The sequence below is a fragment of the Runella sp. genome, from assembly GCF_965279615.1.
In the GTDB taxonomy this organism is placed as follows: Bacteria; Bacteroidota; Bacteroidia; order Cytophagales; family Spirosomataceae; genus Runella.
In genome coordinates this window covers 6,087,302-6,202,644 of sequence record NZ_OZ257252.1, presented here as the reverse complement: position 1 = coordinate 6,202,644, position 115,343 = coordinate 6,087,302, and the positions used below count along the sequence as shown (strand labels likewise).

Annotated in this window: 94 protein-coding genes (2 of these 94 running past the window's edge); 60 read left to right on the top strand and 34 right to left on the bottom strand. The window is 43.8% G+C overall.

The window, feature by feature from the left end; all coding sequences use genetic code 11:
• The 8 genes from ACQY73_RS25970 to ACQY73_RS25935 all read right to left on the bottom strand — a co-directional run.
• Positions 1-805 carry the 5' portion of a hypothetical protein gene (locus ACQY73_RS25970; RefSeq protein WP_428656707.1) on the bottom strand. The gene continues 686 nt to the left of window position 1, outside the view, so only the first 805 of its 1,491 coding nucleotides appear in the window; the start codon lies at positions 803-805; its stop codon lies beyond the left edge, outside the window.
• An 81-nt stretch (positions 806-886) separates the two neighbouring features.
• Positions 887-1,666 carry a class I SAM-dependent DNA methyltransferase gene (locus ACQY73_RS25965; protein ID WP_428656704.1) on the bottom strand — a complete coding sequence of 260 codons (780 nt, stop codon included), beginning with the start codon at positions 1,664-1,666 and terminating at the stop codon, positions 887-889.
• 26 nt (positions 1,667-1,692) lie between these two features.
• The gene (locus ACQY73_RS25960; RefSeq protein WP_428656701.1) at positions 1,693-2,607 is read right to left on the bottom strand and encodes a glycosyltransferase family 2 protein; all 915 of its coding nucleotides are present in this window, start codon (positions 2,605-2,607) and stop codon (positions 1,693-1,695) included.
• A complete protein-coding gene (locus ACQY73_RS25955; protein ID WP_428656698.1) occupies positions 2,576-3,703 on the bottom strand; it encodes a DegT/DnrJ/EryC1/StrS family aminotransferase in 1,128 nt (375 codons plus the stop codon). The genes ACQY73_RS25960 and ACQY73_RS25955 overlap by 32 nt, the downstream gene beginning before the upstream one ends.
• Complete coding sequence (locus ACQY73_RS25950; RefSeq protein WP_428656695.1) at positions 3,700-4,065, bottom strand: sugar 3,4-ketoisomerase; 366 nt, start codon at positions 4,063-4,065, stop codon at positions 3,700-3,702. The genes ACQY73_RS25955 and ACQY73_RS25950 overlap by 4 nt, the downstream gene beginning before the upstream one ends.
• Positions 4,066-4,372: 307 nt before the next feature.
• Positions 4,373-5,398, bottom strand: coding sequence for a glutamine synthetase beta-grasp domain-containing protein (locus ACQY73_RS25945; RefSeq protein ID WP_428656692.1), 1,026 nt, complete (start codon positions 5,396-5,398; stop codon positions 4,373-4,375).
• Positions 5,399-5,970: 572 nt separating this feature from the next.
• On the bottom strand, positions 5,971-7,611 hold the full coding sequence (locus tag ACQY73_RS25940; RefSeq protein WP_428656689.1) for an ABC-F family ATP-binding cassette domain-containing protein: 1,641 nt from the start codon (positions 7,609-7,611) through the stop codon (positions 5,971-5,973).
• Positions 7,612-7,754: 143 nt separating this feature from the next.
• Positions 7,755-9,197, bottom strand: a complete 1,443-nt coding sequence (locus ACQY73_RS25935) for a hypothetical protein (protein ID WP_428656686.1) — start codon at positions 9,195-9,197, stop codon at positions 7,755-7,757.
• A 501-nt stretch (positions 9,198-9,698) separates the two neighbouring features.
• Between ACQY73_RS25935 and ACQY73_RS25930 the strand changes: the two genes are divergently transcribed.
• From ACQY73_RS25930 to cdaA, 10 genes are all read left to right on the top strand, one after another.
• On the top strand, positions 9,699-10,412 hold the full coding sequence (locus tag ACQY73_RS25930) for a hypothetical protein (RefSeq protein ID WP_428656684.1): 714 nt from the start codon (positions 9,699-9,701) through the stop codon (positions 10,410-10,412).
• Between the two features lie 621 nt (positions 10,413-11,033).
• On the top strand, positions 11,034-11,840 hold the full coding sequence (locus ACQY73_RS25925; protein WP_428656681.1) for a sensor histidine kinase: 807 nt from the start codon (positions 11,034-11,036) through the stop codon (positions 11,838-11,840).
• A gap of 138 nt (positions 11,841-11,978) precedes the next feature.
• Entirely contained in the window at positions 11,979-12,386 is a 408-nt protein-coding gene (locus ACQY73_RS25920) for a hypothetical protein (protein ID WP_428656678.1), read from the top strand.
• Between the two features lie 69 nt (positions 12,387-12,455).
• Complete coding sequence (locus ACQY73_RS25915; protein ID WP_428656675.1) at positions 12,456-13,094, top strand: hypothetical protein; 639 nt, start codon at positions 12,456-12,458, stop codon at positions 13,092-13,094.
• On the top strand, positions 13,095-13,910 hold the full coding sequence (locus tag ACQY73_RS25910) for a sensor histidine kinase (protein ID WP_428656672.1): 816 nt from the start codon (positions 13,095-13,097) through the stop codon (positions 13,908-13,910).
• Positions 13,907-14,683: a sensor histidine kinase gene (locus tag ACQY73_RS25905; RefSeq protein ID WP_428656669.1), complete on the top strand. Its 777-nt coding sequence runs from the start codon at positions 13,907-13,909 to the stop codon at positions 14,681-14,683. Before ACQY73_RS25910 ends, ACQY73_RS25905 begins: the two co-directional genes overlap by 4 nt.
• A gap of 115 nt (positions 14,684-14,798) precedes the next feature.
• Positions 14,799-15,446 (top strand): response regulator, encoded by a 648-nt coding sequence (locus ACQY73_RS25900; RefSeq protein ID WP_428656666.1) that lies wholly within the window; start codon positions 14,799-14,801, stop codon positions 15,444-15,446.
• Between the two features lie 103 nt (positions 15,447-15,549).
• Positions 15,550-17,418: an ABC-F family ATP-binding cassette domain-containing protein gene (locus ACQY73_RS25895; protein WP_428656663.1), complete on the top strand. Its 1,869-nt coding sequence runs from the start codon at positions 15,550-15,552 to the stop codon at positions 17,416-17,418.
• Positions 17,419-17,933: 515 nt separating this feature from the next.
• Positions 17,934-18,569 (top strand): DedA family protein, encoded by a 636-nt coding sequence (locus ACQY73_RS25890; protein ID WP_428656660.1) that lies wholly within the window; start codon positions 17,934-17,936, stop codon positions 18,567-18,569.
• A 54-nt stretch (positions 18,570-18,623) separates the two neighbouring features.
• Positions 18,624-19,424 carry a diadenylate cyclase CdaA gene (cdaA, locus tag ACQY73_RS25885; protein ID WP_428656658.1) on the top strand — a complete coding sequence of 267 codons (801 nt, stop codon included), beginning with the start codon at positions 18,624-18,626 and terminating at the stop codon, positions 19,422-19,424.
• 9 nt (positions 19,425-19,433) lie between these two features.
• Here the strand turns inward: cdaA and ACQY73_RS25880 are convergent, their stop codons facing one another.
• The 4 genes from ACQY73_RS25880 to ACQY73_RS25865 form a co-directional block, all read right to left on the bottom strand.
• Positions 19,434-20,801 (bottom strand): sulfatase family protein, encoded by a 1,368-nt coding sequence (locus ACQY73_RS25880; protein ID WP_428656656.1) that lies wholly within the window; start codon positions 20,799-20,801, stop codon positions 19,434-19,436.
• A 163-nt stretch (positions 20,802-20,964) separates the two neighbouring features.
• On the bottom strand, positions 20,965-22,458 hold the full coding sequence (locus tag ACQY73_RS25875) for a sulfatase family protein (RefSeq protein ID WP_428656654.1): 1,494 nt from the start codon (positions 22,456-22,458) through the stop codon (positions 20,965-20,967).
• A gap of 100 nt (positions 22,459-22,558) precedes the next feature.
• Positions 22,559-22,960 carry a GxxExxY protein gene (locus ACQY73_RS25870; RefSeq protein WP_428656651.1) on the bottom strand — a complete coding sequence of 134 codons (402 nt, stop codon included), beginning with the start codon at positions 22,958-22,960 and terminating at the stop codon, positions 22,559-22,561.
• Between the two features lie 99 nt (positions 22,961-23,059).
• Positions 23,060-23,245 (bottom strand): hypothetical protein, encoded by a 186-nt coding sequence (locus ACQY73_RS25865; RefSeq protein WP_428656649.1) that lies wholly within the window; start codon positions 23,243-23,245, stop codon positions 23,060-23,062.
• Positions 23,246-23,320: 75 nt separating this feature from the next.
• Between ACQY73_RS25865 and ACQY73_RS25860 the strand changes: the two genes are divergently transcribed.
• Positions 23,321-24,331, top strand: coding sequence for a S1C family serine protease (locus tag ACQY73_RS25860; protein ID WP_428656646.1), 1,011 nt, complete (start codon positions 23,321-23,323; stop codon positions 24,329-24,331).
• A 109-nt stretch (positions 24,332-24,440) separates the two neighbouring features.
• Here the strand turns inward: ACQY73_RS25860 and ACQY73_RS25855 are convergent, their stop codons facing one another.
• The 3 genes from ACQY73_RS25855 to ACQY73_RS25845 form a co-directional block, all read right to left on the bottom strand.
• Positions 24,441-24,698 carry a hypothetical protein gene (locus ACQY73_RS25855; protein ID WP_428656644.1) on the bottom strand — a complete coding sequence of 86 codons (258 nt, stop codon included), beginning with the start codon at positions 24,696-24,698 and terminating at the stop codon, positions 24,441-24,443.
• A 130-nt stretch (positions 24,699-24,828) separates the two neighbouring features.
• Positions 24,829-25,287 (bottom strand): nuclear transport factor 2 family protein, encoded by a 459-nt coding sequence (locus tag ACQY73_RS25850; protein WP_428656642.1) that lies wholly within the window; start codon positions 25,285-25,287, stop codon positions 24,829-24,831.
• 79 nt (positions 25,288-25,366) lie between these two features.
• Positions 25,367-25,666, bottom strand: coding sequence for a hypothetical protein (locus tag ACQY73_RS25845; RefSeq protein ID WP_428656640.1), 300 nt, complete (start codon positions 25,664-25,666; stop codon positions 25,367-25,369).
• Positions 25,667-25,761: 95 nt separating this feature from the next.
• On the opposite strand from ACQY73_RS25845, the gene hslU reads away from it, so the two are divergent.
• The gene (hslU, locus tag ACQY73_RS25840; protein WP_428656638.1) at positions 25,762-27,201 is read left to right on the top strand and encodes an ATP-dependent protease ATPase subunit HslU; all 1,440 of its coding nucleotides are present in this window, start codon (positions 25,762-25,764) and stop codon (positions 27,199-27,201) included.
• Between the two features lie 4 nt (positions 27,202-27,205).
• On the opposite strand, the gene ACQY73_RS25835 is transcribed toward hslU, so the two are convergent.
• Both ACQY73_RS25835 and uxuA read right to left on the bottom strand, forming a co-directional pair.
• Entirely contained in the window at positions 27,206-30,166 is a 2,961-nt protein-coding gene (locus ACQY73_RS25835; RefSeq protein WP_428656635.1) for a histidine kinase, read from the bottom strand.
• A gap of 180 nt (positions 30,167-30,346) precedes the next feature.
• Positions 30,347-31,537, bottom strand: coding sequence for a mannonate dehydratase (gene uxuA, locus ACQY73_RS25830; RefSeq protein WP_428656633.1), 1,191 nt, complete (start codon positions 31,535-31,537; stop codon positions 30,347-30,349).
• 228 nt (positions 31,538-31,765) lie between these two features.
• Between uxuA and ACQY73_RS25825 the strand changes: the two genes are divergently transcribed.
• From ACQY73_RS25825 to ACQY73_RS25800, 6 genes are all read left to right on the top strand, one after another.
• Entirely contained in the window at positions 31,766-32,893 is a 1,128-nt protein-coding gene (locus ACQY73_RS25825) for a Re/Si-specific NAD(P)(+) transhydrogenase subunit alpha (protein ID WP_428656631.1), read from the top strand.
• Positions 32,894-32,999: 106 nt separating this feature from the next.
• Complete coding sequence (locus ACQY73_RS25820) at positions 33,000-33,308, top strand: NAD(P) transhydrogenase subunit alpha (RefSeq protein WP_013928540.1); 309 nt, start codon at positions 33,000-33,002, stop codon at positions 33,306-33,308.
• Between the two features lie 67 nt (positions 33,309-33,375).
• The gene (locus ACQY73_RS25815) at positions 33,376-34,779 is read left to right on the top strand and encodes an NAD(P)(+) transhydrogenase (Re/Si-specific) subunit beta (RefSeq protein ID WP_428656627.1); all 1,404 of its coding nucleotides are present in this window, start codon (positions 33,376-33,378) and stop codon (positions 34,777-34,779) included.
• Positions 34,780-35,207: 428 nt separating this feature from the next.
• A complete protein-coding gene (locus ACQY73_RS25810) occupies positions 35,208-36,002 on the top strand; it encodes a hypothetical protein (RefSeq protein WP_428656625.1) in 795 nt (264 codons plus the stop codon).
• A gap of 146 nt (positions 36,003-36,148) precedes the next feature.
• Positions 36,149-37,123, top strand: coding sequence for a T9SS type A sorting domain-containing protein (locus tag ACQY73_RS25805; RefSeq protein WP_428656623.1), 975 nt, complete (start codon positions 36,149-36,151; stop codon positions 37,121-37,123).
• A 270-nt stretch (positions 37,124-37,393) separates the two neighbouring features.
• Entirely contained in the window at positions 37,394-39,664 is a 2,271-nt protein-coding gene (locus ACQY73_RS25800; protein WP_428656621.1) for a DPP IV N-terminal domain-containing protein, read from the top strand.
• 78 nt (positions 39,665-39,742) lie between these two features.
• On the opposite strand, the gene ACQY73_RS25795 is transcribed toward ACQY73_RS25800, so the two are convergent.
• Positions 39,743-40,105 (bottom strand): DUF1304 domain-containing protein, encoded by a 363-nt coding sequence (locus ACQY73_RS25795; RefSeq protein ID WP_428656618.1) that lies wholly within the window; start codon positions 40,103-40,105, stop codon positions 39,743-39,745.
• Between the two features lie 150 nt (positions 40,106-40,255).
• On the opposite strand from ACQY73_RS25795, the gene ACQY73_RS25790 reads away from it, so the two are divergent.
• The 4 genes from ACQY73_RS25790 to ACQY73_RS25775 all read left to right on the top strand — a co-directional run bounded on the left by ACQY73_RS25790 (position 40,256) and on the right by ACQY73_RS25775 (position 42,936).
• Positions 40,256-41,299 (top strand): serine hydrolase domain-containing protein, encoded by a 1,044-nt coding sequence (locus tag ACQY73_RS25790; protein WP_428656616.1) that lies wholly within the window; start codon positions 40,256-40,258, stop codon positions 41,297-41,299.
• A 102-nt stretch (positions 41,300-41,401) separates the two neighbouring features.
• Positions 41,402-41,842: a DUF6934 family protein gene (locus tag ACQY73_RS25785; RefSeq protein WP_428656614.1), complete on the top strand. Its 441-nt coding sequence runs from the start codon at positions 41,402-41,404 to the stop codon at positions 41,840-41,842.
• Between the two features lie 15 nt (positions 41,843-41,857).
• Positions 41,858-42,022, top strand: a complete 165-nt coding sequence (locus ACQY73_RS25780; RefSeq protein WP_428656611.1) for a hypothetical protein — start codon at positions 41,858-41,860, stop codon at positions 42,020-42,022.
• A 140-nt stretch (positions 42,023-42,162) separates the two neighbouring features.
• On the top strand, positions 42,163-42,936 hold the full coding sequence (locus ACQY73_RS25775) for an NIPSNAP family protein (RefSeq protein ID WP_428656609.1): 774 nt from the start codon (positions 42,163-42,165) through the stop codon (positions 42,934-42,936).
• Between the two features lie 148 nt (positions 42,937-43,084).
• Here the strand turns inward: ACQY73_RS25775 and ACQY73_RS25770 are convergent, their stop codons facing one another.
• Positions 43,085-45,208, bottom strand: coding sequence for a PQQ-binding-like beta-propeller repeat protein (locus ACQY73_RS25770; protein ID WP_428656607.1), 2,124 nt, complete (start codon positions 45,206-45,208; stop codon positions 43,085-43,087).
• Positions 45,209-45,483: 275 nt separating this feature from the next.
• Here ACQY73_RS25770 and ACQY73_RS25765 point away from each other — a divergent pair, with 275 nt between their 5' ends.
• Positions 45,484-47,727 carry a tetratricopeptide repeat protein gene (locus tag ACQY73_RS25765; protein WP_428656605.1) on the top strand — a complete coding sequence of 748 codons (2,244 nt, stop codon included), beginning with the start codon at positions 45,484-45,486 and terminating at the stop codon, positions 47,725-47,727.
• Between the two features lie 34 nt (positions 47,728-47,761).
• On the opposite strand, the gene ACQY73_RS25760 is transcribed toward ACQY73_RS25765, so the two are convergent.
• From ACQY73_RS25760 to ACQY73_RS25750, 3 genes are all read right to left on the bottom strand, one after another.
• Positions 47,762-48,076 carry a DUF2442 domain-containing protein gene (locus ACQY73_RS25760; RefSeq protein WP_428656603.1) on the bottom strand — a complete coding sequence of 105 codons (315 nt, stop codon included), beginning with the start codon at positions 48,074-48,076 and terminating at the stop codon, positions 47,762-47,764.
• Positions 47,997-48,233, bottom strand: a complete 237-nt coding sequence (locus ACQY73_RS25755) for a DUF4160 domain-containing protein (protein WP_428656601.1) — start codon at positions 48,231-48,233, stop codon at positions 47,997-47,999. The genes ACQY73_RS25760 and ACQY73_RS25755 overlap by 80 nt, the downstream gene beginning before the upstream one ends.
• A 61-nt stretch (positions 48,234-48,294) precedes the next feature.
• On the bottom strand, positions 48,295-49,710 hold the full coding sequence (locus ACQY73_RS25750; RefSeq protein ID WP_428656599.1) for an aldehyde dehydrogenase family protein: 1,416 nt from the start codon (positions 49,708-49,710) through the stop codon (positions 48,295-48,297).
• Positions 49,711-49,922: 212 nt separating this feature from the next.
• Here ACQY73_RS25750 and ACQY73_RS25745 point away from each other — a divergent pair, with 212 nt between their 5' ends.
• Together ACQY73_RS25745 and ACQY73_RS25740 are read left to right on the top strand one after the other, a co-directional pair.
• Complete coding sequence (locus tag ACQY73_RS25745) at positions 49,923-50,927, top strand: helix-turn-helix domain-containing protein (protein WP_428656597.1); 1,005 nt, start codon at positions 49,923-49,925, stop codon at positions 50,925-50,927.
• A gap of 90 nt (positions 50,928-51,017) precedes the next feature.
• Positions 51,018-51,821: an SDR family oxidoreductase gene (locus tag ACQY73_RS25740; RefSeq protein WP_428656595.1), complete on the top strand. Its 804-nt coding sequence runs from the start codon at positions 51,018-51,020 to the stop codon at positions 51,819-51,821.
• 60 nt (positions 51,822-51,881) lie between these two features.
• On the opposite strand, the gene ACQY73_RS25735 is transcribed toward ACQY73_RS25740, so the two are convergent.
• A complete protein-coding gene (locus ACQY73_RS25735) occupies positions 51,882-52,775 on the bottom strand; it encodes a S1 family peptidase (RefSeq protein ID WP_428656592.1) in 894 nt (297 codons plus the stop codon).
• Positions 52,776-53,207: 432 nt separating this feature from the next.
• On the opposite strand from ACQY73_RS25735, the gene ACQY73_RS25730 reads away from it, so the two are divergent.
• The 11 genes from ACQY73_RS25730 (at position 53,208) to ACQY73_RS25680 (ending at position 69,844) form a co-directional block, all read left to right on the top strand.
• Positions 53,208-53,612, top strand: a complete 405-nt coding sequence (locus ACQY73_RS25730) for a hypothetical protein (RefSeq protein ID WP_428656589.1) — start codon at positions 53,208-53,210, stop codon at positions 53,610-53,612.
• A gap of 118 nt (positions 53,613-53,730) precedes the next feature.
• A complete protein-coding gene (locus tag ACQY73_RS25725) occupies positions 53,731-54,852 on the top strand; it encodes an efflux RND transporter periplasmic adaptor subunit (RefSeq protein WP_428656586.1) in 1,122 nt (373 codons plus the stop codon).
• A 45-nt stretch (positions 54,853-54,897) separates the two neighbouring features.
• The gene (locus tag ACQY73_RS25720) at positions 54,898-58,053 is read left to right on the top strand and encodes an efflux RND transporter permease subunit (protein ID WP_428656584.1); all 3,156 of its coding nucleotides are present in this window, start codon (positions 54,898-54,900) and stop codon (positions 58,051-58,053) included.
• Complete coding sequence (locus ACQY73_RS25715; protein ID WP_428656581.1) at positions 58,046-59,491, top strand: efflux transporter outer membrane subunit; 1,446 nt, start codon at positions 58,046-58,048, stop codon at positions 59,489-59,491. The genes ACQY73_RS25720 and ACQY73_RS25715 overlap by 8 nt, the downstream gene beginning before the upstream one ends.
• A gap of 198 nt (positions 59,492-59,689) precedes the next feature.
• Complete coding sequence (locus tag ACQY73_RS25710) at positions 59,690-61,207, top strand: peptide MFS transporter (RefSeq protein ID WP_428656579.1); 1,518 nt, start codon at positions 59,690-59,692, stop codon at positions 61,205-61,207.
• Between the two features lie 209 nt (positions 61,208-61,416).
• Positions 61,417-61,995, top strand: a complete 579-nt coding sequence (locus ACQY73_RS25705) for a 5-formyltetrahydrofolate cyclo-ligase (RefSeq protein WP_428656577.1) — start codon at positions 61,417-61,419, stop codon at positions 61,993-61,995.
• 59 nt (positions 61,996-62,054) lie between these two features.
• Positions 62,055-64,994 (top strand): carboxypeptidase-like regulatory domain-containing protein, encoded by a 2,940-nt coding sequence (locus tag ACQY73_RS25700; RefSeq protein WP_428656575.1) that lies wholly within the window; start codon positions 62,055-62,057, stop codon positions 64,992-64,994.
• A 409-nt stretch (positions 64,995-65,403) separates the two neighbouring features.
• Complete coding sequence (locus tag ACQY73_RS25695) at positions 65,404-66,414, top strand: aspartate-semialdehyde dehydrogenase (protein ID WP_428656572.1); 1,011 nt, start codon at positions 65,404-65,406, stop codon at positions 66,412-66,414.
• 181 nt (positions 66,415-66,595) lie between these two features.
• Positions 66,596-66,778, top strand: coding sequence for a hypothetical protein (locus tag ACQY73_RS25690; RefSeq protein ID WP_428656570.1), 183 nt, complete (start codon positions 66,596-66,598; stop codon positions 66,776-66,778).
• The gene (locus ACQY73_RS25685) at positions 66,762-67,244 is read left to right on the top strand and encodes a DUF6169 family protein (RefSeq protein WP_428656568.1); all 483 of its coding nucleotides are present in this window, start codon (positions 66,762-66,764) and stop codon (positions 67,242-67,244) included. The genes ACQY73_RS25690 and ACQY73_RS25685 overlap by 17 nt, the downstream gene beginning before the upstream one ends.
• Positions 67,245-67,288: 44 nt before the next feature.
• Positions 67,289-69,844, top strand: a complete 2,556-nt coding sequence (locus ACQY73_RS25680) for a M1 family aminopeptidase (RefSeq protein ID WP_428656566.1) — start codon at positions 67,289-67,291, stop codon at positions 69,842-69,844.
• Between the two features lie 19 nt (positions 69,845-69,863).
• Here ACQY73_RS25680 and ACQY73_RS25675 read toward each other — a convergent pair whose 3' ends face one another.
• From ACQY73_RS25675 to ACQY73_RS25665, 3 genes are all read right to left on the bottom strand, one after another.
• Complete coding sequence (locus ACQY73_RS25675) at positions 69,864-70,892, bottom strand: OmpA family protein (protein WP_428656564.1); 1,029 nt, start codon at positions 70,890-70,892, stop codon at positions 69,864-69,866.
• Positions 70,893-71,087: 195 nt separating this feature from the next.
• Positions 71,088-72,059 carry a glycosyltransferase family 2 protein gene (locus ACQY73_RS25670; RefSeq protein ID WP_428668538.1) on the bottom strand — a complete coding sequence of 324 codons (972 nt, stop codon included), beginning with the start codon at positions 72,057-72,059 and terminating at the stop codon, positions 71,088-71,090.
• Between the two features lie 138 nt (positions 72,060-72,197).
• The gene (locus ACQY73_RS25665; protein ID WP_428656562.1) at positions 72,198-73,793 is read right to left on the bottom strand and encodes a sodium:solute symporter; all 1,596 of its coding nucleotides are present in this window, start codon (positions 73,791-73,793) and stop codon (positions 72,198-72,200) included.
• A gap of 188 nt (positions 73,794-73,981) precedes the next feature.
• Here ACQY73_RS25665 and ACQY73_RS25660 point away from each other — a divergent pair, with 188 nt between their 5' ends.
• From ACQY73_RS25660 to ACQY73_RS25610, 11 genes are all read left to right on the top strand, one after another.
• Entirely contained in the window at positions 73,982-74,803 is an 822-nt protein-coding gene (locus ACQY73_RS25660) for an HpcH/HpaI aldolase family protein (protein WP_428656559.1), read from the top strand.
• 23 nt (positions 74,804-74,826) lie between these two features.
• Complete coding sequence (locus tag ACQY73_RS25655) at positions 74,827-76,953, top strand: hypothetical protein (protein ID WP_428656557.1); 2,127 nt, start codon at positions 74,827-74,829, stop codon at positions 76,951-76,953.
• 20 nt (positions 76,954-76,973) lie between these two features.
• Positions 76,974-77,954: a Gfo/Idh/MocA family protein gene (locus ACQY73_RS25650; protein WP_428656554.1), complete on the top strand. Its 981-nt coding sequence runs from the start codon at positions 76,974-76,976 to the stop codon at positions 77,952-77,954.
• 16 nt (positions 77,955-77,970) lie between these two features.
• On the top strand, positions 77,971-79,620 hold the full coding sequence (gene pafA / locus ACQY73_RS25645) for an alkaline phosphatase PafA (protein WP_428656552.1): 1,650 nt from the start codon (positions 77,971-77,973) through the stop codon (positions 79,618-79,620).
• Positions 79,621-79,881: 261 nt separating this feature from the next.
• Positions 79,882-81,267 (top strand): fibronectin type III domain-containing protein, encoded by a 1,386-nt coding sequence (locus ACQY73_RS25640; RefSeq protein WP_428656550.1) that lies wholly within the window; start codon positions 79,882-79,884, stop codon positions 81,265-81,267.
• A 284-nt stretch (positions 81,268-81,551) separates the two neighbouring features.
• Positions 81,552-83,102: a HEAT repeat domain-containing protein gene (locus ACQY73_RS25635; RefSeq protein WP_428656548.1), complete on the top strand. Its 1,551-nt coding sequence runs from the start codon at positions 81,552-81,554 to the stop codon at positions 83,100-83,102.
• 526 nt (positions 83,103-83,628) lie between these two features.
• Positions 83,629-84,501, top strand: a complete 873-nt coding sequence (locus ACQY73_RS25630) for a DUF808 family protein (RefSeq protein WP_428656545.1) — start codon at positions 83,629-83,631, stop codon at positions 84,499-84,501.
• A 145-nt stretch (positions 84,502-84,646) separates the two neighbouring features.
• On the top strand, positions 84,647-84,898 hold the full coding sequence (locus ACQY73_RS25625; protein WP_428656542.1) for a hypothetical protein: 252 nt from the start codon (positions 84,647-84,649) through the stop codon (positions 84,896-84,898).
• Between the two features lie 124 nt (positions 84,899-85,022).
• Entirely contained in the window at positions 85,023-85,310 is a 288-nt protein-coding gene (locus ACQY73_RS25620; RefSeq protein WP_428656540.1) for a hypothetical protein, read from the top strand.
• A 102-nt stretch (positions 85,311-85,412) separates the two neighbouring features.
• A complete protein-coding gene (locus ACQY73_RS25615) occupies positions 85,413-86,207 on the top strand; it encodes a hypothetical protein (protein ID WP_428656538.1) in 795 nt (264 codons plus the stop codon).
• Positions 86,208-86,777: 570 nt separating this feature from the next.
• Complete coding sequence (locus tag ACQY73_RS25610; protein WP_428656536.1) at positions 86,778-87,068, top strand: hypothetical protein; 291 nt, start codon at positions 86,778-86,780, stop codon at positions 87,066-87,068.
• A 196-nt stretch (positions 87,069-87,264) separates the two neighbouring features.
• On the opposite strand, the gene ACQY73_RS25605 is transcribed toward ACQY73_RS25610, so the two are convergent.
• A complete protein-coding gene (locus ACQY73_RS25605) occupies positions 87,265-88,824 on the bottom strand; it encodes a calcineurin-like phosphoesterase C-terminal domain-containing protein (RefSeq protein ID WP_428656534.1) in 1,560 nt (519 codons plus the stop codon).
• Positions 88,825-88,933: 109 nt separating this feature from the next.
• Here ACQY73_RS25605 and ACQY73_RS25600 point away from each other — a divergent pair, with 109 nt between their 5' ends.
• Entirely contained in the window at positions 88,934-90,130 is a 1,197-nt protein-coding gene (locus ACQY73_RS25600; protein WP_428656532.1) for an ATP-binding protein, read from the top strand.
• A gap of 2 nt (positions 90,131-90,132) precedes the next feature.
• Here the strand turns inward: ACQY73_RS25600 and ACQY73_RS25595 are convergent, their stop codons facing one another.
• The 3 genes from ACQY73_RS25595 to ACQY73_RS25585 form a co-directional block, all read right to left on the bottom strand.
• Positions 90,133-92,544: a hypothetical protein gene (locus ACQY73_RS25595; RefSeq protein ID WP_428656529.1), complete on the bottom strand. Its 2,412-nt coding sequence runs from the start codon at positions 92,542-92,544 to the stop codon at positions 90,133-90,135.
• Between the two features lie 118 nt (positions 92,545-92,662).
• Positions 92,663-93,601 carry a metallophosphoesterase family protein gene (locus ACQY73_RS25590; RefSeq protein ID WP_428656527.1) on the bottom strand — a complete coding sequence of 313 codons (939 nt, stop codon included), beginning with the start codon at positions 93,599-93,601 and terminating at the stop codon, positions 92,663-92,665.
• A gap of 135 nt (positions 93,602-93,736) precedes the next feature.
• On the bottom strand, positions 93,737-94,834 hold the full coding sequence (locus ACQY73_RS25585; RefSeq protein WP_428656526.1) for an acyltransferase family protein: 1,098 nt from the start codon (positions 94,832-94,834) through the stop codon (positions 93,737-93,739).
• Positions 94,835-94,934: 100 nt separating this feature from the next.
• On the opposite strand from ACQY73_RS25585, the gene ACQY73_RS25580 reads away from it, so the two are divergent.
• The 4 genes from ACQY73_RS25580 to ACQY73_RS25565 all read left to right on the top strand — a co-directional run bounded on the left by ACQY73_RS25580 (position 94,935) and on the right by ACQY73_RS25565 (position 101,281).
• Positions 94,935-97,511, top strand: coding sequence for a family 20 glycosylhydrolase (locus ACQY73_RS25580; protein WP_428656524.1), 2,577 nt, complete (start codon positions 94,935-94,937; stop codon positions 97,509-97,511).
• A gap of 139 nt (positions 97,512-97,650) precedes the next feature.
• Complete coding sequence (locus tag ACQY73_RS25575; RefSeq protein WP_428656522.1) at positions 97,651-98,493, top strand: ROK family protein; 843 nt, start codon at positions 97,651-97,653, stop codon at positions 98,491-98,493.
• Between the two features lie 252 nt (positions 98,494-98,745).
• Complete coding sequence (locus tag ACQY73_RS25570; RefSeq protein ID WP_428656520.1) at positions 98,746-99,999, top strand: sugar MFS transporter; 1,254 nt, start codon at positions 98,746-98,748, stop codon at positions 99,997-99,999.
• Positions 100,000-100,117: 118 nt separating this feature from the next.
• Complete coding sequence (locus tag ACQY73_RS25565) at positions 100,118-101,281, top strand: DNA-binding transcriptional regulator (protein WP_428656517.1); 1,164 nt, start codon at positions 100,118-100,120, stop codon at positions 101,279-101,281.
• A 245-nt stretch (positions 101,282-101,526) separates the two neighbouring features.
• On the opposite strand, the gene ACQY73_RS25560 is transcribed toward ACQY73_RS25565, so the two are convergent.
• The 3 genes from ACQY73_RS25560 to ACQY73_RS25550 form a co-directional block, all read right to left on the bottom strand.
• Positions 101,527-103,245, bottom strand: coding sequence for a M28 family peptidase (locus ACQY73_RS25560; RefSeq protein WP_428656515.1), 1,719 nt, complete (start codon positions 103,243-103,245; stop codon positions 101,527-101,529).
• Positions 103,246-103,362: 117 nt separating this feature from the next.
• Positions 103,363-103,839, bottom strand: a complete 477-nt coding sequence (locus ACQY73_RS25555) for a helix-turn-helix transcriptional regulator (RefSeq protein ID WP_428656513.1) — start codon at positions 103,837-103,839, stop codon at positions 103,363-103,365.
• Positions 103,840-103,841: 2 nt separating this feature from the next.
• Positions 103,842-104,351 (bottom strand): hypothetical protein, encoded by a 510-nt coding sequence (locus ACQY73_RS25550; protein WP_428656510.1) that lies wholly within the window; start codon positions 104,349-104,351, stop codon positions 103,842-103,844.
• Between the two features lie 391 nt (positions 104,352-104,742).
• On the opposite strand from ACQY73_RS25550, the gene ACQY73_RS25545 reads away from it, so the two are divergent.
• The 7 genes from ACQY73_RS25545 (at position 104,743) to ACQY73_RS25515 (ending at position 113,224) form a co-directional block, all read left to right on the top strand.
• Complete coding sequence (locus ACQY73_RS25545) at positions 104,743-106,368, top strand: M28 family metallopeptidase (protein WP_428656508.1); 1,626 nt, start codon at positions 104,743-104,745, stop codon at positions 106,366-106,368.
• Positions 106,369-106,502: 134 nt separating this feature from the next.
• Complete coding sequence (locus ACQY73_RS25540; RefSeq protein ID WP_428656507.1) at positions 106,503-107,408, top strand: glycosylase; 906 nt, start codon at positions 106,503-106,505, stop codon at positions 107,406-107,408.
• Positions 107,409-107,464: 56 nt separating this feature from the next.
• Complete coding sequence (locus ACQY73_RS25535; protein WP_428656504.1) at positions 107,465-108,148, top strand: 3-keto-disaccharide hydrolase; 684 nt, start codon at positions 107,465-107,467, stop codon at positions 108,146-108,148.
• 144 nt (positions 108,149-108,292) lie between these two features.
• On the top strand, positions 108,293-110,455 hold the full coding sequence (locus ACQY73_RS25530) for a polysaccharide lyase family 8 super-sandwich domain-containing protein (protein ID WP_428656501.1): 2,163 nt from the start codon (positions 108,293-108,295) through the stop codon (positions 110,453-110,455).
• Positions 110,456-110,472: 17 nt separating this feature from the next.
• Complete coding sequence (locus ACQY73_RS25525; RefSeq protein WP_428656498.1) at positions 110,473-111,330, top strand: chromate resistance protein ChrB domain-containing protein; 858 nt, start codon at positions 110,473-110,475, stop codon at positions 111,328-111,330.
• A gap of 109 nt (positions 111,331-111,439) precedes the next feature.
• A complete protein-coding gene (locus tag ACQY73_RS25520; RefSeq protein ID WP_428656495.1) occupies positions 111,440-111,985 on the top strand; it encodes a hypothetical protein in 546 nt (181 codons plus the stop codon).
• A 93-nt stretch (positions 111,986-112,078) separates the two neighbouring features.
• Positions 112,079-113,224 (top strand): chromate transporter, encoded by a 1,146-nt coding sequence (locus tag ACQY73_RS25515; RefSeq protein ID WP_428656492.1) that lies wholly within the window; start codon positions 112,079-112,081, stop codon positions 113,222-113,224.
• 36 nt (positions 113,225-113,260) lie between these two features.
• Here ACQY73_RS25515 and ACQY73_RS25510 read toward each other — a convergent pair whose 3' ends face one another.
• Positions 113,261-113,614 (bottom strand): hypothetical protein, encoded by a 354-nt coding sequence (locus ACQY73_RS25510; protein WP_428656490.1) that lies wholly within the window; start codon positions 113,612-113,614, stop codon positions 113,261-113,263.
• 343 nt (positions 113,615-113,957) lie between these two features.
• On the opposite strand from ACQY73_RS25510, the gene ACQY73_RS25505 reads away from it, so the two are divergent.
• On the top strand, positions 113,958-115,343 hold the 5' portion of the coding sequence (locus tag ACQY73_RS25505) for an agmatine deiminase family protein (RefSeq protein ID WP_428656488.1). Its footprint extends 129 nt past the window's final position; only the first 1,386 of its 1,515 coding nucleotides appear in the window; it begins with the start codon at positions 113,958-113,960; its stop codon lies beyond the right edge, outside the window.

The following is a 115,343-nucleotide window of genomic DNA, read 5'->3' as shown; positions in this document are numbered from 1 at the left end:
AAACGGCTAAACATAGGCCAATAAATACATACCGAATCGCATTGCTTTGCCACATCAAACTGCCCGCCCGCCAAGGGCTGAACCGCTGCCAAAGCGGCAATTTTGAAAACTCATCCGAATAGCCGTAATAGAAATAATACCAAAAGTAATTGTTCCAGAACGTGGGCAATTCTCCGCGCCAAGCAAAATAAGCATTAATGAGTATTGTTGGAATAAAACCCCCAAGGACCAACCCTACTAAGCTTTTCCATGCTTTTTGAAGAATGAGTTCATACGCAATAAAAGCGGCGATGACCAAGCCCATAGGTACATTTTGGAACTTAGCATATACCAATAAGCCCAATCCTGCGCCTAGACATAACCAAAATACAAGCGGCAATGGGCTAATTGACAAATCATCGCTACGCCGATGAAACGCAAAAACATACGCACTGACTCCTACCATCAGCATCAGCACACTCACAGCTTCCGAATTATACGCAATATGGTCATGATAGCCGGTTGTCCCCAACCAAGCCGGTAGAGGAAATAAGACAATCAATGCATTGAAAGCAGAAAGCGAAAGCCAACGAAGTGTTTTGTATAAAATAAGAATGGATAGTAACCAACAAACAATCCCTACCCCTTCAGCGACCGGGTAGCTTACTTCAAATCCTAAACATCGGGCGATCAATAAGGGCAAAACGGTCAGTGGGCGACCATCGGTGTAGTTCAGCCAAGTCCAAACAGGATCAGTAGATTTATCAATCGAAATAATACTTGCCAACCAGGTACTTGTATCAACGTTGGGCTCACGATCGATCATGTTGCTCCACCTAAGTAAAAAGATACTTATGAAGAGAATCGCTAACAGCCCGGTAACCGTTTTAGGTTTATACATTTATCGTTATTTCTTCCCCTGACCAAGCGATTTCATTACTGTAAAAAGGGAACTGCCAAAAGGTGCCTTGCGAAAAACAATCTCTTCCGTTTTAACCAACCAATAAAGGGGTAAGTTGATAAAAAAAGGCGGCACCGCTACATCCGAAGCCTGTTTGGAAAGATCAATCCACCCTCGGCGTAATTGAAAACGCTGCCAAGCCCTGACCGCCATAATGAGCGGCGAAAGAAAAAAGCTCCAGTAGGTAGCATAGATAATGGATAAGCCGGCATTCTTGCTCAGTCGTTCCATATCTTTTTCAACAAAGCGTTTTTGTCCTCCCACTACCAAGTCATGTATTCCCGAAAAAGCCTCGTGGGAGTTATTGTTTGTTATAAAGATACCTTCCGGTTTAAGCTTGGCATGAATCCCCTTTAATATATCCACGATTTCGGCATCGCTGAAATACGTAAAGACGTCATCACAAATAATAACATCAAACTGCTTCTCAGGTTTATATTCTAAAATCTTTTTTAGGTCGAGATGGGTTACTTCCAATCCTCTTGATCTTGAAAAAGCTACGCCATCTTCCGAAAAATCAAATCCTTCGATCTTAGTAAATCCATTATCTCGCAGATACATCAGCATTCCTCCGGTGCCGCAACCTGCATCCAGAATAGAAATATCGGTACGATTTGGGAAATGTTTTTGAATGTGCGCTGTCACTTTTTGGTGTAAAACCCTGTACCACCACAAATGCCGTTCAGCGTTGAACATCCGTTCGTATTCATCATATTTACCGATCATGGATTTATAAATCGTAGGGTTAACAATTAATCATTGACCACTTTTTTCTCAATGTATTGCGGCAGGCCGCTTTGAGCCATATAAATTCGTCCGATGTATTCTCCTACCACTCCTAAGGCCGTCAGTATCATTCCACTCAGGAAAATAAGCAAAATAAGAGAGGAGTTGAGAATAAAAAATTGCGCATCAACCAGCAAAAGAGTAATATCAAGCAGCGCAGAAAGAGAGGATATTCCCATGAAAACCAATCCAATTCCGGTAAGCAATCGCAGGGGTTTAAGCGAATAACCAAACAATATGGTCAGAAACAAAGAAGTGAGTTTTCGCAAGGTATAACCTGATCGTCCTTCTTCCCTTTTATTGTGCGAAACCTGTACACGTCCAACATTGCGCGTTACCCGAAAAATCAATCCATCAATGTAAGGATAAGGACCTTTGTATTTGATGATTTCTTCCACAACAGGCTTAGAAATAAGTTTAAAGCTCGACAAATACAGATCTTTGGGTTTTTCCAGCAACCAAGTGGTAAGTCGATTGACCATCATGCTGCCCAGATTCCGAAACAACGAATGCTGTTTTTGGCTGTAGAAAGAATAAACAACGTCGTATTCGTTGGTTTGAGCCGCAGCAACCAGTTTAAGAATTTCGGAAGGGGGATTTTGAAAATCATCGTCAATCATGACACAATACTCGCCTGTGGCATGATTCAGGCCGCACATTACGGCATTGAATTCCCCAAAATTTCGACGCAATGAAATAAATTTTACCTGCGTAAAGCGTTGGGCAAGTTGAATGCAAACTCTTTCAGACTCGTCGCGGCTATTGTCATTGACCAGAATGATCTCAAGTGTACGCTTATCCAACGTTTCCAGTACATGCTCAACGAGTCTGCCAATGGTCCGGTCACTGTTATATACCGGAATAATAACCGACAGCAGCATGGGATTGGAAAACTGATTGATTGATGGTTTGGACAATATAAGCGGCTTCTTCGTTGGTCAACGCAGGATTAAGCGGCAGGCTCACTACTTCATTGTGAATTTGTTCGGTAATGGGTAAACTCAAATGGTTGTATTCAGTATACGCTCTTTGCTTATGAGGAGGTACAGGATAATGAACCGTGGCCTGAATGCCATTTTCCATTAAATAATCAATGAATTGCTCTCGCTTGGGGTGTCTGACCACGAATAAATGCCAGGCATCTTCGTATAAAGTTTTGAGGTTTGGCAATACCACATCCGGATGTTTGATTTCAGAAAGAAAATAACGCGCCAATTCACGGCGACGTTGATTTTCGGCATCCAAATGCCCCAATTTTACATTTAAAACGGCCGCCTGCAATTCATCCAATCGGCTATTGGTTCCTACGTAGTCGTTGTAATATTTAATGGATGAGCCGTAGTTACGCAAACTCGAAATTTTACGTGCCAATTCGGCGTCATTGGTCGTTACGGCGCCGGCATCACCGATGGCGCCTAAATTTTTGGTAGGGTAAAAACTAAACGCTCCTGCATCCGATAGATTTCCTGCTTTCAGGCCTGTGTAAGTAGCGCCGTGAGCCTGTGCGGCATCTTCCACAATTTTTAAATTATAGTTTTGGGCGAGTTCCCAAATGGGCTTCATTGTACAGCATTTACCGTAGAGATGAACTGCCAAAATAGCTTTAGTCTTTGACGTGATTTTCCGCTCGATTTTTCTAGGGTCAATATTATACGTCTTCAAATCAGGTTCTACCCAAACAGGCTTTAAGCCAAGACTTGTAATTGATAATATAGAAGCAATATAGGTATTAGCCGGTACGATCACCTCACTGCCTTCAGGAAAGTCAAAAGATTTAAAAATCAATTCTAAAGCATTAAGACCGTTGGCTACTCCGATGCAATGAGAAACGCCGCAATAAGCAGCCCAGTTGTGTTCAAATGAGGTAACTTCTTTTCCCAACACATACCATCCTGACTCGGCCACTCGCTGCATGGCTTCGGCAATCTCAGCTTTATAGGGCCGATTTATTTGCTTTAAGTCTAGGTGTGGAATCATGGTTTTGGATATACGTAATCATCTTGGTCGTAATACTCACTTGACAATACTAAAAGAATGGCATCTGAAGAAAATTCATCGATCACATGCCAACCTCCCGGTTGAATAATCAGGCATTGTGAAGGCTTGTTCAAATAAAAAGTTTGTTCTTCATCATCCGTTGTAACAACAACTCGGCAACTGCCTGCCACCGGGATAAGGGCGTTCCACGTTTTTTTATGACCATGTTTCGCTCTATGCGCTCCCGCAGGCACACCATAAATATAAAATGCTCTTTTAATGTCACCGGGGAGGATTTTTTCAAATACGGTAAGCGTTCCATGGGATTCATTAAAAGTACTTAATTCAATCAATTCGGGCATATAGAAGGTAAGATAACGCAGTTAGAATTACAAAAAATCGAAATTTTCCTTAAAGAAAGTAAAAAAAAACAAGTAATTCGGCTTGTTTTGAACAGTTTTATAGAAAATATAAGTTTACGGTCTTAATTGTATAAAAAATTTTAATCAAAATTTAATAATTAAAACAAGTAATTATAAGGTTTTGCTTTAATCCTTCTAAAGCAGGAAACACCAATAAAAAGACGGAAGTATATTCTTAAAGTCACACTATACTGTAACAAAAAACCCCGCCAAAGACGGGGTTTTTTAGTGCTATGTATTCCAAAAATCAGATTTCTGCGCCTTTAACGGTCTTAATGATACGAGCTGCTACTTTGTAAGGATCAGCCGCCGAGTTGGGACGACGATCTTCCAACCATCCCTTCCAGCCTTTTTGTACGGCAGCGATAGGGATACGGATAGAAGCACCACGGTCAGAAACACCGTATGAGAATTGGTCAATGGACTGCGTTTCGTGTTTACCTGTTAAGCGAAGATGGTTATCTGCGCCATATACAGCAATGTGCTCAGCTACTACCGGAGCAAATGCCTGACAAATTTTGTCGTAAGTTTCTTTGTTACCTGCCGTTCTCAACGCAGTGTTTGAGAAGTTAGCGTGCATTCCTGAACCATTCCAATCGGTATCACCAAGTGGTTTGCAGTGCAGGTTGATGCCTACTCCGTATTTTTCGCCGATTCGCTCCAACATATAACGTGCAACCCAAATTTGGTCACCTGCTTCTTTGGCACCTTTTGCGAAAATTTGATATTCCCACTGACCTGCCGCCACTTCCGCATTGATACCTTCTACGTTCAGGCCGGCTTGCAATGTATACTCAAGATGCTCTTCAATGATATCTCTTCCGTAAGCATTTTTCGCGCCTACTGAGCAATAGTATGGGCCTTGAGGAGCCGGGTATCCGTTAGCAGGGAAACCAAGGGGCTTATTTGTTTCAAGATTCCACAGGAAGTATTCCTGCTCAAATCCAAACCAGAAATCGTTATCATCGTCTTCAATGGTGGCACGACCATTCGTTGCGTGAGGAGTACCGTCTGCATTCAATACTTCACACATTACCAAATAAGCGGGAGTACCTAATTTTGAACGCTCAGGATCGGGACAAATAAATACGGGTTTCAATAAGCAGTCAGAAGAACCGCCTGATGCCTGCTCGGTTGAAGATCCGTCAAATGACCAAATGCCACATTCTTCTAATGTACCCGAAAAATCGGACTCAATTTTAGTTTTACTACGCAAACTTTGAGTGGGCTTGTAGCCGTCTAACCAGATGTATTCTAATTTAGCCTTTGCCATTGACTTGATATGATTTTAGGTGGTTGAATAATTCACTTGGTGTTGTTGTACTTTTTACGGATTCAAAACTAATGTCTTTTTATATAATCACCAAATAAAATTTTATATTTTTTAACATTAGCCATTGATTATACAAGGAAAACGACATTTTTTATATAAATGCACTAAAAAATTGTACAAAACTAAGTTATTCGATTTTTCACCTACTTTTTGGATGAAAAGAGGAAATGTGCGAAAAGTAAGATTAAAAATAATAAACAAAACTGAGTTTTTAATCAAAAAACGTAAATATTAAAAAAAACGAAAGACCGCAAAAAAGTCATAAAATGAGAGATATACCCTTCTTTTTTGGCTTTTTTCTTTTAAAAAAGGAAGAAAAAGATTGTTGCGTTTTCGGCAAAAAAATGTGAGCTGAAAACTGTTTATTAATGACCGATGAAGTTGGGGACAATCGGTAAGTCAGCAAGTAATGAAAACAGTGGGACGAACTCACAAAGCAGACTGTCAACACAAGAAAAACCCCGTATTTCACAGGAGAAAATACGGGGCAGTAATGAGCATTGCAACAAGTGCTATTTTGTTTTTCTTTCTATCTCCCGCAGGTTCTCCATTTTCTTATTTCTCAGAAAGCCGTTGATGTCTTCTAAATGTTCTCTTACGCGCTTGTTGCCGAATTCAAATACTTTTTCGGCCAATCCGTCTAAGAAATCCCGGTCGTGCGAGATCAAAATGATGGTGCCTTCAAAAGCTTTGAGCGCATCTTTCAGAATGTCTTTTGTTTTGAGGTCGAGGTGGTTGGTAGGCTCATCCAGTATCAATAAATTGACGGGCTCCAGCAGGAGTTTGATCATTGCCAAACGGGTGCGTTCCCCACCCGACAACATATTTACTTTCTTATTGATACTGTCACCGCTAAACATGAAAGCCCCTAAAAGGTCTTTGATTTTGGTGCGAATATCACCTACGGCAATGTTATCAATCGTCTGAAAAACGGTCAGATCACCGTCCAATAAAGCTGCCTGATTCTGCGCGAAATAGCCGATCATGGCATTATGCCCCAACTTCATTTCGCCTTCGTAGTCAATTTCTCCCATAATGGCCTTCACAAGCGTAGACTTCCCTTCGCCGTTTTTACCGACAAAAGCAACTTTTTGCCCACGCTCAATGGTCATAGCCGCGTCTTTGAACACCAGATGGTCGCCGTAGCTTTTGCTCAATTGTTCTACAATGACCGGGTAATTGCCGGAACGCGGCGCAGGTGGAAATTTAAGGTTCAATGCGGATGTATCGACCTCATCTACTTCCACAATATCCAGTTTCTCCAGCATCTTTACCCGCGACTGCACCTGCAATGTTTTCGAATACGTACCTTTAAAACGTTCAATGAACTCGGTCGTCTCGGCGATCATTTTCTGTTGATCGTTAAACTGCTTCTGCTGCTGCTCGTGGCGCTCTTTGCGCAGTTGGAGGTATTGCGAGTAGTTTACTTTATAATCGTATATACGTCCCATCGTAATTTCAATGGTGCGATTGGTAATATTGTCCACAAATGCCCTATCGTGTGAAATGACAATAACAGCCTTCGCGGTATTTATCAAAAACTCTTCCAACCACTGAATCGACTCAATATCAAGGTGATTGGTAGGCTCATCCAACAGGATCAGATCAGGTGTTTGCAGTAAAATCTTGGCCAACTCAATGCGCATCCGCCATCCACCGCTGAATTCGCCGGTCTTACGGTCAAAATCACTCCGCAGGAAACCCAGACCCAGAAGTGTTTTCTCAATTTCCGCATCATAATTGACTTCTTCCGTTGAGTAGTATTTCTCGCTCAGTTCCGACACCCGCTCAATGATCTCCATATAGGCGTCTGATTCATAATCAGTACGCGTTTCCAGTTGGTGATTCAGTTCATCCAACTCAGTTTTCATGCTTAATACCTCGGCAAATGCCTTGGCCGTTTCTTCAAACACCGTCGAATCGTCTTTGGTGAGTAGGTGTTGAGGAAGATACGCAATGACGGCGTCATTGGGAGCGGAAATCTTGCCGCGTGTGGGTTTATCGGCTCCTGCTATGATCTTGAGCAGGGTTGATTTGCCCGCTCCATTTTTGCCCATGAGGGCTATCCTGTCTTTTTCGTTGATGTTGAAGGTTACATCACTAAACAAAGCTCGTCCGCCGAACTCCACTGTTACATTATCTACTGAAATCATCTCTGTGTTATGTGAGCTGCAAAGATAAGGGGAAAAAAGCCTTATAGATACAGAGGCCGTTCCCAAATAGCGGAAGTCAGATAACTAATAACATTTTCGTTGGCGATAGGAGATAAAAGTAATGCACAGCCATCAAGTTGATCTCAGTTGCCGGTCTTTTTATCTCGGTTTTTCAGTAAAAAGAAAGAATAACCTACTTGTGCCTGCTGAAAATTCAGGCTCCGGTTCCCTTCCACGCCCGTCAGGCGATAGCGAAAAAACAATTTATTTTGTCCTTCTTTGTCCGGACTCACAAAAGCTTCTATTGTCCAAGTGCCTAACCAAGTACCATTTTTTCCTAACTCGTCAAAACTTACATCCTTATTTGCGGATTTGTATTGCCCGATTTTATTGATGTCGGGAGCACTCCCTAAAATCGAAGTGAAATTCCAACGTCTTGCCAATGAAACGCCGAAACGCTCGTCAGGATACCATTGAATCTTCAATTCGGGATGAAATTGTAACGTATTAACGCCAAAATCTTTAACATCCCCGGTTTTTTCAAATTGCTTTTTTGTTTCATTAAAATTCATGAGAGAATCACGCAGTGCAGTTCTTCCAAAGTGAATACCTGCGTTCATTGTGATATTAAATTTCCCCGGCATATTTTCAAAATAAAGCAGATTAGCGTCCAATCCTGCCGAAAAATTTTGGTATCGCAATACCTCTAAAGCAGTAAGATATTTTGTAACTGTATTGGTTTTACTATCAATATACCTACTTACTGTAAGCCGTTTATTATTTTCTTCAAATTTTGAAATGCTCACAAAAGGGCGTACATATTGAAACCCTCCGGCACCTTCACCTAATACGAATCGTAATACTTTTGGCAGAAACCACTTAGGATTTTTATAAGCCCATGAACGGTAGGTATTTGTGTTGATTCTTTTAGCTATCTCTGTTTGTATCAACCCATTCGGGTTTTCCTGATTGAATCCTAAAAAATCGCTGAAAACATGCGCCTCAAATAATTTTTGGGTCTCTTCTTTTTTGAGTGCTATTGGCTGTTCTGAAGGCATAAGCAACATGCGTCCATTTCTCGGGGAATAATCTCGGGTAAGAGGGCGTAAAGTGTAATCATAAAATTTTATCAATTCTCCTAATCTAATCGTAACAGGAGTGGCGACATCACTTCCTAACATCTCTGTGACGTTCACAAGTCTTAGCTCATAGCTGTTAAGGTTAGTTATGTTACGTTTTGAAGCAAATCCAATGCTTACAGGATTAGTAAAGAAGTAACGTTTGTCTTTAGCTGAAGTCTCTACAACAATATTTGTCAGGAAGCCTTCTTCAAATTCTAACTGGGCAGTCTCTACTTTTAATACAGTTGCTGCCTTTATTAAGGTATCTCCCTTCTTTATAGTAGTGCTATAACTCTTAAAATTGCCGGAAATTTTAGTTGCATCTTCCTGTTTTGGGTTTTCGATATAAGCCTTGATTTGGCTGCTTATTTTTATTTTTCCCGCCTCCGGTTCATCATTCTGTGAAATAAAGAAAGCCACCATCTCAATAAAAGTCTCATCAATTTCAGGTGCTGTCAGCCCCAAACTGCTCGCGTTGGCGGCAGTTTTAAATTGTTGATTGGTAAAAGGTAAGATTTGCACTTCTTTCTGAGTAGTGCTATCCTTAAATTTTATCTTTACTGCTCCGTCGCTCTGCTGAGTAGCCATAATTTCACCACCGGCAAAAGTCCGACGATATTCCTGCGCGTTGGCAAAAAGAGTTAACACAGAAAGAGACAATAGTATGAGTACCTTTTTCATTGTTGTGAAAGTTTAAAGTCGATTTGGCTGACCGATTTTGATCGGGACAAAGTTAGCAGATCGGCTTTTACTGAAATAGGGGGTTTTTCCCGTATTAGCAAAAGGGTTTCTCACCTATAATTCTACGTGCTGTTTTTCACAAAATACGGGAAATTTCTCTCTTAATACCGTACATTTCCCCTTTCAAAATATTTATTCTTAAAAGACCTTTGTAACAACATGGGAATTATGTATTTTCGGATGTTCACCCAAACCCTTTGTTTAACCTTTTAAATAATTACTGTTATGCCGTTTTTAATAAACAACCCCGCTGCCCAATTTGACCCTATACCTTTATTGACTTATTACAAATGGAGAGATGTGTTTTTGTCTCGAAATTTAAATTTTAACTCTAACAATGGAAATGAAGATATAGATCTTAGTGAAGAAGATTTATTTATTAATTTTAACGCAAAGCAAATACATGACCTTATAAAAAATTTGAATGACACTTATTATCTGACTGTACACTTTACATGTCAAGGAGCTAGTCGCAAATTTAAAAAGCTCAAAGCGATAATAAATGTTATGAAAAAATGTAATTGCAGCCCTACTAGTGAATTTATTGGAGATATTGACAGCTCATACGGAGAAGACCCTAATTTGTTAAAAAATAACTATAAGGATAGAAAAAACAAATTTGATGATATAAACAACAACGATTTCAATCATGATGAAGAGGGTATTTCACATCAAATAACAGATAAGGTGAAGAATTTTTTTGCAGACGATTCAGGGACAAAAAAAATAAAAATAATTTTTGTTAAAATACCAATGTATGAAAATACTATGATTGGAAAGACACGTTTATCTGGAAGTAGAAAAGGGCGGTTAACAGTTGTATTTGCTGATGAAAGTTTCGATCCATATCAAACTCTAACTGTAGAAGAAATGAAAGGTTTATCATACGAGCCATTTGATTTTAGTTCAGGTTGTTGTCCACCTGCATACGATGAATAGCTTTAACAATTTTACAATAATTATCAACTTGTTAGCTCTGCTAACCTGTACTGTCATTGGCATATATTACAAAAGTTCCTTAAAAGGGAGCTTTAATTATCTAATTATACTTTTGACAATTACTTTTATTGTGGAATCAGTGGGGTTTTATACTTTATTTACAAAAAGGCAAGTAGCCGGCTGGATTTTCCCTTTTTTCTTACCTTTGCAATATCTCTTATTTTCTTTATACTTTAATCATTTAATCAAAAGCAAAGCTATTAAGAAATGGATAGTTATAAGTATTCCGATTATGTTATGCTGGAATATTTGCAACTCTATTTTTTTTCAAAATTTTAAGATGCTTAATACATATGCCATTCTTTTAGCATGTCTTTTATATTGCATTTGGTCGTTTGCTTATTTTGTTCAATTATTACAAAATGACACAGATGAAGACCTATCTCTAAATCCTCATTTTTGGATTTGTACAAGCACATTGTTTTTCTACGCCAGTTCATTTTTTATTATAGGTTTTATTCAAATTATTCACAAAGGAGATAAAGAATTAGCAGCCAAGGTTTGGGTTCTTATCAGAGTTTTTAATATAATACTATACAGTCTTTATGCTTATGGTTTAATATGCCAAGTCAAGCATCAGAATTTGCGTATATTGCGATAGCAGGCACTTTCCTAGTATTGCTACTGATACTTTTCATTGTATCATTTTTTTACATATTCCAAAAGCGTCAACTCCAAAACCGCCAGGAAAAAGCCAACCTCCACGCCCAATACCAGCAGGAAATCCTTCAATCCCAAATCGAAATTCAGAATCAGACCTTGCAGCATATCAGTGGAGAGCTGCATGATAATCTCGGGCAATTGCTGTCGGTGGTACGGTTTCAATTGAATATTTTGGAGACGCAGGATGCATCTACACCTGAGGAAATCCGACAGGTGAATGATGTTGTTGACAAAACTATCCACGAATTGCGGGGCTTGAGTAAAAGTCTGGACGGTGATTTTGTCAAGAATTTCGGGCTGGCGGAAAGCCTGTCCCATGAGCTGACACGTATAGGCGCTACGGGCAGGTATCGCACCGATATGCTGACCGAAGGAGAAACGTACCGCCTGGATGGTCAAAAAGAGATTGTGCTTTTTCGGGTGGTACAGGAAATACTCAATAATATCCTCAAACACGCCGCCGCCAAACACATCAAAGTTCAACTTCGCTATCAGCCCCAAATGTTTATACTTCTCGTACAGGACGACGGCAAAGGGTTTGACTATGAAGCAGTTTTAGAGCGCAAGCTGGAAAACTCCGGTGCCGGACTCCGAAATATTCAACGCCGCACCGAGATGCTGGGCGGCACCTGTTCTTTCAAAAGCGGCCAAAATCAAGGAACAATCGTACAGATTGAGCTGCCTACACCAACCGTTACAGCGTAATATTGCAACAGGAAAATTACCGTTTTTATACCGTATTTTTCTTATACTCAAAGGGTATTTTACCGATTTTAAGGGCAAAAAAGAGGAATTAGATTTGTGGAGTTAAATGATTTATCTACCAATTAACCCTTTTGTATTATGCCACCATCGGGAATCATTACGCGAGCCAAAGCGCAGAGTTACAATGCTGCCTTTAAGGCTTATGGCAGTCAGCATTTCGCCCCTGAAATAAAGGCCCTCTTTTGGGAGAATTTAAACATCTCCGGAGAAGCTATCAGGGCAGTTTTAACGCAAAAAGACCAATTCGGGAACGAATGCAAAGATCTCAGAGCCTATCCCGGTATCCGAAATCTTGCCCAAGACGGTGAACCGGAGGAATTATCGTTTACGATCATTTTTGTAGGTGTTGACGAGCTGGGTAATAACATGTATCAAAAAGAGATTGTATTGCAGCATACTCCACCCGGCGACCCCGCCCTCACAGAAGACATGATCTCGGATGAGCATGACCCCTGCAAACCGCCGCCACCGTGTCCGTTGTTATAAAAATTACCATTGGCGTTGTTTTCTTTTTCAGAGAATAACGCCAATTTTGGTTTTATAAAGATACCTGCTATGAAATGGACTGCTATTATCTATCACGTTATTCAGTTTTTGGCTGTATGCGCCGGTACTTATACGTACAAACGTTTAGCAAAACCTACTAAAATTCTTTTTTGGTTATTGGTTTACACCTTTATAAGTGAACTGGTCGCTCTATACATTAAAACCTACTACGGTAACAACGTGTATGTCTATCATATCTACAACCCGGTTCAATATACGTTAATCACTTACGCTTTTTATTTGGAAATGCGGCAGTATCGTTTTATGTTTTACAGCATCTTTCTTTTTTGGGTATTTGCCCTTATAAACGGTATTTTTTGGGAGCCTTTTTTGGAAATGTTTTGTGCCAATCTATCCATGACCAAATCCATATTGACATCTTTTTGGACGCTTCTTTATTTTTATGAATTATTAAAAAATGTAAACGAACATAAATTTCTGGATTATCCTTTAGTTTGGATTTCAATTGGCTTGTTAGTTTTCAATGTAACCAATATTGTAGGACTGGGGTTGTTCAATGTACTTTCATCAAAAGATATTTTGACGGAAGTAATTAGAAACGTACGCAGCTTTACCAATTACTTACTTTATTCATCTTTTATAGGTGCATTTTTTTGTCGTCAAAAAACCATTAGTTATACCAAATAAATGATAAACTCCCTGAATCGCGAGTATTTGTTAACTTTTGGGGCGATCAGTGTGTTCCTTTTAATGCTGGTGCTCTTCATTGTTATTATTGTAGGATTATTCAAAAAACGTCAAACAGAATATCGCCGGGAGAAAATTGACCTTCTCGCCCATTACCAACAGGAAACATTACGGGCTCAACTTGAAGTTCAGAATCAGACATTGAAGCAAATCGGCCAAGATCTGCACGATAATATCGGCCAATTGCTATCGGTCATGGGTATTCATCTTGATGTACTTGAAGAAGAAATGACTGACGCAAAAACCAAAGGTCAGATCATTGAGATCAGTACCATCCTTCATCGGATCATTTCGGATGTTCGCGCACTTACAAAGAGCCTGGATGGTGATTTTGTCAACGATTTCGGATTAGTGGAGAGTATATCGCATGAGTTACAACGTATTCGGCGTACGGGAAAGTACCAAACCGAGATTTTGATAGAAGGAGAAACATATAAACTTGAGGGAGAGAAAGAAATTGTGCTTTTTCGTGTAGTACAGGAAATTTTGAATAATATCCTCAAACACGCCGCCGCCAAACACATTAAGTTATACCTTCACTATGCGCCGGAGTTGTTTACTCTTACCGTTAGAGATGACGGAAAAGGATTTAATAGAGAGGATATTATGAGTCGAGAATTCGGCAACTCAGGTGCCGGGCTACGTAATATTCAACACCGCGCTGAAATGTTGGGTGGCAGTTTTCAACTGGATTCAACGTTGGAAACAGGCACAAAAATACAGATTCAACTCCCCGTTATCCCCCAAATACCGTGAAAATACCCGCACCTAACGGGGAATTTCCCATTGCAGGCATTATTTCTTCCTTCTACTTTCGTATCAACCCATTTAATGGGGCATTTTTAGAGAATAATTATCAAATAAAAGAAGGGAAGATGATGGGAGCCAAAGCAAATGGAAGTACAAATTCAATGAATTATGAGCATGAAGTACTTGAGTCACAAATAGAAATACAAAAACAGGCATTTGAACGCGTCGGAGCGGAGTTGTATGACAATGTAGGGCAAATGTTAGCAGTGGCAAAACTGTATTTATGCACCTTGGAAGAAAGCGCTCTCAATGAAGAACAACAGGCATATGTGAAACAGATCAATGAAATTGTAGGGAAAACAATTTCTGATCTACGCACATTGATCCGAAACCTGGAAGCGTACTTGTACAACAATTTCGATCTCACCGGCAGTTTAGGAACTGAATTGCAACGGATGCGAAAAACTAAAAAAGAAAGTGCCGAATTACTGATTTCCGGTATACCCTACTCGCTGGGATACGAAAAAGAAATTGTGTTATTTCGAATTGTGCAGGAATTGATCAATCGACTGATTCATACAGGCACTATTGCTAATTTGGTAATAACACTTCAATATAATCCTGCACAATTCATTATTTTAATTCAATATGAAGGTATGCGAGCAGAGAGTGCAATCCTTGAGCAACGTATTGGGATTATTGGGGGGAAATATTCATTTGAAAATAAAAAAAGGAAAGTAATAAAAATAAAAATCCCTGCTTTTGAAAGCAATAATTAATTTAAAAAGGCGGTAGTTTGATATTTTTATTTTATTCAAATCCTGATAAATTTAAGACCTCTTTTTCAAACCTAAGCTTATTCTTTCGTTCAGTTTTTCTTATTTGTTAAACACTATGAAAACATCTATTGCTATTGTTGATGACCATGAATTAATGGCAAGCGCCCTTTCCGGCTTAGTACAAAAATATGAAGAGTATGAAGTTTTGTATGAAGTTAACAATGGCAAAGAACTGCTGAATCGGATCAAACTCAAAATGATTCCGGAGTTGGTGCTTTTGGATATAAGCATGCCCGAAATGAATGGCTTTGAAACGGCATTATGGTTAAAAAACAACTACCCGGAAATAAAAATATTAGCACTTTCAATGAATGATAAAGAGGAGTCGATCATTGGTATGCTTCGCAATGGTGCACGCGGCTATCTGTTGAAAGGCTGTAAGCCCTTCGAACTCAAGCAGGCATTAGACTCCATTGTGCAAAAGGGGTACTATTATTCTGAATTCGTAACGGGCCAGCTCATTAAAAGCCTCAATCCTGAAACCTTTCAAGACCCTGTCGATGCATTGAATCTCAATGACCGCGAAATAGATTTTATCAAATTGGCTTGCAGCGACCTTACGTATGTTGAGATTGCAGATAAAATGTGCGTCAGTCCGCGCACAGTTGATGGGTATCGGGAATCAGTATTTCAAAAAATGGGAGTAAAAACGCGCGTTACTATGGTCATTGAAGCTATTCGCCTTAAAATAGTTGAACTGTAATTTGCTTAAAAACGATACGGTAATAATTGGCGGATATAGATCGAATCACTATTTTCGGTTACAGTTTAGTATCTCCTACCGTAAAGACCGCTACCTTTGCGGTATGAATTACCTTTCAGCAGAAAATATATCCAAGTCTTTTGGCGACAAATGGTTGTTTAAAGACTTGACCATCGGCCTCAGTCGCGGCGACAAAATGGCGCTTATCGGCGCTAACGGAACAGGCAAAACGACCTTAATGACCATTTTAGCGGGTGTAACGCCCCTTGATCAGGGAAATGTCAGCATACGAAAAGACATTCGCGTGGGCTATCTTGAACAAGCCCCCGATTTTGACCCGCAACTTCCGGTCATGGAAGTATTGTTTTCGGGCAACAATCCCGTAGCAAAAGCCGTCAAAGAATACGAAGAAGCACTTTTGTCGGGTGATGACAAACGATTTGCCGCCGCTATCGAACTTGTCGATTCGCTTCAGGCTTGGGATTTTGAGGCTCGTGTGAAAGAAATTTTGGGAAAACTGGGAATCCACGACGTTACGACAAAAATCGGTACCATGTCGGGTGGGCAACGCAAACGCGTAGCATTGGCCAAAGTCCTGATTGAAAGTCCCGATCTATTGATTCTGGATGAGCCTACCAACCACCTTGACTTAAGCATGGTGGAATGGCTGGAGAATTACCTCAATACCCAAAACACTACACTCCTGCTCGTTACGCACGACCGATATTTTTTGGATACCGTTTGTAACGTCATCGTTGAATTAGATAACGGTACCCTCTATACTTACCGTGGAAATTACGCTTATTTTCTGGAAAAGAAAGCCGAACGCGAAGCCGCTGAAGCTTCCGAAATTGACAAAGCACGCAACCTGTATCGTAAAGAACTGGATTGGATTCGTCGCCAACCAAAAGCGCGGGGTACTAAGGCAAAATACCGCGTAGATGCGTTTGAAGATACCAAAGACAAAGCAAGCCAACGCAAGTTTGACAATCAAATAGAGCTAAACGTAAAATCGGCGCGGCTTGGCAGCAAAATCGTTGAATTACACAGTGTTGGCAAGCATTTTGGCGACAAAAAGGTCGTTGAGAACTTCCTTTATACGTTCAAAAAAGGTGATCGAATCGGAATCGTCGGGAAAAATGGTGCAGGAAAATCCACGTTGCTCAACATGATCACCGGCGAATTACGCCCTGATAACGGCCAAGTGGTACGCGGCGATACGGTTCAGTTCGGGTATTATAAACAAACCGATCTTGAATACAAACCGGGACAACGTGTGGTGGATTGGGTAAAGGAAGTGGCAGAAGTAATTCGGCTCGGTACCGGTCAGACCGTAACGGCTTCACAATACCTGAACGCCTTTTTGTTTCCGCCCCACAAGCAGGGAACACTCATTGAAAAACTCAGCGGGGGCGAAAAGCGCCGCCTTCAATTGTTGCGCATTTTGATGGCAGAACCTAATTTTCTGATTCTGGATGAGCCGACCAACGACTTAGACATTACAACGCTCAACATTCTGGAAGAATTTTTGATGAATTTTCCCGGTTGCCTGATCATCGTTTCCCACGACCGCTATTTTCTTGATCGTCTTGTCGACCATTTGTTTGTTTTTGAAGACAATGGCAGTATCCGCGATTTTCCCGGGAATTATACCGATTACCGTAACTTCCTCGCCGAAAACAACGACCGAACTACCGAGAGCAAAGCTCCAACACCGGTAATTGCCGAAAAAGTCAGCGCTCCTGCACCCGCCGCAAAACGCAAACTCAGCTACAAAGAGCAAAAGGAGTTGGAAGGATTAGAGGGCGAAATGGCAGCGTTGGAAAAACAGAAAAACGTTTTTATTGAAAAACTTAATGTCGGCAGCGGCTCACATGAAGACCTGACCCAATGGGCTAAAGAAATTGAAGGTATCAACGCCAAATTAGAAGAAAAAGAAATGCGTTGGCTGGAATTAAGCGAGTTATCCTAACGACTTCTAATCGTATATATTTCTCCCAATGCTGACCCAGTTAAATATGGATCAGCATTGGGAGTTTTTTTAATACGTATCATTTTTCACTTTCCTACGTTTTCTTCTCGCAATCGGAAGTTTAGTACCATCCATCAATCAATACCACCTGTTTCCATTCAAAGACACACATATAATACCGATTAACCAAACAACCTTTGTGAACTCGCATAAAAGCAGTAGGCAATAGTTTTGCATAATAACTCAAATTGCGGGAAGTCAGAATCTATCGGTCAAAGGTCGGGATATTGCCGGCATTTTGTGCCCCCAAAACCGGTAGTTTATAGTGCATACATAATGTGTAAAAGCCAATCCGTTTGGCTCTGCAAAATTGAAATAGGCCCGGCAAACAATTTCTCATAGAAAACCCTGATTTTACCTCAGGGTTTTCTATGATTTTCAGAAAGTTATCAAGCGGAGGCAGACTTATTCGGTTGGTTATTTCACCATGAACCGGAAGTTATGTAATTTTGGGCATGGATTCAATCACTGACTTTTTCCACTACCTCCTTAACTCTGAAGAGATTATCCGCACAGGTGGTTTGGTATTAATAACGCTCATCATTTTTGCCGAAAATGGTCTATTCTTTGCGTTCTTTTTACCGGGCGACTATCTCGTGTTTTTAGCGGGTATCTTCTGCGCATTAAACATTCTGAACGTTCCCATTTTTTTGCTGCTGGGATGTCTTTTTGGAGCAGCCGTTTTGGGCTCACTAACCGGTTATCTAACGGGTCGTTTTTTTGGCGACCGGATTCAAAACCGCCCGGATTCGCTTTTTTTCAAGAAAAAACACATCGAAACCACTCGTAAGTATTTTGACAAATATGGGAGTCGGACGCTCGTTATCAGTCGTTTTCTTCCTGTAATTCGCACCTTTGCACCTATTTTGGCGGGTTTGGTCAAAATGCGCTGGCCCGGATTTATGCTCTACAATGTTATAGGAGCAGGATTATGGATTTTTGGATTAACAGGCGGTGGTTATTATTTTGGCGAGAAATTCCCCTGGATTATTAACTATGTTCATTATATCATCATTTTCTTTTTGGCAATTACTACATTTACGGTCGTGCGGGGATACTTTGGGGCAAAAAAAGACATTGGCAATGAGTGATAAAATGTAGTCCGAAAAGGAAAGGCCACCGTAGTACAGTTAACCATACAAATTATGTTTCTTTTCCACATAGGCTTTTTAAACATCGAATGGGTGGATGTTTTGGACATCCTCCTGGTGGCGTTTTTGCTGTATCAAATCTATTACTTAGTTCGTGGAAGCTTAGCGAGTCGCGTATTTCTGGGGTATTTGCTGATTTATCTTTTCTATTTGGTAGTACGTGCCATCGGGCTTGAACTGCTGACCAAAATTCTGGAATACTTCATGGGGGTGGGAGCAGTCGCTTTGATCGTGATCTTCCAACAGGAAATTCGTCGTTTTCTGTTGTTCATTGGAAAATCGACCGCTTTTGCCAACAATCGTCTGCTCGGTCGTTTTTTGCGCCAGCCTACCTCTACCGACAAAATCAACGAGATCAAGCCCATTATTGAAGCTGTACGGGCAATGGCATCCGAATTTACGGGTGGGCTGTTGGTCATCAAGAAGAATGATGAATTGGATAAATACCTCCAAACGGGCGAAGAAGTTGACAGTGTTCTTTCAAAACGTTTATTCCTTTCTCTTTTTAATCAATACAGCCCCATGAATGACGGGGGCGTGATTGTAGCCGATGGTCGCATCAAGGCCGCACGCTGCATTTTGCCCGTTTCTGACAGTGATGATTTTGGCAATTTGGGCTTTCGTCACCGGGCAGGTTTGGGGATGAGTGAAGTAACCGACGCTGCCGTTATTGTGGTTTCTGAAGAAACCGGGCGTATTTCGTTGGCCATTGAAGGTAATTTATTCAGTAATATTCCCGCTTCTGAGATCGAAGAGCGGCTCAAAAAGTATTTGTTCGAAAAAGGCAAAAAGTAATATGCCGCTTCAGTTTTTCATTTTTTCGGTCTCTGCCGAGTTTCCGTAATAAGGATAGGTTTCAAAAGGGCGTTTCCCATCTATACGCGGGTCTTGGGTATCTTTTCGCCATTGAGTAAGTTGAGCCGCCAGTTTCTTTTTTATAGCTTGATAACTGCTCTTCTGAGCGATATTGTTTACTTGATCGGGGTCTTTCTTTAAGTCGTACAACTCTTCAGCAGGGCGTTTCGCAAATGTCAATTGATAATGATAGGCATACTTGACGGAATCGCTTAACATTATATCTTTGGTCGGACCGGGATCAACATCACCATACGCACCAACGGCAAAATAAAGCTGTGGATCACCGGCGGGCCATTGGGTAGGTTCAAGATTTTGTATGTACAGATAATCATGCGTACGAATGGCTCTGATCGGATAACTTCTATCGCCGCGACGCACATTGGCGTGGCGTTCGCGCTCCGGAAAGACCTCTGTTCGATGTTCCCGAACTTGCTTTTTCAATAAAGGCCACAAACTTTTACCGGACATTTCTTTGGGAATGGGCAACTTGGCCGTTTCCAAAAATGTGGGAGCAAAATCCACAAAGCTCATGAACGTATTGGTTTGTTGAGGCGCAATCTTTCCTTTCCAATAAAATACCAGAGGCAGATTAGTGCCGGCATCATACACATTAGCTTTGGCACGTGGAAAGGGCATTCCATTGTCAGAAGTCACCACAATGAGTGTATTTTCCAATTCACCGATTTCTTCCAATTTTTTGATCAACTCTCCCACTTCATGGTCAAAGCGCTGGATTTCATAATAATAATCCAATATATCTTCGCGTATTTCGGGCGTATCGGGCCAATAGGGTGGCACACGTACATCGGCAGGGTTCATGCCCGAGGCTTTGCCCGTTCCGGCTTCGTAGACACGATGTGGGTCTTGACTTCCAAACCAATAGCAAAACGGTTGGCCATCGGACCGTTTCTCCAGAAATTCATTAAAATCTTTGTAACTATTGCCTGCGGGATTTTGTGTGTATCCTCCAACATTAAAATCTCCCGGCCCCCACCCTTTGCGTTCAAGACCTACGTGGTAACCGTCTTGGGCAAGCAGTGTGGCATAATTGGGAAGTTTGGTTTGCAGGGTACTCCAAAGATTTCCGCTTTCTTCGTTTTGATGAGGATACCGCCCCGTCAAGATCGTCGCACGGGAAGGTGTGCAGGAGGGCGAACCGCAAAAAGCATTGGTAAAAACAACTCCTTCCCGCGCTAAGCGATCAAAATTAGGGGTTTTAACTACTTTATCGCCATAAATACCCGCATGTTTTCCCCAGTCGTCCGCAATACAAAAAAGGATATTAGTTTTTTTTTGAGCCCATGAAGGCTGCATAAAAAATCCTGACAAAATTAGTATTGTGGTACGGACAGCCTGTCCGTAAACATTTAAAGACACCCAACGAATCATCTCAGGAATGGTTTTGTCTGTCTATCAACTTCTTTTTAACAGCGGTCTTTTGTTGAAATGTAATTACGGACAGGCTGTCCGTACCACATCAATAATTTCCTTTATAGATATGGTCATTTCGCTTTTGCTGAATTCGTTTGAGCGGGATCTGCAGACCATTGGTACTTTCCAACCATCCCCACACTTGATCGCGCAGGTCTTTGGCAATGGTCTGGTGTTCAGGGCTTCGTATCAGATTATTGATTTCCATGGGATCAGCCTGTAAGTCGTATAGTTCGTTGGCATCCCATACGCCGTGATTGAAAATGTATTTATAACGGTCGGTTCGCACGGCAAACATTGTGGGTGTTTGGGGAAAATCATATTCCCAATAGTACTCATAAAAAGCACGATCTTTCCAAGGTATTTTTTCTCCTTTCAATAAAGGCAGAAACGATTTTCCCTGCATTTGGGCGGGCGTCGTTAAACCCGCATACGCTAAAATGGTAGGAGCAATGTCTATGTTTTGAAGTACGTTTGTCAGTTTGGTCCGGGGTTTAATTACGGATGGGCAACTCATCAGCATCGGTACCCGCATTGATTCTTCATAGGCGTGGCGTTTATCGATCAGTCCACGCTCACCAAAGCTAAAACCATTGTCGCCCATATAAATGACCAGCGTATTTTCGGCCAATCCATTGTCTTCCAAGTATTTCATCACACGCCCTACGCTTTCATCTACCCCCAATAACGTTTCACAGTATTGACGGTAAAAATCATTGAAACTGATCGAACCATGATATAAGTAATCCACTCCATGCCAACTGTATCGCTGATTTTTAACCCAATTGGGCATGTCCTTCAGGTTGCTTTTCACTTGCCCGGTTTCAGGGTCTTTGGCATTTGTTCCCCATATTTTACTGGTATCGCTTTTGGTCAGATACATTGACGCCGGATAGTGGATCGGCATGTCTTTGTACACACCCGCGTGACGCTTGGCAGGTTGAAAATCAGCATGAACTGCTTTGTGCGAGAGGTATACAAAGAAAGGTTTGTTTTTGTCCTGCTTGCCCATCCACTCAATGGCATAGTCGGTCAACAGGTCGGTGGTGTAGCCATCTTTGTGGGTCACCTGCTTGCCATTGATATTAAAAGTAGGGCTGTAGTAAACACCTTGTCCTTTAAAGCTTAGCCAATAATCAAACCCGGGCTGTGGTGCGTCATCGCCATTCCCCATGTGCCATTTTCCCAGAAAAGCGGTTTTGTAACCTGCTCTTTGAAGATAAGAAGGAAAGAATTTGGTAGTGGGCGGCAGCGGCGCAAAATTGTCCACAACCTGATGTGTATGTGCATATTGGCCCGACAAAATACTCGCCCGGCTTGGCGAGCAAAGGGCTGTACTTACAAAGGCATTTTGAATATGCGCCCCTTTGGCGGCCATTTTATCCAGATTGGGCGTTTGCAAACCTGAGAATTTCCCCATAAACCCCATAGCGTCGTAGCGATGGTCGTCGGCCAGAATGAAGATGACATTTTTGGGTTTCTGCTGCGCAAAGGCTGTTTGTGACAGAATTGATAGAAGGATAATAGATAAAAATCGCATTTTTTTTATTTTTTCAGAACGCTGATTAGTATGATTGTTAAGATTTATTATGTAATCATAATTTTATCTTCGAAATCATACTAATCAGTGTTCTATTACTTTAGATTTTCCGCAACTTGTATTCGTTTGAAAATACTTTCCGTTTTGACTGTGCTTCTTTCCCAAAATTAAGGAGTAAACCAACCTCAATGTCCGTTGCTTTAAGATAATTTGTAAGTTGAGCCTCATGCTCAGGCATAAGTACGTCGGCGGCCTTAAGTTCAAGAATTACACAATTCTCAACTATAATATCAGCGTAGTAATTTCCTACTCGCTCTCCTTCATAAAAAACATCAATCGGAATTTGTTTACTACAAAGCAACCCCAATTTTCGCATTTCAAGCATCATTGCATTTTCGTACACTTTTTCCAAAAACCCATAACCTAAGGTGTTGTATACTTTATAAAATGATTTAATAATAACGCTTGTGAGTTCTGAATGTTTGTAGTTAAGGTTCGTCATAAAAGAACACTGATTATTAAGATGATTCAATATGCTTTAGACTACCTCTTTTACAACAGGTATCATAACTTCATCATCAAAATCTTAAAAATCAGTGTTCTAAATTTCAATCTTCAGGAGATACTTCCGCCGCATATCGTTGATCAAAAACTTTTTTTGAGTTGTAAAACTCTCGGGATGCAGCTGCGCAAAGAGCACTTCCCATTCGTGGAAACGCTCTGCTTCGTGTTGGCGAAATGCCTTTATGTCTATTTTTTTGGTGATAAGGTATTCTTCAAAAGTCATTGTCTGTCAAAATGTCGTTTTTTATGAAATGGAACGGTGATTGAGGCAACGGTATTTTCTCATTCTAAAAACACCATGATAACCTTCACAACCTCAAGTACTGACGTCGCCGAGGGCGGCAGTTCAGTCTCACAAAATGATGCACCTTTACTCGATGCTTACTCCCAAACGGTGGTAAATGTAGCTAAAAAAGTCAGCAACTCGGTCGTTCAGATCAAAGTCAGCGGCAAAAAAGAAACCCGCAGCCGCACCCCCAACGACGGTCAGGGAACAGGTTCCGGATTTGTGATTTCTTCCGACGGATTTGTGATTACCAACAATCACGTCGTGGCAGGTGCCACCAAAATTTCAGCATTGCTGCAAGACGGTCGCGAGTTTGAAGCGCAGATCGTGGGCTGCGACCCCGCCACGGATATTGCCGTTTTGAAGATATATGGTGACGCGCTCAAGGTTGTACCTTTCGGCAATTCCAAAAACCTGCAAGTAGGTCAAATCGCCATTGCCATCGGCAATCCTTACGGATTTCAGTACACTGTTACAGCAGGCGTTATCAGCGCGTTGGGTCGTTCACTACGTTCTGAATCAGGCCGTTTGATCGATGACGTTATTCAAACCGATGCTTCGCTCAATCCCGGCAATTCAGGAGGGCCACTGGTCAACTCGCACGGAGAAGTGATCGGGGTCAATACTGCCGTTATTCTGCCCGCACAAGGGTTATGTTTTGCGGTCTCTTCCAACATTACGGCACAGGTAGCCGGTCAGCTTATTATGCAGGGGCGTGTACGCAGAGGCTATTTGGGTATTGCCGGTCAGCTCATCAACCTCACCGATCGTATCATGCAATACAATCAATTACAAACCAAAACAGGTATCTACATCGTAAGCGTAGAAGCCGACGGCGTATCGTACAATTCGGAATTTAAGGCGGGCGATATTATCGTGGGTTTTGAAGGAACCCCCGTTGGTTCAGTCGATGACCTGCATAAATTACTCACCGAAAACTCCATCGGCAAACGCAGCGAAGTGACGATTTTACGGAATAATTTGGCGAAGAAAATAAGCGTTATTCCCGGTGAGTTGAAATGATCGTTGGAACTTGATGGGCGAAAACTGAAAAATCAGAAATGTAAAACTGAAAAATGCTTTTCATTAAAACGCCATAAAAAACCCTTTATAAATCAATCCGGAGGTTTTTTTATGGTGTTTCAACACGTTCTATTGCGTCCTGAAAATCAGCGTGCATTTGGTTAAAACGCGCAAAGATGGTTTTCAGAAATGCCTCGTCGGTGAAGAGCTTACGAATATCGGCTTCATCACCTAAAAAATCCATTTCACTGACTTTGTACGTTTGCTCGTACAGGCCGGCTTCCACTTTAACAATGTACTTACCATTCCAAGTGTAAAGGCCAATTTTGTACAAATCGGTACTTGTAATATCTCCAACGTAACGCATATCTGTCTCTGTGTTTTTTTTGTGCAGGCATGTTTGGTGCAGACTTTGGTTTAGTGCAGGCGGTTATGAGTAACCGCCTGTATATTGGTCGGTGAAGCAGGTTGTGAGCAACCTGCTTCACCGACCAATATCATTCACATCCTTCTTTTCGGCGGGTGTCGATGATACTCCAGATTTTCCAACCTGCGGCAGTTTTGACCAATTGAAAGGCGTTGACACCGCAATGACTGAAATTGCCTTTGAAATAAAATTTGTAAGGCGTCCACGCTGTAGCCATGTCACCGTCGATGCGTATTTCTATGGCGCTCAGTCGTTCGTCCAAATCACCCGGCGTGGCTTTGCCGATGCTTTTCAAAAATCCTTCAAAGGAATCAGAACGTACAGTCATTTCGCCGGATTTGTTTTTAGCAATCGATTCAAGGCGCGCTCCGGCCATTAACGACTGACGCACTAAGGTAGAATCGCTCTTTTTCATGCCGTCAAACAGTTGTTGGATAGGCTCTCTCACTAACGGCTCTTCGGTTTTTTGGGCCAAAAGTCTTCCGCTCAAAAGTAGCGCAATGCTCAAAAGTGGGAATAGTTTTTTCATAAAAAGGAGTTTTTAAAAGAAACAAAAGAAGCGACGCTTAGAAAAACGTCGCTTCGTATTTATGTCAAGCAATAACAGTCTATTTGGTGGCTGCGGCTGCGGTATCAGCAACGGCAGGCGCGGCTACAGGAGTCGCATTTTCAGCAGTAGCTGCGCCGAAAAGCTTCTCGCGAATGGCGTTTGTGCGTTGTTCCAACTCAGGCTTAGCCGTATATTTAATCTTTGTTTGGCGAGCCGCTGAGTCAGGGTGTACACCGTAAACGTACTCATCACCCGCGCGTACGTCAGTTTGGGCAATCGTATTGTTCTTTTGATACTTACAAGAGGCTAAAGAAACCGCCAACAACAAAGCACTTATTTTCAAAAAGTTACGTTTCATCTTCAAGATTCGTTTATCAAATTCGTACAAAAATAGAGTTCAAATTTGAAATTGCCAACGTTTCTACGTTTGTTTTGCAAAATTTTAACGCATCTATGTCCATTCACTTAGACAAATTGACACCTCGCGAAATAGTCGCTGAGCTTGATAAATACATTATTGGGCAACACGATGCCAAGCGCAACGTAGCCATTGCCCTTCGAAACCGTTGGCGGCGCATGAACAGTACGCCCGAAATGCAAAAAGAGATCATTCCCAACAATATTCTGATGATTGGCGCCACGGGGGTTGGAAAGACCGAGATTGCCCGTCGATTGGCCAAAATCGCTAATGCACCTTTTATAAAAGTAGAAGCTTCTAAATTCACGGAAGTGGGCTATGTAGGCCGTGATGTAGAAAGCATGGTGCGTGATCTGGTAGAACAGGCCGTAAATATGGTAAAAACCGCCAAAAAAGAAGCCGTAAAACAAAAGGCGCAGGAGATTGTCGAAGACATCATTTTGGACGTGTTGATTCCACCCATGTATCCTAACAACACCAACCAACACCACCATCGTCCCAGCGTTGGATTTGCCATTACGGATGATAATGACGTGATAAATACGCCGCCGCCGCCAATATCTTCCATGCCCGACCAGGAACTCAACGAACGGACAAGGGTTCGTTTCAGAGAAAAACTGCGCGCCGGCGACCTCGAAGACCGCAAGATCGAAATCGACATGCAAGCCTCCGCAGCACCCAATATCGGCGTTATGGGCGGTCCCATTGATGATATGTCGATGATGAACATTCAGGAAATGCTTGGTAATATGATGCCTAAACGCAGCAAAAAGCGCAAGTTGACCATCGCCGATGCCCGCAAAATCTTACTTGAAGAAGAAGCGGCCAAACTCATCGACATGGACGAGGTCAAAGAAGAAGCCATTGCCAAAGCCGAAGACTTAGGCATTATTTTTATTGATGAAATTGACAAAATCGCCAATTCGGGCGGCAAAGGTGGCGGACCGGACGTAAGCCGTGAAGGCGTACAGCGCGACCTTCTGCCGATTGTAGAAGGCTCTACCGTCAACACCAAATACGGTCCCATTAAAACCGATCATATTCTGTTTGTGGCAGCGGGAGCATTCCACGTTTCTAAGCCGTCGGATCTGATTCCTGAATTACAGGGTCGTTTTCCGATCCGTGTCGAATTACAAAGTTTAACCGAAGACGATTTTTATCGAATTTTAAAGGAACCCCGCAACTCTCTTACGCGCCAATACGAAGCATTGATGGAATCAGAGGGCGTTGACTTAAAGTTTGAAGACGATGCGTTGCGAGAACTCGCAAAACTTGCCTTTACGATCAATTCCGACGTTGAGAATATCGGCGCGCGCCGTTTACAGACGGTCATGAGCACCTTGCTCAATGACTTTATGTTTGATATTCCTGACGTTATCGGTGCCAATTCACATGTATTGGTAACGCGTGACTTGGTACAGCAAAGGCTGTCGAGTCTGGTGAAAAACCGTGATCTGAGCCAATACATTCTGTAAGCAATTAGATAGGAAGCGTCAGTACCACACACGTCCCTGCGGGGGCGTGTGTATCATCATACAGATCAATCGTGTGAGCGGTAGCATCGGCTCCGAGCAACTGAAGGCGTTCTTCGGTCAGTTGCGTCCCCAATGACTTGTGACCCATTTGTTTATGGAGCGCCGCTGCATCTCTGCCCACTCCGTTATCCTGAATGATTATTTGCAATTTATTCTCAACTTCAGCGACCGAAATCGTCAATTGGCGGTCGCCTGATTTATTAAGCAATCCGTGCCAAATAGCATTTTCTACGTACGGCTGAATCAGCATCGGAGGAATCGAGATCAGGTCGGCATCCACGTCTTCATTGATCTGAATCTCATACTCAAAATTGCCCGAAAACCGCAGGGATTCCACCTCTAAATACAATTTCAGCGCCAGTAATTCATCCGAAAGAGGAATCTTGTTTTTAGCGGAATTGACCAAAATAATGCGCAACAACTTCGAGAATTTAGTCAAATAATTGGTCGCTTCGGCCTGTTGTCCGTTCATGACACAACTCCGAATGGAGTTGAGCGCATTGAACAAAAAATGAGGGTTCATCTGCGAACGTAGCGCCCGCAAACGCCAATCGCTCATTTGTACGGCCATTCGATTCTTTTCCTGAATGGCATTCAATCGCCAACGTATAAATTGAAAAACCCCTCCCAATATCAGCAATGCCATGAGAATCTTGAACCACCACGTTTCATAAAAAGCGGGTTTTACGGTCAAATGAATCAGGATCGGTTTTTCATTCCACACCCCGATACTGCTCCCGCTCTTGACTTTCAGCACGTACGATTTTGGGTCCAGATTGGTAAACGTCACCCTGTTTTTGTTCCCCAGATCAATCCAACGTTTATCAAAACCTTCCAATTGGTACTGATAGCTGTTTTTGGAAGGTGGGTCAAAATTCAGGGTCGAAAAACTGAAGGACACTGTATTTTCGTCCCTTTCCAACATCAGGTTCTCAGAAATGTCGTGATTACGTTTTTTCCCGACAACATCCACCGAACTCACGGCGATGTTAGGCACAAATTGACCTGAGTTTAGTTCCCTGATATTCAGAACATCAAAACTATTGTTGTATCCCACCAACAATTCCCTTTTTTTATTCATCAGGAAACCGAAGGAAATGTTATTGGAAAGTCCTTCCACACTCGTAAAACGCTTAATGGTTCGATTGGAAGGGTTGGCAATGTGAATTCCTTCGTTGGTGCTGAACCAGAGATTGCCTTTTTCGTCCTCCCCGATGTTTGAGCAATAGGTATCGACCATTTTATCGTGCTCATAATCAAAGGTTGTGAGAATTTTTCCGCTGTTGTCCAATTTATTGATGCCTCCCCAACTTGCCACCAACAACGAGCCATCTTCATTTAAGCTCAGCTTGTTGATACACATACCCGCAAAACTCTTTCCGGCATTACTTTTCAGGTCTTTTACCTTTACAAAAATTGACATGGATTCGTCAAAAACCACAACGGCATTCGAACAGCCTGCGATCCAAATCTTACCATTTTTATCTTGTTCGATCTCTTTTAATACCGCATCATCAAACCATTCTTTGTTTCGTTTTTGATCCCACACTATGAGGGATTTACGGGTAGCAAAATCAATTACCTGCATCCCCTGCGACAGGTGAATGATCCAAAGACGGCGCTTGGTGTCGAGCATGGCATCCACTATATCGGGAGATTTGAAAAAACGATGGTAGTTGGTAGCCTTAAAACTGCCCGTTGAATTTTCAAAGATAAAAATACCGGCGTCGGTAAACGCCCAGAGTTGGGCATTGATAAAACGCAGTTTGTGGGTGTAAGCACTCACGGGATAACGATATAGCTGAAACCGGTTCTCCCGACGATCCCAACGCAGAACGCCGGTATGTGACAAACCCATAAAAACCTCATTTTCAGAAGCTCCATTGGCAAAACACATAACTCCTACAGGTAGTGTCACCAAGTTTTTGGGCAAATTGAGAACACGAATTCCAATGTTTTGGTAACGGTATTTATAAAGGCCTTCGGTAGTAGTGATCCATAAAATACCGTTTGCCTTGTCGTCGTACATGCTTTTTACGTGCGTCGCTTTTTCATAAAAGTCCGCAAAATGGTAAAAGCGCTTTTCATCGGGACGAAAAACACTTAAGCCGTACTTTGTTCCGACAAAAAGTATTTTTCGATGGTTTTCATCCACACCTTCCTGTACGCAGGTAACATTTTGATTTTCAATCCCTTTTGAAAAATATTCTGCCGTGTCGGTCGAAGGCGTGTAACGCAACAGACAACCGTCGTGACAGGCAATCCAGAGTTGCTGCCGACTGGAATCTTCAGAAGCTGACCACAAACGAAGCGGGCGTCGATTCTTTGGATTAGCAGCCTCTGCCCCTATTTGACAAACCAACCGATCCGATTTGCGGTCATAACGGTACAAACCTATGTCGGAAACGGCCCAAAGCGTATGACCGGAATCCTCGAAAAAACGGGAGATCTGATGATATAGCCCCGAAGCCGGCAACGGATACAGGGTTATTTTTTTCGCAACGGGATCATAGCGTTTGACATTCAGCAAATCACACGACCAAACCTGCTCATGAGAATCTACGAGCACTTGGTCGTAGTGGTTATTTTCAAGTTTTTTATCTGCGTAATTAATAGGCAATACTACTTTTACACTCAAGTCCTTCGGATCAATCGCGCACAATCCTTTTGCCGAATTGCAGGCATAGATACGACCGCTTTTGTGATCAACGGATACACCGGTGCTATACCCCGAAGCGGCTTCTTCAAAAGTGTCAAAATTGTAGCCATCATAGCGACAGAAGCTCCTTGATGAGCCAAACCACATAAATCCCTGTTTGTCTTTGGCAGCAGACCAAACATCGTTGGAAGGAAGCCCCTGTTTGGTAGAAATATGCTCAAAGGAAATATCGGGCAATTGAGCCATTCCAAGAAACGGCAGAAGAATCAGACAAAAAAACACTCTCTTTATTTCCAAGAACTTATCCATGCAAATAAAGAGAGTGACAGGATGAAAAACAGACGTTCATTTGAGCGATTTTGCTGCCAAATTAGCCATCAATAAAATCAAATAAAAATCAGATTTTTACTAAAAGACATTGTTTTATTACAAAATACTCCGCTCAATTCCCATTTCCAAGCCACGCAATTCTGCCAATCCACGCAGGCGACCAATGGCGGTATAACCCGGATTGGTCTTCTTGCCGGCGTTGAGGTCATCGAGCATTTTATGGCCGTGGTCAGGGCGGAACGGCATGCGCAGGTCTGTGCGTCCTTCCTGCTTTCTCCTTCTTTGTTCCAGTATCAGCGCTTTCATCACACCGTACATGTCTACATTTCCTTCCAAGTGGTTGGCTTCGTGGAAGTTTCCTTCTTCGTCACGCTGCGTAGCCCGCAAATGAATAAAATGAATACGGTCGCCGAGGCGCTCAACCATTCCTACCAAATCATTGTCGGCCCGTACGCCGTAGCTTCCGGTACAAAAACATATCCCATTGGCGGGCAACTCAACCGCGGCCAACAATTGCTTGGCATCAGCTTCGGTACTTACCACGCGCGGTAATCCCAGAATCGGATACGGTGGATCATCGGGGTGAATCGACAATCGAATACCTGCATCCTGCGCTACGGGAACGATTTCTCGCAGGAAGGCATACAGATTTTCGCGTAATTCTTTGTCACCTGTGTATTTATACGTATCCAACACATCTCTGAATTGCTCTACGGTATAGCTTTCTTCCGAGCCGGGCAATCCCGCAATGATGTTACGCACCAATCGTTTGACGTCGGTTTCAGATGCTTTATCGATCCATGCTTTTGCCTTTTTTTGTTGGGTTTCGGTGTAATGTGCTGCTGCACCGGCACGTTGGAGAATGTATAGTTCAAACGCTGCAAATTCATTAAAATCAAACCTCAACCCTGTAGAGCCGTCGGGCATCGGTGAGTCCAAATCGGTACGCGTCCAGTCCAAAATGGGCATGAAGTTGTAACAAACCGTATCAATGCCGCTCTGAGCCAGATTGACCAGCGATTCTTTATAATTCTCGATGTATTGTTTGTAGTTGCCCGAGGCTTTTTTGATATCCTCATGAATGGGAACACTTTCCACCACCGACCAACTGAGTCCTGCCTGCTCAATGATAGCCTTGCGGTGCTGAATGTCTTCTACCGTCCAAACCTGACCGTTTGGAATTTGGTGCAAGGCGTTTACAATGCCCGTTGCGCCGGCCTGTCTTACATCTGACAGGCTGACGGGGTCATTGGGGCCAAACCACCGCCATGTTTGTTCTAATGCCATACTTTATGTGCTGATGCACTGTTAATTGTTATTTATAAATCTCTGTTCGAGTAGTTCGCTTTCTTTCGCACCTTATCAAGGTATATCCGTTGCTGTCGATAAGCAAAAAAATAAAGTCAGCAATTGAAAAAAATTACTTCACAAATTTGCTAAAAACAGACCTCAGCTATTGTTTATGCAAATTATGTCCTATATTTTGGCGTTTAATTCCTAAAAATCTTCTTGACCTTGAAAATTGCGATTTTAAAAGAAACGAAAGCCTTTGAAAGGCGCGTCGCTATCACACCTGATATTGTTAAATCTCTTCTGAAAGTAGGTTTTACGTGTGCCATCGAACGTGGCGCGGGCGAAAATTCCTCCCTTTTAAATGCAGAGTACGAAAAGGCCGGCGCTACTGTCGCAGCCGACACTAAAACGCTTCTGGCCGATGCCGACGTGGTGCTTAAAGTCAACGCCCCTACGCTCGAAGAGGTCGCGCAAATGCGCGAAGGAGCTGTTTCGATCTCGTTTTTGTACGCTTATACCCAGCCCGAACTGGTCAAAGCACTCAACGCAAAGAAGATATCAGCTTTCAGCATGGATGCGGTACCACGCACTACCAAGGCCCAAAGTATGGATGCGCTCAGTTCGCAGGCCAACTTGGCGGGCTACAAAGCTGTATTGCTCGGAGCCAATGCACTCGGCAAGATATTCCCGCTCATGATGACCGCCGCCGGAACCATTAAACCGTCCAAAGTGCTGATATTCGGTGCGGGCGTGGCGGGGTTACAGGCCATTGCCACCGCCAAGCGCCTCGGTGCGGTCGTGGAAGTATCGGATGTTCGCCCCGAAACCAAAGAGCAGGTGGAATCATTGGGCGGTAAGTTTCTGAGCGTGGAAGGCATGGAAGCCAATAAGTCGGAAGGCGGCTACGCCAAAGAAGTGTCGGCGGAATTCTTACAAAAACAACAGGACCTCATCAAACAGCGTATCAAAGATGCCGACATTGTTATTACAACAGCATTGGTCATGGGTAAGAAAGCTCCTATCCTTGTCACGGAAGAAATGGTTAACTCCATGAAAACGGGCAGCGTGATTGTAGATATGGCCGTGGAATCGGGCGGAAACTGCGCTTTGAGCGAACCCAATAAAACCGTGGTCAAAAACGGCATTACCATCATCGGAGAATCGAACCTTCCCGCACTTCTCTCAACCAACGCCAGCGACCTGTATGCCAAAAATATCAGCACACTTCTTTTCCATTTAGCCAACAAAGATGGGTTCAAATGGGAATTGGAAGAAGAGATCACCAAAGGCAGCCTCATTACGCACAAAGGCGAATTAATCCACGGGTTCACCAAAGGGATTTTAGGCTGAAATGTGGTACGGACAGCCTGTCCGTCAGCACTTGAAGCACCTGAATTTCAAAGATTATCATAAAATCATTGTTATAAAACGGGCAGGATGCCCGTACCACAAACAAATGGATTCAATCATCACATTCATCGGAGAAAATATCCAGCTTATTTATATCCTTATCCTCTCCATTTTTGTCGGGATCGAGGTCATTTCCAAAGTACCGTCGGCGTTGCATACGCCCTTAATGTCGGGTGCCAATGCCATCCACGGAGTGGTCATCATCGGCGCCATCATCGTGATGGGGCACGCCGAAGCCGGCAATTGGCCTGCTTTGATTCTGGGTTTTCTAGCCGTAATTCTCGGCACGCTCAACGTGGTCGGCGGTTTTGTGGTCACCGACCGAATGTTGGAAATGTTTAAAAAGAAGAAGTAAAACTTAGCCTACAGTCAGTTAAAAAAGGGCAGTGACTGTACATTCTTTACCGTAAACGAACACTGAAATGCTGCAACAATATTGGTTATACCTCATTTATCTTTTAGGTTCTGTCTTTTTTATTGTGGGTTTAAAAATGCTTTCCGGCCCGAAAACTGCCCGCAATGGTAACTTTTTGGCCGCAGCGGGTATGACACTCGCCATCTTAGGAACCATTTTCATGCATAAGAATGAAGAGGGCGAGTCTATCGGCAATTACGGCTGGATATTCGGCGGTATCGCCATCGGAACCGTACTGGGCTGGATATCGGCTAAGAAGGTAAAAATGACGGCCATGCCCCAAATGGTGAGTCTTTTTAACGGAATGGGGGGCGCGTGCGCGGCCTTGATCTCGTTAGTAGAATTCGGCCACCTGCATGGCGATACTCCTCCCATAACGATGTTAACCATCGTAGCCGGATTGGTTATCGGAAGTGTTTCTTTTTCGGGAAGTATCATTGCTTATGCTAAGCTGCAGGAGATCCTGAAAAAGACCTTCAAACTTCCCGCCCAAAATATCTTTACCATTATCCTGATGGCAAGTATCCTAGGACTGAGCGTTTATCTGTCCTTCGGTCACCCTTCTTCAGGGTTGTTATATCTCATTTTTGCCCTGTCATTAGGATACGGTATTCTGTTTGTGTTGCCCATTGGTGGTGCAGATATGCCCGTGGTCATTTCGCTGCTGAACTCTTTTACGGGAGTAGCGGCGGCCTTCGGCGGTTTTCTGTACGACAATCAGGTCATGCTTACGGGAGGAATCCTGGTGGGTTCGGCCGGTACGCTGCTCACAATCCTGATGTGTAATGCCATGAACCGGTCGTTGACCAACGTAATTTTCGGTTCATTTGGCGGCGGCGGTGCAACGGGCGGCGACACCGGCGCAACCATCGGCGGGACGGTCAAAAGCAGCACGCCTTCAGATGTAGCTATTTTGATGAACTATGCCCAAAAAGTAATCGTGGTGCCGGGCTATGGTTTGGCGGTAGCACAGGCACAGCACGTCATTCATGAACTCGAAGCTATTCTTGAAAAACGTGGTGTAGAGGTAAAATATGCCATTCACCCCGTGGCGGGACGGATGCCGGGCCACATGAACGTACTGTTGGCAGAATCGAATGTGGCGTATGATAAGCTTGTGGAAATGGAAGAGATCAATGATCAATTTTCTACCACCGACGTAGTCTTTGTGGTAGGGGCTAATGACGTAGTAAACCCCGCCGCGCGCAGTAATCCTGCCAGCCCTATCTATGGAATGCCCATCCTCAACGCCGACAAAGCCCGCACCGTGATCGTGAGTAAACGCTCTATGGCCGCAGGTTATGCCGGTATCGACAACGAGCTTTTCTATTACCCTAACTGCCTCATGCTCTTCGGCGACGCCAAAGATTCCATCACAAAAGTAGTAACAGAGTTAAAAGGTATGGACTAACAGGTCTTTTTCAGCTTCGGAGAAGCATAACCTTTGTAGCAATAATGATTATCAATTAAAATTACCAAAGCTTCGGAGAAGCGCAACCTTAAATGAAGGTTGCGCTTCTCCGAAGCTGAAAAATGTGACAATCCAAACGTTTCTACAAAGGTTGGACCTCTCCGAGGTCGTTATAATACATCAAGCAGTCTAAAAAAATGTTCCTGAGACAGGGAATATTAATCAAATCTTTAAAGCCTGTTGGTAAAAAAACGCCAACAAGGGCAAAATGCAATCGTCAATCATTTAGTCGAAAAATCCAAATTCACCTCTCTTCCGGCACTATTATTTATTTTTTACCTTTTAGGAATACTATTTCTTCAAAATTAGTGAGGTAAAATTCCGACGCATTCTTACTTTTGCTTCACCATTACTAACCTGATTACTTTGTGAGAATAATTTATGCACTGATCGCGGTCAGCTTTGCTGTATCTGCGATTGCCCAAAATCAATCAACACCGGCCAAAAAGAAAGGCAATTTATACTTTAATTGGAGCTACAACCGGGAATGGTATTCCAAAAGTACTATTCGTTTCAAAAACACCACGACCGACAACTATGACTTCACTTTCATAGATGCCAAGGCCCACGACAGCGCCGATATGCACGAATTTTGGCGCATTACGCGGCTCACCATTCCTCAATACAACATGAGTTTGGGGTATTTTTTTAAAGGTAAGCATAACTTAGGGGTAGAAGTAGCCTGGAATCACCTAAAGTATGTGGTTACTGACAATCAGGTGATTCACGTAAGAGGCAACATCAGAGGACGTTACATTGATAAAGATACGCTTGTTACTCCAAATTTTGTTCACCTTCAACATACCAACGGCAACAACTATCTTTTGTTCAATCTGACCAAGCGACACCAACTGTGGCATACCAAAAACCTACAATTGAGCGGAATAGGCAAAGTGGGAGTTGGACCACTGGTTTCTTATACGATCTCAACCATATTGGGCGATTACGACAGTGGCCGTTTTCACCTGCAAGGTTGGGTGACGGGCGTAAGCGGTGGTCTCAGACTGGATATTTACAGGCGGTTCTTTGTTCAATCTGATTTTCAGGCAGCTTTTGCCAATTATACCGGCAGTGAGTTAGGCTCCGATCACGTCGGTCGTGCAACGCATCATTTTTTCTCTTGGCAAGGCATTTATGGCTTTGGAGCGAATTTTTATTTTTAATCAAACAAAACCTGACTGCTCTTTCACCCAAATCGATTACTATGCTCAAAAGGAGATAAAAGGCTTATTATACAACGGCCTTGTTGGTAAAATATAACGTTTTCAATTTAATTGCTTAATTTTCATCCGATTAAACCTCTACACACATGAAACGTTATTTACTGCTGTGCCAACTCGCCTTTTTATCGATCATTCATACTCATGCCCAATTCAGTGTTGGTGCAGACGGAATTTTTATCGGTGCCAATACCGATGTATCCATTGATGGCCTCACGCTCCGCCCTTCCGCAAATCTTACGTTGACCAACAAAACCATGCAGGTTTCGGGAGGCCCTATCATGAGTTCTCCCCCAAGTATTTCGCGGGTTTATCCTTTCAGCGACGCGTTTACGTTTGTGGGAAGAGTGGGACTTTTTTATAAAACATCTGAGTTGAACGGCAATGCAGAAAGTGGCTTACAGATAATTCATGCCAATACAAGCTACGTGGTGACTTCGGGAAGTGTTCAAAATACGACGACTCATTACGTGTACAATGACTTGGTCGCTCCTACCACGTTCAAGTACATTACCGCCGGAACCGCCGGAGCTTTGCCCGTTACATTAATGGATTTTACAGCCCGAAAAGTAGAAAATACGGCTCAAATCTCCTGGAAAACCACCTTAGAAATCAATAGCGACTTCTTTGAAATTCAGCGCAGCACCGACGCAAAACTCTGGCACTCTTTGACCAAAATACTCGCCGGGAACGAAAGTCAAACGCTGCTTTCTTACTCTTTCACGGACAAACAGCCGCTTTCGGGCACAAATTATTACCGCCTCAGAATGGTCGACAATGACGGCAGTTTTTCTTACAGCACGATACGAAGCTTGCAGTTTGAAATTGCTACCGAACTCACACTCTTTCCGAATCCGGTAGTTGAGAAACTTCAGGTTAAGGTCGATGATTGGGCTGAAATAAAGGGCATAAAACTCCTTGCCAACGACGGGAAAACAGTATACGAATCGGGACAACAGCCTGCGCATGAGATTGATATGAGAAACTTTGCGTCGGGTACTTATCTAATGCAGATCACTCGTTCCGATGGACGCGTCAATGTCAGTAAAGTCTTGAAATACTAAATCGCTGTTATACAAAAGAGCGGCTACCTCAACAGGCAGTCGCTCTTTATTTTGGAGGTCAACGGTGTTTTTTAGCCATAGTTACAACAGCAAGTTAGATTTCTGTTCGAAAAATAAATTAACTTTCGAATCATAATTGATTGCCAACCAATGAAATGATCTTTTCTGAATGCTTCCTAAGTTCAATTCCAAAATGTTAAAAAGTACACGAGAAGATTAAATTCAAAAACCCACAAAACGACCTACTATTCATTGTAAATCCTCAACTCAATGAAAAACTTTTACCCTCCTCTACTGATTTGCGCAGCATTACTGCCGTCAATGCTTTTCGCTCAGGGCCGTCCGGAAGATTATCAGCGGGCAAAAAAAATGAAGGAAGCCATGGATAAATTATATTATGCGCCGGCTTCCATCAATTGGTCATCAAGCGGTCAATGGGCTTGGTATCTTGTCAAGACGCCGCGCGGCAGGGAATTTTTTGCGGTCAATCCTACCACTAAAGCCCGTCAATCAGCCTTCGATCAACCTCAATTGGCTCAGAAACTTTCAACAGCCATCAACGGAAAGATTGAGCCATACAATCTGCCGTTCTCCACTTTCAGTTACAGTAGAGATGATAAAGAAATTGAATTCAATGCCGAAGGGTTTGTTTGGGGATACAACCTTACCTCAAACAATCTGATCAAAAAAAGGTCCGTTCCCGTAGTGCCTGCTCGGTATTGGGGCGCAAATGCCGGCGACCAAACCGACAAACCCGTTTTATCGCCCGACAGCAGTTGGATGGCTTACACGAAAAACCATAATCTGTACATTCGTGCGATCAACACTAAAAAAGAAATTCAGCTAAGTTTCGATGGCTCCGAAGGTGATTTTTATTCAGGTTTTGTACAATGGTCGCCCGATTCTAAAAAACTGGTAACCAACAAAGTAAGACCCGGTCAAAAACACGAGATCTATTTTGTACGCTCGTCACCGGAAGATCAATTACAGCCCAAACTTGAAAGCCGCGATTACCTCAAACCCGGCGATGCGCTGCCCATTCGACGACCTCAATTGTTTTTGATAGAAGAACGAAAACACATTCCCATCGACGATGCACTGTTTAATCAACAATACAATCTTTCGCGCATGGAATGGCGCAAAGACAGTCATGCTTTTACCTTCGAGTACAACCAACGCGGGCATCAGGCATATCGCATTTTAGAAGTAAATGGCGCCAACGGAGCTATTCGGGCGCTCATTGATGAGCAAAGCAAAACCTTCATTGATTACAGCGGCAAACGCTATCGCTACGACGTTGCCGACGGAAAGGAAATCATCTGGTTATCGGAGCGCGACGGGTGGAACCACCTCTATCTCTTTGACGGTCAAACGGGTAAGGTTAAAAATCAAATAACCAAAGGCGAATGGGTAGTGCGTGAGGTAATTCACGTTGATGAAGCCAAACGCACCCTGATTTTTGCGGCAAGCGGCATCAATCCCAAACAAGACCCTTATTATGTTCACTATTATCGCATCAACTTCGACGGCTCCGGCCTTACGCCTCTTACCACCGAGAATGCCAACCATATTGCTTCGTTTTCTCCTGACAAACAAACGTTTATTTCTATTTCATCGCGCGTTGACATGCCGCCCGTGACCGTTTTACGCTCGGCTGCGGACGGCTCGCTGCTCATGAACCTCGAAAAAGGCGACATAGCAGAATACCAAAAAGCGGGCTGGCGTGCACCGGAAGTATTCACCGCCAAAGGTCGCGACGGTAAAACCGACATTTGGGGCGTTATTGTTCGCCCTTCCAATTTTGATCCCAAGAAAAAATACCCGGTCATTGAGTACATTTATGCCGGGCCGCACAGCTCTTTTGCGCCAAAATCATTTATTGTAGACGAGCGGGCCCGCCTCATGTCTGAAATCGCCGAGTTAGGTTTTATTGCAGTACAACTCGACGGCATGGGCACGTCCAATCGCTCCAAAGCTTTCCACGATGTTTGCTGGCAAAACCTCAAAGACGGCGGTTTCCCCGACCGCATCTTATGGATGAAGGCGGCAGCAACGCTTTATCCTGAGATGGATATTAGCCGGGTTGGTATTTTCGGCAATTCGGCCGGCGGACAAAACTCCGCTGGTGCGTTACTACAACATCCTGATTTTTATAAAGTTGCTGTTTCTTCGTCAGGCTGTCACGATAACCGAATGGACAAAATATGGTGGAATGAATTGTGGATGGGTTATCCCATTGGTCCGCACTACGCTGAATCTTCCAACGTGACCCACGCCCATAAATTGGAAGGAAAACTGCTGCTGATCTTGGGCGAAGTGGACGACAACGTAGACCCGGCATCCAGTCTTCAACTTGTGAATGCGCTTATTAAAGCCAACAAAGATTTTGATTTTCTGATGGTTCCCAACATGGGCCACTCTATGGGAGGCGATTACGGCGAGCGTAAACGGCGCGATTTTTTTGTACGTCACCTGCTTGGCGTTGAGCCACCGTCTTGGTCTGTACAATTATCATCAGGCAATGAGTCTAAAGGAAAATAAATACATTTAAAGCTTCAAAATTAAGTAGCGTATCCAAGTGTTGCGAAACATTGGATACGCATTTTTTCTTTCTTAAAGTCACCAAACAAACGTAGCAATCATCGCGAGAATGGCAGGAATGGCCTGCACAAAAAATATCTTTTTATCAGCCGATACTGCTCCGTAAATTCCCGCCACGATAACGCAACCCAAGAAAAATCGGGCAACATTCTGACTCCATTCTGCATCGTTTATCAACAAAGACCAAATAAGTCCTGCCGCCAAAAAGCCATTGTAAAGTCCTTGATTGGCCGCAAGGGAGGTGGTTTTGGCGAAAAACTCTTTGGGATATTTGGTAAAAACTTTCGGTCCTCTCGTAGTCCAGGCAAACATTTCCAGCCATAAAATATATAAATGCTCCACAGCCACCAGTCCGATGAGGATTTCTGCGATTATTTTCATTGTCTTTGAAAGATTTAGGATTGATCTATTCACTTCAACGAAAGTAGCCATTAATCTTTCTTTTGCAAATTAACCTTCGACGTTTAAACCAAAGCGGTTGGATGCTATCAAACCCCCGTCCATTTATTCGTATAACATTCCATCAACGCCATGAAAAAATTAGCGGTCTACTCCTTTTTGTTTGTGCTTTTTGCCTGTAAAACATCCGAGATTTCACCTAAACAATACGATTTTTCGGCGGTCGATAAACTCATAGAAGATAATCTTGCCGCATACCAAAACAACATCGTGGTACTGGTAGCTCAAAACGGAAAACTCATTTACCAAAAAGAAGTCAACCTCACGGCCAAAGACAGCCGACTGATCGCGTCAGCGTCTAAATGGATGTCAGGCGCAGTCATTATGGCACTCGTAGATGATAAAAAAATCACGTTGGATGATACCGTCGGTAAATTCCTGCCTATTTTCACCAAGTACAAAAAAGGCAATATCACCATTCGGCAACTGTTTTCGCACACCTCCGGATTTCCGGGAGATTCCCCTCAAAATTATGAATACCGTGCTACCCTCACCTTGGCAGACGCCGTAGATTCTCTGGCGATTTATACAAAAATGCTCCACGCACCGGGCACTACGTTCAACTACGGAAGTGTCGGAATGCAGATTGCAGGTCGCATTGCAGAAGTGGTTTCGGGCAAGCCGTGGGAAACATTATTTAACGAAAAAGTAGCTACTCCCTGCGAACTAACTGCCTCTTATCTACTGACCGGGCCGAAAAATCCGCTGATTGCCGGAGGCATATGGACCTCGGCCAACAGTTACCTGAACTTTCTGGAAATGATCGTCAACAAAGGCACCTTCAACGGAAAACGTGTTTTGAGCGAAAGTGCCGTTGCTGAAATGCTCAGCGACCAAACCCGGGGCGCTGTGATCGAAGGAACACCTTACCCTTCCAATCCTTATTCTGATTTTCCCACGCCGGTGGTCAGGTACGGCATCGGCAACTGGCGGGATGTTGTGAACAGTTCAGGAAATGCCTTTGAAACCAGCAGTCCGGGACTGTTTGGGACGCATCCGTGGCAAGATTCCAAAAACAACGTTGCGGGCATTATCTTCACAAAAACAGAACAAAAACTGAGCAATGCAGCCAGTCTCCAAATCCGCGCAAAGATTCGAGAGATCATTGAAAAATAAGACCGGTGCTGCATTAGAATAGCGACAAGCCGGTGTGCCGTTTACGAACATTTCACCGTGTACATTGTACCTCTTTTGTAAATTACAGGCAAAAGTCAGAAGATGAATGTAGATAAATATCCACTTGAAGCGTCCGGTAATTTCATTGAATTTCATTTTACAAGCATTGGCCCTAAAGGAGAAATTCGGAAGAAGATTCGATATGTACCAATGGATATTTTAAATGTTTGGAACTTAGGATTTGGAGATATTAATCCAATTACGGGTGACGTCAGCGACGAAATTGTTTCAAACAACGGCGATAGGCAAAAAATATTAATTACGGTTGCTCAAACAGCTATTGAATTTACGAATCACTATCCGGAAGCAATCATTTACGCAGAAGGAAGTTCGCCTTCCAGAACAAGGCTTTATAGAATTGGAATCAGTAATAACTTTGAAATGATTGATACAATTTTTATAGTTTGGGGATTGTCAGAAGATAAGTGGGAGCTATTTGTGAAGGGAAAAAACTATGAAGCTTTCTTAATAAAACGAAAATAAAAGTTAAATTTGAGTATGAAAACGATTACAAAGCGCCGAATAGAATCCCCAAAAGATACCCAAATCTTCATTAATCGTTTGATTAATGAAAATCAAAAGCACAGCTTTTTCGAGCAAAAAGCAGAAAAAGCCAACAAGACACTCAAAAGAGTTGGTTTACCTAAAGAATTGACAAAATAGTCCAGCTCTCTTCCGTAAAGAGTTTTTATTCTCAGACGTTTTCCGACGCCTCCGTTACTTGATGATCTAATTCACTTCTACGACTTTTGGGTATGGAATTGCGTTCTTCTGCTTTTTCAAGCAATAACCTACATATCCGAATGAAAAGAAGAAAGTTTATGGCGGCCTCCTCGCTGCTTGGCCTTGGAGCGGTTTCGCCCAAATTGGTTGCTCAATCCGTTAAGAAGAACGACAAAGAAGTATATGAACTGCGTTCCTACGAAACGAAAATGGGAGGAATGGGCCGCTTGGAAGCCTATATCCAAACAGCCCTGATTCCGACACTTAATCGCTTGGGAGCGAGCAAAGTCGGCGTTTTTAAAGAAATGAGCAAAGATGATCCCGCCAAGTTGCATGTGCTGATCGTGTATACTGCACAGGAGCAGTATTTTCAAATTCACGGTCAATTGAAAACCGATGCTGATTATCTCAAAGCTGCTGAAAGCTACCTGCAAACCCCGGTTGACAAAGCCACTTTTGACCGCCAAAGCAGTTCGTTGATGGTCGCGTTTGACGGTATGCCCAAATTGGCCGTGCCTTCCAAAGAACCTCGTCTTCTGGAGTTACGCACCTATGAAGGCTACAACGAAGACGCCGTTCGCCGTAAGATCAAGATGTTTAACGACGCCGAAATTGCCGTTTTCAACAAGACCAAGCTCAACATTGTGTTTTTCGGAGAAGTACTTATCGGTCCGCGCATGCCGTGTTTGACCTATATGCTGACATTTAAAAACATGGAAGAGCGTAACGCCAACTGGGCGCAATTCAGCGCCGATCCTGATTGGAAACAAATTTCCCAAGCTCCCGAATACGCCAATACTGTTTCCAGAATCGAACGGATTTTCTTAGAACCAACAGCTTATTCGCAGATATGAGTTTAAGGGAACAAGGATAACCGGTACTCTTTACTACAAAAACGTTTGCTTTTATCCATAACTTAGTAAGTTAGAGGCAAAAGCAAACGTTTTCATTTAGCCACTAAACGGAAAAGCTCACTACTCGCTACTGATCACTACTGAAAACTTACGGCAAGGCAAACGCTACATAACTGTCTCCTTTGGCCGTTCCCAATTTAGTACCTCCGCACGCAATGACCACGTATTGTTTGCCATTGGCCTGATAGGTGCTTGGCGTGGCAAAACCGGCGGCCGGGAGTTTGGTTTCGTACAACAATTTCCCCGTTTTCTTGTCAAACGCCCGAAACATTCCATCTTTAGTAGCAGCGATAAATAACACGCCGCCTGCTGTAATGACCGGGCCGCCGTAGTTTTCGCAGCCCGTTGGCGGAATCCCCTTAGCAGACAATTCTTTAAATTCCCCCAAAGTGATCTTCCATGCGTATTCTCCTGTATTGAGATTGATGGCACTCAACTGCCCCCAGGGCGGATTGATGCCCGGATAACCGTCTTTATCCAAAAATTTATTATAACCCGTTGTTTTATAGGGAACGCTCGAAAATTTATCGACAACCGCATTACTGCCCGCTTCTTTTTTCTCTTCTCCAAACAGAAAAGCGATCAACGCATCTTTTTCCATGGCCGTCAGGTACGAAAAGCCCGGCATCATTCCTTTTCCATTCGTGACAAGTGTATGAACATAGGCCCGGTCGCGACGGGTATTAATATCTACCAACGAGGGATAACCGCTTTTAGGATTTCCTTTGCGTTCGGTGCCGTGACAAGCCGTACAATACTGCACATAAGCCCGCTCACCTGTAGGAAGCATGGCTAATTTATCCATTTTAGGCTTATCAACAATGGTCATGATCCACGGCATCTCGTTGGAATTCACGTATAAAATACCTGTTTCAGGGTCGTAACCTGCCCCGCCCCACTCACCACCGCCGTCGTAGCCCGGAAAGATCAGCGTTCCTTCTTTGCTTGGTTGTTCAAACTGATTACGGTGACGAATACTTCGCAACGTAGCGGCCAATTCTTCTTTGTTGGCTGCGTAAGGGTTTATGTCATTGACGGTTACACTCTGACGCGCAAAAGGTGCCGGTTTGAGCGGTACCGGTTGCGTAGGCCACGGTTTTTCGCCCGGCACTCCATTAACAGGAACGGCAATTTCTTTGATAGGAAAAAGCGACTTTCCCGTTACCCGATCAAAAACGAACACAAATCCTGACTTTGTGATCTGCGCCACGGCATCTATTTTCTTTCCGTCGCGATTGACCGTCACGAGCGTGGGGGCCGAAGGCAGGTCTCGATCCCACACGTCATGGTGGACAAATTGAAAATGCCACAAGCGCTTACCCGTATTGGCATCAAGTGCCAACAGGCAATTGGCAAAGAGATTTTGGCCGGGACGATTGCCCCCATAGAAATCATATCCCGCCGATCCCGTCGGAACAAAGAGAATGCCTCGGTCGCGGTCAACGGCCATGCCCGCCCAATTGTTGGCGGCTCCTACGTCTGTATTTTTGTAATTATTTTTATCCCATGTAGTATATCCAACTTCGCCGGGATTTGGAATGGTACGAAAAGTCCACGCCAATTTTCCCGTGCGTACATTGAACGCTCGAATATGCCCCGGCGCAGCGTCCGGCCCTTCGGATAAGCGCACCGGCATAATGATCAGGTCTTTGAAAACAGTGCCCGGCGTATTGGAACAAATGAATTTGTCTTTGGCCGAATCGGGCAAACCGTTGTGTAGATCCATGCGTCCGTTTTCGCCAAAGGATTCGATGGGTTTGCCGGTGGCTGCTTCCAATGCATAGAGCCACTGTCCCGCGCTGAAGAAAATTCGTTTATCGTCGCCATCAGCCCAATAGGTCACTCCACGGTTGGTATTAAACCATTGTGGGTCTTTAGATTCTTTGAATTTCCAAAGTTCTTTTCCGGTGGCGGCATCAAGGGCAAATACCTGTACAGAAGCCGTTGTGCCATACAATACGCCATCGACCATGATGGGATTGCACTGGATCTGTCCTGTGGTATCGCCGGAATGATATTCCCATGCCACCTGCAAATTTTGGACATTTTCGGTCGTAATTTGAGTCAGGCTTGAATAATGGGTACGTTCAGGCCCGCCCAAAAATTCACTCCAGCCCATGTAACGATTTTTATCATCGGCGACAGAGTACCACGCGGAAGCAATAAGTGCCACCCCGGCAATTGTGATTTTGAGCAAAAAAGTAAATTTCATAAGGAGCGTATGTTAGCTGAATCCAAAAGCACAATTCAGGCCTTTTTTCATGTTCCAACTATAGAAAAGGAGAATACCGTTTACGAATAAGTACTGAATATCTCCGATTGTATGCTTTGTTTTTTGAGTCGTAACCGGTATTTTTACCAACCATCTTTAGTAGATTGATTTTGTTTCCTGTTCGGACCCAATATTTTGTTTTTTTGAAAAGTAGCCAAAATGGCACGGTTCGTGTGAAAGATTGTATAAATAGCTACCCAAAATATTGGTTCATAATGTTCCAAAAAAGGCTTGTTACCGGCTTACTTTTGTTGGCATTTACCTCCTTATGGCCTGTATTTGCCGAAGGAGTTGACTCAACAAATACGCACGGTTCAGTGCCTTTAAAGGTACCTTCACTGCCCGTAAATATACCAAAACGAAACCCCAATCTACCTCCCGGAGAAACGCCGAAATTTACGGACAAACGTTTCAAACAACTTAACAACGCGGGAATTCAGCAGGCCTACCAACTCAGGCTTCACAGTGCTCAATCACTGTTTCGACAAGCCCAAGAATATTCCCCTACCAACGATACGTTATTGTACAATCTCTCGTTGGTGACGGGTTTGATGAAAAACTACGATGCCGCCTTGGAGATGATGACACATACGGGAGTTGGACGGCGGTATCTGCACAATAAAGGCGTATGGGAAGCTCAAAAAGGCGAGATCAATAAAGGCCTCGCTACTTGGGAAGCAGCCCAAACCACCGATACGTTGCTTTTCAACATGGCCTTGGCAAACTACCGACTCAACGAACTCAAAAGTGCCCAAGACCACGCAAAACGCATCGGGTTTGCCAAAGCAGCTGAATTCCATGAATTAACTGCCAATGTTCTTTTCAGGCTTGGTGACTACAAACAGGCTGAAAAGTTGTATGAAAAAGCGGAGAAATTTGCCGTTAGAACCGGCCGTCATGCAATAGGTCCACGCCTGCTTGTTCAGCGAGGAAATGCCCATCTGGCCCAACACGAATACGAGGAAGCTGAAGCGTTATACCGCGAATATTTAGACCAAAAAGACCCTTATTATCGTTTTGCAGCCCATTTGGGACTGGGACATGCCTTATACCGGCAACGGAAATACCAACTTGCCGTGCTGGAATACGATGCCGCCTGCCGCCACAATGACGTTTCAGCAGAAGCTTGGTTGAGCTTGGGAAATGCCTATGTGGGCACCAACGGACAGCGGCAGGCACAAAAGGCCTTTGAACGAGCGCTTGATCTGGATTCTACCCAAAAAAGTGCGTGGCTGGGACTTGGCATGGTCTATTATCGCTTACGAAATTTTGGCGAAGCCGTCTGTTGTTTTGATCTGGCGGGGGATATTTTGAACAATAAAAATCGCCAACACGCGGATTTTTTTGCAGCGCGGGCTTTTTGTCGACTTTATACCGAACAGTCAAAATTGGCCAAAGATGATGTTCAGACAGCCGTTCGATTATCAGGGCATGGACTGCTTCCGTGCTTGGCGATGAGTGAATATTTACGCATCGAAGGGTATTTTCTTTCCTCGTTGAAATGGCTTGAAAAAGCCATCAAAGCTAACGAAGAAGCAAGTGTTCGTATGCTTGTTAATCGGGGAAATATATACCTAAAATGCCGTGAATATGAAGACGCATTAGACGACTTTTCGGATGCTCACCGAATGGATCCAAGCAACGTAAATGCCAGCAACGGTTTGGCGATATCTCTTCTGAATAAAGACGAAATCGACCGCGCCAAGGTTATCTATGACAGTCTGTTGCGGCAACGTAAACTGGCGATGTTGTACAACAATCGGGGCATTGTGCAGTCGTATTTATCACTTCGAGAGCGTCATGAGCGCAACCACAAAGATGAGACCAAATTTTCGACACTGTCGATGCAGGACTTTGAAAAAGCCTTGGAAGTCGATTCTACAAAAAAACCTTATCATGTGAATATCGGCAATGTCTATAAAAATCGCAACGAAGAAGCGCCCGCTATTGAGCATTATCAACAGTACCTGAGCCGACACGCCATCAATAATATGGGGGTATTGTTTGCGAAAGAATCTCGCAGGGATTTTTCAGGCCATTACCTCGACATTGCCATCAGCTACGACACTGCCAATGTCATTTATCTATACAATCGGGCCAAACTTTACCATGATCACTTTAAGGACGTGTTCGCCGGTCGTGCGGATCTGAAGCAGGCCTTTAAGCTTATGCCAACCAACGACATCAGCCTTAAATACAGTCCTGACGGTTTTGTAACGATCTTCTTATTTGATTACGATTTTGAAACATACCACTTTCCCGGTGACCCGCTTTTTGACGTAAAGGCACAACCGATTGATGACTTTGCGTTTTTGCCCTCTATGGATTTTATTCCGATGGCCGGCGGCGGAGATGTCTTCAAAAAAGGAAAAGGCGGATACTTGGTGACTAAAACTCAATTACGGTTCAGGCCCGCCTCACGCAGAAATCGGGGAAAAACGTCTTGTCCGAAGATGTAAGGAAATTATTCAAAAAGAGAAGCAGTCTACAAAATCAAAGAAACAACTTTTCACCGTAGAGTACATTCTCTATTCCGATGATTTCATCAATAGACTCCCAAAATACATTGTAAGCACTTACTTTGAAATTTTGACGTTCTACCGGGGTTGCATTTTGCAGCAAATCTGACCAATCCAACGGTATCCAAATTTCACGCCCGTCGTTTAACCAAAAACCTACCTGATTATCAGTCACTTTGACTTTAGCAAAGGTAGGCAAATCCTTAAATTTAGGGCGCTTTCCTGATTTTGTAGTTGGGCGCAATATGGTTTGTGTTGCAGTAATACTCATATTGATTACAAATTTCATTCATTGATTCGGCTAATATCTGCTCTATCTTCCTTAGTTCTTTTTTATTGAAACCCACATGATCTGCTAACTCAAAATGTTGATTTTCAAAAATCCAGTATTTGCAAAGTTTGTTAGCATCATCTGATATATGAATATGAAAGGGTTCATTTACCATATCAAACATTCTAAAAAAAAACCGAAGACCAAATCGTATAAATAATGTCGGCATTGTAAAATTAAAAATACTTCACAAAGATATCAATGATTCTTCTGACTTTATCAGTATAAGGAGGATACAGAAACTTCATGGTGCCGAATTGCCGTTTAGACACGCCTCTCAGATTGCTGAATTCCTGAAAACCAAAATAGCCGTTTGACTTCCCGATACCACTGTTGTTGACGCCGCCAAAGGGTAACTCAGCATTTCCGAATTGAAGCATCAGATCATTGATGACTGTATCGCCCGCCGTGGTATTATTCAGGAAATAATCAATGTTTTTAGAATTGCTGCTGTGAATGTAAAGCGCAAGCGGTTTTTCTTTGCTGTTCACATACAAAATCACTTCTTCTTTGTTTTTATAGGTAAGCACCGGCAACAGAGGTCCAAAGATCTCATCCTGCATGATTTTCATACTATCGTTGACGTTCGTCAATAAAGTTGGCTCTACATAGTTTTGTTCCGCCAATGTTTTTCCACCAATCGCTACAGAAGCGCCTTTTGCCACGGCATCTTCCAAGTATCCTTTCAAACGATTAAAATGACGATTATTGACAATTCTTGCATAACTGTCTGATTTTTCGGCGTTTCCATTGTACATTTTTTGCAGTGCTTCGCCATAGGCGCTAATGAATTCTTCCTTTTTAGATTCATGGATCATTACGTAATCGGCGGCGATGCACGTTTGCCCATTATTAAGACACTTACTCCAAGCTGTCATTTCCGCTGCTTTTTTAATGTCGGCTGTTTCGTCGATGATGTTCGGAGATTTGCCTCCCAATTCCAATGTCACCGAAGCCAAATGTTCGGCGGCGGCGCGCATCACAATTTTTCCGATAGCAGGTGCGCCCGTAAAGAAAATATGGTTGAAAGGCAGTTTCAGCAATTCCGTGGCTACTTCCGAATCTCCTTCAAAAACAGCCACTTCATTTTCCGCAAACAGATCGTTTATCATTTTTTTGAGAAAGAGCGAAGTGTGTGGCGTCAATTCAGAAGGTTTCAAGATGGCAACGTTCCCCGCCGCAATGGCAGAAATAAGGGGCTTAATGGCTAACGCCAACGGATAATTCCACGGGGAAATGATCAAAATGTTACCCTTAGGCTCGTGTTTGATATAATTGGACGTACCGATCATACCCAACGGCGTCGGAACCCGTTGAGGTTTTACCCAGTGTTTCAGGTTTTTACAGGCGTATTTTATTTCTGATGTAATGGTATACACTTCTCCAAGCATTACTTCTACGCCGGGCTTACGAAAATCATCATACATCGCCTTTTCTATCTCCGGAAGATGGGCCATGATATAGTCCAGCAACGCTTTTAGTTTTTCAACTCGCTCGTTGGCACCGGTCAGTGCTATATTAGCTGCATTTTTATGTTGGGCATCAAAAACGCGTTGCAGGTCAAGGGTCGAGGTTGGTTCAACGGCTACCATTACAGAATATATTGATTATTAAGTGGTTATAAGAAGAGAGGTCTTTTTAGGGAATACTTTTTTCGAAAACACGAGTACTGCCATTTCGTTCCAATTTCTATCTTTCGTCTCATTATTTCTCACCAAAAATACAATTTTTAAGGAGATTGCAGATGTATTTTTAGTAAAACTGAAAATTCCTTATTTTTACTAAAATTTTTATCAAAATTGCCATGAGTATTGTCAGCGATAATATGAAGTACCTGCGTAAGCTTCACGGAATGACGCAGGATCAGTTTGCCCGCCGTTTGGGCATTAAACGTGCTTCAGTAGGAGCTTATGAGGAACAACGGGCCAATCCCAACATTGATGTATTGAAGTTGATGTCAAAACTTTTCAACGTATCTGTGGATGATTTGCTAAAAAAAGACCTGCGTAAAATCCGTGAAACGCCCAATATGCTGCCGATAGACAAGCCCGCCGCTACTCCACTTGTAGCCGAACCAAAAGGCGTAGAACCTCAGACATTATCCAGCATTTTTGACCAGTATTATACACCTCCTGCCGCCACACCCCGTCCACAGCCTGTACCGGTACCGCCTGCAGTATCGTTGCCACCTCCGGTAGTGGAACCACCCAAGCCGCCAACTCCGTCCGCGCCCTCTGTTTCTGCGTATCAGGCACCTTCTTTCAATAATAAATACGATAACAGCACCGGCGCAACGATGGTACAAATGCCGTCGGCAGAATATGAAAAAACCTCACCTCAGTTAATTCCTTACGTGCGCCAAAGCCAATGGAAGGAATACATTGAGAAATTCAACCAGAATGAGTATATCAAACGGTTACCGGTTTTTCAGTGGCCGCTTTTACCCAATGGCTCCTACCGGGCATTTGAAGCCGGAGATGATTTTACGTACTCAAATGCGTTTTTGATCGGACAATTTATCGGCAATTGGTACGATATTGCGGATGGAAAAACCTACTTATTGGTAGCCCGAAACCTGGGCGTAGTATGCCGACGGGTATACAATCAAGTAAAGATCAAAGGGACTCTTTTGCTCAGTTCAGATAAAAATACCATTCCCACCTTCGAAGTTCCCCTGAAAGACGTATTGGAAGTTTGGGAAATTAAAGCATTTTTCAGTACTGTTTTGCCCGAGCCTACCGTATCTTTGGATCATCTGAAGCATTTGGTCAATCAAATGCAGGAAGAGTTAAATCAAATCAAAAAGTAAGGCAGTTAATTGTTACTCGTTATCCGTTAATCGTCTTGGCAACAACACCGTTAACCTTAACTTTTTAACCATTAGCGACAAACCTAAAAAATGTCCAAAGTTATTTTAATTACGGGAGCTTCTACCGGAATTGGCCGCGCAACAGCCGAATACTTAACACAATTAGGACACCGCGTGTACGGCACAAGTCGCAAACCTTTTACTGACGTTGTGCCTTTTCAAACACTCCTTTTGGATGTTAACGACGAAGCCACTATTCATGCCGCGATTGCACAACTTCTTCAACGTGAACATCGTCTTGACGTACTCATCAATAATGCCGGATTGGGCATCATCGGCGCACTGGAAGAAACGCCCGATGATATGATCGAACAGGTATTCAACACCAATGTGTATGGCTTGCTCCGAACCTGTCGGGTGGCATTACCGATCATGCGGCTCCAGAATAATGGACTGATCATCAATGTTGCTTCCATTGCAGGGCGTATGGGTTTGCCTTATCGCGGTATTTACAGCGCCAGCAAAGCCGCCGTTGAGATACTGACCGAAACGCTGAACATTGAGCTGAAACCTTTCGGCATTCGGGCGTGCAGTATATTGCCGGGCGATGTACGCACCAACATCAACGCCGCACGCCTCGTAGCTATGCCATCTCCGGCGTCTCCTTATCGTTCATTGGTAGAGTTCATGAACACGATCGTCAATGACGAGATCAGGAAGGCGCAAGATCCCATTTATATTGCCAAGATCATTGAGCAGGCCATCAATAGTTCGTCCCCCCAGATCCATTACATTGCCGGGCCGTTTGTACAGCGATTTTCGCTTTGGCTCAAACGTTTTCTGCCCAGTCGTTTCTTTGAATACCTGTTGAAAGGCAGTTATGGTCTTAAATAACAGCAGAACAGACTTTCCGGGTTTTAGTCCGGCATAATAAACTTGGAAAGTCTTAAATGTCTATCCTTTGGTCTGGTAAAACTTCACCCCGTGTTGGCGTAAAAAATCCTTGATGATGTTTCCGCTAATACATACTCCTACGTGCAGAAAAGGGTGGTTGGAAACTTTGGCGCGTTGCGTACCGATCCATACGTCACGGTTGACCATATCAAAACCTAAGTGAAGGTGCCGCGTAGACTGTTGCATGCCATACACCGCTCCTGTCGTATCAAACAATGGACCGCCGCTTTGGCCCACCAATCCGGGAGTACTCATCTCGATCGCGTAAGCCAGTCCCGTTTCGTCGCCGATAAAACGGGTCACAATGCCGTCGATGGGAAAAGCAGGCGTTACGTGAGGTGCCGCACCGGTCCATTCAATATCATCCAGATCAGCATTGTAACGAAAATTGTTGAATTCCGAGAAAGGATACCCCAATCGACACAATGACTTTCCGGGTTTTATAGCCTGTCCGTCAGCCAAAAATTCGGCCGGTCGGCCGTAGTATGATTTCCCGTCGGTTCGGAAGCGCAACAGCGCCAAATCGTATTTTTGGTGATAGGTTACATCAATGTGGGTCAGGCTGTCAAAGCAATTGATGAAATCCATTTTTTGGGTAATAATGGTACCCAACGAAATACCGTGCTTTTGTTCCAATCGCTTTTGATGCAAACGAAACTGAGGGTCGCGTTGATACTTGCGCATTTCAGCCGCAAACAGCGTATAATTTTGCTGAACCGCCGAGGCATTAACGATGATCTCAGCCACGTGTCGGCACGTCACGGCGTAGCCGGATTCGTTGACAAAAAACATGGTAGCTGCACCGGGCAATACGTCGGATTGGTGGTATAAACGGGTAATAATATGAATAGGTCGGGTAAACTCGCTGATTCGCTCAATGGCTTCGACAAACATTCGTAAAGGGTTGGTTAGAATTTTCCGAAAGTACTGCAACTTTCAGGAAGATTAATAGCAATTCCTGTACCACAAAGAAAAAGCTAAACAGTCAAGTGTTTTGTTTGCTGTAAAACACTTTGATTTTAAATCAGTTAACAAAAAGGATAGTTCTAAATTAGCTTTTTTTTGTTTGACCCCGGATGGGGTCAAACATAATGCAAAGTAATTTCATGAACCTACTAATCTTAAAACAGTTTTCGGAAAAGGACGATAATTGAACTATCTCGTTGAAATGACTTTATTTATGCTTAATATAAATTTTCAAAGGCATCTTCTTTTCTTTTAATGTAAAAACCTTAATCACTAGACTCTATGAATTATAGATTTTGGATTTTTTTAACATAACCCCTATGGGAAAGACGGTTTTATTTATATATTTGTCATAAGAACATGAAACCGATAGCTTCCACACATATCGTCAAAAGGCTCATTTGCTGGGTATTATTACTGCAAATGATTCATGTATCTATGGATAATGTAAGCCCATCCGGTTTTTCCGGAAGAGGTTTTTTTTATCAGGCAACACCTTCCAATAATCCAACCGATACTCTTTTTGAATGGCTGGCAATAACCGTTTTTAACACCTCGCACCATCAGGACGTCCCTTCTGGCGACCCAAGTGAAGAGCATAGCCTCTTAGAAGAATTCAGTGTTTGTCTTATTTGGCCTCCCCTTGATCTGGAATTTATTCACACCATTGACGCAGAGCTTTACACTGATAATTTCGGTCATTATTTAGACAACTTCGTACCGCATTACAGCGAGCCTAATTCTCCCCCGCCAAACCGGGCTTAAGTTTACACTTTACTCAAAGTGCTTCTTTTTTTTCCGATGAATGCCGAGCCTCTGTCTACACGGATGTTCCGGTGTTCTGCTATATAATCCACATTCCCATTAATTAATCGTTATCACCATGAGGAAATCATTCGTATGTACCACGATTGTGGGGCTGGCCATGATGGCATGCTCTACTCCCAACCAAAAAACCCAAACCGCCCGCGACAAATTTCAAGTGACCCAACCCGTCGCCATTGATACCATGTATCATAGCGACTACGTATCAGACATTCATTCCGTCAAAAATGTTGAAATCAGGGCACGGGTAAAAGGTTATATCGAAAGCATTCATGTAGATGAAGGCAAATCCGTTAAAAAAGGACAAGTGATTTTTCGGATCAGTAATCAAGAATACAAAGGAGCGTTGCTGCGCACTACTGCCGCGTTGAAAAGTGCCATTGCGGAAGCAAAAACGGCCGAATTGGATCTGCAAAACGTCAAAAAATTGGTTGATAAAAATGTCGTTTCCAAAACCGAATTGGACATGGCAAAGGCTAAACTCGACGCCCTGAACGCCCGCGTGGAACAGGCCGAGTCGGAAGAACAAAGCGCCAAGCTAAATTTATCTTATGCTGAAATCAAGGCGCCCTTTGATGGCATCATTGACCGTATTCCCAATAAGATCGGCAGTTTGATCGACGAAGGAACATTGCTCACTACGCTTTCCGACAACAACGAAGTGTACGCTTATTTCAACGTTTCCGAAAAAGAATACCTTGAGTTTGCATCGGGCAGCAAAGAAGCCGCTAATCGCAATGAAGTGTCGCTCATTTTGGCCAACAATGAAGAGCATTCTCACAAAGGATTTGTCGAAACCATTGAAGGAGAATTTGATAACGCCACGGGCAGTATTGCCTTTCGTGCCCGTTTTCCGAATCCGGAACGCATCCTCAAACACGGTTCCAGCGGCAAAGTACGCATTTTGAAAAAAGTCCGAAATGCTTTGGTCATTCCCCAAAAATCAACTTTTGAGATTCAGGACAAAATCTACGTATACGTCATTGACAACGATAACAAAGTGCAAATGCGCAGTTTTGTACCGAAGCTGCGTATTCCGCATTTGTACATTCTGGAATCGGGTCTAAGCATGAACGATAAGATCATTTATGAAGGGATTCAGGACATGAAGGTAGGAATGCAGATCGACCCCGAAATGGTGCCTTTAAAGAAGATAATTAACCAATTGGAACGGCAATAAAAGGGCTGTTCATTCCATGTTATCTCACCTTAAAGGAAATCCATTATGTTTACCATATTCATTCACAGGCCTGTCCTGTCTATCGTTATTTCTTTGATTATCACCATATTGGGGCTATTATCTATTACCCAATTGCCTGTTACTCAATACCCCGACATCGCCCCGCCTGCCGTTACGGTCACAACCAAATACACGGGTGCCAACGCCGAAGCCTGTTCTAAAGCAGTGGTCACTCCCCTCGAACGCGCCATCAACGGAGTGCCGGGCATGACTTACATGACGTCTGTTTCGGGCAATGATGGCACAAGTATCATCCAAGTGTACTTTAAGGTAGGAACCGACCCTGACCTTGCCGCCGTCAATGTGCAAACCCGCGTCACGGCGGTCTTGGACGAAATGCCGGAAGAGGTGATCAAAGCGGGCGTTGTCACCGAAAAAGAGGTAAACAGTATGCTCATGTACCTCAACCTCATGAGCGCCGACTCGGCTGCTGACGAGAAATTTTTATACAATTTTGCGGACATCAACGTCATGGCTGAACTCAAACGCATCGATGGTGTAGGTTTTGCAGATATTATGGGCCAGCGCGAATACTCCATGCGTGTGTGGCTCAAACCTGATCGAATGACGGTCTATGACGTATCGGCCGAAGATGTAATTACGGCACTCCGCAACCAAAACGTAGAAGCCGCGCCGGGGAAGATCGGTGAAAGTTCGGGTCGGCGTCCGCAATCGCTGCAATATGTATTGCGCTACACGGGCAAGTTCACGAGCAAAGAAGAATACGAAAATATCGTTATCAAAGCCAACGCCAGCGGTAATATGCTGCGCCTGAAAGATGTGGCCGAAGTGGAATTTGGCTCGTTGGATTATGATGTTTTGTCCAAAGAGAACGGTCGACCTTCGGCGGCGATCTTGCTCAAGCAACGCCCCGGCTCTAATGCCAGCGAGGTGATTGCCAACGTAAAAGCCAAAATGGCGGAATTGAAAGGCACCACTTTTCCGCCGGGCATGGATTACACCATCAGCTACGACGTATCCCGCTTTCTGGACGCTTCCATTCATGAGGTAATTAAGACGCTGATCGAGGCATTTATCTTGGTGGCGTTGGTCGTTTTTATCTTTCTTCAGGATTTTCGTTCTACGTTGATCCCTGCCCTTGCCGTGCCGGTATCGCTGATCGGAACCTTCTTTTTCATGCAGTTATTTGGGTTTTCCATCAATTTGCTGACACTTTTTGCACTCGTGTTGGCCATCGGTATTGTGGTTGATAATGCCATCGTGGTGGTGGAAGCCGTACACGCTAAAATGGAAGAAGAAGGGTTGGATGCCAAAGCTGCTACCATTGAATCCATGAATGAGATCAGCGGAGCCATTGTCGCCATTACGTTGGTCATGTCGGCGGTGTTTGTACCGGTAGCATTTATGGAAGGGCCATCGGGTGTTTTTTACCGACAATTTTCCATTACGATGGCCATCGCCATCGTCATTTCGGGAGTAAATGCCTTGACGTTGACGCCTGCGCTTTGTGCCATCATGCTCAAAAGCAACCACGGTCGTAAGCAAACCTTATTGAACCGCTTTTTTGACGGCTTTAACAATTGGTACAACGGTCTTTCCAACCGATATAAATCATTGCTTGGAGTGATTGCCAATCGACGATTGGTAACACTATTGATGCTCTTATTTTTTATCGCCGCCACCATTGGAACGAGTTCCATCCTTCCTTCCGGATTTATTCCAACCGAAGATCAGGGCACAGTGTATGCCAACGTGACGACGCCTTCGGGCGCGACGCTCGAACGCACCGAGTCAGTCATGGACGAGATTCAGAAAGAAACCCAAAAGATCGGAGCTGTTGAGTCCATTTCTACCTTGGCAGGTTTCAGTTTGATGACCGACGGTTCGGGGGCTTCTTTCGGAATGGGAATGATCAACCTCAAACCTTGGGAAAATCGCACCGAATCGGTGGATGATGTAATTCGATTATTGACCGAAAAGACCAAATACATCAAAGACGCCAGCATTCAGTTTTTTCCGCCTCCCGCCGTGCCGGGCTACGGAAATGCCGGCGGGTTTGAAATGAGACTTCAGGATCGAACCAACAGCGGTGATTTGCAGGCGATGGAAAAAGTAACAAAAAACTTCATCGAAGAACTCAATAAGCGCCCCGAGATCGCCAACGCGTTCACGAGTTTTGACGCCAGTTTTCCGCAATACCTGATTCACGTTGACAACGAAAAGGCAGCCCAAAAAGGCGTATCCATTGATAACGCCATGAGCAATCTGCAATCGCTCATCGGGAGTTTTTACGCCACCAATTTCATTCGTTTCGGGCAAATGTACAAGGTGATGGTGCAGGCTTCGTCGGAATACCGCACACAGCCCGATGATATTTTGAAGCTGTATGTTAAGAACAATTTGGGTGAAATGGTGCCTTATTCGGCCTTTGTCAAAACCGAACGCGTGTACGGACCCGAGCAGTTGACGCGCTACAATATGTTTACGGCGGCCATGATCAACGGCGAAGCAGCGCCCGGTTTCAGCAGCGGCAGCGCCATTAATGCCATCAAAGAAGTGGCGGCTCAAAAATTGCCCAAAGGGTTTACCTACGAATGGTCGGGCATGACGCGCGACGAGATCCTATCGGGCGACCAAGCCATTTACATTTTTATCATTTGTTTGGTATTCGTCTATCTTTTATTGGCCGCTCAATACGAAAGTTTTCTGTTGCCGCTTCCCGTGATTTTATCGCTGCCAACGGGCGTTTTCGGAGCCTTTTTCTTTTTGGTACTGCTCGGTCTGCAAAACAACATTTACGCACAGGTGGCATTGGTGATGTTGATCGGATTGTTGGGTAAAAATGCCATTCTGATCGTAGAGTTTGCCATTCTCAAACGCGGCGAAGGGATGAAACCGCTCCAGGCCGCCATCGAAGGTGCATCGTCGCGATTACGCCCTATTTTGATGACTTCCTTTGCCTTTATCGCGGGCTTGATTCCGCTGATCATGGCGTCGGGTGCCGGTGCGATTGGCAACAAAACCATCGGAACGGCCGCTGCGGGAGGAATGCTTTTCGGAACCGTCTTCGGGGTCATTTTGATTCCGGGACTGTACGTCATTTTTGCGACCCTTTCCGAGCGTTTTTCCACTCCCAAGCAAAAGAAAGAACTCCACTTAATTCAGGAAATTGATGCGTAACTTAACCTATAAAAACATCCTTATTGTTTCGGCCCTGCTCTTCCTGTTTTCAGGGTGCAAATTATTAAAAACGCCGGAACAACTGCCTTCGCTTCCGGCCGTTCCCGAGGCCTATTCTAAAGCAAAACAAGAGGGAAATTCGGCCGAAATTCATTGGAAAACGTATTTTTCAGATACCACGCTGACGGCATTGATCGACACCGCCCTCAACAACAACATAGATATACGGCTTGCTATGCAGCGCATTGAAATGGGTCGGGCGCAGGTGGAGCAGGCCAAAGGGCTGACGCTGCCTTTTGTGTCGGGCGTGGGTTCGGTGGGACAACGTCGCTTCGGAAAATATACCATGGATGGCATTGGAAATTATGATACCAATTTCTCCAATAATATCACCAAAGACCAGAACATTCCCGAGTATTTACCCGATTTCAACATTGGCTTACAAAGTTCTTGGGAGATTGACATTTGGGGAAAACTCCGTACCCGCAAAGAAGCCGCGTTGGCGCGTTATCTGGCGACGGTCGAAGGACGTAATTTTGTCATTACCAATCTCATTGCTGACATCGCCTTTGCGTATTATGAATTGCTGGCGTTTGAAAATGAATTGGACATCATCCGCGAAAACATCGCTTTGCAGGACAATGAGTTGAGCATCATCAGAATTCAGAAAGATGCGGGCCGTGCCAACGAACTGGCCGTGAATCAATTTGAAGCACAATTGCTCAATTCCAAAAGTTTTGAAGTGGAAATAGTGCAGCGCATTATAGAAACCGAAAACAGGATCAATTTGCTATCAGGTCGATTTCCGCAGCCCATTCGGCGCAATAAAGCGCGGTTTACTACACCTTTGCCGGCGTTAGTACACGTAGGCATTCCTGCCGAATTACTCAAAAATCGCCCGGACGTGCGGCAGGCTGAGTATGAATTAATGGCAACCAAAGCCCATGTGTATATTGCCAAAGCGGCCTTTTATCCATCGTTGAATCTGACGGCGGCGTTGGGTTTGCAATCCTTCAATCCCGAGTTTTTGATCACTCCGCATTCCATTGCGTATAATATCGTCGGCGGCTTGACCGCACCGTTGTTTAACAAAAGCGCCCTGAAAGCCGAGTTGAAAACGGCAAGAGCCACGCAGGTAGAAGCGTTGTACAATTACCAAAAAAGCATTTTGAACGGTTATTTTGAGGTGTACAATCAAATGGCGCTTATCAATAATCTGGAGAAACTGCATACGCTCAAAACCTCCGAGGCAACTGTGCTGAACAAATCCATCCAAACGGCATCCGATCTTTTTTCGACGGGACGGGCTTCGTACCTGGAAGTAATTTTAAACCGCAAGAATGCCCTGCAATCCAAAATTGAGTTGATCGACGTTCGTAAAAGGCAGTATTATTCACTTATCAATATTTACCGAGCACTGGGCGGAGGTTGGAAATAAAAATAAACTGAAATTCGGTAGGTTATAACACAATTTTTATTTGGCAATTTGACGTTATAACACGTCAAATTGTAACAGGAAGCCCCAGTTTGAACAACTATTATCAACTCTATGATGAGAAATGTTACAAATTGGGCTTTTTTTTTACATTTGTACTAACCTGTACACTTTAACAACTAAACTAAACCCAACTTTTTTATGCCCGAAAATACATCTTCACGCCATCCCAACGGCCTGTATCTACTCTTTGCCACTGAAATGTGGGAGCGTTTTTCCTATTACGGAATGCGCGCCATCTTGGTTCTTTACCTGACCAAAGCGCTCTTTTTTGACAAAGCAATGGCTTCCAACATTTATGGAGGCTACGTAGGACTGGTCTACATGACCCCTCTCATCGGAGGATTTATCGCCGACCGCTATTGGGGCAACCGGCGCTCTATTCTGGTGGGTGGGCTTTTGATGGCACTCGGGCAATTTGTTTTATTTTTATCCGCTTTGCTTCGCCCCGAAACTGCCGCCGAAGGCATGACTCCTTTCGCAAGTTTAATGCTGTTTTTGGGTTTAGGACTCATGATCACGGGGAACGGTTTTTTCAAACCCAATATCTCTTCGATGGTAGGTTCGTTGTACGGCCCTGCTGACCGTCGCCGCGATGCCGCTTACACGATCTTTTACATGGGTATCAATTTAGGTTCTTTTTTGGGTAACCTGATCACCAGTTTAGTAGGCGACACCGGCAATCCAAACGATTTTAAATGGGCATTTTTAGCCTGTAGCGTAGCGATGTTATTGGCTACGCTTACCCTCTGGTGGGGCCAAAACAAGTACCTCCATTCATGGGACAACAAGCCCGTAGGCGCTACACCCGCCGATTCACCCGGAATTACAAAAGTCTATTTTTGGTTGCCCGCCCTGTTGCTCGTTTCTTTGGGTATTATGTACGTTGATGCCTTCATCACCAATATAATCTTTCCGTTTTTGATCTTATCGGCGTTGGTCATTGCTTATTTGGTATTTGCCGATAAGTCACTCAGCCGTATTGACCGCGAAAAAGTAGCGGTTATTTTTATCGTTTCCTTCTTCGTTATTTTCTTTTGGGCTACGTTTGAACAGGCGCCCGCTTCGCTTACTTTCTTTGCGGATGAACAAACCGACCGGGAAATTTGGGGCTACACCGTTCCACCCAGTTTGTTTCAAAACCTGAATGGGTTCTTCATCGTAACCTGCGCTCCTTTGATGGCCTTTTTGTGGGGGTTTTTAGGTAAGCGAAACGCCGAACCTTCCTCCATTTATAAAATGGCGATTGGCCTTTTTCTCGTTACGTTGGGCTATATAGTAATTGAGTTTCCGGTTAAAGACTTAATGCCGGGGGTTAAAGTGAGTATGTTTTACTTGGTGGCGCTTTATCTGTTGCATTCTGTCGGCGAACTTTGCTTATCACCCATCGGGCTTTCTTTGGTCAATAAACTGTCTCCCCCAAAATACGTTTCATTGATGATGGCCGTTTGGTTTTTGGCCCCCGCCATTGCCAATAAGGCTGCCGGTATGATCTCGGCCTTATATCCGGAGCCCGGTAAAACCACCAATTTTCTGGGAATCGACATTCACAATCTCTACGAGTTTTTCCTCATCAACGTGGCTCTTTCGGGAATTGCCTCTTTGTTGTTGTTTATCTTGGCCGGGCGTGTGAAGAAAATAATGCATGGAGCCAAGTAGGGGCAGGGCTTGCCTCTGCCCGATAAACTCGTTATAGTAAGGCTTGCCTCTGCCCGATAAACTCGTTATAGTAAGGTTTGTCTCTACCCGATAAACTCGTTATAGTAAGGTTTGTCTCTACCCGATAAACTCGTTATAGTAAGGCTTGCCTCTGCCCGATAAATCCGTTATAGTAAGGTTTGTCTCTACCTGATAAATCCGTTTTCCTCATGACGAAACGAGAATTGCGCACCATTTTTGCGGAACGTCGTCGCTCACTTACTGCTGCCGAAGTAGCCGTGCAAAGCCAAGCCATTGCACGGCACTTTTTTTCTTTTTTTGCCATTGAAAACCTCAAGGCGGTTCACACCTATCTCCCACTCCGCCGTCAAAACGAAGTGGATACGTTTCCCATTATTTATACTATTCAGGAAAAATACCTTCAAAATCAAGTCGTTATTCCTCGCGCATTGCCTGAAACAGGTGAAATGGAGCATTACCAATGGTTGCCCGACATGAAACTCCAACTCAACCAATGGAGCATTCTCGAACCGGACCCAACCTGCAATTTGCAATACGCCGTGAGCGGCATTGATCTGGTCATTATTCCTTTGTTGGCCTTCGACAGAAACGGCTACCGCGTAGGCTACGGGAAAGGCTTTTATGATCGTTTTTTGGCCAAATGCCGCCCCAACGTTATCAAAGTAGGCCTCTCTATGTTTGACCCGATCCTGAAAATCGACGACCTCAATGCCTTCGATATTCGCATGGATTTTTGCATTACGCCCACTCAAGTTTGGCAATGGTAAAGTAGAGTAGAGCTTTTCGATGCTTACTAGCTGCAAAGACCACTTCCAACTATTAGTCGATGAAACTCCGGCGGGCAGGTTCGTTTATTTTCCTCCTTCTTCTGACAAGCTATGCTTCACTTGCCCAGACCATTACGGGGAGTGTGGTGGATGCGCAGACCAACGAGCCGCTGCCGTTTGTCAATGTGTTTATCAGCAATACCACTAAAGGTACCCAAACCGACGTCAAAGGGGCTTTTGTGCTTAAGATTCAATCAGCGGGCTACGCCAAAGTGGTGGCTTCGATGGTGGGATATAAAACCTTCGAGCAGGAATTTGTGCTTCGTCCCGACGAAAACCGCCGCCTCAACATTCGCCTCAGCGCCGATACCAAATTTTTGAACGAAGTAAAAATATCCGGCAAACGCGACAAGCAATGGAAGCGTTTATACAAAGATTTTGAACACGAGTTTTTGGGCCGTTCTAAAAATGCCCGAAACTGTAAGGTGATCAATTCTTATGATGTGGATGTCACAAAAAAACGGCAAATACTCACGGCGCACGCGGCCAAAAGCATTGAAATTGAAAATAAAGCGTTGGGGTATAATCTTTCGTATCAACTGTCAGATTTTCAATCTACCGGTCTTTCGTATCAATTCAGCGGACAGCTTTTGTTTAGGCTCATGGCGGCCACCAATGAAGCCGAATCTCAGGCGTGGGAAAACAATCGTAATCAGGCCTATCGAGGTTCGTTGCGGCATTTTTTAGCCTCGATAGTACAGAAGAAAAGCCGACAGGAAGGATTCAGAGTGTATTTAGATGAAACTCCTTCCGAAAAACTCGTTCGAAATCGTTACTTCAGAAACAATTCACTGGTAGAAATCAACGTCGATACATTGGCTCAATTCAACCCTGCCCTGCAACGCGTCAGTATTCCCAAACAGCGTTATGAGATCCATTATATCCACCGTTCCGATCCCCAAACCTGGTACTTTGATTTGAATGACGAAGTGTCGTGGTTAGAAATTACGGACGATTTTCTTGCTTTTTCGTACAACGGAATTGTCGAAAATTCGAGGCAACTCACAACCGTAGGCAGCATGAGCAAACGCCGCGTAGCAGATATGTTGCCCGACGATTTTCAAGCATCCAATACATCACCGTCAACTCGTACGGAAGATTCCGGCGTGATTCCCAATTATCAAAAACAGGAAAAGATCCTTCTCACCACCGACCGTGAAGCTTACATACCGGGCGATACGGTTCATTTTCAGTTGCAGGCAATTGATGCTACGTCTTACTCGCCCAGCGGTCAAACACTTGTATATCTGACGGTTCGCTCAGAACAGCATTGGATAGAACAACAAAAGCTATGGATAGAACATGGAAGCTATCAAGGTAAATGGGTGGTTCCGGATTCGCTGAAAGGAACGTATCAATTGATTGCCCATAATCACTGGGCGCGTAACTTTGACGAACGTTTTTGGGCGCGAAAGAACATTCGAATCCTTACCGATTCATTGTCTGTTTCTTCTGCGGCGGATGCAGTTCAACTTCGTTTTTTTCCGGAAAGCGGCAATTTGCTGGCAGGTGTTTCCAATCGCATCGGAATTTCGAGTTTCACCAATGAGGGAAATCCTGCATCGGTAGAAGGTTGGCTACTCACTTTAAAAGGAGATACGCTGTGCCGATTCAAAAGCAATGACCAAGGATACGGTGATTTTTACGTCATTCCACCGGCAAACGAAAGACTAAAAGCTGTTTTTGGCAACAATCAAGTGCAGGAATTCCCGGCGGCTTCAGCGAAAGGATATATTCTTCAAACAGAAGCTTTGAAAGATTCTGCTTTTATTAATGTCCGACTTATTAATAACCTATCGCCCGAGGAATGGAAACCCATGCGGTTTATGATTCATTTACGCGGTCAACTTTTGTTTGAAGCGATCATTACGCCCAAACGTAACCTGACGTTTATTAAAATTCCGAGGGAAGACCTGGAGGGCAGTGGTGTTATGCAGCTTTTGCTGTTGGATGCGCTTAATCATCCAATCGCTACGAGGGCTTTTTACCAACCTTCTGCGGTGCCGGCCGAAGAAGAGCAAAATTCTTTTTCTCCTCGCTTGTTTGAAGCCGAACTCTATGCCTGTCGATTGGATTCGGCTCACAGTTCTCCTTCGCCAAAAGAGCTTGATTTACTGCTTCTTACCCATGCAATTCGCCCCTATCATTTAGCTAATCCAACCACTTTTGAATACGAATCGGGGATTTCGTTGACAGGAAAAATTACCCAAACCAACGGAAAACCGCTGGCGGATATTCCGGTGATCGGGTTTGTAAATGCGGATTCCGCTCAACTTAATTTTGACGTCAAAACCAATGAAACCGGACGTTTTACCACACAGCCATTGCAGTTTTTTGGTAAAGCAGACATGGTGATTCAGGTACAAAGTGACAAAGCACGAAATGCCATTATTGCGCCGGATACACTGCCTGCATTTATACCGCAATGGGTTTGGATTCCGACCGCTTCTATCACCGAAAATCAAACTCGACTTTTGGTGCATCAATGGAAAGAGCGCATAAGCCACAAGTTACCGGTTCAACAACTTTCCAAACCGTCAGAGCATGATTTTCGAAAAAATTATGTTTCCGCAAGCGAAACCATCCTGATTGACGACATACAGATGAAAGGGCAGACATTTCCACTTATTTTGGCACAAAGAGGGCGAAATATTACGGCAGATAATACAGGCGTGTATTTTACAGACTTGGGAAACTCAAAAGCCAATGGCAAGCACGTTGCGCTGTTCATTGATGGATTGCCGACCAATTGGCAATCGCTGCAAACGCTGATCTGGATCGAAATGGAAGCCATTGATCTACTTAAAGAGCCTTCGGTTTTGAAAAAGCTGGGTGAGGAAGCCAAAAACGGCGCCATCAACATATTGTTAAAACCTGAAAGCACTTTTTTATCAAGTCAAAACATTAAGCGAGTGGTGGTCAGAGGGTTTGAGAAATGAGAAGAGGAACCGAAAAATGTAAAACTGTAAAATGATAAACCGCAAAAGGGAAAATGCAGAAAAACGCTGCGTCTTTGCTTCCCTGCGCCTTTGCGTGATAACTAATAAGATTATTTTTTCAATAACAACCCACTCTTTTTAGCATTTTGATAAACAACAAAGCCCTTTTTTGCAAAAAAGATATTTTTTTCTTGCTATATTTTAAAGTTTCTCTTTATTTTGCACCCACATTTTTATCGTCACTGTGAACTCAAAGAAATCTAAATAGACACGCGGAGCCTGATGGGATATTGACCCCACCATGCCAGCGTGTTTGTCCTGATTCTTAACCTTCACGGTGACGATTTTTTTATGTACCTCTGTCAACTCTAGATTGTAATTTTTAATTAACTCAAACAAAAGCAAACCAATGAAAATCGCAGTAGTAGGTGCTACCGGTTTGGTAGGCAGCGAAATCCTCAAAGTACTCGAAGAGCGCAATTTCCCCGTCACAGAATTGATCCCCGTTGCATCAGAAAGATCGGTAGGTAAACAGGTTACGTTCAAGGGTAAACAGTACACCATCGTAAGCTTTGAAGATGCCATTGCCGCAAAACCTGCGATTGCTATCTTCTCGGCTGGCGGCGGTACGTCGTTATCCTTGGCACCCAAATTTGCGGAAGCAGGCATCACAGTGGTCGACAACTCATCGGCCTGGCGCATGGACCCCACCAAAAAATTGGTCGTGCCTGAGATCAATGCCCATACCCTGACCAAAGAAGATAAGATCATTGCCAACCCAAACTGCTCGACCATTCAGATGGTGGTGGTGTTGAATCCGTTGCACAAACGCTATGGCATCAAACGCGTGGTTGTTTCTACGTATCAATCCGTTACGGGTACGGGAAAAGCCGCTGTAGATCAGCTGTTTGCCGAGCGCAACGGCGATACAACCGTTGCTAAAGTATACCCTCACCCCATCGACCTCAACGTGCTGCCCCATATTGACGTATTTTTGGACAACGGTTATACCAAAGAAGAAATGAAAATGACCAACGAGACCAAAAAGATCATGATGGACGACAGCATTGCCGTAACTGCTACGACGGTGCGTATCCCAACCATTGGCGGTCACTCGGAAGCGGTCAATATTGAATTTGAGAATGAGTTCGAACTGAGCGACATCTACGAAATCTTAGGACAGGCCGAAGGCGTTGTGATTCAGGATGATCCAAAAAATAAGATATACCCTATGCCATTGACGGCCCACGGAAAAGATGAAACGTTTGTAGGTCGTATTCGCCGCGACGAGTCACAACCCAAAACGCTTAATCTGTGGATCGTGGCCGATAACCTTCGCAAAGGTGCCGCCACAAATGCCGTACAGATCGCCGAATATTTGGCAAAACACAACTTGGTAGAAGTAGCCGAGTTGGTATAAAAACAATATTTTGAAAGCATGGGCGTCTGACGGTTTGGAACCGTCGGACGCCTTTTTTATTAATTTTATTTCGTGCTTCCCAATAGGTTTCCGAACTTTGCGTTATTCTTAATTAAGAACAAATCTTTAGAAGGTGTATATTTGATAGTAAATCAGGATTCACTTTTCAATAAAAGTGCCAATGAAAAAGGAAATAACAACCCAAGAAACAAAGATGCGCGCAGTGTGGTTTGCACGCACTTTGCACGAAAACAAAATTAGAATTCAAAAAGGAGCTCCAAAAATGGAACAAAAGGATTATGACGATGCTTGGGAGAAAATTGTAAAGGAATTTGCCAATCGAGAGAATGTACCCATTTCGTAAAGTAGACAACGATTATTTTTTCGAGAATGATCAGGGTCTTCAGTACGAAATTTACTTTGTAGCAGCACCTTTTTATTTCCCCGAAAATTATTCATTCAAGCATTTCGTATTTGAATTTGTTATCAAACTAGCTGATAATCAAAAGCGTTTACGTCCAAGTAAAGATCCCAATGTTCCTTTAACAAATACGTCTATTTTTCTGGACTTCTTCACATCTCACGAGAAAGTAGTCGTATTTTCTTGCGATACCACCGATGGAAAGCAAGCCGCCAGACATAGAAAATTTAACGATTGGTATATACGTTTTAATGATACTACATTTTTAAAGTATGACGGTATAATTCAAGATCCAATAAATGATACAACGTACTTTATGTCATTAATCATTAAATCTAATACCCCTTTTATTGATAGTATTGAAGCAGCATTTCGGGAGTTAACCGATGAACTCACAGGAGAAAAATAGCTTGGCACTTTTACCGAAGTACGCCGGGAAATAAACTAAAAAAAATGTTAAAAAACGTATTAATAATTGTTTTTTCGCTTCCGGTGTTTTTCAACACTTTTGCAAAAACCCCTATTTCACCGGCTGATACTACCAAAAGGCCCGTTTGGGCAGCAAAAAAAGGCCCATATCGTCCAACTCGTGCGCTCAAAAACGACATTTTACATACGCAGCTTGACATGCGTTTTGATTGGCTTCGGCAACATGCTTTGGGCTCGGCTGTCATTACGTTCAAGCCCTATTTTTATCCCCAAAATACGTTAGAGCTTGATGCCAAAGGTTTTGACATTAAAGGTATTTTTCAACTGGATACTCTCGAACGATTTGATTCTGTTCAGAAGCGATACATAAAAGAATACATTTCCGATCCTCTGGAATATACTTACAACAAGCGCCTGATAACCATCAAGCTTCGACGTACTTACAGTCGTTTTGATACATTGCACGTATTAGTGGATTATGTAGCAAAGCCCAACGAATTACCCGTCGGAATCGCCGGGCCTAAAGGCGATAAAGGACTCTATTTCATCAACGCCGACGGCATGGACGAAGGCAAGCCACAACAGATCTGGACGCAGGGTGAAACCGAATATAATTCCTGTTGGATGCCGACGGTAGACAGCCCCAACGAAAAAATGACGCAGGATTTTCGACTGACCGTTGACAAACGTTTTGTAACGCTTTCCAATGGAAAACTGGTGGAATCCAAACTGAATGCTGACAGTACTACCCGCACCGACCGTTGGGTGCAGCGCCTGCCGCATGCACCTTATCTGGCCGCATTTGTGGTGGGAGATTTCGCAGTAGCGCGCGATACCATCCGTAACGGATTGGAACTGAGCTATTATGTAGAACCGCAATATGCACCCTATGCCAAGGCGATTTTTGGTCGGACGCGTGAAATGATTCAGTTCTTTGAAGACAAGTTCGGAGTGGAATTTCAGTGGGAAAAGTACGCTCAGATCGCCGTGCGTGATTTTGTAGCGGGTGCGATGGAGAACACCTCCATGACCGTTCATGCTGAAAATGTGCAAAGCGATGCCCGAGCATTGCTCGACGGCAACTCCGATGATGTCATTGCGCACGAACTGATGCACCATTGGTTTGGTAATTTAGTGACATGTGAATCATGGGCGCATCTTCCGCTCAACGAAGCCTACGCCAATTATTCCGAATACCTCTGGAATGAATACAAAAAAGGCCCGGAAGAGGCCGATCTGTGGGCGCATGGTGAATTGCAGCAATACCTTGGTGAATCGGAGCAAAAGCAGGAACCATTGATTCGGTACAATTATACCGACATGGAAGATATGTTCGACAATCACTCCTACGCCAAAGGCGGGCGCGTGCTGCACATGCTTCGCAAGTACGTGGGCGATGAAGCCTTTTTTACTGCGTCAAAGAACTATCTCATTCGTCATGGATACGGATCTGTTGAGATCAATGATTTGCGCGAAGCGTTTGAAGAGGTAACGGGCGAGGATCTGAATTGGTTTTTTAATCAATGGTTCTTATCACCGGGTCATGCTAATCTGAAAGTGGAGCAAACTTGGAATGATGGCAAAGTGAGTCTTAAAGTGAGTCAGTTGCAGGATTCGACTTATACACCTATTTATCAATTGCCACTCAAAGTGGATGTGTGGGTCAATGGGAAGAAAAACTCGCATGATATTGTCATTAATCGCGCCCGCCAAACGTTTGAATTCCCCGCCGCTCAACGCCCCGATCTCGTGGATTTTGATGTTGAGAAACAACTTTTGGGTGAAGTGGATTACGAAAAAACCAAGCCTGAATTGATCTTCCAGTACAGTCATTGTGACAAATACTTGGCCCGTTATGAAGCCATCACTCGCTTGGAAGGCAACATGATCGACTCGACCGTTCGTCACTTGATGATGAGTGCCATGAACGATAAATTTTGGAAGATCAGGCAGTTAGCCGTCTCCAACTTCTCAGAATACGACGGTCTGCAATTCAACGAAGTGGAACGTATCATTCAAAGCAAAGCACGCGTAGATGTTCACCCGCGAGTGCGTATGGAGGCTGTCATTACGTTGGGTTCATTTGGTGACAATTCCAATGATCCACTTTTCCGCGAAGCTCTCAACGACAGTTCTTACCAAGTCGTTTCAGCCGCATTGGATGCATACCTGATCGGCAAACCCGACGATGCTGCCGACATTGCACATCGTTTCGAAAATGCACCTAACAGCGAGATCGTTACGGCCGTGGCAAACTACTACGCCGGGTTGGGCAAACCCGACCAATACGATTGGTTCATGGTAAAAATGAGCAAGTTGAAGTCCGCTGAGATCTATAACTTCCTGCAGGTATTCGGCAAGTACCTGATTCGTTCCAATGCCGATGTGCAACGCAAAGCCTTGCCCATGCTTGAAACCACGGCCCGCAATCATCCCGCCTATTTTGTGCGTTTTGGAGCCTATCAAGTGTTGGGATTATTGACGGATATTGAAGGCGTAAAAGCCATGCGCAAAGACATTCGCAACGCCGAGCGCGACCCGCAATTGAAAAATATGTATGGACAGGTGGGGGATTTTTAATCCCCCTTTTTTGTACTGATCACTTCGGCAAAAACTGAATTTCCACCCGCCTTTTTTTGGTCTTACTTTCTTCAGAATCGTCCGTTGGAGTTGACGTATCAGACCCTTTCCATTGAATAATGATCTGTTCGGCCCGAACGCCTTTTCGGGTCAGGTAATTCATCACCATTTTTGCCCGAAATTCTGACAGGGTCAGGTTCTTACCGCGTTCGCCCACGTTATCGGTATAGCCCGTTACATGCGCTGCCATCTCCTGCTCACGTATTAAAAAACGGGAAACCGAATCCAAAGACGCTTTGGTTTCATCTCTCAATTCGTAACTGCTTTGGTCGAAATACAGGAATTTCTTTTTTAACGATTTAGCCACTACTTCCTCAAGCATTTGTGGTTGAGGAATGGTTTTTTGTAACTCTTCCGGCTTATTGATACGCACATCCGTAAAATTAAATCCCGGAACCAATGTCATTTCTTTTTTAAGATATAAGCGCCCTTCGGGAGAAGAGGCCGTATAGAGATATTTCCCTTGTTTAAATCCTTCACTGTGGAAAAAAGGCCAATGTTTACCATTATTATACCTTTTCCTAAAAGACAACATTCCAAAGGACAGCATTGCAGTATTCTCCATTTTATGATCAATATCCATACTATCCGATACAATCAAACAGGCAATAAATTGATTACGTACCTGCAACGGAAGCGAATCTTTCAGACTCATTTCTACAAAAACCGGAAATTTGGAACTGCCGGCTATTTTGCCAATGAAATTCACGGGAATGGTTGCAGTATGGTATTTCTCAACCTCAAAGGAAAGATATTTTGTTGAATCAGGAATTTGAAAATCAAAATTGCCGGTCTCATCACTTTTACCAACCAATTTGCGACTTGATTGAAAGACTGCATATACTACACTCTGCTTAAGATAGTCTTTGCTGGTATTATCCCGACAACTTCCATTGATTCGGATAGCATTTGCCACTTGTGCAGGTGCACTTTGAAAAGGGAAATAGCCATAAATACAGAAGAGCCAACTGAGCAGAGAAGTAAACATAGTTTTGATAGTGTGTTTAACAATAACCGGTACACAAATATAAAAGAAAGTTGAGTATAGCAAATGTTACATAAACCATCATAAAAATAAGAACAGCTCTTGCATTAAATGGTATCCGAAAAACCATGAGCAAAAAAACGTCCGGCCGGCTTAAAAGCCGACCGGACGTAGAAATACTTTTAGAAATAGAAGAGACTAAATTCCGATCTTCTCCACGACCAAATAATCGGCCTGTTTTACCGTATGTTGTTTCACCATCATTTCTCCTAAAAATCCCGCTAAAAAGAGTTGAAATCCGATGACTATGGCAACCAATGCCATGTAAAACAGCGGATTTTCGGTTACGTTGCGGAAAGGCTCTTTGGCAAAAATGAGGTATATCTTTTTGATAATTAATCCGAAGGTGATGACAAATCCCAATAAAAACGAGAGCGTACCCCACAGCCCGAAAAAGTGCATGGGTGCTTTACTGAAACGGTGTACAAACGTAATGGAAAGCAGGTCCAGAAATCCGTTCACAAATCGCTCCAGACCAAACTTGGTACTGCCGTATTTACGGGCCTGATGCTGTACTACTTTCTCACCGATCTTGCGAAAACCGTTCCACTTCGCTACTACGGGAATGTAACGGTGCATCTCGCCATAGAGCGTAATGTTTTTGACTACGCGTTGCTTGTACGCTTTAAGTCCACAATTGAAATCATGTAACTGAACCCCTGATATACTGCGCGTTACGGCGTTGAACAACTTTGTCGGCAGTGTTTTTGAGAGCGGGTCGTAGCGTTTTTGTTTCCAACCCGATACCAGATCGAAACCATCTTCAGTGATCATTCGATACAGTTCCGGAATTTCGTCAGGGCTGTCCTGCAAGTCGGCGTCCATTGTAATGACCACGCTGCCGCGTACAAGTTGAAAACCCGTTTGCAACGCGGGCGTTTTGCCGTAATTCCGATTGAAACGAACGCCTTTAATGTGCGGGTCGCTGACGGCCAATTTTTGAATCACTTTCCACGAATCATCCGTACTGCCGTCGTCTACCAAAAGGACCTCATAACTATACTGATGTTCGTCCATGACCCGCCCGATCCAGGCGGTCAATTCGGGTAACGATTCCTCTTCATTGAAGAGGGGTATAACGACTGATATATCGAGGGCTTCGCCGGGCATAGTATCCAAAATCAATTGCGTATCGCGCAGCAAAGCTACAAATTCTTTTGGTGCTTCCATTGGATTTTGAGGATTAGGGTGTTGTATAATACCCAAAATCAACAAACGTGCCAAAGCTCCCAAAAATTGCAATTACACTTAGGCTACGGGCTGCTTTTCTGCCTTTTCAGGTGTTTTACGACGTATTTTCGTTAACAATACGCCCACTAAAAAGATAGTCAAGGTACCTACTACAATGATCATATTGGGATGGAAGGCACTTCGCAGGTAGGCATAAGATTCGGGCAATTGAGCTGAAAAAGTCATCCAAAGAATTACGAGCAAACCAATCATAGTCGCCGTGAGGGCTTCTGCATTACGGGTCTGACGTGAGATGATCCCCAATAGAAACAGCCCCAACATACCGCCCGCAAAAATTCCCGAAAGCACCCACCACACATCCAGAATACTCTTGACACCGATCATGGCAATTCCCGTAACCATTCCCATCAATCCAAAAACCGTAGTAGCAATGTACAGCAATCTAAGTGACTGCTGACCGGTCAGATTTGATTTAAAATAACGCTGATAAATATCCACCGAAAACACAGTGGCCGAAGCATTCATTCCCGAACTGATGGTACTCATGGCCGCCGATAAAATTGCCGCCACGATCAGCCCTAACAAACCCGCCGGCACTTTGGTAACCATAAAATGCGGCATTACTTTATCGCCAAAATCACTTGGTTTGAGCGTTGCAGCCAATTGTTTGATGGCTTCCTGCGTTCCGCCGGGCAAACGATCCGTAGCAGCCTGCATTTTTACGGCTTCCAACAATTCCGGATTGGATTGATAGTAAGCGTACAAACATGAACCCAACACAAAAAATATCAACGAAATAGGCACATAAAGATACACACACAACCACACCGATTTGGCCGCTTCTTTGATAGAAGTGGTGGTATGATAACGCTGTACGTAGTTTTGGTCCATCCCGAAGTTATTCAGGTTCATAAAAAATCCATACAGCAACACTACCCAAAACGTCGGCTGGGTAAAATCGGGCGCATAACTTCCCAAACTGAATTTATTATCTGCCTGTCCGATGTCAATGATCTTACCTACACCACCGGACATTCCGTCCACGACCAACCACAAAATAATCACCGCTCCGGCCGTTTTTATCACCCCCTGCACCACTTCCGTCCAGATCACCGCTTCCATACCGCCCAACACGGTATACAGAATAATACAAATGCCCACAACCACCATGATCGTAGCCATTGGATAGCCGGTGAGGGCTTGTAAGCTAAGCGCAATGCCGAAGAATATTGATCCCATACGAGCCAACTGCGTCAGCAGGAAGCACACTACGGCATAGGTACGTGCCCAAGGCCCGAAACGGTTTTCCAGATTGGTGTACGCCGAGACCTCGCCTGTATTACGGTAAAAAGGAATGAAAAACTTGGTGGCCACCCACGCCGCCAACGGCATGGAAAGGCTGAATACAAAGGAGTTCCAATTGCTGCCGAAGGCTTTGCCGGGAACCCCCAAAAATGTATTGCTGCTCAAAAAAGTAGCGTAAATGGACATACCGATGGCCCAGCCCGGGATCTGCCCGGAGGCGGTGGTAAATTGCTCGGCATTGTTGCTGCTTTCACGACTGTTTTTTCGGGAAAAATACACGCCAACGCCTACCATTCCCGCTAAATACAGCAGGATGATAATTACATCAATGATCGGAAGGTTCTTCATGTTTCGGGTTTAGGTGCTTCTGCACGGTTATTCCTGTTACTTATAATCTGGTTTCTAAAAATGTTTCCTAATGCCTTAATACCTTTTTTTACCGGATTAAGACTATCGGCCCGGCAAAATAGTCTGCCCGGAAAGTAGCCTTATTCACGCAACGATAAGTACTATTTCTATCCAAATCAGGAAGACTCATGAGCACCGCAATTACTCCTACATTACTCCAAAAATTAAAAAACGGCCAGAATGTGTATGGCACATGTATCACTTCAACTGCACCCATGTGGCCCGCCGCGATCAAGCGCACAGGCGTTGATTTTGTTTTTATTGATACCGAACATATTCCGCTCGACCGTGCTGAATTGGCCAAAATGTGCCAGATTTTCAAGGCATTAGGCATTACGCCCATTGTCCGTATTCCAAGCCCCGACCCTTACCTTGCATGTCAGGTCATCGACGGGGGGGCGCTGGGTGTAGTAGCTCCTTATTTGGAATCGGTTGCCCAAATTCAGGACTTGGTGGGAGCCACAAAATTCAAGCCGCTTAAGGGAGAAAAAATGTATAATTATCTGAGAGGCGTCGAAGAAATGACGCCTGAATTAAAACAATACATTACCAATTTTAACGCCGCTACGATCTGCATTGCCAACATCGAAAGCGTGCCGGCCGTAGAAAGGCTGGATGATCTTTTGTCCGTACCGGGATTGGATGCGGTTTTTATCGGTCCGCACGACCTGTCGGTTAGTTTAGGTTTGCCCGAGCAATACGATCATCCTGAATTTGAAGCCACTGTTCGTACCATCATTCATAAAACGCGCGCCAGAGGACTTGCCATCGGCATTCACTTTTCGTTGGAACCCGAACGTCAGATAAAGTGGATGAAAGAAGGGGCAAACATCGTTGTACACAGTTTTGACGTAGCGCTTTTTGTGCAACGTTTACAACATGATCTAAGTATCATTAAACAAGCCGCCGGCGATCTTCCTGCGTCAGACAGCGGTTCATTTGTAGTTTAATTTTTTCAACGCATCAAAAACGAATGGCAAACCGCTTAAACTTAACCGCAAATCAATCACCCGGTTGGCGACTCAGTACTTTTTTGTTGGTAGGAATTTCATTATCCATCGGCTGGGGAATTCGCGGCAATTTCGGTCACGAATACGGCGCAGCTTTTGCGGGTTGTTTGGCCGCCATTACAGGTTGTTTATTGTCCGGACGTAATGACTGGCGCGAACGCGTGCTTTACTTTGCTTTTTTCGGGGCCATTGGTTGGGGATTTGGCGGCTCTGTTTCCTATATGCAGGTCATTTCTTCTACCGAAAGCGGTCATGCGCCTTCGCAATGGTACGGTTATGCAGGGTTGTTTTACATTGGTTTTTTGTGGGCCTCTCTGGGTGGCGCGGGTACAGCATTGGCGGCCGTCGCCGAAAAGGACCGTTTGGTTCAACTTACCAAGCCCGTCTTTTTGCTTTTTGTCGTATGGTTTTTACAGGATCAAATAGAAGACCCTATCGCCAATTGGCTTCAATCGGGCATCGGGTTTGACCATACGTGGTCACGTCATAAAAGTCCGCTGTATTGGTTTGACGCCGATTATTTGGCGGCCTTCTTTGCGTTGCTCGCCGCAGGAATCTATGATCTGTGGCAACGACGGGAAAAAAACGGCTTTTTACTCATCGCTTTTATCTTCGCAGGTGGTTTGATTGGTTGGGGTATTCAGTGGCTCTTACAGAAAGTCGGGCTTGATCATTCGCTTGCCTCGCTCCTTACTTATTCATTAGGTGATTCAAGCTATATCAGTCTCGAAACGGGAAAACCTGCTTTTGATGCGCATAATTTTCTCAACAACTGGCCGCAATGGTTTGGCGATTATCCACAACATATTGGGTGGGTTATCGGAATCATAATAGGTATTACAGTTTACTTTATTCGTTTTGGCAAATTCCGCGACGGCTCTTCGCTCATTGCTTACATGGCCGGCGGTTGGCTTATTTCATTTTTGGTCTTTCCGGTCTTGGGAAGTTTATTTTTTACGCAATATGGCGGCCTCCGCATGACTCCACCCCGCAGCGACGACTGGGCGGGAATTACGGGCGTTTTTGTGGGAATGACACTGTGGATGCGTAGAAATAATTACTTGGCGGTAGCGTATGCATCAATCGTAAGCGGCACGATTGGAGGGCTGGGTTTTTCGGGAATTCAATGGATCAAACAACTGTTGATGGTACCGGGAAATCCGCGCATACTCGGTGCCGACGGAACATCCATCACGAGCGAAGCATACCAAAAAAATCTGGCAGATTGGGCAAATTGGCAGCAGCAGAATTGGCACAGTTTTCTGGAACAAAGTTATGGATTTGTAAACGGCCTCGCTATTGCAACGATTTTGGCAATTCTGGCAACCCGAATTAAAACACATCCCATTGCTCCTTCCAAAATTCCCAATGAAAAATGGGCATTAGGCTTTACCACCGTTTTTGTATTGATCGGAATCCCTTACGTTAACTTATTTAAAAACGTCAAAGAATGGAGTGACCAACTCAACCCCACCGTGTGGAAACAAACAGTTACTCAGGCAGATGGAACAGAAAGTACGGCACCGGCGCTTTGGGATGCTCCTTATATAGGAAGACTTCCTCACGTTGATTTCCTGCATCTTACGCCCGATGGTTGGTTTAATCTGACTTGGCTGTTGCTGCTTGGTATGGTTGTGCTTGTCATCCGAAGGCATTTTCAGGAACCGTTGGCGCTTATTCCCAAAACGTGGTTAGGGAAAGGGCAATTGCTGTTTTTGATCTTACTGTGGGTAATGATTGTCGGCAATTTTGAGCGTGCCCTCGTGGGCTGGGGGCCTTCACGGTTATTGACTGAATGGGTCATTACTTTCAACGCCATTGTGGCTACCTTACTCGTATTGACATTACCCAAAGAAAAAGAAACATTGGTGATTGGTAATCTTTCTTCCTTTGAGCCTTTGTATAAAAAAGCGCGTTGGATGACGATTGGCGCAGTGGCGATCTCAAGTGTATTTTTTCTGCTGACCAATCGCGCGGTCTACCATTATCCCGACTACGAAAAACTGGATAAAAAATATTATTTCACGCGTTTTGGGCCGGAAGCTGCGTGGCGTTCAAAGCCCAACCTGAAAAATGCCCAACACAAATAGAACACTAATTGACACACTTTATGAAACAAATTAAATGGGGAATGATTGGCTGTGGCAACGTAACTGAAAAGAAAAGCGGGCCGGCTTTTAGCAAAGTGCCGAATTCATCGTTGGTAGCCGTGATGGGCAGAAGCGCCGAAAAAGCCGCTGATTATGCTCAACGCCACGGCGTATCGAAGTGGTATACCAGCGTAGATGACCTGATCAACGACCCCGAAGTAAATGCCGTTTACATTGCTACGCCCCCGGATGTTCATCTCGAATACGCGACAAAAGCCATGAAAGCGGGCAAGGCTGTGTATGTAGAAAAACCAATGGCACGCAACGCCGCCGAATGCGAAGCCATGAACCAAGTAAGTCGCGAAACGGGTGTGCCGCTTTTTGTGGCGTATTATCGTCGTACGTTGCCTTATTTTGTAAAACTGAAAGAATTGATCGATCAAAAAGTAATCGGTGATATTCGTCTGGTAACAATCCAAATTCACTATAATCCCTATTCCGAAGAAATCGGCGAAAATGCGCAACCGCGCTGGCGTGTTGACCCCGAAATTTCAGGCGGCGGACACTTTCACGATCTGGCCTCTCACCAGTTCGATTTTCTGGAATATGTACTCGGCCCCATCAAGACTGCCAAAGGTATTGCTCGAAATCAGGCAGGATTGTACGAAGCTGACGACATTGTAGTGGCCAATTTTGAGTTTGAATCAGGTGTGTTAGGTACCGGAAGCTGGTGCTATACGCTCAACAAAGAACAGCGCCTCGACGAAGCCCAACTCATTGGCTCTAAAGGAAAGATCACGTTTTCGTTTTTCGAACGATTTACCATCAAAGTAGAAGCCGTTGACGCGATGGGTGAATATTTAATTCCGTACCCTGACCACGTACAACAACCATTGATCGACACCATTGTGCAGGAATTGCGGGGAGAAGGCACTTGCCCAAGTACGGGCGAAACGGGAGCCAGGTCTAATGCCATAATGGATCAGATCACGGCTAAATAATTTAAAGATCATTTTTGTGAAAAAAGGGTATTTACTCATCACTTTTCTTTTGGTAAATGTTGCCCTAATGGCGCAAACACCAAAGAAAACAAAACCAACACCACCGTTGGCTCGTCCCAAATTGGTCGTGGGCATTGTGGTCGACCAGATGCGTTATGATTATCTCTATCGTTTCTACGACAAATACAGCGAAGGCGGTTTCAAACGCCTGCTCAATGGCGGTTTCAATTGTCGCAATAATCATTATCATTACGCACTGACCGTAACGGCCGCAGGGCACGCGGCCATTTATACGGGTTCTATTCCGGCCATCAACGGCATTGTGGGCAATGATTGGTACGATACTTTTGCCGACAGAAGCGTGTATTGTGTAGAGGATACCACCGCAAAAATCGTGGGCAGCTCAAACACATCGGCAGGTAAAATGTCGCCACGTAATCTGCTCACCAGCACTGTGACCGATCAATTGCGGATTGCCAATAACTTTCGTTCCAAAACCATCGGTGTTGCCATCAAAGATCGCGGCTCTATTTTGCCCGCCGGCCATACCGCCACGGGTGCATATTGGTACGATTCCAAAACCGGGAATTGGGTTACGAGCACTTTCTATACCAACGAATTACCCCAATGGGCAAATGAGTTCAACGCCCGCAAACTTCCCGCCGAGTACACCAAAAACGGTTGGAAAACATTACTACCCATTGAAGCCTACGTAGAAAGCACGCCCGACGACCAACCCTACGAAACCAAGTTGGCAGGAGCCGCAAAGCCGGTTTTTCCGTACGAATTGATGGGACAGGCGGGCAGTGCCTTTGGTGCGGTTACGTCCACACCTTGGGGAAACACCATGACCAAAGACATGGCGATTGCGGCGCTCAAAGGAGAGAATTTAGGTAAAGGCAAAGACACTGATTTTCTGGCCATCAGTTTCTCCACTCCCGACCGCATCGGTCATGCCTTTGGCCCTACTTCGGTTGAGCAGGAAGATATTTACCTGCGCCTTGATCTGGAATTTGCCGATCTGCTCACAACGTTGGATTCGTGGGTGGGCAAGGATAATTACACCGTTTTTCTATCTGCCGATCATGGGGCGATGGATGTGCCGGCGTTTTGGAAACAACATAAATTGCCCGCCGGTCTGATCGACGTAAAAGTTTTGTACAGTACCCTTCAAAAGGCATTAAATGAAGCATTTGGCAGCGGAAAGTACATTGTAGGAAGTGAAAACTATCAACTTTATTTTAACAAAGCCTTATTGAAAGAAAAGAAAATTTCTCAGGAAACTGCTTATCAAGTGGTGCGTGAGGCGCTGTTGCCCATGCCCGGCATTGCCGACGTTATTAATTTAAAAAGCCTGCATACCGCTGACCTGAATTCCTATCAATTAGAACTTTACAAAAACAATGTGAACGCCAAGCGCAGCGGCGACGTGCAGATCATTGTGCAGTCGGGTTGGTTTGCGGGCGATGGCATCGGCACCGATCACGGCACGCCCCACAATTATGACACGCACGTTCCTTTTGTATTATACGGTTGGGGCGTAAAGCAGGGAGAAACGCTCCGCCGCACTACCATCGCTGATATTGCACCGACCCTTTCGGCATTATTGCATATTTTACCGCCGAGTGGCAACGTAGGAAATCCGGTTATGGAAGCGCTTAAATAAATGGGAAAGTGCTTTGCTGCCTTCAGCCGTTGTTTTCGGGTTTGAGAACCCGAAAGCACCTTTCCCGTGAAGGCCGATTCTCAAATCGGCCGTTTAGGTTTCTCAAAACCTAAATACATCATAAAACCCGTTGCACGATTTATGTTTGAAAATTTAAGAGTTTAATAACAGCACAAAATTCATATTCTCCACATCATAATGTAAGTTTAAATTTTTACTCATGAGACGTAATTGACCGTTACGTTTTAACAACAAAACCACATGAAAAACCTTTCACTTGTTTTGACCATTGCCTGCGTATTGCTTGTTTTTGCCGGCAATGCGCAAATGCATAAACCTTACACGCCTACTGCTTTTCCTGATCGCCTTATTTTGGGTTGGCAAGGCAATCCTGCCACTTCTCAATCGGTCAATTGGCGCACTGACTCTTCCGTTGTCAATGCCGTTGGTGCCATTCATGAAGCAGATCCGGGACCTGATTTTGTCAAAAAAGCCACCATCGTTCCGGCCACTTCCGAAATGGTACTTCTGGAAGGAAAACATGTTTTGTACCATTCGGTACATTTCAAAGACCTAAAGCCAAACACCAAATACGCGTATCGGGTAGGTGCCGGCGAGCATTGGAGCGAGTGGTTCCACTTCAAAACCGCCGAAGATAAGTCGGCTCCATTCTCATTTATATACTTTGGCGATGCTCAAAATGACATTCGTTCGCTATGGTCACGGGCAATTCGCGGGGCCTATTCGACCATGCCTTCCGTCAACCTGATGATTCATGCCGGCGACCTGATCACGACTTCCAACGCCGATTGGCAATGGGGTGAGTGGTTTGAGGCAGGTGGTTGGATCACGGGTATGGTGCCTACGTTGGCCACTCCCGGCAATCACGAATATTTTAAGGATGCGACAGGCAAAGGCCGTGTTTCGATGCATTGGCGGCCTTCTTTTGTGTTACCCGAAAATGGCCCCGACAAATTGAAAGAAACGGCTTATTATTTTGATTACCAAGGCGTTCGCTTTATTTCGCTGGACTCGCAGGGAGCCTTATTGGACTCGACCGTGATGGACGCGCAGGCTGAATGGCTGGTTGGCGTATTGACCAATAATCCAAATAAGTGGACTGTTGCGGTACATCACCATCCCATTTATTCGACCGCCAACGGGCGCAACAACGACGAATGGCGCGTGAAAATGGAGCCCATCTATAAGAAATACAACGTTGACTTAGTCCTGCAAGGCCACGACCATACCTACGGACGCGGTCTGAATATGCCTTTGGGACAAAGCCGCAAATACCCCGATGGGCCCATTTATGTGGTATCGGTCAGCGGGCCTAAAATGTACACGATCGGTTTGCAGGATTGGATGGATCGCGCCGGTTCCAACACGCAGCTGTACCAGATCATCAGCGTAGACGGCAATAAGCTTTCGTACAAATCCTACACCGTGACGGGTGAATTGTACGACGTATTTGACTTAACCAAAAATACCAAGGGTCGCAATACGCTCACAGACAAATCACCCACCTTAGCTCCCGAGCGACTGGCGTTGCCTCCCGAATACCAAACCCGTTTTAAGCCCGAACAATTGGAAGAATACAACAACCGATTTAAGGAGTATAAGAAACGGAAAGAAGCGAAGAAGTAAGGCTTTTTTTATTGAAGGCAAAAGCAATTGGGGCGACTGATTGCTTTTGCCTTTTTCGTTTTTTACCTTAGTAAAATTACTGCAAAAAGGCATTAAAAGTGTTCATCCGTTGAGTGCCGAGCGAGAATACTCGGTTTTTTAAAAGGTTGATTTTGTGGTGGGCGCGTATAAATAAAAAATATACGCAACAGAAGCCGACATCAAACGGTTATAAGCGATAAAAAAGGGCTAAGTGGGTTATATACAGATGTTACAAGTAAGCCTAAAAGACAACACAGCAAGAAATGGAAATTTGGCAATACATAGAAGTTTTAAGAAGAACTAACAAGACGGGGTTTTTCTCAAAGGACAATACCGAAGAGAAGATTAATGCCTTGACTAAAATTGCTAATGACGGTTATCCAAGTCTTATTTACAGTTTGACAGAATTTATAAAAGACGACAACAGAGAAATAAGAGAAACCACTTGCAAGACAATAACTCACCTATTCAAAAAGATTGACAGCAAAAAAGGATATTATGACACTCTTAAACATTGCGGAATTTCAAAAAGCGACCTTGACTTTTATGAAGCTAATTTCCCAAAAGAACAATATGTAGAGTTATTGGCAATAAGTTCATTAAACGGAAGTGGATACGTAAGAGAAAAAGCTGTTAAGAAACTTTCACAAGTTGACAGTCCAAGAGCTATACAATTTTTAATCTATCGCTTAGCAGATTGGGTTTTACCAGTTCGACAAGCCGCACTAAATGGAATTGAGAACTATAAAACAACCGATTACATTGACAGTTTAATTGAAAATTTGCCAATTTTTGAGTGGCTTCAAAAAGTTGATCGGACAGACCTTAGCGGAATTTACCAAGACATTGTTGAGTTCATAGCTACTACAAACAGAACATATGTAATTGACAACTTTAAGAAATACCCAGATAAGCTAAGAATACTTTTGGCGAGACACATTTCAAGTTCACTTATAGAAAATTCGCAAGAGTTAAAATTGTTTCTAACTGACAAACATTTTTTAATTAGAAACTTAGCAATAAACCACTTTGGCAAACTTGGACAAGCAGAAATCGAACAATTACTAAATGACAAATCAGCGAATGTTCGACTTCAAACACTATATTGCTTGAAAGACCAAAACGGTTTTGAAACAATAGTAAAGAAATTTTTAGCGGACAATTCAGCTACGATAAGATATTTTGCAAGATTTACGCTTAAAAAATCAAGCATTGACTTTGCGAAATTTTACAATGACAACTTACAGACGAACTGCCAAGTAATTGGTTCTTTAAGCGGACTTGCTGAAACCGAAGGCAAACAGCATTCGCAAACAGTTAAGTTATACTTTGGTGACAAAAAAGTAAGAGTAAAAAAGACAGCATTTTTAGCTCTTTGCAAACTTGACGCAGAAGGTGCTTATGATTTTGCATTGGCAAACCTTGACAGTCCATATCTTGGACTTAGAAATGTAATCATTGATTTTCTGTCGCATATTCCAAGACAGGATGTATTGACAAAGGCAAGAAGCATTTATGAAGCCAGCAACTTTGACTTGAAAAAATCAATGCTAAAACTCTTCAACAAAGTTGGCGGCTGGACAGCAATTCCCGACTTGATGATTGGAACAATTGACGAAAATGAAAACATAAGACAATTATCGTATGGATATTTACAAATATGGAGAACAAGAGCGGTAAGACTATTTTCGACACCAAAACAAGGAGAAATTGAAAGAGCAAAACAGATTTTTAACTTTGTAAACGAGACACAAGAAGACAAACAATATTTTAAAACAAACCCAGTAGATGGACTTGACTTTTACTTCAAATAACAGAAGGCCAGCTTGTAACACGGGTTTTGCGTCAGGCGGGGTGACGTGCAAACTTGGAGCTTTATGCTTCTGTTCAAGTTCTGTGCTGGTTGACAGTTTTGTGCTCCGAAACACGCCCGAACGCAAAGCACGGAACCGTTAGCAGCACCCCTTCGTAGTCTCCCATAGAGAGACTACGAACCAAAAATAACCGGAGTGTTTGTAACACGGTGAGTACCCCAAAAGCTGCCAATTACTCTTCCAAAATACTGAGTTCTGCACCCCAAGCTAGGAAAACAGCAAACACCAAATAATTAATCCGAACTAAAAACAATCCTGTTATAAAACAAGTTGCAACCCTAAAACCCTTATTAGAGAAGGGCTATTGTTGGGAAGGACACATACCTCAAATTTTAGAGAAACGTACTCCTGATCTATTAAAACCTATAGACTTCACCCCGAAAGCAGGTGCTTTTTTGCATCATCATGCCCGGGCAGTTAACAAAAAAAGATTTACTTTGGCCTCCAAACACATTTAATCAAAGATATGGCATCAGGCTTTTTTGCAATTTTAGACGACATAGCTGCTTTGATGGACGACGTGGCGGTGAGCGCCAAGCTCGCTACAAAAAAAACAGCCGGAATACTTGGTGATGACCTGGCCGTAAATGCCGAAAAATCAACCGGCTTTGTGTCATCCAGAGAAATCCCTGTTTTATGGGCAATTACAAAAGGTTCCTTTATTAACAAGTTAATTATCATTCCAATAGCTTTACTGCTGAATATATTTTTACCAACTGCCATTATCGTAATACTTATACTGGGTGGTTTTTACCTCGCCTTTGAAGGTGTAGAAAAAATAGTAGAATACTTCTTTCATAAAAAACAACCTGCACAGCAAGCAGCAGTTGGAGAAATTAAAAATGATGCTGCTTTAGAAAAAACAAAAATAAAATCAGCCGTAACCACCGACTTTATCCTCTCTGTTGAAATCGTTATTATTGCATTAAGTACGGTTTTAAACAATAGCTTAAGTATACAAATTTTAACCATATCGGTTGTTTCCATATTAGCTACTGTGGGTGTTTATGGCATTGTAGCGCTGGTGGTTCGCATGGATGATTTGGGATTTAAGCTGATTGAGAAATCGAAGAAAAAAGGATTTTTAAACACCCTCGGTCTGTTATTAGTAAGAACGTTGCCCGTTATCATCAAACTATTTTCGGTGGTAGGAACCATAGCATTACTACTTGTATCGGGGGGTATATTTGCGCACAACATTGACTATTTACACCACATTTTACCCAAGTGGCCAACCATTATAAAAGAATTTACTTTTGGTGTGTTGGGCGGATTATTGGCTTTAGCTTTAGTGTCTGCTGTTAAAATAATTCTTTCGCTATTTAGAAAAAACACCTGATTTGAATGCCTGTTTTGTATACCGAAACCCAAAGAAGTAAAGGAGGGTTATAAAGCTTATGCCGGCGAATTGCCTCCTTAAAGCCACTCATTACCCTGTTATTCAACAAGTTATAGCCAAATATCGTTAAACCCTATTCATTCAAATGAAAAAAGGCAACTCATTCGAAAACAAGAGCCTCGAAGAACTCAAAGCGACCAAAGCGAAATACCAAAAAATAGCCGCGGCAGTGGCAGGTCTTATGACCGTAGCTATCATTTTTATTGTGTATGTAGCCATCACAACTAAAAATTGGGGACAACTTGGTACACTTGGGGTGATTGGAACATTATTGCCTTTGTTCATCAGTATCCAAACGGTGGATAAAGAGATCAAAAGAAGGGAGCAGAATCCTTAATGTAAGTGCTCCGAACTGAATGGCAAGCGAATGGCTGTCTGTTCTTTTCGGCATAACGCAAGGTATTATTACTTGATTTACAATCAGTTATCAACCAATCACAACGTTAACATATACTTAAAAAATGAAACCGGAAAAAGTAGCCTCTCTCACTGACCATGAGTTACTCAAGCGAAAGAAATTATTGAAAAACACCTATACATTTATCGTAGCCACCGGCATTGTCGCATTATTGATAGTGTGCGTGATGTTTGGCTATTCTGTTGGTAAAGACGTTGCCACCGGCGGAAAAGGTACTTTTTATTACAAACCATTAATCCCATTTCTTCTGTTTTTTATTATTGGCAGCGGGGTTATTACGTCTGAACAAAAATCAATCAACGACGAAATCAAAAAAAGAAACTTAGAGTAACACCTTTGTTCGGGGTATACCGTGAGCAGCAAGCTCGCGCTATCGGCAAGTGTATTTTCCTAAAATTCTGATTTTATGTAGCTTTGCTATATAGAACGAAAAATGAATAAACAAGAAGGCAATCAATACGACAAAATCGTAAAAGAGAATATTGAAAGCATAATTCCTGCTTTGATGAACAGCGTTTTGGGATTCAAGGTTGTAAAAGCAGAAGTAATTAAGGAAAAATTGCAGCAAACCAAAGAAAAAGAAGCCGATGCCTTACGTATCATCACCGACCCAAGCGGCCAACAATTCATTTTGCATCTTGAATTTCAAGTAGATGATTATGCAAAAATGGCTTATAGAATGGCTGATTATTGGATTTTGCTTAAATCAAAATATCAACTTCCTGTACGTCAATTTGTAATATTTATTGGTCACGGCGAGCCAAAAATGAAAACAGTACTGGCTGACGACGGCAATTATTTTCAGTTCAATCTAATCAATATTACCCAATTCGACTATCTTCGCTTTCTCACTTCAAACAATCCCGAAGAAATAATTTTGGCTGTTTTGAGTGACTTTGGCAAGGAAAAACCGGAAAATGCTTTAAACCAAATCATACAAAGGCTTTCAGAAACCAAAGCCGACCAAAATTCGTTTCAGAAACACTTACGACAATTGCGAGTGCTATCTAAATTGCGTAGATTAGACCTAAAATTTGATGATATGATACAGAATATGGCAAAATACATTGACGAGGAAAATGATTACCTTGTTATAAGTGCAAAGTCAAAAATTGTTGCGAATCTTATAAAAAAAGGTAAACATACCCTTTCTGAGATAGCTGATATTGCAAGCGTAACGATTGATTTTGTCCTTGGAATCCAACAAAAACTTACAACCGATAAGTAGTTTTGTTAACCTGAATTTTCTGTTTAATTATTAAATTTTTCGTGCTCCTTCCCGTTATCCGAGGTGTTCCGAAGGCCACCCCTAACCAAAAATAAACCGCCTGTCTCTAACATGGTAAATGCGCCAAAAGTTACTGACTACCTTTCCAAAAAATCGCCGGCGGGCCATACGCTACCGCATTGAAATTAGTAATTTGGCCAAGGCGGGCGAGAAGCCGTCAGTAAATCGGTTCAAAAATACAAAGCGCGGAAAGAAGGGAAGAAATAAGGTAAACTTTTGTTTAATTATTAAAAAAATATAAAAAATAATTTTTTAAACACAATTATTTCCCCATAATTGTTCAAGAAGTACCCCGGAGTGTGAAACTTTCACCACGAAAAACCGAAGAAAAACCCGAAAAAAGGGATGGAATGGTTGTTTTACTTCTTATGGCATGAGAGACAAACTCTCTAAATTAACAGAGATGAACAGAAGAAATAGTGAGAAGGCCGCAAGTCTTGTGCATGTAAAACAGATCTTCATCTTTGTTAACGACAAACCATCTTTTTAACAAAATAATACTAAGTTAAAATGGAAAACAATCAAAACAGCGGAAATCAGAACAAGGATACTGATCAACGCAACAACCCTCAACAACAAGGTAACAAGTCTCAACAAGACCAAGGCCAAACTCAACGTCAAGACTCCGGCACTAAGCAGCAGGAACAAAAACAACAAGGTGGTGGCCAAAGCCAAAGTGAACAACGTAACCAAGGCAATACGGGCAACCAAAATCAAGACCAAGAATCTTGGAATGAAAACGATAGCGACACCGGCCGTACCGGCCAATCTCAATCTCAAGGAGATCAACGCAATCGCTAATTTCCAATGAACAATCATTGCTGAAAGTAAACAGTGTCAATGATGATCTCATTGATAATATAAGGTCGGTAAACATTTTAAAAATCTCTATTGACCCTATACATAAATAGATTGCAATTCAATTGCGAAAACTGTTTACAAAAAAATGCAATGATTAATACAAAGAGGGGATAGTTCTTCGGAATTATTCCCTCTTTTATTTTACCCTGAAAATCCGGTGCGCGGTAAATGTCTGCCCAAACAGATCGGTCGTTCTGACAATAATTCGGTGCGTTCCGGCGGGCAAGTCGGTCGGCAGATTCCCCTGCCAAATATGGGTTGAAACCGAAGGTTTATCCATGCTCCAGCCAAAGATCTTATCCAGTTTTGTATCATTGACCGTTGCTTCTAAAAATGGACTTTGTTGATACATAGCCATGTTGTTGGGGTCGCGCTGAGGAGTGAGTTGTAACGGCGTCCATGTACTTTGACCCGCCAATTGAAATTCTACTTTGGAACGAGGCGAGCCTGCAAATACATTCACCCGCAAATGCGTAGTATCTAATTCCGCTTTGGTAAGTTCGTCCGGCCAATATACATTCATCTGATAATCAGCAGTGCGACGGGCGGCCTTGAATCGTGTCGAATATTTATTTCCATCAAATGTAAGAATAGAATAGCCGTTGGGCGCCCCGTCGTTCATGGTAGCGTGGGGAATACCCGTTTCATCTTTCAATCCACACCACCAGCTTCCCGATATCGTAGCATTGACAAAATGATGGTGCGGAGCGGGTGCCGTCCAACCGTATTTTTCATCCACCAACAGATTGATCATGGTATGCGTATGACCCGAAACTGAAAATGTATGCGGACGCTTTTCGATCAACTTAAATAACTCCGTTCGGTTGTCGCAGATCACGACCGGAATGTGCATCAGCAAGACTACCAACTTTTCATTCGGAACAGTTGCCAGGTAATTTTTAACAAAGTCAATCTGAGCTTCCGTAAAATGGCCTTTGTATTTGCCGTCGGGACTGAAATAAACGTTTTTCAGGCCAATAAATGCGACATCTCCTTCTTCAAAAGCATAGGAACTTGGGCCATAAAAACGCTCAAATGTTTCATCACTGAATTGATCATTGGTAGCCCCGCGATTAAAATCATGATTGCCGAAGATGTTATACCAAGGCAGTCCGATCTGCGCAATACTGCCGTTAATTTCAGCAAACAAGTTTGGATCATCTGCCACAACATCTCCCAAAGAAATTCCGAAACGGGCATTTGTCCCAAGGCATTCTTCTACCACATCATGCGTTACGTAATTCACTTCTGTCAAGCCCCGAACCTGCGTATCGCTGAACAACAGTACCGAAAATTGCTTTTCCGGTTTTTGTTGCCACAATGGAAAATCAATGGATTTAGGCAAAGTTCCCGTGGCCGCAACGCCTTCAGTTTTCGAGGTAGGTGAGCCGTTAGGTTTATGTAAATAATAATTTTGAGGCAAATTATCCTTGTTCAACGGAACGGCGTAATCGGCCGGTTTGATCACAAAAAAGCCCGTATCATCACCTGTTGGCAACGTCCATTTCCCATTTTTATCTGTCTTCACCACTTCCCGACCGTTGGAAACGCAAATGTTCGCAATAGGAAGTTCACCTGCATCTTTCAGTCTGTTTTTATTCAGGTCATTATAAACGGTTCCGGTGGCGGTGGTTTGGGCATAAATAGCTTGAGTAACAAGCGCAAGCAGACATAAGGTTGGAATAAAGTTTTTCATTTTTATAGGAATTAGAAATTGGGGATATCGTTTATAGTTAAGTCAATTACAAAAAGTGTATTTTTAAAAATACACTTTTATAGTATTTTTGTATTTTCTAAAGTACATTATGGAACAATTATTTGCTAAATACCTTCCAAAACTCCAACGTACAGGTACTGAATTCGTACGTGATGCTATCCGGGAGATTGATTGGAATCGCAATCGTCTCATAGGGATAAAAGGGGCAAGAGGAGTAGGAAAAACTACCTTATTATTTCAATATTTAAAACAGTCTAAACTCGAATTTAGCAAATCATTATACGTTAGTCTGGACGATTTGTACTTCAGCAATCACCGTTTGTACGATCTGGGAGCCGAATTTGTCAGAACGGGAGGGCAATTACTTCTACTTGACGAAGTACATCGATACACTAATTGGTCGCAGGAAATCAAAAACCTGTATGATGATTTTGCTGACCTACGAATTGTATTTACGGGTTCGTCTATTATTCATCTTGAACGCAGTAAGGGTGATCTTAGCCGTCGCGCAGTAATGTATTCTTTACATGGTTTGTCATTTCGGGAGTTTCTGCAAATTCAAAAAGCAATTACTTTTCCTCCCATTTTGTTAAACGATTTACTAAAACGTCATACCGAAATAGCAGCCGATTTAACTCAAAGTTTTAAACCCTTTGCTCATTGGTCAAACTATTTAGAATATGGTTATTATCCTTATTTCCTTGAAAATGAGGACGTATATGCTCAAAAGCTTGCCGAAACACTTCGACTCAGTTTAGAAATTGACTTACCCGCCGCTTACGGAATCAGCTATGCGACGGTCGACAAAATCAAACAATTTCTCGTGGTTCTTGCTGAAAGTGTTCCTCTAAAACCTAATATTACTAAGCTAAGTGAAACGCTTCAAACTACGCGTGGCTATGTCATTGAGTACCTGCATTATCTCGAAGAATTGGGCATATTGACTCTCTTGCACCGCGATAGTTTTGGTATTACCCGTCTTCAAAAACCCGACAAAGTGTATTTGGCTCATCCCAACTTGCAATACGCCCTTACCGAAACTCGCCCCGGTAAAGGCACTTTACGGGAAAGTTTTTTCTTGAGCCAAACTCATCCTCGTCATCGTGTGGAATATACCGAGCAAGGCGATTTTCGACTTGACAGGCGCATTACAGTAGAAGTGGGTGGAGCAACCAAAACAAATCGTCAAATTGCCACTGTTCCCGATGCTTACATAGCCGCTGATGACATAGAAATAGGATTTGGCACTAAAATTCCACTTTGGCTTTTTGGGTTTTTATATTAATCTTACTTCTTAATCAACCAAATCTCCGTCACCTGTGGACCTTGCCCACCTTCGCCGCAATTCCAAATGAACGTTATTTTTCCGTCGGCGGTGGATTTTTGCGGAACGTCAAATTCAAAGATAGGCTGCTCGCCCGTTTGAAGAAAATCGTGGACAACGGCACCATCGTCAGTAGTTAGTTTCATGCGCGAACGAAAACGTCCCGTATAAGCAATCTTTATTCGGTAAGATGATTTTGTATCAAGTTCACTGTACGCAATTTTCAAGGGTTGGTCGTACAGGGTTTTGACTTGTTTCATCCATGCGCGGGGCGTTACCTCTCCTTTAAAACCCGTCGCTTTGATCTCATCTACCCATTCTTCTGCCACCAATCCTACACCAAAGCCAACGCGGGGAGATTGAAGGCTGCCCGGATCTTTTTCCCAAGCCACGTCCGACACCACGCGATGCCAACTTTCAGGTGAACCAAAATGATCGTAAAATCCGCCCAAACCCGGATCAGTACGATGAAGCAATTGGTGAATTTTTTGCAGTCGTTCCGATTCATTTTCCAACTTTTCAATTTTGGTTAGTTGATCCAAAAGATAAGGGGCATCATTGAGTGGAATATCAATATTATCCACAAAATTGCCGCGCCCTGACATTGCCCCGTGTTTAGCGATAGTTAACTGAGCACCAATGCTTTTATACAATGAATCGGCCAATGAAAAGCACTTTCTGCGGTAATTGGGCAAAATGGGTGATTGCCACGCTTTTTCCAGCGTAGTTTTTGCCCGCTGAATCGTTGCCAAAGAACTTCCTGACCGTACTCTTCCCAAAATATCTTTAGCTTCCTGTTCCACTTCCGTTTCATACAGGAGCCGGCGGCGTGTGTAAGCATCATAATAGGCTCGAATTAATCCCATCTGAAAGCGTGGATTTTGCAATATCTCCGGCGTTGCATCTTCTTCCATCATCTGCCATTGCATCAATGTTCGAGACACGCCTTCATTGGTCAGCAAAGGCCCTTTCAAATTATCTTCCAACGCCACAATAGCCTGCGCAACGGATTCCTGATAGTCGGGTCCGAAGAACAATCGGGCATAATCACGTAACGTTTCAATGACCGGCGTGTCGGGATTCCAGTCCTGGTCGCTCCAGACAAACTTATTGACGTCGTCGTTGGTACCTTCCGAATAGCTGATGCTTCCCGCACCGTATTCATCCAACGCATTATGGATGATTTTTTCATCGTGTGGGCGTGGGTTGATGCTTTCACGGCCAAGCGTCATGGCATACGCCAGATCCCAGTGAGGAATCGGGTATTGAGAGCTGTAATTGTGCGTAATGTCCGGGTAATGACGAATCGGTATGGAAGGATTGACTATGCGTCTGATTTCCTGCACGGGCATTTTTACCCAAGGACCAAAAACCACGCCGCCAAACCACGGATACCCTTTATTGACGTGCGCATAAAACGCATCAAACCATTTTTTAGTAGGCCGAAATACCTGCGGCGAGACCCAAATTTTGGCTTTGGGATGGTATTTTTTCAGTACTACTGACATTTTTTCAAGCCACGCAAACAGCACATCAGGCTCCAGTTCGCCCGGGTCGCCACCGGGCACAAAAACATTGTCCAGTTGAGGCACTGCCGCAAATACTTCGTGCCGCTCTTTCAATTCTTTTTGGATAGAATCCGCGTGTACATAGTTGGAACCCATGTTGGGGTACCACATCCATACGTCCAATCCATATTCTTTGCAAATGCGCGATTGTTCGGCAATCATCTTAATGGCCGGCAGTTTCATGTGCCGACTCGTAGCGTCATCGTCCGTGCGGGGAGGAACGATCTCTATGCTGTTAGCTCCGAAAAGCGCCAATTCGCGAATGTATTGGTCAAACTGTTCTACCGTAAAGGCATCATACGCGTTGGTCTTGGGCCGGTAGCCCAACTGATGCCCACGAATAGGGTAGCGCGGGCTGGTGGCTAATGACAGATCATCCGAAAGCAATACTTGTGTGGGACTCATTTCCATCTTCCGCAACAACCTTCCCACGCCGTACAGAATTCCGCGAGCGTCTTTCCCTACGATCACTACCGCTTTTGATTCCGATAATACTAATATCTTAAAGCCTTCATTACTGATTGCGGATAATTTTCGAATTTCATCCCGAACTTTTGCCGGAAATCCTGATAGATCACTTTCCAACGCAATGCCCACATACGGTTTTCCGTCCGATGGTAGTTTATTCAGAAGTGTCCATTCCAGTTGGCTTCGTTTCTTTACTTCCTGTTGCAGCACTTCTACACTTCGCCGCAATACCTGTTTATCTGTAATGGATGTGTAAATGCGCGCATTGGAAATATCAATGGTTTTGCCAAAACCGGTAAAAGATAGGGCGCAACAAAAAAGCAATAGCAATTTATTCATAACTACATAATTATCAACAATATGGAACACTGCCAATGTAGGGGCGGGGTTTACCTCCGCCCTCTTTTAATGCCGTTAAAAATCTTTCGCGGTTATCGGGCAGACGCAGGGCCTGCCCCTACGGTTTAAATTTCAAGGTTCGTGCTCGGATTTCGGGCACTTCGTATTCGCTGTTCTTTTCAGGATAACCCACTTCCTTCGGCGATGGACCGACCCATTGCGATTTCTTCCCTGAAATGGTAATGGTGCCTTTTGCCGATATCTCTACAACGGTAAACAGTGGGTCTTTGTAAGGAGCTGTATACTTTATCCATTTAAAGTCTTTATCAACCTGTTCGCTGTACCGAACGTGCCCATATTCTTCTCCTAACCACTTGTACGACATAGAATTGATGCAGACATACCAAATTCCGTTGATTTCGTCGGCGCGGTCGTAGTGGATGTGGCCGTAGAAATTAACAATTATTTTATTCTTTTTAGCCTTTGCATTATGTGCTTCCAACAACGCCCGAATATCAGCCGAATTATCTACGCCATCTTTCCCCAATCCCTGATGTGAGAAAATAACAATGGGCGTTTTGGCTTTGCCTAATTCTTCCTTTAACCACGCTAATTGCTTTTCACCGATGTGTTCTTGGTACCCTTTCAGTTCCGGTGATTTCTTGTCATTTCCGTCCAATACGATGAAATAGAAGCCATTTTTCTGAAAGGAATAATAAGAAGAGGGCATTCCTCGGTATTCCAGGGCCTGTTGTAATGAAAAGCCTCCATCCATTTCGTGGTTACCGATCAGGTGGTATTTAGGCCCGGGATATGCATTCCAAATGTCAAACCCATAAGCGTATTTTGGAGCAGGAGTTCCAAAATCGCCGAGTTCAATGATAAAATCAGGTTTAGCCGTTTTCATGCTGTCCATAAACGCCGTGAGTCGCTCCTTGGCGTCGTGCATGGTCGGAACGTGGACATCCGTGAACATACCGATTTTTACCTTTTGGGCAAAAGTATTGATGGAAAGTATAATGCTCAGAATGAGTCCGATGATAGAAAACTTTTTCATGTATTGTATGTTTGAAGGGTGACCTCTACGAGGTCAATTTTCGGTATTGATTATCTGTTTTCTACAAACGTTTCACACCTACGGCGTGACATATTAACCCCTAACCCCTCGGCCGAGGGGTTAGGGGTGGGGTACCTACAACTTGATAAAGATCTTTTTGCGGTATAGAAAATACGCGGGAATAAAATTGACCGAAACAAAGAACAGCGCATAGAGCATACTCGCCGGATTCGGCGTCACTCCGAGGTTGATTAATCCATTGACCGCGTGTTCGTTCAGTGAGTGTTCTCCAAACTTAGTTCCGTAAAAGAATAGCGCCAGAATATCCCCCAACACATACACCGCAATGGCGTTAGCTCCAAAGATGATTCCGGGTTGAGTTCCTTTAGTTTTACCCAAAATATCTACCATAAAATACAGAGCCCCAAGCAACAAACACGCAAAACCGGAGGTTACCAACACAAACGAACTCGTCCAGAGATTCTCGTTAACGGGAAAACCCAACCCCCAAAAATAGCCCAACGCCGCCGAAAAGACACCTGCTGTCATGAGGTAATTTACTTTCTCGTTGGGAGTAAATTTGCGTTGCAACAACTGCCCCGCCAACATGCCCGTAATCCCCGACACGATGGAGGTAAACGTAGTAAGAATGCTTTCGGGGTCCCACGTGCCCTGCCACATTTTACCCGGCAAAAACAGATTGTCAAACCATGCCACAAGGTTTACACCCGGCGCCAACATTGCCGTTTCGTATCCCGGCGTTGGGATCAAGGTCAATGCTAACCAATAACCTACCAGAATGATCGCGCCGATCCACGCCTGTTGCTTCCAATTGGTATTTAAATATAAAATGGCGCAACCCAGAAAGACAAACGCTATTCGGTGCAGCGTACCGGTCCAACGAATATCGCTGAAATCAAAGTTGGGCATGAGGTTCAAAAACATCCCGACAGCAAATATTTTCAAAGAACGAATGACGATTTTCTTATACAATTCTCCCTTTGGGCTGCCGTCCTGTTTTCGTTTTGAATAGGCAAAAACAATGGAAACGCCCACCACAAACAGGAAGATAGGTGCTACCAGATCGGTAAAAGAAAGGCCGTTCCACTTGGTATGTCGCAACGTAAAAAAGACGTGTTCTTCGCTTCCGGGAAAATTGACCATAAGCATGGCCGCAATGGTGAACCCGCGCAGTGCATCCAGCGAAATAAGTCGGTTGGTTAGTGAGGACATTAAAAGGTCGGATTAGGTAAATGTTAAAAATTACTTCAAAAACCAATGGTATTTTTAATACGCGTCACAGTATTATTAAGGCTATTTAACCCCGCAAATTATGCGTAATATTTTATATAGTGCGTTCCTGTTCATCGTTACCATTACCCTTAACGGCTGTAAATCATCCGAAAGCGGCGATTTTGATCAAGCCGATAAGATTGCCGTTTCGTGGGAAGTGGTCACCAATTTTGCGGGGCCAAATGATATTTTTGAAGCCAAATTTTACTTAAAAAACAACGGAAACCTTACCTTGGGCGATAGCAGTTGGGCTTTATTTTTTAATATGGCTCCCCGACCTTTGCTGCCTTACCCTACGCCACAACCTGCCAGGCTTGAGCACATCAACGGCGACTGGTATAAAATGACTCCCAACAAAGGATTTCGCTTGGCTCCCGGCGATTCCGTAACCGTGATTTACAAAGGCACCGAAGGCATTGTGAAAGAAACCGATGCGCCTTTAGGCTTGTATTTTGTATTTTATGACAAAGAAGGAAAAGAGAACCAAGTCGTTCAGATTGAGCAATGTGCGGTGGTTCCTTTTACCAAAAAAGAGCAATTGCTTCGCGGTCCCAACGACCAAGACCCGACGCTTACCCATGAATACCAATACAAAGAAAATTTGGCGGTAAGCCCGGTAACTTCCGATCAATTGCTGAAAGTAATTCCTTCGCCTGTAAAAATCACCGCAGGAAAGGGCACCTTTACCTTGGCAACTTCTACGCCTATCCATTATGAAACAGGACTGGAAAGCGAAGCAAAATTGCTCGCGCAACGCCTCAAAGACATCACCGGAAGTGACTTTACCGTAAAAAATGCCGCGCCCGCCGCTAATACTATTTCATTGCAATTGGGCAAGATCGCCGTCAATGGAATTGGCAAAGAAGCGTATCATCTCAACATCAACGACAAAGGTATTTCCATCATCGGAAGCGATGCAGCGGGTGTTTTTTACGGCACTCAAAGTTTAGTGTCCATGATTCCGACCACTGTTTACACCCAAAAATCCCCTATTGGATTAGCATACGTCCAAATCGAAGATGCGCCGCGTTTTCATTTCCGCAGTATGCAGCTCGACGTGAGCCGTAATTTCCAGAATAAAGAAACCATTCTCCGTACGCTTGATATATTGGCTTTTTACAAGTTAAATCACTTTTTACTCTACACCACCGAAGACGAAGGGTGGCGCTTGGAAATTGAAGGATTGCCTGAACTGACACAGGTAGGTGCACAACGTCAACATATTGCGTCTTACAAGGATGCCGCTCTGCATCCTGGCTACGGTTCCGGACCGATCTCGTACGACAAAGGCAAGCACGGCAGCGGTTTTTATTCCAAAGCTGATTTTATCGAAATTCTCAAATACGCCACCGCGCGCCACATCAAAGTCATTCCTGAAGTAAACCTTCCCGGACACGCACACGCGGCCATCAAGGCGATGGAGGCACGGTATGCGCGATTGATGAAAGAAGGCAAGGAAAAAGAAGCCAACGAATACCGGCTCATTGACCCCGATGATAAATCAGTTTATCTGTCGGCGCAAGGATACAAAGACAATGTGGTAGATATAACGAAAGAATCTACGTATCATTTCTACGAAAAGGTAACCGACGAAATCATCAAAATGTACAAAGAGGCAGGGCTTACCTTGGACCTTTTTCACATCGGCGGTGATGAAGTAGCCGATGGCGCCTGGACAAAATCGCCTTTGGCGCAGGAACTTCTGAAAAAAGACCCAACCATCGGCAACGCGTATAACCTGCACCCCTATTTTATTCGTCGCCTGCTGCCAAGGTTGCAAAAACGCAATCTGCAAGTCCACGGATGGGAAGAAGTAGCGTTGTTTAAGGACAAAGACGGTATCCTGAAAGTGAATCCTGAATTTGCGGGTAAAAATGTCATTCCTTACGTTTGGAATAATGTTTATGATCCGGACCGTGGCTATCGTCTTGCTAACGCAGGCTATCCGGTCGTCCTTTGCAACGTGACCAATTTCTATTTTGATCTCGCCTACAACAACGACCCCAAAGAACCGGGGCTATATTGGGCGGGATTTGTGGATACCCGCGACAATTATACGTTTGCGCCTTACGATATGTTCAAAACCACGTATACCACTGCTATGGGCAAACCTATGACATTTGAAAATGCAGAACGGCTCAAACCCGAAGCGCGCAAAAATATCATTGGGGTAGAATGTCAACTCTGGAGCGAAACCGTGAAAGGGCGCGACATGATGGAATACTACACGTTGCCAAAGCTGATGGGATTTGCTGAAAGCGCCTGGAGTGCCGAACGTTCTTGGGAAAACATTGCCGACAAAGTCGCGCGCGAAAAGGTGATTCAGAGCAACTGGAATGTATTTGTCAATACGCTTGCCCAAAAAGAACTGCCTCGTTTGAGCTATCTCAACGGCGGCTATAATTATCGCGTACCATTACCGGGAGCCATCGTTGAAAACAGCACTCTAAAAGCCAACGTAGCTTTTCCGGGCCTCGCAATTCGCTACACTACTGACGGCAGCGAGCCCAACGAGAAATCACCGGAATACAAAAGTCCCGTAAAAGTCGGCGGACTCATCAAATTAAAAAGCTTTGATGCTTCGGGCAAATGCAGTCGAACGGTAACTATACAATAAGCAAAAGAAATACCATTCAGGCAGGTGAAAATAAACATACGCTCAAATAATAAGCAATATTCATAACATATTGATATTCAATAACAATTAACGGTTAATAATTACACAATTAACAGAAAACGATTAAAAAAGAGTGAACATGAAAATAGGTGTAGACTTAGGAGGAACGAAAATAAAAGCGGGTGTCGAAAAAAACGGTTCGATCATCCAACAAAACACCATACTACTTCAGCAAAAGGAATCGTTATCGGCTACTTTGACTCAATTGATCGACCTTATCAAGCCGCTGACCGATTACTCTGTAAGCAGTATTGGCATTGGCGTTCCGTCGGTTGTTGACACTGATCGCGGCATTGTGTATAATGTGGCTAACATCCCCTCTTGGGAAAAAGTAGCATTGCGGGATATTTTAGAAGAAGAATTTAATGTCCCTGTGTTTGTCAACAACGATGTCAATTGTTTTACCCTTGGCGAACACCGTTATGGCATGGCCAAAGACTATAATTCGGTGGTAGGAATGACGATAGGCACCGGTTTGGGATCAGGAATTATCATTGATAATCAATTGTATATCGGCAATAACTGTGGCGCCGGAGAAATAGGAATGCTTCCTTACCGCGATCATACTTTTGAATATTACGCCTGCAGCAACTTTTTTGATGCCATTCACGGCACAAGCGCCATCGAAGCCAGTCGAGAGGCGCTTGCCGGCAACAAGAGAGCGATCAGCTTATGGTCAGAATTTGGAGTACATTTAGGCTTCGCTATCAAGGCTGTTCTATACGTCTATGACCCGGAGGTGATTGTTTTGGGCGGTTCTATCGCCAAAGCTTACCCCTTATTTAAAGCAGGTATGATGGAAACTTTACAGGATTTTGCCTATCCCGAATCGCTAAAACGGTTAAAAATATTCCAATCTCAAAACGACGATATTGCAATGCTGGGAGCTGCCGCCTTGGTAGCTCAGGAATGTAAAGTGTAGGAGTTATAGAACTGAAAAATGATAAACCCAAAAATGTAAAACTGAAAAAGTAACAGTTATCAAAGTGAAGAAATAGATTTTAACTTTTTCAATTTATCATTTTACATTTATCGGTTTTGCGGTTCAACATTCCCATCTCACTTTTTCAGTTTATCATTTTACATTTACCGGTTTTACGGTTCGAATTGCATTCTTTGTGCCATTTAAGTTAAAAATTAACTTTGCCCTTTCTATTGCTGTAAACCCACCTCTATGAAAAGCAACACCTTCATTGTCATTCTTATTTTTCTCATTTTCTTTGTTATCTCTTTTCTCAGCAATATTTTGGGGCCCATCATCCCCGACATCGTTGACAGTTTCAAATTAAGCATTGGATTAGCCGGCTTTTTACCTTTCGCTTTTTTTGTCGCTTATGGCGTTGCCTCTATCCCTTCAGGGATTTTAGTGGAAAAATACCGGGAGAAAAGAGTGCTTTTGTGGGCATTTATGATGGCTTTTGGCGGGGCGTTGCTGTTTGCTGTAATTCCTACGTTTACGGTTGCTTTGCTTTCATTGTTCATCATTGGCATTGGGATGGCTATGCTACAGGTAGTTATCAATCCATTGCTTAGAGTGGCGGGCGGCGAAGCCAATTTTGCTTTCAATTCGGTCATGGCGCAGCTCTTTTTTGGTGGTGCCTCGTTTCTGAGTCCGATGCTGTACAGCTATTTGGTCTTAAATGTACATGGTACAGCAGAAGCAAATACACTTATCAGTGCGCTCAATCAAATCGTACCGGCCAACTTGAAATGGGTATCGTTGTATTGGGTATTTGCGGTGGTAGCTTTTTTGATGGTGGTCATTATTTGGTTTGTTAAATTCCCCGAAGTAGAGCTCAAAGAAGACGAAAAAATCGATACCGAAAACGCCTTCAAAGACTTGCTCAAAAACCGCTACGTCCTGCTTTATTTTATTGCCATTTTCGCATATGTGGGCACTGAACAAGGCATTGCCAACTGGATTTCCAAGTTTTTACAAACCTACCATAATGTAGATCCTGCCACTAAAGGCGCATCGGTCATTTCTTACTTTTGGGGATTGCTTACCATTGGCTGTGTTTTAGGACTGGTTCTACTCAAAATTTTCGACAGCCGCCGCGTGTTGATTTTGTTTACCGTCAGCGCTATTGCATCGGTGTTGGCGGGCCTGTTTGGCCCCGTCGAAGTGGCGCTGTATGCATTTCCGTTGAGTGGCTTTTGCGCATCGGTTATGTGGTCAATCATATTTTCGCTGGCGCTCAATTCTGTTCCTTATCACCACGGCACATTTTCGGGAATTCTCTGTTCGGGGATTGCAGGAGGTGCGGTGGTACCGCTCATCATCGGTGGATTGGCCGAATTGGTCGGATTGCGCTTTGCGATGTTGTTTTTGATGATTACCTTAGGGTACATTTTGAGCATTGGGCTTTGGGCCAAACCGCTCGTGACTAATGCTACCATCAAAAGTTGGAAAGAGCTTTTTGCTTAGTTTTTAAATAGATTAACCGCAATGGGCGCTATAGATTAACGCAATAGACGCAATGATATTTTTTGCGTCTATTGCGATTTCAATGGCGTCCATTGCGGTTAAATTAATGGTTATTATTATGTACAAAATCATTCTCCTTATAGACTTTGCCGAGGAATACAGCAAAGGCCTGTTGAAAGGGATTTCCAAATATTCCAAAGAACACGGTCCCTGGATTTTTTGTCGGATGCCGCTGTTTCAGCGTGAAACGATTGGAATAGATGGGATTTTGGAATGGGCGTTAGAGTGGGAAGCCGACGGTATCATCGGGCAGTTGTACAACGACCCCAAAATTGAAAAGATCGTAAAAGCCGGGATTCCGGTCATTGCCCAGGATTTTAAAGAACGCTTCAAAGAAATTCCCAACATCACCGGCGACCACTACGAAGCAGGAAAAATGGGTGCCGAATATTTTCTTCGCAAAGGTTTCAAAAACTTTGCTTTTTACGGCTTTAAAGACATTGTCTGGTCACGCGAGCGCGCCGACGGTTTTGAAGATCGTGTCAAAAAAGCGGGCCATCAGGTACATTACTTTGAGCACATTATGGCACGAAGCAGCGAGCTTTGGTACTATAAACCCAGTCCGCTGAGTCAATGGCTCAAGTCCTTACCCAAGCCCATTGCCCTCATGACTTGTGACGACAATCAGGGTCAACACATCACCGAAGCATGCCGACAATCCAATATCCGCATCCCCGAACACGTAGCGGTTCTGGGCGTAGACAACGACGAAATGATCTGTGAATTTTCGGACCCGCCACTGTCGAGTATCGGTCAAGACACCGAAAAAGGAGGCTACGACGCCGCGAAGTTGTTGCATCACATGATCGAACATGGCACGGCGGATTATTACGACATTATCGTCAAACCGACACAGATCATCACCCGCCAATCCACCGATATTTACGCCACCAACGACCGCTACATTGCTTCATCGCTGAAATTCATTCACCAAAATATTGACAAAAACCTTCAGGTAGAGGATATTGTGAAGCAGGTTCCGTTGTCGCGGAGAGCGTTGGAACAGCGTTTTCAGGATATTACAGGCTATCCTATTTACAAATACATTTTCAATCTTCGCATCGAAAAATTCACGCAAAAACTCATCGAAACGGATATGACAGTCTTTGAAATTGCGTTGGACATGGGCCTTACCGACAGCAAAAACATCGCTCGCCAATTCCGCCAGATCAAAGGCTGCACACCCATTGAATACCGCAATCAGTATTTGGCGGGGAAGTAAAACATTCTCTTTTTCATTTAGTTGCCAACATTTTCTTAGCAATCTCATGCACAATTTCCTGCCTGAAATTTTCTCCGTAGTTCTCCGTGGTTTGTGTCTCCACAGACTCACTAAGCCGCATTATTAGAACAATGATAGTCAACCAAATTTGATTATTAGCAAATCAAATAGAAAGGTCTGTGGGGACACAGACCAAGGGAAGGAGTATTTGGCCGGCAAGTAAGTGCGTTTGGTTATGTGACTTTTTATAAGCCTTTTACGGAGGCTTCGGTTTTGTCTTTTACCGCCTTTTGAGCAAGACCGATGGCATTTCGCACTTTGTCTGAAGTGCCGCTTGCCTGAAGATTCTCCATTTTGCCCAATGCATTTTCATAATAACTTCCCCACACTTCCAGAATGTGCGCTTCCGATGCTTTAGCGTTTCCTTTTTGAATGGCTTCCAGACTCAGTTTTGTTTCGATGTCAAGTCGTTTTGTCGCGGCTTCCTGCAATTCTTTCACTAAAACGAGTGCGGTACTTTCATCTGTACTTGTAAGGGTCATGGCCGAAACCAAGGCCGAAATGCCCACATTTTTCATTTCCCACGCCGACACATTTTCCAGTCGGTCGGCATCGGTATGGTAAAAAACGTCGGTAAAGTGCCACATCAGCAGACCGGGCAAACCTGCCTGCAAAAACGGCGTATGGTCTGAACCGCCCTCGTAGGGATTGGTCTTTACAACCCATCCGTTGGTTTTGGCCTGATCGAGGCAGCGATTCAACACAAAATCATTGAAATAATGCGGCTTGATGGCGTTTTCCGGCAATGGTTTGCCTCCCCATTCCGAATGTTTTTCCTCCCCTCTGGTCCACACCGCCGAGGGATCGGGCATTTTTTCGATGAGAAAAGTCCCGCCTGTTTTTTGGGTGTCTTCGCCCACCATGTCAAGGCTCATGCCCCACTGAATTCCTTTGGCGCGAATGGTATCTTCGGTGACATAGCGACGGGTTGAAACGATCTCGTCGCCCCACAAAAACGTCAAACTTCGTTCAGGCTTATAACTTCCTTTTTTGTACATTTCAGCCGCCACGCGCGCCATTTCGGCCAACGTGCCTACCCCCGTGGCATTGTCATTGGCACCGGGTTCCTGCACATGCGCCGAAAACACAAAGCGTTCTTTTGCTGCTTTATTGCCCTTTATATCAGCCACTAAGGTCAGTTCTTCCGATGGATACAGCTTGGTTTCCGTTTTTACTTTTACCCGAACCGGGCCTTTGGCAAGTGCTGCTTTCAGGCGGTCTTTGGCGCGCGTAGAAAGCAATATACCAAAACTGCTTTGGAAACCTTTCACGATCTGAATTCCCGAAAATTGAATGGAATTGGCAAATTTTTGAGGTTGTGTATACGCGGGAATACTGTAGCCAAACGCACCCACCGCACCCCGACCGGCAGCTGTGCGATGAACCAAGCCAATGCCTTGCTCTACAAAGAGTATCTTGCCGTTCAAGTCCGCTTTTTCCAACGTCTGTTTGTCTTTACTGTCAATGTAAACAACCTCTGCTTCAATGCCTTCGGGTGGAGTGGTGCCCGAATTGATGGCCAACATATTGCGATTGGTCTTAAATTCCAGAAGCGGTTCCGATTCGCCCACGATCTCTACTTTCGCATCAATAGGTTCCCACGTTTGGCGATTCATGGGCCGCTTTTCGATGCGATACGTGAGCATATCTGTCGGCTTGGCTTCCGTTTCGTTGACGTAGCCTGCTTTTTTCAGAATATTTTCTACGTAATAAATGCTTTCATTGAAACCGGTATTTCCTGCCAAACGCCAACGCTTCTCTACGTAAGCCACTGTATTATAAGCATTTTGCTCTTGAAAAGCTTTCTGAGCGGTGGATTGGTATTTTTTCAACAAAGGGCTTTGCCCAAAAATGCGAAAAGAGAGAAGAACGAAAACTATTAAAGCAAGACTTCTGAAATGCATGGTATTGGCGTGTTTTTGCGCCAAGATAAAGCAAAAACCAACGGAGAACAACTCCAACCGCGCATGGCAAAAAAATTGGCAGTGAGAACACCGCCAAAGGCATAAACTGTCTATAATTCAGTCAGCAGATACGGCCAATAAATTCCGATAATCGTATTTTTGGTACTTTTCTGTTTTAGAGCCCTCTTTTATAATTTCAATCAATTCATTCTTCACTTCAACCCGTAGCCAGTATTCCGGCGGCGTATGTGAAAATGAGCTCAATTTCAGAACAAACGAAGCATTTAATTTTCGTTCACCTACCAAATATTTATGCAAATTGCTGTCTTTCATCTCAAATAAAATGGCCAATTTTTTTTGAGATATGTTTAACAGCCTAAGATACATCTTTACAAAGTCGACGATCTTTAATTTATCAGTATAGTTATCATTTTCAATATAATCTTCTAGCTGAAATCGAATAGACAGTAACTCGTTTTTCAGTTTTTGTTCTTCTGATTGCTGTTGAGAATGTAAAAGGATAAACTCCTTTAAACCAACGGCTTTCTTATCATTCCATATATCTTTCGGTTGAATTTCCTTCGTGTTTTTCATACTCATGTATTTAAAAATTGAGCAACTAATTTCTCCCCCGCTTCCGGTGGAATCACCATCGTGGTTTCGCCGAATTTCAGCGCACCATATTTTTGCGAATACAAGGTCATCAAAATAATTTCGTTTTGTTTGTCTTCTTCGAGCACATCAAATGCTAACCATCCTTTGTAATGTTCTTTCCCTTTGATAAAACTCAATCTACACGCAAAAGCAATTAAGCACTCTGCAACTTTCACATGTATTTTATCACTTCCTTTGTTGTGAGGAGCAATTTCAATATATGCCATGTATGGCTCAACGGCACCTTTCAGTTGGAAAATAAGGCAACCTTCAATGACTGCGGGCGTTTCGTCACAAACCAGAATATAGGTTTCAAAATGTGCTTTTTTTGAATGTTTTCTAAAATTGAACTTCCAACCTTCTGTTAATGAGGGCAATGATACACTGTTGGATACTTTTATCGTTGCCTTAACAGGCCGACCGTCTTCGGCTTTGGCAATTTTTACTTTCATACATTACCGGTAATGTTTACGAAGATACAAAATAATTATACAAATTGTATAATTATTTCTTCTTTGCTCCATTGGTAAAAAGCAAAAACCAACGGAGAACAACTCCACCCGCGCATGGCAAAAAAATTGGCAGTGATAACACCCCCAAAGGCATAACTCTTTCGAGAGTGATACAACGTTCGATTAATCTTTCTTCAGTAGTCATATGCTTTATGAAATTTGCAGCTAACTCTCAAATATACAAAAGTCCACAGTCTTCATTTCATTCTCTCACCCAAATTAGGCGGCATTTGCGAAAATCCAAAAAATTGCAATCATGTTGTAATTCACTATCTGTTTATAGCTTCTCTCTCCTTATCTTTGAAGATTCACTGAATCCCGAATCATCGACATGACCAACAAGCTGATTTTCGCCTGTCTCTTTCTCAGCGCCGCCTTTTTGGTAAGCCTTAAAGCCGACGATTCGGCCATTGACGGCAAGGCGTTTGCTAAACATATCGCCATAATCGCCTCCGACGAATTTGAGGGCCGCAAACCATTCAGTCCCGGTGAAACCAAGACCATCAATTACCTAAAAGCTGAATTTGAAAAACTGGGATTGAAACCCGGCAACGACAACAGCTATTTTCAGGATGTACCGATGGTGGATATCATGTCCAAACCCGCCGGGCCGTTGGTCATGAAAGGCAAAGACAGTGAAATATCGCTGAATTACCTGACCGATTTTGTAGCCGCCACGCGTCGTGTGCAAGACCGGGTAAAAGTTGAAAACTCCGAAATGGTGTTTGCCGGTTACGGCATTGTCGCGCCCGAATATGGTTGGAATGACTACGCAGGTTTGGATGTAAAAGGCAAAACGGTACTTGTGTTAGTCAATGACCCGGGCATTGTGGACGATAAGTTGTTCAAAGGCAACACTATGACTTACTACGGTCGTTGGACGTACAAGTTTGAAGAAGCCGCTCGGCAGGGTGCTGCGGGCGTGCTCATTATTCATGATACAGGTCCGGCAAGTTACGGTTGGTCGGTCGTGCGAAGTGGTTGGTCAAAATCCAAATTATATCTGCAAGCCGCTGACGACAATCGCTCACGGGCCGCGATGGAAGGATGGATTACGCTTGAGTCGGCCAAAAAACTTTTTAAGATTGCGGGGGTACAACCCGATGTGATGCACGCCGCGAGTCAAAAAGGATTCAAACCGGTTCCGTTGGGCGTAAAAACGTCGTTGGTGATCAACAATCAAATCAGGAAATCTACTTCGCACAATGTCATGGCGCTGCTGCCGGGCACAACTCGCGCCAATGAATACGTATTTTACACTGCGCACTGGGATCATTTCGGTAAAGGCGAAGCCATCAAAGGAGATTCCATCTACAACGGTGCCGCCGACGATGCTTCCGGTACAGCCGCATTGATGGAAATTGCCACGGCTTTTACCAAACTGAAAAAGAAACCTGCCCGCTCTATTGTCTTTTTGGTCGTTACGGCCGAAGAACAGGGATTATTGGGTTCTGAATATTACTGTTCGCACCCTGTGTATCCGTTAGACAAAACTGTGGCCGACATCAACATGGATGTATTACAACCTTTTGGCCGCACCAAAGATGTGATCGTGGTAGGCAAAGGCCAGTCCGAATTGGATGAATACATTGAAGCTGAAGCCAAGAAGCAAGATCGATTTACGCGCGGTGAGCCTAATCCCTCGGGCGGTTGGTATTTTCGTTCCGATCACTTCAATTTTGCCAAAGTGGGCGTGCCTTCGTTGTACATCGAAAACGGTGTCATGTCCCGCGAACACGGCGAAGATTGGGGCAAAGCTCAAAAAGAACAATTCAATTTGTACCGCTATCACATGCCTACCGATGAATACAGTTCGAGTTGGGACTTGACAGGAATCATTGAAGACATGAAACTTCTGTACGCGGTGGGTAATCGTATCAGCAACGAAACGACATTTCCGGGTTGGAAAAAAGGTTCTGAATTCAAAGCGGCCCGTGACAAGATGATGAAGAGATAAGGTTCTTTTTCCAATTTAAACTTGGCAAGTTTTTGAAACTTACCAAGTCTTATATATAACTAAATTCAGGTAAAAAATAGGCTCTGAATAGTCTTTCGACAAATCAGATTCGTATACCGGCAAACTCTCTTTCTATGAATAAGGTGTACTTTAGTTTGTTGGTCTTGACCTCATTACCTTTTTGGAGTTTAGGCCAGCATATGGACGAATTTCCGTCCGAAATCGTCAATTTCAAACCTCACGCTCAAAACCCCATCTTTTTAGGAACGGGAAAATCAGGGGATTGGGATGAAAAGATCAGAGAACGGGGCTACATTTTGTATGAAGACAATATCTACCACATGTGGTACACGGGCTATAAAAATGTAAAAGGCTCAACAAAATATTTAGGTTACGCTACTTCTCCCGATGGAATTACGTGGACGCGTTACAAAGGCAATCCCATTCATGAATTGGATTGGATCGAAGATATGTCTGTCATAAAATCTAACGGTACTTATTATATGTTTGCCGAAGGAAAAGACGACATTGCACATTTACTGACTTCCACCGACCGCATTCATTGGACGGAAAAAGGCGCGTTAGATGTCCGAATGGCCAATGGTCAACCTATTTCTAAGGGAGCGTATGGCACGCCTGCGATTTGGAAAGAAAACGACACATGGTATCTTTTCTACGAACGCGGCGATTTAGGAGTTTGGCTTGCTACTTCCAAAGACCTCAAAATCTGGACAAATATGCAGGACGAACCCGTGCTGAAAATGGGCCCCGAGCCCTACGACCAATTCGCCGTAGCCATGAACCAAGTGATTAAGTATAAAGGGCTTTATTACGGTTATTACCACGCATCTGCTTTTAAAGATTGGCACGAATGGTCAACCAACGTGGCGGTTTCCAAGGATTTAATTCACTGGAAAAAATATGAGAACAATCCCATTATCGGCAACGATACGTCCAGCGGCATTTTGGTAAATGATGGTAAGCAATATCGGATGTACACCATGCACCCCAAAGTGAATGTTTACTTTCCGGGAAAGTAGTTTTACCCCTTTTTGACCTTATCGTCTCGGCAACAAACAACTTTTTCGCCCTGACGATGAACACTCTTCCCACCCTTTTCTTTTTCCTTGCCTTATTCAATCCTCCACAAAAATCGGATTGGGTTTGGCTTTTTAACGGCACCTCCACCGACCAATGGGTTTCGGCAAAATCCGACCAATTTCCCAAAGAAGGTTGGGCGATTGAGAACAAATTATTAGTGGTTAACAAAGGGAAAGGCGAAAGTAAAGCCGTGGTGCGCGGTGGCGATATAATTACGAAAAAGACCTATTCTCAATTTGATTTGGAATTTGAATTCAAATTAGGACCCGGAGCAAATACAGGCTTAAAATATTTCACCAAAAAATACCCTGACGGCTCCATCTTAGGCTGTGAATATCAACTCATTGACGATAAAGGCAACAAAGACATTGCCAATGATACTAACGACAAACGTCGTACAGCCGGATTGTATGAATTATTTGCCCCTACTTCGCGTCAGCTAAAACCCATCGGGCAGTGGAATAAAGGCCGCATCAAAGTGGAAGGCTCGCAGGTAATTCACTGGCTCAACGGCGTCAAAGTCGTAGAATACACCATTGGCAGTCCCGCATTCATGGATGCCAAGGCCGCCAGTAAATTCAAGGCCGTGGAAGATTTCGGAACCGCACCCGGTCATATTTTACTCCAAGACCACGGCGACGAAGCCACTTTTCGGAACATTCGAATCCGAGAATTGTAATTGATTTCTCAACAATTTCATTGCTTGAGAATATGTTAAAACTTCGCATACTTGGTGGTGTTTTCACTGCCAATCCAGCTGATTTTCAAGCACATACTAAGCGTTTCCTGCCAATAAAACTGCACCAATCTAAATCGATCCCCAATGAAATCAATTATTAACACGTTGTCGGCGCTCTTGCTCTGCGGAGTCTTCGCCGTTGTCTGCCATGCGCAAGCCAATGATTTAGCAACAATAAAAGGACGAATCGTCACTGAATTGATGAGTACCAACGTCAGCGATAAGGCAATAGAAACCATCATTGCCAAAATGAACGACGACGGCAGTTTTCAGGGGATAAACTACGAAGACCTCAGCCGAACCGCGAGCTTTCCGCACGGAGGTCATACCCGCGATCTGGTGTATTTAGCCAAAGCGTATAAAAGCAAAACTTCCGCTTTTTATCAAAGCAAAAAGGTAAAAGACCTGGTAACGAAAGGGTTAGAATATTGGGTAAAACATGATTTTGTGGGTGATAACTGGCACGACAACCAAATTACAACTCCCACCAATTTAGGGAATCTAATGCTGGTCATTGGGGATGAATTGCCCAAAGACTTGGTCGAGAAAGCCCAACCCATGATTGGCCGAGCAAACATGAGCGCATCGGGTGCCCGTCAAAGTGGCGACCGGATCGTGATTGCCGGTATTTTGGCTAAAAATTTACTTTTTAGAGGTGATTCGAAAGAATTTGACAACATCATAAAGATCATTGAAGGTGAAATGAAATTTGCGACGGGCGAACGTGGCATTCAGCACGATTACAGTTTTCACCACCGCGTCGACCGCGTCAACAATACTTCCTCGTACGGATACGGCAAATATGCCAATGCCTTCGGCGAGTGGTCATTTTATGTAGCCGGCACCAAATATGCGTTTTCCAAAGAGAAAATAAACTTATTGGTGGACTATTATTTGGACGGGATTTACAAACAAATGGTGTACGGAGTCTACGAAGATATAAGCGTAAAAAACCGCAGCATTTCGCAGAAAGTAAGTTCTTTTCAGCCACAAAGTACGCTCGAAATTGAACGACTGCTCATTAGTACCGATTATCGCAAAAAGGAGTTGGAGGAAATCATTCACCTGAGAAAAGGGGAAGCGAAGCCTTCCCAATCGTTCGCTAAATTCTTCTGGCAAACCGAGCATTTTGTGTTTCAGCGGCCCGGGTTTTACACCACCGTGCGGATGTTTTCTACCCGCAATCGCAACATGGAAGAACCCTACAACGGCCCGGGCAAAACCACCCACCACCGCGCCGACGGCACAAACTATCTGATGCTCAAAGGCGACGAATACCACAACATTTGGGCCGTGTATGACTGGCAAAAAATATCGGGAACCACCATTATGCAAAAGGCACAATTATACGCCCCCGAAGAAATTCAAAAAGAAGGCCTGACCAACTTTGTGGGGGCCGTGACCGATGGGTTATACGGAGCCGTAGCCTTTGATTTCAAAAGCCCGCACGATCTAACCGAAGCCAAAAAATCATGGTTCTTTTTTGACGAAGAATACGTTTGTCTCGGCACCGATATAAAATCAAAACCCAATCTACCCGTAGCCACCACCATCAATCAGGTATTGATGCGAAGCGACGTTACCATTATGCAGGACGGCACCAAAAAGACCCTCCCGCAGGGCAACCGCATTGCCGAAAAGGTGAAATGGGTATACCACGATAAAGTAGGGTACATTTTCCCGGAACCCACCACCATCAATCTGTCCAATCAGCCGGAAACAGGACGTTGGTCGGACATTACAGACCAGAAAAACATCAGCAAAGAATTGGTCAAAGAGGATGTATTTACCCTGTGGTTCAATCATGGAAATAAGCCCAACGGCGCTTCTTACCAATATATTGTGGTACCCAATGTGTCTGAACAGCAACTGGCCGGCAGCGCGAATCGTTCCGTTGAAATTCTTTCCAATACCCCTGACTTACAGGCCGTAAAGCACAATAAATTGGAGCAGATACAATTGGCCTTTTATAAGAACGGCGAAGTGGAAATAGCGAAGGGTTTTAAATTGAGAATGGACAGCCAAGGCATGGCGATGCTGAAAATGAATGGCAATCGTCTGAAAGAATTAACGCTCGCCGACCCTTCGCGCAAATTGAGCCGAATGACCCTCACCGTGCCGGGTATCTACACCGCCAAAGGAGATGGATACTTTTCTGTACCGGATGCTAAACAAAACAGTACTTTATTGGTGGTGGAATTGCCGCAGGGAGTTTATACAGGTAAAAGTGTAACTATAAAATTATAGCGAGTTTTCAATAAATAATGAAGTGGATTACCCGAGAACGTCCCAAAATTGACCGCATTGCCTGTCCGTGGCTCATTCGGCGATTCATTGAACCGCAAGCAGAGATTATTTATGTGCCCGAAGCACAGGTCAAAACACAGGCCGAAGCGTTGGGAGCCATTCCGTTTGATATTGCGGGCGTGGAGTTTACGCATTATGAAAACCGCAGTACGTTTGATTATTTCCTCCAAAAATACGACCTGAAAGACCCCGCGCTGCACATCATGGCGCCCATCATTCGCGGGGCCGATACCGACGACCATTCGGCGGCAAGTCAGGCATCAGGGCTTTGGGCAATTGCGGCGGGAATGGCGTTTAACATCAAGGATGATCATGAACTTCTCGAAAAGGGAATGATGATTTATGATGCACTTTACAGTTGGGCCAAGCACCTACGGCACGAAAAACATACCCAAAATGCTTCCGAGAACCTGCTTTTGCAGGTATTTAAAGATCATTTAAAGAAACAAAAAGGCAAAAGATCGCCGGCATGGGTGACCGAATTGGGGGCGTTGATTCAGGATCACATTGATACCAATCTCGCCCTCAGCCTGAAAGAAATCTCCGAAGGGCTTGACCTGAACCCCGCTTACCTTTCGCGCGAGTTTTCGAAACATTTCGACGATTTGTCCTTCGGTGAATACATTCGCAAACTTCGTATCGACAAAGCCATTCAATTGCTCGAAACCTCCGACAGCACATTATCCGAGATCGCCTACCTGACGGGTTTCTCAGACCAGAGTCATTTTACACGTATTTTTAAAAAATTTACGGGCAAAAACCCTTCTATTTACCGAAAAAACGTGCTGAAAAGTAAAGAAAATACAAAAGGTTAATTCCGTTCTATTTCGGCACATTACTCCTTTGTAGCATTGCGGTGTGAAGGAGACTTGGCAGGTCTTAAAGACCTGCCAAGTCTTTTGATGTTCAACCAACTCTCACCCAATGATACACAACATTTACACTCTCGCAAGAAAATCCAATTACCGAAATGCAGGTCTTTTTCTGCTCTTCAACACGCTGCTTGTAGTGTCCGTTGCGGCCCAAACCCCTCCAACGTATCCACGCATGGCAGGTTATATGGGCATTGTTCACCCACTCGTAACATTCAGCGAAGAGGGAACAACCACCAATTTTAAAGACGCTTACGTCGTTGGATTTCCTACGGGGCTAAATCTGTGGAAAACCCCTAAAATCGGCTTTTCGGTAGAGATCGTGCCAACCATTCGTGCCGAAAAAGGGGTCAGCAAAGTATCCAATCTATTGATTCATCCGGGCATTTTGTTGGGACTGGGCAAAGGCTTTACGTTTGCGGGCCGAGTGGCCTTTGAAACCGCCGGCCGCTATGGCGTTACGCCCGTGTTGAATAAGGCTTTTAAACGAAACAATAACGGCGGCAACTACTTCATTGCCATTCCCATCCCCGTACGTTTTGGCAACGATAAGCCTGCTTCGGTTACATTAGGATTCCAATTTGGGATTGGGTTTTAGAGAGAAATAATAAATGTTAACCTTATTTTTCTTTTTGGGTGGAGGCAAGGGCGGAGGCAAGCCCCGCCCCTACATACTAACATATTTTCCACTATGACCACTGCACCAAAATACTCACTGCGTCAACTCATAGGTTATTTTCTGCAACTCGGCACCATTGGTTTTGGCGGTCCTGTTGCTTTGGTAGGATATATGCACCGCGATTTGGTCGAGCGCCTGAAATGGATATCGGAAGAAGATTATCGCGAAGGGTTGGCGCTGGCGCAATTAGCGCCGGGTCCGCTGGCAGCGCAAACCGCGATTTATATCGGCTACGTACATTATCGGATTTTGGGGGCTACACTGGTCGGATTGGCCTTTGTTTTGCCTTCGTTTTTGATGGTGCTCGCGCTGGGCTATGCGTATCAACGCTTTGGCGGGTTACCGTGGATGCAGGCGCTGTTTTACGGCGTCAGCGGAGCTGTCATTGGCATCATTACGCTCAGCAGTTATAAACTTACCATCAAATCGTTGGGAAAAGACTATTGGCTGTGGGGGATATTTATTGTGCTCACCGGCGTTACCTTTTGGACAGAATCTGAAAATATTTGGCTCGTTTTAGCGAGTGGTGCACTGATTTGGTGGGTTAGGCACTCCCCCAATCCGTTGCAATTCAATACGATATTCCTACCCATTTTGGCACAAATCCCTGTGTTAAGCGTTGAGAACTCACTGCTTTGGAAAATCGCCCTGTTTTTCACCAAAGCCGGTGCTTTTGTGTTTGGCAGTGGATTGGCCATTATTCCTTTTCTGTACGGCGGCTTGGTCAAAGAATACCATTGGCTCAATGAACAACAGTTCTTGGACGCCGTTGCGGTAGCGATGATAACACCCGGACCGGTGGTGATCACCGTAGGTTTTATCGGCTATCTGGTGGCAGGTTTTCCGGGGGCCTGCGTGGCTGCTTTGGCCACCTTCTTTCCATGCTATGTTTTTACGGTAGTGCCGGCACCTTATTTTAAGAAATACGGCAAACTGCCGGCTATTAAAGCGTTTGTTGACGGCGTAACGGCCGCCGCCGTCGGGGCCATCGCGGGCTCGGTGTTGGTCTTGGCAAAACGTCAATTGATTGATATTCCCACCATTGCAATTGCCCTTACTGCCGGAATTATTTTATACAACTTCAAGAAAATTCAGGAGCCGTACATTATTCTGTCTGCCGCGATTTTGGGACTGATTTTGAAGTCTTTTCTATCCTAATTTTTCATTTTCTGTAAAACTATACGAGGTAACAGCTCATTTTGCCGCTATCTCATCTACCGACAAATAGTAAAATTTGTCGCCCGCCACGCCTTGCGCCGGCTTATCGTACTCGAAATAACGGCCGCTGAATTTTACCACCAACCCCTCTTTTTGAAATGCTGACGGCATACTGCAAACATAGCCCACATCATGAGAATCAAAACTGTTGAGAACACGTAACGTGTACTGCTTCCGGGCAGCATCAAAGTAGATTCGCCCTTCTGCACTCTCCACTTTTTTAACATAAGCACCATCGGTGCATTCACTTGTTAAATCCTGTTTTTTACAGGAGCCAACGGCAATGCAAAGCAGCAAACCAAGCGAAAAGATCAATTTAGGAAGTGTCATAGCTTTTGTACATTTATTGACATGACGCTGTTACCCTTATTTTAGTTGGAGTTAGATTTCCTATTGCGTGTATTTGCTTTCGCCGGTTGGCATTACGCTTTTGATTTTTCCCTTTTGTACTGCCGAAAAGTAACCGTTTACTCAAAAAACCCTGAAAATCATTGAGGTACAGCTTTTTTTGACTATGTTTAATAGCCAAATACCTTTCCTTTTGACTGTTAAATAAGAATGAAAAAACGCTTCGTCTCTACTCGTTTTGTTGCCTTTGTTTTCTTGGCCCATGTCCGGGTTGTGTTTTCTCTTTCATTTATTGGCTAAATTAATGAAGAAAACAAGCATAGCCATGAACAAGAACCACCTGTTGCTGCTGATCCTTTGTATCATAAGTGCCTGTATAAGTCAGAAAGACAGACGGGAAAATACACTTGATGATAACTATTATACCCAAGGAAATTCCAACCGTACTGCGGCGGAGTGGGAACCTGCCAAAGGAGCAATGATCGCCTGGCCATTAACCGTTCCGTATAAGTTGGTGATCGAGTTAGCAAAAGACGGTCAATTGTTTACCCTCGTTGAAGATCAAAAATCAAAGCAGGATGCCATCAAATGGTATGCCAAATGGGGCATAGATACCACCAAAGTAACCTTTGCTTTTGCTCCGCAGGGAATAGATGCCTCGTGGGTACGGGATTGGGGACCTTCTGCGGTATTCACGCCTGATGGAAAGATGAAACTCGGCGACGGTAAATACATTTATTCCACGCCCGTTTCGGGGCAGGGCTGCAACGACAGCCTTACGTTCCTTTACACCGATGAAAAAAAACAAATTATTTTAACCGAAACCGACGATAATGCTACGGTAAAGATCGGTCAATCGCTCAAGATGGAGGTTTTACAACTTCCGTTTGTCACTACCGGCGGAAATGTAGCCACGGATGGGCAGCAAACGGCTTTTTCTACCTGTATCATCACCAACGAAAACCGCTTTGACGGCACTTCCGATGAAGCATTTTTCAACCAAAACAAAAAACTGTTGGGATTCAGTCACTATAATATTCTGCCAAATTTTGAAGCCAAGGGCATTCAGCACATTGATTGCTTCATGAAACTGCTCGATGAAGAGCGTATTTTGGTAGCCCGCCCACCCACTGATCATCCGCTGTATGAAACCTATGAACGTATAGTCAATAACGAATTGACCAAATTGAAGACCACCTATGGCCGTCCGTTCGAGATCCTCAGAATCGACACCTACGTCTTTGGAAATTATAAAGAAAATTTGGCGGCCTATACCAACTCGCTGATTCTCAACAAAACTATCTACGTCCCGCTTTTCGGAATTTCGCAGGATTCAATCGCTTTGAAGCGTTGGGCGGAGGTGATGCCCGGCTATCAGGTCAAAGGATTTACGTTCAATCTGAAAGAAGAATCTCACCTGACGGATCAAATGAAAGAACGCTACAAAGTAATAGGTTGGAACAGCGGCGACGCTTTGCATTGCCGGACAAGGGCAGTTTGGGACAGCGAAATGCTCTATATGAGTGTAAAAAGATTGCCGGCAAAAGCGATCTCAAATGAAGACTTAACGCTGCATGCCACCATCATAGATTACAGCAAAAAAGGACTGAAAGATAACTCCCAAAAGCTGTACTGGAGGATAAAAGGTGAAAAGAGTTGGAAAGAAGAATTCTTAACCCCTACCGAAAACAATACGCATTTTTATGGCGCT

What these genes read in the sequence shown, in the direction of transcription:
- ACQY73_RS25895 (WP_428656663.1), top strand. Translation starts at nt 15,550, where the DNA reads ATGAATTACCTTTCAGCAGAAAATATATCCAAGTCTTTTGGCGACAAA.
- ACQY73_RS25605 (WP_428656534.1), bottom strand. Translation starts at nt 88,824, where the DNA reads ATGAAAAACTTTATTCCAACCTTATGTCTGCTTGCGCTTGTTACTCAA.
- ACQY73_RS25695 (WP_428656572.1), top strand. Translation starts at nt 65,404, where the DNA reads ATGAAAATCGCAGTAGTAGGTGCTACCGGTTTGGTAGGCAGCGAAATC.
- ACQY73_RS25800 (WP_428656621.1), top strand. Translation starts at nt 37,394, where the DNA reads ATGAAAAACTTTTACCCTCCTCTACTGATTTGCGCAGCATTACTGCCG.
- cdaA (WP_428656658.1), top strand. Translation starts at nt 18,624, where the DNA reads ATGTTTCTTTTCCACATAGGCTTTTTAAACATCGAATGGGTGGATGTT.
- ACQY73_RS25755 (WP_428656601.1), bottom strand. Translation starts at nt 48,233, where the DNA reads ATGGTAAATGAACCCTTTCATATTCATATATCAGATGATGCTAACAAA.
- hslU (WP_428656638.1), top strand. Translation starts at nt 25,762, where the DNA reads ATGTCCATTCACTTAGACAAATTGACACCTCGCGAAATAGTCGCTGAG.
- ACQY73_RS25585 (WP_428656526.1), bottom strand. Translation starts at nt 94,834, where the DNA reads ATGTCCTCACTAACCAACCGACTTATTTCGCTGGATGCACTGCGCGGG.
- ACQY73_RS25620 (WP_428656540.1), top strand. Translation starts at nt 85,023, where the DNA reads ATGAAACCGGAAAAAGTAGCCTCTCTCACTGACCATGAGTTACTCAAG.
- ACQY73_RS25955 (WP_428656698.1), bottom strand. Translation starts at nt 3,703, where the DNA reads ATGATTCCACACCTAGACTTAAAGCAAATAAATCGGCCCTATAAAGCT.
- ACQY73_RS25845 (WP_428656640.1), bottom strand. Translation starts at nt 25,666, where the DNA reads ATGAAACGTAACTTTTTGAAAATAAGTGCTTTGTTGTTGGCGGTTTCT.
- ACQY73_RS25900 (WP_428656666.1), top strand. Translation starts at nt 14,799, where the DNA reads ATGAAAACATCTATTGCTATTGTTGATGACCATGAATTAATGGCAAGC.
- ACQY73_RS25530 (WP_428656501.1), top strand. Translation starts at nt 108,293, where the DNA reads ATGAAATCAATTATTAACACGTTGTCGGCGCTCTTGCTCTGCGGAGTC.
- ACQY73_RS25750 (WP_428656599.1), bottom strand. Translation starts at nt 49,710, where the DNA reads ATGGTAGCCGTTGAACCAACCTCGACCCTTGACCTGCAACGCGTTTTT.
- ACQY73_RS25685 (WP_428656568.1), top strand. Translation starts at nt 66,762, where the DNA reads ATGTACCCATTTCGTAAAGTAGACAACGATTATTTTTTCGAGAATGAT.
- ACQY73_RS25545 (WP_428656508.1), top strand. Translation starts at nt 104,743, where the DNA reads ATGACCAACAAGCTGATTTTCGCCTGTCTCTTTCTCAGCGCCGCCTTT.
- ACQY73_RS25555 (WP_428656513.1), bottom strand. Translation starts at nt 103,839, where the DNA reads ATGAAAAACACGAAGGAAATTCAACCGAAAGATATATGGAATGATAAG.
- uxuA (WP_428656633.1), bottom strand. Translation starts at nt 31,537, where the DNA reads ATGGCATTAGAACAAACATGGCGGTGGTTTGGCCCCAATGACCCCGTC.
- ACQY73_RS25745 (WP_428656597.1), top strand. Translation starts at nt 49,923, where the DNA reads ATGAGTATTGTCAGCGATAATATGAAGTACCTGCGTAAGCTTCACGGA.
- ACQY73_RS25785 (WP_428656614.1), top strand. Translation starts at nt 41,402, where the DNA reads ATGAATGTAGATAAATATCCACTTGAAGCGTCCGGTAATTTCATTGAA.
- ACQY73_RS25735 (WP_428656592.1), bottom strand. Translation starts at nt 52,775, where the DNA reads ATGTTTGTCGAAGCCATTGAGCGAATCAGCGAGTTTACCCGACCTATT.
- ACQY73_RS25540 (WP_428656507.1), top strand. Translation starts at nt 106,503, where the DNA reads ATGAATAAGGTGTACTTTAGTTTGTTGGTCTTGACCTCATTACCTTTT.
- ACQY73_RS25630 (WP_428656545.1), top strand. Translation starts at nt 83,629, where the DNA reads ATGGCATCAGGCTTTTTTGCAATTTTAGACGACATAGCTGCTTTGATG.
- ACQY73_RS25725 (WP_428656586.1), top strand. Translation starts at nt 53,731, where the DNA reads ATGAGGAAATCATTCGTATGTACCACGATTGTGGGGCTGGCCATGATG.
- ACQY73_RS25965 (WP_428656704.1), bottom strand. Translation starts at nt 1,666, where the DNA reads ATGATCGGTAAATATGATGAATACGAACGGATGTTCAACGCTGAACGG.
- ACQY73_RS25760 (WP_428656603.1), bottom strand. Translation starts at nt 48,076, where the DNA reads ATGAAATTTGTAATCAATATGAGTATTACTGCAACACAAACCATATTG.
- ACQY73_RS25730 (WP_428656589.1), top strand. Translation starts at nt 53,208, where the DNA reads ATGAAACCGATAGCTTCCACACATATCGTCAAAAGGCTCATTTGCTGG.
- ACQY73_RS25525 (WP_428656498.1), top strand. Translation starts at nt 110,473, where the DNA reads ATGAAGTGGATTACCCGAGAACGTCCCAAAATTGACCGCATTGCCTGT.
- ACQY73_RS25875 (WP_428656654.1), bottom strand. Translation starts at nt 22,458, where the DNA reads ATGCGATTTTTATCTATTATCCTTCTATCAATTCTGTCACAAACAGCC.
- ACQY73_RS25675 (WP_428656564.1), bottom strand. Translation starts at nt 70,892, where the DNA reads ATGTTTACTTCTCTGCTCAGTTGGCTCTTCTGTATTTATGGCTATTTC.
- ACQY73_RS25960 (WP_428656701.1), bottom strand. Translation starts at nt 2,607, where the DNA reads ATGCTGCTGTCGGTTATTATTCCGGTATATAACAGTGACCGGACCATT.
- ACQY73_RS25670 (WP_428668538.1), bottom strand. Translation starts at nt 72,059, where the DNA reads ATGCCCGGCGAAGCCCTCGATATATCAGTCGTTATACCCCTCTTCAAT.
- ACQY73_RS25930 (WP_428656684.1), top strand. Translation starts at nt 9,699, where the DNA reads ATGCCGTTTTTAATAAACAACCCCGCTGCCCAATTTGACCCTATACCT.
- ACQY73_RS25655 (WP_428656557.1), top strand. Translation starts at nt 74,827, where the DNA reads ATGGCAAACCGCTTAAACTTAACCGCAAATCAATCACCCGGTTGGCGA.
- ACQY73_RS25580 (WP_428656524.1), top strand. Translation starts at nt 94,935, where the DNA reads ATGCGTAATATTTTATATAGTGCGTTCCTGTTCATCGTTACCATTACC.
- ACQY73_RS25520 (WP_428656495.1), top strand. Translation starts at nt 111,440, where the DNA reads ATGATACACAACATTTACACTCTCGCAAGAAAATCCAATTACCGAAAT.
- ACQY73_RS25835 (WP_428656635.1), bottom strand. Translation starts at nt 30,166, where the DNA reads ATGGCTCAATTGCCCGATATTTCCTTTGAGCATATTTCTACCAAACAG.
- ACQY73_RS25660 (WP_428656559.1), top strand. Translation starts at nt 73,982, where the DNA reads ATGAGCACCGCAATTACTCCTACATTACTCCAAAAATTAAAAAACGGC.
- ACQY73_RS25680 (WP_428656566.1), top strand. Translation starts at nt 67,289, where the DNA reads ATGTTAAAAAACGTATTAATAATTGTTTTTTCGCTTCCGGTGTTTTTC.
- ACQY73_RS25780 (WP_428656611.1), top strand. Translation starts at nt 41,858, where the DNA reads ATGAAAACGATTACAAAGCGCCGAATAGAATCCCCAAAAGATACCCAA.
- ACQY73_RS25710 (WP_428656579.1), top strand. Translation starts at nt 59,690, where the DNA reads ATGCCCGAAAATACATCTTCACGCCATCCCAACGGCCTGTATCTACTC.
- ACQY73_RS25860 (WP_428656646.1), top strand. Translation starts at nt 23,321, where the DNA reads ATGATAACCTTCACAACCTCAAGTACTGACGTCGCCGAGGGCGGCAGT.
- ACQY73_RS25910 (WP_428656672.1), top strand. Translation starts at nt 13,095, where the DNA reads ATGATAAACTCCCTGAATCGCGAGTATTTGTTAACTTTTGGGGCGATC.
- ACQY73_RS25515 (WP_428656492.1), top strand. Translation starts at nt 112,079, where the DNA reads ATGACCACTGCACCAAAATACTCACTGCGTCAACTCATAGGTTATTTT.
- ACQY73_RS25600 (WP_428656532.1), top strand. Translation starts at nt 88,934, where the DNA reads ATGGAACAATTATTTGCTAAATACCTTCCAAAACTCCAACGTACAGGT.
- ACQY73_RS25920 (WP_428656678.1), top strand. Translation starts at nt 11,979, where the DNA reads ATGCCACCATCGGGAATCATTACGCGAGCCAAAGCGCAGAGTTACAAT.
- ACQY73_RS25820 (WP_013928540.1), top strand. Translation starts at nt 33,000, where the DNA reads ATGGATTCAATCATCACATTCATCGGAGAAAATATCCAGCTTATTTAT.
- ACQY73_RS25690 (WP_428656570.1), top strand. Translation starts at nt 66,596, where the DNA reads ATGAAAAAGGAAATAACAACCCAAGAAACAAAGATGCGCGCAGTGTGG.
- ACQY73_RS25560 (WP_428656515.1), bottom strand. Translation starts at nt 103,245, where the DNA reads ATGCATTTCAGAAGTCTTGCTTTAATAGTTTTCGTTCTTCTCTCTTTT.
- ACQY73_RS25635 (WP_428656548.1), top strand. Translation starts at nt 81,552, where the DNA reads ATGGAAATTTGGCAATACATAGAAGTTTTAAGAAGAACTAACAAGACG.
- ACQY73_RS25775 (WP_428656609.1), top strand. Translation starts at nt 42,163, where the DNA reads ATGAAAAGAAGAAAGTTTATGGCGGCCTCCTCGCTGCTTGGCCTTGGA.
- ACQY73_RS25765 (WP_428656605.1), top strand. Translation starts at nt 45,484, where the DNA reads ATGTTCCAAAAAAGGCTTGTTACCGGCTTACTTTTGTTGGCATTTACC.
- ACQY73_RS25790 (WP_428656616.1), top strand. Translation starts at nt 40,256, where the DNA reads ATGAAAAAATTAGCGGTCTACTCCTTTTTGTTTGTGCTTTTTGCCTGT.
- ACQY73_RS25795 (WP_428656618.1), bottom strand. Translation starts at nt 40,105, where the DNA reads ATGAAAATAATCGCAGAAATCCTCATCGGACTGGTGGCTGTGGAGCAT.
- ACQY73_RS25880 (WP_428656656.1), bottom strand. Translation starts at nt 20,801, where the DNA reads ATGCAGCCTTCATGGGCTCAAAAAAAAACTAATATCCTTTTTTGTATT.
- ACQY73_RS25770 (WP_428656607.1), bottom strand. Translation starts at nt 45,208, where the DNA reads ATGAAATTTACTTTTTTGCTCAAAATCACAATTGCCGGGGTGGCACTT.
- ACQY73_RS25715 (WP_428656581.1), top strand. Translation starts at nt 58,046, where the DNA reads ATGCGTAACTTAACCTATAAAAACATCCTTATTGTTTCGGCCCTGCTC.
- ACQY73_RS25945 (WP_428656692.1), bottom strand. Translation starts at nt 5,398, where the DNA reads ATGGCAAAGGCTAAATTAGAATACATCTGGTTAGACGGCTACAAGCCC.
- ACQY73_RS25870 (WP_428656651.1), bottom strand. Translation starts at nt 22,960, where the DNA reads ATGACGAACCTTAACTACAAACATTCAGAACTCACAAGCGTTATTATT.
- ACQY73_RS25815 (WP_428656627.1), top strand. Translation starts at nt 33,376, where the DNA reads ATGCTGCAACAATATTGGTTATACCTCATTTATCTTTTAGGTTCTGTC.
- ACQY73_RS25665 (WP_428656562.1), bottom strand. Translation starts at nt 73,793, where the DNA reads ATGAAGAACCTTCCGATCATTGATGTAATTATCATCCTGCTGTATTTA.
- ACQY73_RS25510 (WP_428656490.1), bottom strand. Translation starts at nt 113,614, where the DNA reads ATGACACTTCCTAAATTGATCTTTTCGCTTGGTTTGCTGCTTTGCATT.
- ACQY73_RS25610 (WP_428656536.1), top strand. Translation starts at nt 86,778, where the DNA reads ATGGAAAACAATCAAAACAGCGGAAATCAGAACAAGGATACTGATCAA.
- ACQY73_RS25590 (WP_428656527.1), bottom strand. Translation starts at nt 93,601, where the DNA reads ATGAAAAAGTTTTCTATCATCGGACTCATTCTGAGCATTATACTTTCC.
- ACQY73_RS25705 (WP_428656577.1), top strand. Translation starts at nt 61,417, where the DNA reads ATGACGAAACGAGAATTGCGCACCATTTTTGCGGAACGTCGTCGCTCA.
- ACQY73_RS25925 (WP_428656681.1), top strand. Translation starts at nt 11,034, where the DNA reads ATGCCAAGTCAAGCATCAGAATTTGCGTATATTGCGATAGCAGGCACT.
- ACQY73_RS25850 (WP_428656642.1), bottom strand. Translation starts at nt 25,287, where the DNA reads ATGAAAAAACTATTCCCACTTTTGAGCATTGCGCTACTTTTGAGCGGA.
- ACQY73_RS25565 (WP_428656517.1), top strand. Translation starts at nt 100,118, where the DNA reads ATGTACAAAATCATTCTCCTTATAGACTTTGCCGAGGAATACAGCAAA.
- ACQY73_RS25700 (WP_428656575.1), top strand. Translation starts at nt 62,055, where the DNA reads ATGAAACTCCGGCGGGCAGGTTCGTTTATTTTCCTCCTTCTTCTGACA.
- ACQY73_RS25575 (WP_428656522.1), top strand. Translation starts at nt 97,651, where the DNA reads ATGAAAATAGGTGTAGACTTAGGAGGAACGAAAATAAAAGCGGGTGTC.
- ACQY73_RS25615 (WP_428656538.1), top strand. Translation starts at nt 85,413, where the DNA reads ATGAATAAACAAGAAGGCAATCAATACGACAAAATCGTAAAAGAGAAT.
- ACQY73_RS25720 (WP_428656584.1), top strand. Translation starts at nt 54,898, where the DNA reads ATGTTTACCATATTCATTCACAGGCCTGTCCTGTCTATCGTTATTTCT.
- ACQY73_RS25535 (WP_428656504.1), top strand. Translation starts at nt 107,465, where the DNA reads ATGAACACTCTTCCCACCCTTTTCTTTTTCCTTGCCTTATTCAATCCT.
- ACQY73_RS25940 (WP_428656689.1), bottom strand. Translation starts at nt 7,611, where the DNA reads ATGATTTCAGTAGATAATGTAACAGTGGAGTTCGGCGGACGAGCTTTG.
- ACQY73_RS25950 (WP_428656695.1), bottom strand. Translation starts at nt 4,065, where the DNA reads ATGCCCGAATTGATTGAATTAAGTACTTTTAATGAATCCCATGGAACG.
- ACQY73_RS25865 (WP_428656649.1), bottom strand. Translation starts at nt 23,245, where the DNA reads ATGACTTTTGAAGAATACCTTATCACCAAAAAAATAGACATAAAGGCA.
- ACQY73_RS25550 (WP_428656510.1), bottom strand. Translation starts at nt 104,351, where the DNA reads ATGAAAGTAAAAATTGCCAAAGCCGAAGACGGTCGGCCTGTTAAGGCA.
- ACQY73_RS25890 (WP_428656660.1), top strand. Translation starts at nt 17,934, where the DNA reads ATGGATTCAATCACTGACTTTTTCCACTACCTCCTTAACTCTGAAGAG.
- ACQY73_RS25915 (WP_428656675.1), top strand. Translation starts at nt 12,456, where the DNA reads ATGAAATGGACTGCTATTATCTATCACGTTATTCAGTTTTTGGCTGTA.
- ACQY73_RS25740 (WP_428656595.1), top strand. Translation starts at nt 51,018, where the DNA reads ATGTCCAAAGTTATTTTAATTACGGGAGCTTCTACCGGAATTGGCCGC.
- ACQY73_RS25855 (WP_428656644.1), bottom strand. Translation starts at nt 24,698, where the DNA reads ATGCGTTACGTTGGAGATATTACAAGTACCGATTTGTACAAAATTGGC.
- ACQY73_RS25625 (WP_428656542.1), top strand. Translation starts at nt 84,647, where the DNA reads ATGAAAAAAGGCAACTCATTCGAAAACAAGAGCCTCGAAGAACTCAAA.
- ACQY73_RS25650 (WP_428656554.1), top strand. Translation starts at nt 76,974, where the DNA reads ATGAAACAAATTAAATGGGGAATGATTGGCTGTGGCAACGTAACTGAA.
- ACQY73_RS25640 (WP_428656550.1), top strand. Translation starts at nt 79,882, where the DNA reads ATGAAAAACCTTTCACTTGTTTTGACCATTGCCTGCGTATTGCTTGTT.
- ACQY73_RS25595 (WP_428656529.1), bottom strand. Translation starts at nt 92,544, where the DNA reads ATGAATAAATTGCTATTGCTTTTTTGTTGCGCCCTATCTTTTACCGGT.
- ACQY73_RS25570 (WP_428656520.1), top strand. Translation starts at nt 98,746, where the DNA reads ATGAAAAGCAACACCTTCATTGTCATTCTTATTTTTCTCATTTTCTTT.
- ACQY73_RS25805 (WP_428656623.1), top strand. Translation starts at nt 36,149, where the DNA reads ATGAAACGTTATTTACTGCTGTGCCAACTCGCCTTTTTATCGATCATT.